Origin of the sequence: Pseudoalteromonas sp. P1-9 (genome assembly GCF_001399975.1) — a bacterium.
Lineage (GTDB): Bacteria > Pseudomonadota > Gammaproteobacteria > Enterobacterales > Alteromonadaceae > Pseudoalteromonas.
Genome location: NZ_LKBD01000010.1, coordinates 1 through 107,824, shown reverse-complemented (window position 1 = coordinate 107,824; position 107,824 = coordinate 1). Strand labels below are relative to the sequence as shown.

The following is a 107,824-nucleotide window of genomic DNA, read 5'->3' as shown; positions in this document are numbered from 1 at the left end:
CAACTCGTGATTCGCTGCTATGCTGCGTCGTTCCCCGTGTTGGTGGAGGCGCATTATAGAGAGATTTGATTTGAGCGCAACCCCTTTTTTAAAGAAAGTTTGTATTTTTTTACTGTTTGCCTGAAATACCAGCTATAAGCGTTAAAAACATACATTTTCTGGCCAGAAATTAACAATCAGTACACTTTTATCTATAATTTACGCTCTATAACTATTTTATTGGAGCCGTTATGACAATTAGAAGCTATAAAGGTGTAGAGCCAAAAATCAACTTAAATACCTATATAGACGAATCGGCTGTATTAGTTGGTCAAATTGAAGTTGGCGCCGATTCAAGTATTTGGCCTTTAGTTGCTGCACGTGGTGATGTTAACTATATAAAGATTGGCGAACGTACAAATATACAAGATGGTTCGGTGCTTCATGTAACGCGTAAAAGTAATGCAGTGCCAAATGGCTATCCGTTAATTATTGGCGACGACGTCACCATTGGTCACAAAGCAATGCTGCATGGTTGTGTACTTGGAAACCGTATCTTAGTTGGTATGGGCGCAATTATAATGGATAACGCGGTGGTACAAGATGATGTCATTATTGGTGGCGGATCATTGGTTCCACCGAATAAAACGTTAGAGTCAGGTTATTTATATGTAGGTAGCCCAGTTAAACAAGCCCGAAAGCTAACTGAAGCAGAAATAGCTTTCCTTAAAGTATCTGCTGATAACTACGTTATATTAAAGAATGAATACCTAGAAGAGCTATAATAGCTCTTCTACTTCAATCTCACCTTGATCATTGTATAGTTCGTCTTCAATTGCACTTTCTGCAGTATCTTCATAGTCGAACTTTTTACTTTCAAATTCTTTTATAGCACTTTCTTTAGATTGCTTAGTTAAATAAAAGCAGGTAATCAATTGCCCATTTACTTGTGCAAAGAAGTTTATACGTTTTGCATCTTCTATGTATTCAACGCGGTCGACAAATAAAATAGACTGGTTCATTACAAAATTCCTGACTTTAGCTTTTCAATCACATTATCGGTTAACGGCTTAACACCTCGCCACACAAAAAATGCCTCAGCGGCTTGTCCCACCAGCATGCCCGAACCATCTAGTGTTGTTGCGTTTGGGTTTATACTGTTAACCCAATCATTAAATGATGTGCGTTGTTGGCTATAAAACATGTCATATGCCAGTTCACACTGGGCAACAAAACGCTTAGAAATTGGCGGCACATCACCTGTTATACTTGCTGAAGTAGAGTTGATTACAATATCGTAGTCAATGTCAGATTCGTGCTCGAAGCCATAGGCATCGATATCACCATATTTCGCAAATTCGTCTCTTAAGGTTTGCGCTTTCGCTTTTGTTCTATTTATTACTGTTAGCTTAGCTGGATGTTGTTGTAATAGAGGTAGCAATGCACCTCTTGCTGCACCGCCTGCACCAATTACCAATACTCGCTTTGATTGCAGCGTAAAGTTATTACTTAAAATGTCGTTTACTAAACCAATACCATCAGTGTTATCACCCAACAGCGAACCATCTGAGTTAACTTTAATTGTATTTACTGCGCCCGCACATTTAGCTCTTTCCGAAAGCTCATCTACTAACGCAAATGCTTGCTCTTTGAATGGCACAGTTACATTTGCTCCCTTACCACCACGTGCGACAAACCGCTCTACCGATTCCTTAAAGCCGTCAATCGGTGCTAAGATTGCGCTGTATTCGATTTGCTGATTTAGTTGGCTGGCAAACTCACTGTGAATTTTCGGTGATTTTGAATGCTCTATCGGATTACCGAATACCGCGTATTTATCCATTAGTTTTCTCGCATTGAGTTAGAGTTATGAAACAAATTTTAAGACGTATGTTTGGCACGACACAAAAACAAGATGAATCTCATCAATCCCCCTCTCCTGAAAAAACACCTTATGAATTAATAGGACAAGAACAGGGTGCCCGCGCGCTTGCTAATCGATTTTACGACATTATGGCTGAAGAGGAATACGCAAAACCATTATATGATATGCATCCTCAACCTTTAGATAGAATTAGACAAGTATTTTTCGAGTTTTTATCAGGTTGGCTTGGTGGACCTGATTTATTCGTAGAGAAATACGGGCACCCTATGTTGCGAAAGCGTCATATGCCCTTTCCTATTGATCAAGACTTGCGAAACCAATGGATGTTTTGTATGAACAAAGCACTTGATATTGAGGTTGATAACCCGGTATTACGCGAAGGGCTTAAACAATCACTGGCGCAACTTGCGACACATATGATTAATCAGGGACGTTAGCACTCGTCATTAGATTGCGTTAAATCAATGCAGCTTCGTTGATAATTGCGCATACTCAGTTTACTTAGTGCTTGAGAAAACTGTTATGCGTCACCACTCTATTCAACACAAAATTTTTGCATTACTTACGGTTACGGGTATTTTGGTACTTGTTGCTAGCTTGCTTACTGGGCAAAAACAGCAAAGCGAACTTGCTCATCAAACTATTGAGCAAAACATAAAAATACTTGCCGACAATTATTTTGACTCTATAAACACCATGATGCTTACCGGCACTATGGCAAACCGTGAAATTCTGCGTCAAAAAATACTCAGTGAAGAACAGATAAAAGATATTCATATTATTCGCGGAGACAAAATAAATAAATTTTTTGGCCCCGGCGAAGCAAATCAAGCACCACAAAACCAACAAGAAGCCGAAGCTTTAAATGGCACTGAACAAATCCACTTTAGCAAAAGCGAAGACGGCAGTAATTTAATTACATACTTAAAACCAGTTGTTGCCAGTGAAAATTATCGCAGCACCAATTGTTTAGGTTGCCATCAAGCCACTGAAGGCGAAATACTCGGTGCGGTGAAGATCAGTTACTCGCTTGATAAGGTAGATGCGGCAGTCACTCGTAATTCATGGATTAGCTTTGCTATTCTGACAACAATATTTGTTATTACCTTTGCTACACTTGGCTGGTTATTTAGAAAGTTCTTAATTGAGCGTCTTCGTGTAATTGGCAAGTCAATGCGCTTAGCATCGCAAAATAACGATTTAACCATTCATGTGGAAGATAAAACCAATGATGAACTTGGACGTTTAGCAAATAACTTTAATTTAATGATGGCTGCATTTAAAGGAAATATTAGTCAGTTATCAGAATCGTCCAAGGTGCTTATTCACAGCGCTGAAAAGATTTATGCATCGGCAGAAACAACAGAGCAGGCAATTAACCAGCAAAAGCAAGGCACTGACTCAGTTGCCGCTGCAATTAACGAGTTAGAATCTTCGTCTTCTGAAGTACGCAACACCACGCATTTTGCATCGGAGCGTTCAGATACCAGTAATCACCTTGCTGAAAGCAGTTTAGAAATTGCTGAAAGCACAGAAGAGAGCATTAACGGCCTTGCATTAGAAGTGCGCACTGCAGCAAAACAAGTCAGTGAGCTACAAAACCGAACATTAGAAGTTGGCAAAGTACTGGAAGTGATCAGTAACATTGCAGAACAAACTAACCTACTCGCGCTTAATGCAGCTATTGAAGCTGCACGGGCAGGTGAAGCTGGCAGAGGCTTTGCCGTTGTTGCTGATGAAGTACGCACACTCGCAAATCGTACCCATGACTCAACCGATGAAATAAAGCGCACCATTGAGAATTTACAATCTGAAGCGTTAGACACTGTAAATACCATGAATCGCTCTAGTGAAGATGCGGATCAGCGAGCAGAGCAAGTGAAAAAAGTAGCGTTGGCGCTAAAAGATATTTCAGAGCACATGAAAGAAATAAACCAACTCAATACACAAATTGCCGATGCCACAGAGCAGCAAAACCTAGCGGCAGAAGAAATTAATCAGAGTGTGATTGCAATAAGTGATAACGCAGAGACCTCGCTTGTGGATGCCCATGAAAGTAAGCAAGTTAGTGAAAGCTTATTGTCGCTGGCAAGAGAGCTTGATCAGCAAGTACGTAAATTTAAATTATAAGCACAAAAAAGCCGCAAAATTGCGGCTTTTTATTAACCTCTTATTTTTATATGAAATTATGAGGTTATTATTAAATTTGCAACCAATCCTTTGGCGACAAGTAATTCTCGTAGAGGTTGGCTTCTAAGCTATTTGGTTCAGGTTTAAAATCATACTCCCAACGCGCAAGCGGCGGCATTGACATTAAAATGGATTCAGTACGTCCACCTGTTTGCAAACCAAATAGTGTGCCTCTATCCCATACCAAATTAAATTCCACATAACGACCACGGCGGTAGAGCTGGAATTCACGTTGTTGTTCAGTGTATGGGAAGTCTTTACGTTTTTCTATAATTGGTAGGTATGCGTCTAGGTAACCATTACCGACAGCACGCATAAAGGCAAAGCAACGATCAAAGCCCCACTCATTTAAATCATCAAAAAATAAACCGCCTACGCCACGGGTCTCATCGCGGTGCTTTAAGTAAAAGTATTCGTCGCACCATTTTTTGTAGTCATCATAAACGGTTTCACCAAATGGCAGACATAATTTACAGGCTTCTTGGTGCCAATGTTTTACGTCTTCAAGCACAGGGTAAAAAGGTGTTAAGTCAAAACCACCACCAAACCACCAAATTGGGTCTTCACCTTCTTTTTCAGCAATAAAGAAACGAACATTGGCATGTGATGTGGGTACATGAGGGTTTTTTGGGTGAATAACTAACGATACACCGCATGCATGAAAACTTCGACCAGCAAGTTCTGGGCGATGTGCAGTAGCAGAAGCAGGCATTGATTCACCATACACATGGGAGAAATTGACTCCACCTTGCTCTATTACCGCACCATCTTTGATCACTCGTGTGCGGCCACCACCGCCTTCCTCACGTTGCCAAGCGTCTTCGACAAATTTAGCGCTACCATCAGCTTGCTCTAAGGCATTACAAATTTTGTCTTGTAAGGCCAATAAAAACTCTTTTACTACTTCTAAGTTAACGTGCGACATAATTACTCTCTAAACAACTGACCTGTAAATGCATCTTTAATCTGGCTTGGTTTGGTGTTGCCACCAAGTGCACCTTCAACATAAGCTGATACTTTATCGCCAAATGCACTTTTTGCTTCTTTTAATGTTAAAACAGGATCTTGCCCCGTTAGATTCGCGCTTGTTGATACTAATGGTTTACCAAACTCTTGGCATAACTGTTTTACTACTGGATGAGCTGTAACCCGAACAGCGATTGTATCAAACTGCCCCGTTAGCCATTTTGGTGTACTTTTTTTAGCTGGCATTACCCAAGTTACAGCTGCTGGCCACGACGAAAATATATCAGCGCGTTTATCCATGGGTATTTTAGCATCATCGACATACTCTAACAGTTGGCCATAGTTATCTGCGATGAGGATTAACCCTTTTTCTACTGGACGTTGTTTTATATCTAATAGCTTCATTACCGCAGTTTCGCTGTCAGGATCACAACCTAAACCGAAAACGGCTTCCGTAGGGTAAACAATTACACCGTCACTTTTAAGTGCGGATACAATTGGGTTTTCTAATAACTCGTTACTCACAACTCACTCCAATTCATAACGAGACTTTGTGGTTACAATGCTTTTGTGGGCACTGTAACATTAAGCCTTTTGCTGTTTTTTTCTCAACCATCACTTGCCAACCACATTCAGGGCACGATTGTGCAACTGGTTTATTATTTAAAATATATTTGCATTTGGGGTACCCCCCACAGGAGTAAAATGTTTTACCCGATTTATTGCTGCGTTCAACTAGCTCAGACTTATTGCAGCTAGGACAAGTAGATAATGACTCTTTAGATTCTTCTTGTGCGACATAATGGCACTCAGGGAAGTTAGTGCAGCCAATAAACATGCCAAAGCGGCCATTTTTTACTGCTAAAGGCGATTCACAAAGAGGACATTCGCTGTCATCAAGCACTTTAAGAAGTGTTTCATAGTGCTCAACTAATGGGCGAGTATAATCACAATTAGGATAGTTATTGCATCCGACAAACGCACCTTTTTTACTATGCTTCACACTCGTTTCAGAGCCACACTTCGGACACACTTCATGCTCTTTTTCTAAAGCATGTTCGTGAACAGAAAATAAAGAATGATCAATTTTGCTCATAATTGTCAAAACGCAGGCGTAATTTTCGCAGAATTATACCATGCAAGCCTTGGCAAGATGCAAATTTAAACATTCTCGCTAGTGAATGGTACCGTTTTGCTCTTCAAACAGTAGGTCTTCCATTTGCGCATAGGCAATTTCTTTACCCGGCACGTTAAATAACACCATTAGCACAACCCACTTTAAATCATCTAACTCGATAATTTCTTTATCAAGCGCAAAAATACGATCGATCACCATCTCACGCGTGGTTGTGTCGATAACCGAAATTTGCTCCAAAAACATTAAAAAGCCACGACAAGTCAGATCCAGTTTGTCGCATTCTTGTTGCGTATAAATACGTACTGACTTGCCAGGCACGCGATTTAAATAAGGGCATTCATCGCTGTGTTGTAGATCTGCTAACTGTTCAAGCCAATCGAGTGCTTTATAAATTTCTCGATGATTAAACCCGGCTCGTAATAATTCATCTGTTAATTCACTTTGTTCAACGAAAATTTCTGTTTCACTGTGAATATAGTTCTCAAACAAGTACATGAGGATATCAAACATTTCAATTCCTCCCTATTCGGGTGTAACCATCTAGTACACGAACAACTTGACCAGATAGCTCTAGATCTAATAATCGGGATAGCAATTCATCCATTTGAATCCCTGAAAGTTGTTGTAATTTATCTACTGACGTCACTTCAAAAGTTAGGTGCTCTAAAACAGAATCTGAAATCACATTTTTTTCAGTCTCATCTACTTTATATAGACAACTTTTTGGTAAAACGCTTAATTCTGAAAAAATATCATCGCAATTCTCTATTAATTTAGCGCCTTGTTTTATTAATGCATGGCACCCTTTTGCTAATTCGTTATACACAGAACCTGGTACAGCAAAGACTTCCCGATTTTGCTCTAGCGCATACTTGGCGGTAATCAGTGAACCGCTTTTTTGCTCTGCTTCAACTACAATGGCTCCCATAGAAAGCCCAGAAATAATGCGATTTCTACGTGGAAAGTTTGCAGCTTGTGCAAGGGTTCCAGGTTTATACTCTGAAATTAATAAGCCATGCTCTGAAATGCTCTCATACAATTTGCTTGCACGTTTGGGGTAGCATAGGTCAACGCCAGTACCGAGTACTGCAATAGTTTTACCATTTGCTTGCAATGCGCCTCGGTGCGCACAACTATCAATGCCTCGGGCCATACCAGAAACAACACAAAATTCATTAATCGCAAGACTATGTGCTATATCAAAACTGACTTGCCTGCCGGTTTCAGTTGCATTTCTAGAACCAACAATCGCCAGCTTAGGTGAGTCAAGTAATTGGATATCACCTTTACAAAAAAGCACCAAGGGTGGAGCGGGAATTTCTTTTAGTAATGCGGGATAATCAGAATGAGATAAATGGATAATTTGAATGTTCAACGCTTTGCATTCTTGAATAATTGAATCAACTTGCTGCCATTCAAAAGTCTTAATTGCGTTGGTTACTGAAGGTTTAAGCCCTAATTCGCATAGCTCGTTACACGAGCGAGAGAAAAGCGCCTCGAAGCTTGTATGCGTTAGTAACTGCTTAGCAGTTTGAAAGCCTATTCCTTTAATCAAATAAAAAGCGAGCCAATATTCAAGCTCGCTTCGTATATTTCTTTGCATCTTCCCTCCTTAGAAGACGCGCCACGTAACATTTAGTTATTTACATGAATAGTGTCACCAACACGAACAGGCTCTAAAGTTTTGGTCACAATGGCATAACTTACTTTATCGTAAACTTTAAAAACCATCAGCTCACCAACTTTCTCTTTAGGCATTTTCCATTCGCGGCTATCTTCACCATCACCAAAATGACTCATTGTACGCTCATAACGAGAAGCAGCATCTTTATATTTAGGTCCATCTTTACCTACTACAACTGTAGGTGATGCTCTACGGATGTCCAATATATGGCCAGTTTTAAGGGCATCTCTTTGACCCTTATTTATTACAACAACATCCATAACTCCAAACTCTCTAAGTTTAGAAGATGTATCAATAATTGTTCCTGATAATGCTGATTCAGGTCGCTGCATCATAAAGAAGGCTGGCAAGGTTTGCCCTTCTAACGCTGGCATTAAGAAGTCACCTTGGCGAATTTCTCGTTTCGCATCTTTCACTCGTACAGACGCTGGTACTGTATTAGCCTCATCACCGGTCCTAAATGCACGGCCTGTACCCACTAAAATAGCTTCATGGCCCAACAATTCATCTGTATCTGGATCGATATAAGGATCACCTTGACGATAAATACCGTAGTACTGGGAACGCTCTAAATTACCTTTAACGTAAATAATATGGTCTGTCTTAATATTATTAACGCTATGATTTGCACCTAAAACAACTGGTCTTGCGTCGATATTTTCTTCATCTAACGCTTGCTCATAGGTTAAGAAAGGACGAATTACTTCCAAAGGTAACGTTGGAATAGCATCACCTTTTTTCATAGTTTTACGAACACCAGGAGATAATCGCTTAAATTTTTGATTAATCACAAGCATTGGACGACCCTGTGAATCATAAACCAATGACAGTTTATCACCTGGGTAGATAAGGTGAGGGTTATCAATTTGTGGATTAAGGCGCCATAACTCAGGCCATAACCATGGCTGATCAAGATAAATGGCTGAGATATCCCAAAGGGTATCGCCTTTTTCTACAACATATTCTTTCGGGGCGTCCTTTCTGATCTGAAGCACATCAGCAAGAGTTGGAAACGCCATAGTTAATGCGACTATCGCAGCTGTCAGCTTTTTGACCATAACTAGCTTCCTTGAGCTGTTTTTTATTATTATTTACTTAAACCTGTAAAAGGTGAAGACAAATGGCTAAAATAAAAACATATCATAATTTGATGATTTTCGCATAGTTAAAATTAAGGTAAATATGGCTATTTTAGAAGTTTTACGCTTTCCAGACGAGAGATTACGCACAGTCGCACAAGAAGTTGCGCAAATTAATGATGATACTAAGAAAATTGTATCAGACATGCTTGAAACCATGTATGACGAAAACGGCATTGGTTTAGCCGCAACGCAAGTTGACATCCACCAGCGCATCGTTGTTATTGATGTATCAGAAGAAGGCGATGAACCTTTGGTGCTCATTAATCCAGAAATCATCAAAAAAGATGGCTGTACAATTAGCGAAGAAGGCTGTTTGTCAGTACCTGGTTCTTACGCAAAAGTAGACCGCGCAGAAACGGTTACAATTAAAGCATTTGATGAGAATGGCAACCAATATGAAAAAGATGCTGATGGCTTGCTAGCTGTATGTATTCAACATGAATTAGACCACCTAAAAGGCGTACTGTTCATCGATTACCTTTCACCTTTAAAACGTCAACGTATTCGTAAAAAACTAGAAAAAGAAGCAAAATTAGCAGCACGTGCTGGCTAACCTACCTGGAGTTAAAACTTGAGCAAGCCTTTAAAAATTGTATTTGCGGGTACCCCTGATTTTGCCGCGCAGCACCTCGATACTTTAATAAAATCGCACCATGATGTGATCGCCGTTTACAGTCGAGCAGACCGCCCTGCTGGACGCGGAAAAAAGCTAAAAGCAAGTGAAGTAAAACAACTGGCTTTAACGCATGATATTCCAGTGTACCAGCCAGAGAATTTTAAGTCAGACGATGCCAAGCAGCAGTTAGCTGATTTGAATGCGGATATTATGGTAGTGGTTGCGTATGGCCTACTATTACCAAAAGCAGTTTTGGAAACACCTAAACTAGGCTGTATCAATGTGCATGGTTCAATTTTACCTCGCTGGCGTGGTGCTGCACCGATTCAACGCGCAATTTGGGCTGGTGATGCCGAAACAGGTGTAACCATTATGCAAATGGATGAAGGTTTGGATACTGGCGATATGATTTCCATTGCCACCTGTCCTATTGAGGCGACAGATACAAGTGCGAGCCTGTATACCAAGCTTGCTGAACTAGGTCCCACAGCACTCATCGACACGTTAGCCACAATTGCCGATGGCACTGCAACTCCTGAAAAGCAAAATGATGAGCTTGCCAACTATGCGAAAAAGCTCAGCAAAGAAGAAGCGAATATCGATTGGCAAACGCCTGCCCAACAAATCGAACGTAATATACGCGCATTTAACCCGTGGCCAATTTGTTTTACGCAAATGCAAGGAAACACAGTAAAGATATATGCTGCTGAATTGGTTGAAAACGCTGGTAATCCAGGTGAAATATTAGCAGCTGATAAAACAGGCATTACCGTTGCGACCACAGAAGGCGCGCTAAAGATCACGCAGCTTCAACCACAAGGAAAAAAGCCAATGTCGGCACAAGATTTTTTAAATGGTCGTGCTGATTGGGTTACGGTTGGTTCAACTTTAGGTGGCAACAATGAGTAGTGTTCGCGCTTATGCAGCTGAAACACTGCACCTAGTAGTTGATAAAGGCCATTCACTGTCACAAGTATTGCCAAGATATTCTGATAAACTACCGCCAAAAGAGCGCCCGCTTTTACAGCAACTTTGCTATGGCGTATTACGCTACTTACCAAGCTTAGAAAACTACTGTTCTCACTTGCTTGAAAAACCATTGAAAGGCAAGCAACGTCCATTTCAATTTTTGCTTTATGTCGGTATTTATCAGCTTCAGCACATGCGTATTCCTGCACATGCGGCACTTGATGAAACAGTAAATGCGGTTAAAACAATGCGTGCACCAGGCCTTAAAGGCTTAGTAAACGCTGTGCTGCGCAACTTTCAGCGCCGCCAAAGCGAGCTGGAAAATTTAGCCGACCAAATTGACGCCTGTAAATACAACCACCCTGGTTGGTTCTTGAATAAGCTAAAAGCTGCTTACCCAAATAACTGGCAAGATATTGTTGAAGCAAACCAAGTACAAGCACCAATGTGGCTACGCGTTAATGGAAACTACCATTCGCCTAAAGAGTACCGAGAACTATTGCAAGATGCAGATATTGAAGCACATTTAGTCGAACAGTTTGATGATGCGCTAGTACTTGAAAATGCAGTAGATGTGTTTAAATTACCAGGGTTCGATCTTGGCCATAGCTCAGTACAAGATGGTGCAGCGCAACTTGCAGCAAGATTACTCGAGCCACAAGATGGCGACAAAATTCTTGATGCTTGCGCAGCGCCTGGTGGTAAAACATGCCATATTTTGGAGCTAGCGGAGTGTGATGTTACTGCTCTTGACCACGACGCAACCCGTCTTGAGCGCGTACAACAAAACTTAGAACGTATAGGCCTAAGCGCGAAGCTAATTAGTGCAGATGCCAGTCAACCCGACGACTGGTGGAATGGCGAGCAATTTGATCGTATTTTGTTAGATGTCCCCTGCTCTGCAACCGGTGTAATTCGTCGTCACCCTGATATTAAGTGGTTACGCCGAGCATCTGATATTGAGCAGCTAGCACAACTACAAAAGCAAATACTTGAGCAAATCTGGCCATTATTAAAATCTGGTGGCACATTGGTGTATGCAACATGTTCTGTTTTACCGGAAGAAAATACCGACCAGATAAAACAGTTTTTAGCACAGCATGCTGATGCTAAGCATATCGCACTCAATTTAGCAGATACCATCGAACAACCAGGCTGGCAATTACTACCAGATGAACATGATGGCTTTTTCTACGCAAAAATTGAAAAATTATAATTAAGGCGAAGCTCGCCAACTAAGCGATTGACAGTATGAAAATTATCATTTTAGGTGCCGGACAAGTTGGCGGTACCTTAGCAGAAAACCTTGTCGGTGAGAAAAACGAAATCACCGTGGTAGATATTAACCGAGAAAAGCTACGCGTATTACAGGATAAATATGACCTGCAAGTCGTATCAGGCCACAGCGCCCACCCTGAAATATTACGCCAAGCAGGTGCTGAAGATGCCGATATGATTATCGCCGTTACCAGCTCTGACGAAGTTAATATGATTGCCTGTCAAATCGCTTACAGTATTTTTAATACGCCAACAAAAATAGCGCGTATTCGCTCTGAGCAATACCTCAAATACAAAGAGCAACTGTTCCATAATCATGACCTACCGGTTGATCACTACATTGCGCCAGAGCAATTGGTGACCCGCTACATTCATCGCTTAATCGACTACCCAGGGGCACTGCAAGTGCTGCAATTTGCCGAAGGTAAATTATCACTGGTAGCGGTAAAAGCGTATTACGGTGGTTTACTTGTTGGGTATGCACTGTCAGCACTAAAAAAACACATCCCTAATGTTGAAACACGTGTTGCTGCAATTTACCGAAAAGGTAGACCAATCAAGCCATTGGGCACAACGGTTATTGAAGCCGATGACGAAATCTTTTTCGTTGCGGCAACAAAACATATTCGCGCGGTAATGAGTGAACTACAAAAGCTTGAACAATCGTACAAAAAAATAATGATTGTGGGTGGCGGTAATATCGGCGCGGGCCTTGCCCGTACGCTAGAAAAAAGCCACAGCGTAAAGCTAATTGAACGCAACCCAGAACGAGCAGAATACTTATCAGGCAGGCTTGATCGTACCGTGGTTTTTTGTGGTGATGCATCAGACCAAGAACTGTTATCAGAAGAACATATCGAGCAAGTTGATGTGTTTATTGCCGTTACTAACGACGATGAAGCAAACATCATGTCTGCCATGCTGGCAAAACGCATGGGCGCACAAAAAACCATGGTGTTAATTCAACGTGGCGCATACGTTGACCTAGTACAAGGTGGTGAAATTGATATTGCTATTTCTCCACAACAAGCAACTATTTCAGCGTTGCTAACGCACGTCCGACGTGGCGATATTGTTAACGTATACTCGCTGCGTAAAGGCGCTGCAGAAGCGATTGAAGCAGTTGCTCATGGTGATGAAAACACCTCTAAAGTTGTCGGCAGAGCGATTCAAGACATTAAATTACCAGCAGGCACAACCATTGGTGCAATCGTACGAAACGATGATGTTGTAATTGCCCATGACGACACAGTAATCCTTTCAGGTGATCACGTCATAATGTTCCTTATCGATAAAAAGCAAATTCACGTAGTTGAAAAGCTCTTCCAAGTAAGTGCTATTTTCTTATAAATTTAAAGTAAAAATGGCACTTCCTTGCAAAGGTTTATTTATAAGCATTTCATTATAATTTCTGTTTATTTATTAACCTTTCGTTACATTATTGACTATTTACTCTAACTTGGAGCTAATAGAGGTACACATGAATGTGTAATACTACTATTGGAGACAAGTGAATGAATAAAAAAATAAAATCGCTATTACTGAGTGCACTCGCACTACCATTTGTTAGCACGGCAGCAATGGAAACAACAAGTCAAGAGCGTTCAGTACAAATCGCTGAGCAAAAACGCGCTCTAGCACTGTCATTTGCTGAAAACTATGCAAGACTAAAACCAAGCATTTTAGCATCAACGTCGAGTTATGATTTAACCATTGAGACCTCAGAACTGTCGTTAGCAAACAAAGAGATTCAAGCGCTTAAACAAGTTGAAACTCGTATTCGCTCGGCAAAAGGTCTACCGCATAACCCTAGCTCAATTACCCAGCTAAGAGTTGCTGACTCAAGCATGCTTAACTCGTTAATGTCTGAAACACCGTTATTTGCATGGGCACCAGCAGGTAATGAGAAATCATGGCAATTTATTGAAGCATTTGATACCCAAGGTAACACCTATCACTTACCCGTAAATAAGCTACCTGAACGCCCTGTGTTAATTGTTGAGCTCGACAACAAACAAGCGTTATCGGAAGGGATTTCAGTACTAAAAAAAGCGCTAAAACCATTTAGCAGCGAACCCAAATTAGCATTGAATTCAACAACTCAATCAACCACGAATCCAATTCAAACCTCAGTGCTTAAATCCATTCATTTACAAGATGATGAAGAGCCATGGGTATCAGGTAAAGCGGAAGTGTATAGCATTGTTACTGGTGTGAGCCCTTCTCGTGATGAGCCAGTGCTCGATATTGTGGATATGCCTTATCTTGATTACGATGGCACTACCTACAACCCAAATCAAATAATCATTTATTGGGACCGCTACCGCTGGCAAGCTGCTGATATTTTAATGATGGAGCAGGATGACAACACTAACTACAAAGAACTTGCGAGCCGCTTACTTGATGTTGCTACCGAGATTCTTAAAGCGATTCCAGACCCTGAAGTACAAGGCTACGCCATCATTCCACAGTTAACCAATAAAGTACTGGCTGCAATGCCTGACTCATGGTTTACCAATGATGATGACTATGTGGATGTGTATTACACTTTATTTGAAGGTCAACGCTATTCAAATCATAAAGGCGCTAGCTCAAATGCAACCATTACACTTGAGCCATTAACTATTCAGCCGCGTTAATTAACAGAGTATCTTTAAACCAGAATCAAAGAGCGCTCAATGTGCTCTTTTTTATGTTTGAGAGAATTAAAGTAATCATTCTGACACTTAGAAAGTGCGTCAAAATTCTTCCTTGAAGCGAAATTTCGTGCATGTTAATCAGTAATTTTCATCCCTGAAAAGCGTTCGCACCTAGGGAAACTTTGTTAGGCTTGGAATCATCAATATATATACTAAGTCGTCCTGACACCTGGGTCCGGTGCGTTACGCAGTAATCTAATCCATCTCGGCCTGGATTGACGACCTATATACTAATTCATCCTTGAAGCGATATTCCGGCTTTTCATCCCTGAAAAGCGTTCGCACCTAGGGAAACTTCGTTTCCCCCGAGCGGCGCTCACCCACGCCAAAATGTTGGGGTGAATAGTACGAGTAATGTGAAGATTTCGAGTCGCCCAAACACCATAGCGAGTGTCAGAATCCATTTTGCTGTATCGGTGATATCACCAAAATGCGCTGCTACATCGCCTAAGCCGGGGCCTAAGTTATTTAAGCATGCAGCAGTTGCTGAGAATGCCGTAATGTTGTCCATTCCCGTTGCTAATAAACACAGCATAATGATGACAAACACCAAAGCATACGCTGAGAAAAAGCCCCATACAGCTTCGACTACTTTATCAGGTAACGCTTTGCGCCCAAGCTTAATAGAGTAAATTGCACGTGGGTGTACCAAGCGGTTTAATTCACGAATACCCTGTAAGTACAGCAGGAATACACGCACTACTTTCATGCCGCCACCTGTTGAGCCTGCACAACCACCAATAAAGCTCGAAAAGATGAGCAAAATTGGTAAAAACAGCGGCCACTGTGAGAAGCTATCGGTGGCAAAACCAGCCGTAGTACTAATAGAAACCGCTTGGAAAAGTGCTTGGTCAAATGCCTGATCGGTCGAGGTATAAATACCCGCAGAAGTAAGCACAAAGAAACACAAAAGCACTAAACATGTTTGAATAAATAGGAATACTTTGAGCTCTGGGTCACGCCAATAAACGCGAAAATTTTTATTAGCAACGGCTGCATAATGCAGTGAAAAGTTCACGGCAGCGATTAATAAAAACACCACACAAATAATATTAATTAGTGGACTATTAAAATGGCCAATTGACGCATCATAGGTAGAAAACCCCCCTATCGCGATAGTCGAAAAGGCATGGCAAATAGCATCAAACCAATTCATCCCTGCCGCCCAATACGCCAAAGTACAGGCTGCAGTAAGTGATACATAAATGTACCAAAGGTGTTTTGCTGTATCGGCAATGCGCGGGGTCATTTTCGAGTCTTTCACAGGTCCCGGTGTTTCAGCGCGGTAAAGCTGCATGCCACCCACACCAAGCATTGGCAGTACAGCAACGGCAAGTACGATGATCCCCATACCACCGAGCCATTGTAGTTGCTGACGATAGAATAAAATCGCTTTCGGTAAATATTCAATACCCGTTAGAACAGTCGCCCCTGTGGTGGTAAGGCCTGAGAATGACTCAAACACCGAATCAGCTATAGATAGATTAGGTTCTTCTAAAAAGATCAGTGGTAACGAACCAAAGCTGCCTAGTACTAACCAAAACAAAACAACGATTAAAAAGCCTTCACGGGCTTTTAAGTCCCCTCTTTGCTTGCGGTTTGGGTAGTAGGCTATTAAGCCAATAATAATACTAAAGACAAATGCCAGAACAAACGGCACACCACCACCATCTTTATAGATAAGCGAAACGAGCGCAGGCGGGATCATGGTGATACTGAATAAGGCAACTAACTGCCCTAAAATTTTAATTATTGTTCTGTATTGCATTGCAAGAGTAAGAAACGAGCTATTTTAAGCTATTCTCTTACTGTTTTACTTTTAACTCAACAGCGCCATTGGATATTTCATAAATATCTTTTATTGCTTGCTCTGCATTTCGCTCATCTATCGCAATCTGCCATGCAATAATGGCGGAAAATTCTTTTTCAATATTACTGCCACTAAACTGGCTATTAATGTGCTGTTCAATTACGCCTTGTAGTGCATAACTCGATTCGCCAAGTAACGTCACCATAGGTACGCGAGTTAACAACTCAATATCACTCAATGCATTATTAAGCGAACCACCATATGCCCGCACCAGACCACCCGTGCCTAGCTTAATACCACCAAAATAACGTGTGATTACAGCGGTGATTTCACCCAAGCCTGAGCCCATCAGCACATTCAACATTGGCTTGCCCGCCGTACCATTGGGTTCACCATCGTCAGAAAAACCCAACACATGGCTGCCGCCTGGTTCGCCCGCTACATGTGCCCAACAGTTGTGACGCGCATCTGGGTATTCTTGGTTAATACTTTTAATAAACGCTTTCGCATCGGCAATAGTTGGCGTATGCGCAATATGCACAATAAATGTGCTTTTTTTAATTTCTTCACGATACAAGGTTCGTGTTGCTGGGTACTGGTATTCTTGAGTCATAACTTACAAAATAAAAAGGAGCCGAATGGCTCCTTAAAGTGTATCACTTGCTAATTAGATTAAGCTAAACCTAAATCGCGTGTCATATTTTCATTGCGGTCTTGGTGCACAATCACATTATCTTCAATACGAATACCACCAAATGGCTTAAACGACTCAACTGTTTTCCAATTGATATACTGATTGTTATCTGTTTGCGCCAAGTCGGCTAACAGTGAGTCAATAAAGTACAGACCTGGTTCAATGGTAAACACTTGGTTCGCTTCAATTAAGCGTGTACAACGTAAGAACGGATGCCCCTCTGGTGGCGCTTGGTGCGTACCACGAGCATCAGCCATAAAACCACCCATATCGTGAACTTGTAAACCTAAATGATGGCCTAAACCATGTGGGAAGAAGGTCTTTGTGATGCCTTTTTCAACAATGGCATCAGCCGATAAGTTAACAATATTAAAGTCACTTAGAACTTGCGCTACTCGCTGATGGCAGTCTAAATGAAGCTCACCGTACTTGATGCCTGGCTTTAACCCTTCACATAATGCTTGTTGGTGCGTATTCATCGCACTCACTAACTCTGCAAACTGACCTTGCTGTTTAAAGTCATAAGTACGCGTAATATCAGCCGCATAACCATTGAAATTTGCACCCGCATCAATCAAAAATGATAAATGCTGATCGGGCTTCGCAATATCTAAATGAGTGTAATGTAAAATCGCGCAGTTTTTGTTAAGGGCAACAATATTACCGTAAGGCATTTGGTTTTCAGTATGTTGCGTTGCCACAAGATACGCATGCTGAATTTCGTACTCAGAACCACCTGCAAAAAATGCGTCGCGTGCCGCTGTATGACCAAGAACCGCTAAACGGTTTGCTTCGCGTAAACAAACTAGCTCGTAATCTGTTTTATAAGCACGGTGGTAGTGAATGTAGTTTAAAACGCCTTCTGGGTTAATTGCGTTAAACCCTAACGCTTTCGCTACTTCAATATACTCACCAATATAAGCAAAACCTTCTTTATCATAAGGCAATAATTGCTCAACTTGCTCTGGAGATTTTAATAAACAAATATCAAAGTATTCAGCCCAGAAGTCACTTGGCTCATCAGGCACTTTATGCCAGAAATCCACAGGACGGTAGAAAATCAATTTTGGCTTATCAACGCCGTTTACCACTAACCAGCAATGAGGATTATCAATCACAGGTAGCCAAGCTTTAAACTGCGGATTTACTTTAAATGGGTAATCCATATCATCTAAGAATTGGCGTTTTGCTTGACCTGAGTGAATGATCAGACCATCAAGTCCTTCACGCGCTAAAACATCTTTGGTACGTGACTGTAAGGTTGCTATATGCGCTGCATAAGTTGTTGAAAGTTTATCCATTATTAATCCAGTTCAGTGTGTTCTAAAAACAAGTGTATCATCTTGGTCCACCATTCTTAAGGGGTGGACAAAAATCGAAAACACTTACTCTGTAAATTGATTAGCAATATATTTGCCAAAACTACCTTTTGATTTTCATTGAAATGAGTTCATCAAATAGGTTTTCTTTATTGCCTGAGCGCGTTGCATACACTTGACGATAAGCGTAAACATTTTTTACGTACTCACGTGTTTCACGATACGGTATTGCTTCAACCCATAGATCAAAGTCTACCGCTTCTTGAGGCAACCAGCGTTTCACTTTGTGATAGCCCGCGTTATACGAGGCTGTGGCAATCACTTCGTTACCTTTGCTTTTTTTCTTTAAATACTTGAGATACTGCGTGCCCAAACGAATATTAATATGAGGCTTTTTAAGTTGATTACGGCTGACGCTGCCTTTATTTACGTAGCGAGCGGTGCTTGGCAATAGCTGCATTAAACCAATTGCCCCCGCGCTTGAATGGGCATCTGAGGCAAATGAGCTTTCACGTCGTGAAATCGCATAAGCCCATGTTTTATCAACCTTACTACGGCTACTATATCGCTCAAACTGATCGCTGTAAGGCGTAGGAAAACGGTAATCAAGCATATTGTAAGCCTTTAGTTGGCTCATCACGCGAATAACACTATCATGCCACCCCATATCATTCGCTAAACTGGCTGCAGCGAGTTTTTCATCATCGGTAGAGCCTGCAATTAGCGAATTCCATTCACGGCGCGCTGAGTAAAAACGATCTAATTCATACAATGCTTTGGCACGTTTAAAGCCGGGGCTTTCACTAACAAGTTTTTGTGTTTGAGGGTCAACAACCACAGGTTGGTATTCAAGCGAAACCGCTAAATCTAACCGTGACGCCGCTAAAAAGCCGTAGTAGTCACGCTTTTTGGCTAGCTCTTTCCACAACTGATTAGCTCGCTGTGCGTCACCAATCTTATGATACGCATATGCCAACCAGTATCGATAACCGTTATTCAGTGTTTTACCTGTTGAATAAGCGATGATACCTTGCCAATCCTCTTCCCTTAGCATATTGCTCAGTTGCCATTGCATTAGCTTGCTATCGTGCCTTTTTGGTGCCACTTTATTTAAGTAAAACTTTGCTTCTTTATGTTTTCCCGACGCCAACGAAAGCGCAAAAATATAATACAGCGACTGTTTTTGTTGCTCGGTATAATCGAACATGTTTTCAAGCTTTTGCCATGCACGAATCGCTAAATCGCGGTCGCGCCACACCAAACGTTTAACGCCATAAAGTGCTATTTGGCCTTCTTTATCGGTACGCTTTTTGAAGCGATAAAGTCCGGCGGCGGCGGATGGATCTCGTCTTACTGTTTTATACAAGTCTGCCAAGTAACGCTCGTTCTTCGGTAGCAAACGACTCAGATAGGCTAACAAACTGGTATTGCCTTTCTCCGATACCTTGGTAATACGTTGCCACACCAGTTCTTGATTTAAATGCCCAGCTTTTTTCCATTTTGAAAAAAGCACATCACATTCTTTAGGCTGTGATTTAGCAACGCTCCAAAGCTCATCCACTTGGTTAAAAATGGCTTCTTTAGGTGCACCAAGTTGTAACTGATAGTTTAGGTAGGTGCATTGATACTCCGCTTTTCTGGTCGGACGATAAGCATCAATATAAAGTGCTTTTTTATTACTTTTCTTTAAATTGTCTAACCATGCGTAACGCACTTTCCACTCAAGTGGTGTGCCTTGATAGGTATCTAAAAATTTTTTAATTTCTTGCTGGTTAGCAAGCCATGGGGAATTAGCAAGATAAGTGGCCTCAGCATAAGGTGCTAGCGGATGTGACGACTGTTTTAACGCGCGATAAAAATCGCGTTTATCATTTTTCTTAGCGAGTTTTTCAAGTGCTAAGAAGTCTTTGTGCGCGGCTTTATCCGCACTTGCGTTCAACGCTGAAGAAGAAAGTACTAAGCTAACAAGCGCTGTTAAAATCACCGATTTTTTCACTGTTTTGCTCTCTTTACCACAGAAATAAAAGGCGCTGTGGTTATCTATTTAAATAAATTTAAAAATGCGCTGCATAATTCTAGCGTCTACGCTAACTGCAGTAATGCCATCTTAATCAATGCAAACCTAAACGTCAGCCTTTTAAGCTTAATCCCCTTATTGATACGACCACTGACAACACTTACGTTAATTTTTTTGTCCAGTTTTTAATCTTATGTAAAAAGCCAACTAAAATTTTAATTGCAATTTAATCGCAAAGAAGCGACACTGCGTAAAAACCAAACTCATCGTACCAGTTGCGGTACGAGAAATTAGGGAGCAATAATATGCTATTTCAAAGCGAATCTTTTCAGGTTGCTTTTGTTAAAGACAACATTGCTGAGTTTAAGTTCTGTGTTCCAGGCTCAGTAAATAAGCTTTCTCAGCAAACTCTTAGCGACTGTGGCGCTGCATTAAAAGAGCTAGCTGCTAACAAAGACATTAAAGGTATGATTTTCACCAGTGATAAAGATCACTTTATTGTTGGTGCTGACATTTTTGAATTTTTGCCTACCTTTAAAAAATCTGAAGAAGAACTAACTCAGTGGATTAAAAATGCCACTGACGTTTTCGATCTACTCGAAGATTTACCTTTCCCAACGATTTCAGCAATCAATGGCATGGCCCTTGGTGGTGGTTGTGAATGGGTACTTGCTACTGACTTCCGCGTTGCAAGTGAAGAATTAAAAATGGGCTTACCAGAAGTGAAACTAGGCATTATGCCAGGCTTTGGTGGTACTGTTCGTCTACCACGTATTATCGGTGCAGATAATGCCATGACGTGGATTACAACAGGTAAAGAACACCGTGCGAAGCAAGCACTTGCTGTGGGTGCAGTTGATGCCGTTGTGGCAAAAGATAAGCTCGTTGATTCAGCAATCAAAATGGTTGAACTTGCAGCAAACGGTAAACTAGATTGGCAAACAAAACGCCAAGCTAAATTAGACCCGCTAGCAATGAACCAAATGGAGCAAGGCATGAGCTTTGCAACAGCGCAAGGCATGGTATTTGGTAAAACAAAAGGCCATTACCCTTCTCCGCTGATGGCTGTAGCAACAATTAAAGCTGCTGCAAACCATGGCCGCTCTGAAGCAATGGCAATTGAGAATATGAACTTTGCTAAGCTGGCTAAAACCGATGAAGCAGCTGCGCAGGTGGGTATTTTCCTAGCAGACCAATTTATTAAGTCTAAAGCTCGCAAGCTTGCTAAAAACAGTTCAACTGATATCAAGCAAGCAGCGGTATTGGGTGCAGGTATTATGGGCGGTGGTATTGCATACCAGTCTGCTTATAAAGGCACACCAATCATTATGAAAGACATCAATCAAGCTGCACTTGATCTTGGTATGCAAGAAGCATCAAAACTGCTTGGCAATAAAGTTCAACGCGGTCATATGAAGCTTGAGCAAATGGTTGCAACTTTAGGCGCAATCAAACCGACGCTAAGCGATGACGATGTTAAAAAAGCCGACATCATTGTTGAAGCGGTTGTTGAAAACCCAAAGATTAAACAAGCAGTTCTTTCTCAACTAGAAAAAGACATGCCTGAAGGCACAGTGCTGACATCAAATACCTCAACAATTCGTATTGATGAATTAGCAAGTGCCCTTGAAAAGCCAGAAAATTTCTGTGGTATGCACTTCTTTAACCCTGTGCACCGTATGCCACTGGTTGAAATTATTCGCGGTGAAAAAACATCTGACGAAACCATTAATGCCGTTGTTGATTACGCATTAAAACTTGGTAAGTCACCAATTGTTGTAAATGACTGCCCTGGTTTCTTTGTTAACCGTGTGCTTTTCCCTTACTTTGCAGGCTTTAACCAATTAGTGGTTGAAGGTGCTGATTTTGCGAAAGCAGATAAAGTGATGGAAAACGTATTTGGCTGGCCTATGGGCCCTGCTTACCTGCTTGATGTTGTTGGTCTTGATACAGCAAATCACTGTACAGGTGTAATGGCAGACGGTTTCCCTGAACGTATGGCTGAACAAGAGAAAGATCCTGTTGCACTGCTTGTAAAAGAAGGTCGTTTTGGTCAAAAGAATGGTAAAGGTTTTTACCAATACGCACCTGACCGTAAAGGTAAGCCTAAGAAAGCAAAAGATGCAGATGCAATTGCGCTACTAAGCACTATTTGCGATGCACCTAAAGAGTTTAGCAAAGAAGAAGTCATCGACCGCTGTATGATCCCTATGCTGAACGAAGTACTTCTGTGTTTACAAGAAAACATTGTTGCTTCACCACAAGAAGCAGATATGGCGCTTATTTACGGCTTAGGCTTCCCTCCATTCAGAGGTGGTGCTTTCCGTTATTTAGACCAAATTGGGTTAGCTAACTTTGTAGCAAAAGCGGATCAATATGCACACTTAGGTGCAATTTACCAAGTTTCTGATATCACGCGTCAGTGGGCAGAAGAAGGTCGTCAATTTTATTCAGTAGAGGGTGCATAATATGAAAACACCAGTAATTGTTGATTGTATTCGTACTCCTATGGGTCGTTCTAAAAACGGTGTTTTTAGAAACGTACGTGCCGAAGATTTAAGTGCACAATTAATGAAAGGGTTAGTTGAACGTAACCCAGCTTTAAACCCTGCTGATATTGATGATATCTACTGGGGTTGTGTACAACAAACCCTAGAGCAAGGTTTCAATGTTGCACGTAATGCGCAGCTGTTAGCAGGTATTCCTCACAGCGTACCAGCCACTACGGTTAACCGTTTATGTGGTTCATCGATGCAAGCATTACATGATGCAGCACGTGCAATTATGACTGGCTGCGGTGATGTTTATCTAGTTGGTGGTGTTGAACACATGGGTCACGTACCAATGAACCATGGTGTGGATTTCCACCCGGGTTTATCAAAGTCAGTAGCACAGGCGGCAGGCATGATGGGTTTAACTGCTGAATACTTAGGTAAGCAGCATGGCATTTCTCGTCAGCAACAAGATGAGTTTGCAGCGCGTTCTCATGCTCGCGCTCACGCAGCAACCGTTGAAGGTCGTTTCAAAAATGAAATCTACCCAATCACTGGTCACGATGCTGATGGTGCAATGATCTTAGTTGAAGACGATGAGGTAATTCGTCCTGAAACAACTGTAGAAGGCCTATCACAGCTTCGTCCTGTGTTTGACCCAGCAAATGGTACTGTAACAGCTGGTACATCATCAGCACTTTCAGATGGTGCATCTGCAATGCTTATTATGAGCGAAGAAAAAGCTAACGAACTTGGCTTAACTATTCGTGCAAAAGTAAAAGCTATGGGTGTTGCTGGTTGCGATCCATCAATCATGGGTTATGGCCCTGTTCCTGCTTCTAAAAAGGCATTAAAAGCAGCTGGCTTAACTATTGATGATATTGATGTAGCAGAGCTTAATGAAGCATTTGCAGCACAAGCATTGCCGGTACTGAAAGACTTAGGTTTAACCGATGTGGTTGACGAAAAAGTTAACCTAAACGGTGGTGCAATTTCACTTGGTCACCCACTGGGTTGTTCAGGCACACGTATCAGCACAACGCTTATTAATCTTATGGAAGATAAAGACGCGAAATATGGTCTTGCAACTATGTGTATTGGTTTAGGCCAAGGCATCGCAACCATTTTTGAACGCCCGTAAGACTTAAACAAGAACCGATTTATTCTTGGTGATAAGGCGCTGTCTCGAAAGAGCAGCGCCTTTTTTATGCTCTACGGTTTACATCATGAGCTTAGCCACCTACAATTCCGCCTCTACTTTTTAACAGGGCTAAATTTTCCATGACTGACTTTTCAAATGCAGATCACACGCTTGATGCAATTGGCTTACGTTGCCCTGAACCTGTAATGATGGTGCGTGGTGCAATTCGAAAAATGCAGCACGGTGAAACTTTAGTAGTGATTGCGGATGACTCATCAACAACGCGCGACATTCCCAAATTTTGTCGTTTTATGGATCACACCTTGTTGGCACAGGAAGTGGAAAATGAACCATACAAATATTTAATAAAAAAAGGGCTTTAAATGCCCTTTTTTATTGCTCATCGGTTAGACAAGAACTTGGTTCTTTTGTTAAGTAACCTATTCGAAAATTTGGTTAATTGTTACCAGCGGCGTACTTTTGTTGCGGAAGTTTATTGATACTTCATACCAACCCGCCTCATAAGGCGTAAAACTAAAATAGTTATACACACTGTCGCAGTTTGCTTGTACTGGAATACCCACTTCTAAAAACTTATCTAAGTCTTCATTTTTAAAGCCACAGTTATACCCTTGCGTCCAATTAGCGTCAGCTACTTTAAACTCGTATGCTTTACCAATTGAGCCAAACTTAACTTTTGTGCTGTAAACATTGGCTGTCTGCTGTGTTAATTGATAAGCTTTTTGCGCTTCCCATAAAGTGAAGTCACCACGTAGATATAGTGTGGTATCAACATTACCCACATTGCTTGTTTGTTCTAATAGGCTATCGTCTGTGCTTGAGCAACCAACTAGTACTAAGCTAGCAAGTGCCATAATTGAAAGTGATGCTCTTTTCATTGTTGTTATCCGCGATTTTCTAAGCTTAATTACTATACTAAATATCGTATAATTTTATGCAAGCGGCTTTTGTACCTGTTGCGAATATTTCGGCTATAACTAAGCTAAATACTGAATAAGTGACTTTAAAATAAAAAAGCCGGTGATTAGACCGGCTTTTTCTGTGCCTTTTACTTACTTTTGTAACAGTGAAATATCCGCTACTTGTAAGAATAAACTTCTTAACTGACTCAGCATTGTTAAACGATTTAGTTTCACTGCTTCATCGTCAGCCATCACCATTACGTTATCAAAGAAGGTATCAACGACTTCACGTAAATCTGCAAGACTTGCCAAAATAGTTTGGTAATCATGTGCTACAAATGCCGGAGCTAGTTCCACTTGGTAGTGCGCAATTTTCTCTGCTAATTGCTTTTCAGCGTTTTCAGCTAATAGGCTCTCATTTACGGACTCTGTAAGTTCTGCTTTATTCTTAGCCAAGATATTCCCTACACGCTTATTAGCCGCTGCAAGCGCTTCTGCTGCGTCTAATTCACGGAAGTGAGATACCGCTTTAACGCGTTGGTCAAAGTCCGCAGGCTTAGTTGGGCGACGTGCCAATACTGCTTGAATAATGTCAACACTAAAGCCTTCGTCTTGATACCAGGCACGGAAACGACCAAGCATAAAATCAATTACATCAGATTCAACATTGTCATTGCTAAGCTTATCGCCAAATAGCGATTTTGCTTTTGCAATTAAATCTACTAAGTCTAGGTTATAGCCCTTTTCAACAATAATACGCAATATACCTAGTGATGCACGGCGTAGCGCAAATGGGTCAGAGCCTTTTGGCGCTTGACCAATACCGAAGATACCCACAATCGTATCGAGTTTATCAGCCATCGCAACTGCAGCTGATACACCTGTGCTTGGTAACTCGTCGCCTGCAAAACGCGGCATATATTGCTCGTAAAGTGCTTTCGCCACTTCTGCATCTTCGCCATCGTGCGTTGCATAGTGCATACCCATCACACCTTGCGTATCGGTAAATTCAAATACCATTGATGTCATAAGGTCACATTTTGCCAGTAAACCTGCACGTTTAGATTTTTCAACGTCTGCTTCAATTTGTTCAGCAATGTAACCAGCAAGCTCGGTAATGCGGTCAGTTTTATCTTTAATGGTACCAAGCTGTTTTTGGAAAATAGCCTGGTCTAATTCAGGTAAGCGATCAATTAACGGGCGTTTACGGTCGGTATTAAAGAAGAACTCAGCGTCCGCTAAACGAGGACGAACAACCTTTTCATTACCTTCAATTACGTAACGAGGCTCTTTTGATTCAATGTTTGAAACAAAGATAAAGTTAGGTAATAATTTTTTGTTTTCGTCGTAAACTGGGAAGTACTTCTGGTCACCTTTCATGGTGTACACAAGTGCTTCTGAAGGTACTTTTAAGAACTCTTCTTCAAACTTAGCCGTCAGTACCACAGGCCATTCAACCAGCGATGTTACCTCTTCAACTAAGTCATCTTCTAAGTCCGCAATACCACCTACAGCTTGCGCTGCTTTTTGTGCATCAGCAAGAATAATCGCTTTACGTGCTTCGTAATCGGCCATTACTTTACCGCGCTCTTCTAAAATCGCAGGGTATTGCTCTGCAGAATCAATAGTAAACTCTTGTTCACCCATAAAGCGGTGACCACGAATAGTACGCTCTGATGCAACACCTAAGATCTCACCGGCAACTAACTCACTACCCATTAGCATAGTAAGTGTTTTCACTGGACGAATAAATTGCGTCGTTTTGTTACCCCAACGCATTGGCTTAGCGATTGGTAATTTAGCTAGTGCTTGCGCTGCAAGGTCAACGATTATTTCGCTAGTCGCTTTACCTTTTACTTCTTGTTTGAATAAAAGCCATTCGCCTTTTTCTGTTTTTAAACGGTCAGCTTGCTCAACTGTAATACCATTACCGCGCGCCCAACCTTGTGCCGCTTTTGTGGCATTACCGTCTTCATCAAATGCAACTGAAATTGCCGGGCCACGTTTTTCAACCACTTTGTCAGATTGAGACTCAGCAAGTGCCGCTACTTTTAGCGCTAAACGACGCGGTGCAGCGAACCACTTTACGCCTTCATGACTTAACTCTGCAGCTTTTAACTCTGCTTCAAAATTTGATGCAAAGCTTTCCGCTAGCGTACGAAGCTGTGTTGGTGGTAATTCTTCAGTGCCTAATTCAATTAAAAATTCTTTCGCCATGATTACTTCTCCTCACCACTTTTTTTACACATTGGGAAACCTAACGCTTCACGCGATGCGTAATACGCTTCAGCAGTTGCTTTAGTAAGGTTGCGAATACGAAGAATATAGCGTTGACGTTCTGTCACTGAAATTGCTTTACGTGCATCTAATAAGTTAAATGCATGCGCCGCTTTCAAAATGCGCTCGTATGCCGGTAGTGGTAACGGTGTTTCTAGCGCTAATAATTCTTGTGATTCTTTTTCACATTGATCAAAGAAGCTAAATAAGAAATCAACGTCAGCATGTTCAAAATTATAAGTCGATTGTTCAACTTCATTTTGATGGAAAATATCACCGTAAGTAACCTTGCTACCGTCTGGCGCATGGTTCCAAACCAGGTCATATACTGAATCTACTTCTTGAATGTACATCGCTAAACGCTCAATGCCGTAAGTGATTTCACCTGTTACAGGCTTACACTCAAGGCCACCTACTTGCTGGAAATAAGTAAACTGAGTTACTTCCATACCGTTTAACCACACTTCCCAACCTAGACCCCACGCACCTAATGTTGGGTTTTCCCAGTTGTCTTCTACGAAGCGAACATCGTGAACTAATGGGTCAATACCCAATACTTCTAAAGAGCCAAGATAAAGCTCCTGAATGTTATCTGGCGACGGTTTTAACGCAACTTGGAACTGGTAGTAATGTTGTAGACGGTTCGGGTTTTCACCATAGCGACCATCCGTAGGACGACGTGACGGTTGAACGTATGCAGTAGACATTGGCTCTGGGCCAAGTGCACGCAAACATGTCATTGGGTGCGATGTACCCGCACCTACTTCCATATCGAGTGGCTGAACGATAGTACAGCCGTTTTGTGCCCAGTAATCCTGTAATGCTAGGATCATTCCCTGGAAGGTTTTGATATCGTATTTTTGCATTGGCTTTAGCTGATATTTTAATCTGAAAAATTACGCCACAGTATACCGCGGCAGCAAACAGGTTTTAAGCGATTTGTTGATTTACGGCCAATAAAAAAGGGCCATTTAGGCCCTTTTATGAAAAATATTCACTATATTCTAAACATCTAAGTTCACAACTTTAAGCGCGTTTTGTTCGATAAACTCACGACGCGGCTCAACTTGGTCACCCATTAACGTCGAGAATAATTGGTCAGCTGCAATTGCATCTTCAATAGTTACTTTCAACATACGGCGTACTTCAGGGTCCATCGTAGTTTCCCAAAGCTGATCTGGGTTCATCTCACCAAGACCTTTGTATCGTTGAATGTATAAACCACGTTTAGATTCAGCAATTAACCAATCAAGCGCTTCAACAAAGCTTGAAACCTGTAAGGTCTTTTCGCCACGTTGAATATAGCCACCCTCTTCAATTAGGTTGCCAATTTGCTCACCCGTTTTCGCAATTGCTAAATAATCACGAGACGTTAGGAATTCGTAATTCAATACATGTTCACGGTCTACACCGTGCTGACGAATTACAATATTTGGATAGAATAAGTTACGCTCTTCATCTTTCTTCACTTGTGCCGTGAATAAAGTTGCGTCGGTATCTTTTTCCGTTAAGTAAGCAACTAGATTATCCGTCCACTCACGCACGTGCGCTTCGTTCGCTAAATCTGCTTCATTAATTTTAGCTGAGTAAACCAATGAGTTAAGCACACTCAATGGATACTTACGTGTTAGGCGTGTGATAATTGATTCGGTCGCTTGATAATCTTTAACTAACGATTCTAACGCCGTATCTTTAATTGCAGGCGCATCTTCATTAACGTACAACGATGAGTTATCTAACGCTAATGTTGTTAGGTATTCAATTAACGCTGGATCATCTTTGATGTAACGCTCTTGCTTGCCTTTTTTCACTTTATAAAGTGGTGGCTGAGCAATATATACGTAACCACGCTCAACAATTTCAGGCATTTGACGATAGAAGAAGGTCAATAGTAACGTACGAATGTGCGAACCATCGACGTCGGCATCGGTCATGATAATAATGCTGTGATAACGCAGCTTTTCAGGGTTATATTCATCGCGGCCAATACCACAACCTAATGCTGTGATTAGCGTTGCAACTTCCTGAGAAGATAGCATCTTATCAAAACGCGCTTTTTCAACGTTCAGAATTTTACCTTTCAGCGGTAGAATCGCCTGATTCTTACGGTTACGACCTTGCTTAGCCGAGCCGCCCGCTGAGTCACCCTCCACTATATATAGTTCAGAAAGTGCTGGGTCTTTTTCTTGGCAGTCTGCTAATTTACCTGGTAAACCTGCTAGGTCCATTGCACCTTTGCGGCGTGTCATTTCACGCGCTTTACGTGCTGCTTCACGTGCACGTGCTGCATCAATAATCTTAGTAACTACAATTTTCGCATCTTGTGGGTTTTCTAATAAGTATTCACTTAATTTTTCACCCATAGCTTGTTCTACAGCCGATTTAACTTCACTTGATACAAGCTTGTCTTTCGTCTGAGATGAGAATTTTGGATCGGGTACTTTAACAGAAATAACCGCAGTTAAACCTTCACGGGCATCGTCACCTGATGCACTGCTTTTCTCTTTCTTATTAAAGCCTTCTTTTTCCATATACGTATTTAATGTACGCGTTAAGGCGCTTCTAAAGCCCGCTAAGTGCGTACCACCATCACGTTGTGGAATATTATTTGTGAAGCAGTAAATGCCTTCTTGGAAACCATCGTTCCACTGCATTGCTACTTCTACACTAATACCATCTTCTTCACGTGTTGAAGTGAAGTGGAAAACATTTTGGTTAACCGGTGTTTTATTGGTATTTAGGAATTCAACAAACGCTTGAATACCACCTTCATATTTAAAGTGGTCTTTCTTTTCATCACGCTCATCAGCAAGAATGATACTTACACCTGAGTTTAGGAATGAAAGTTCACGTAAACGTTTTGCAAGAATATCGTAATGGAAATTTACATCACTGAATGTTTCTGAGCTTGGCCAAAAACGGATTTCAGTACCATTTGTTTCAGATTCACCCACTACTGCTAATGGCGCAGCAGGTTCACCCATATTATAAATTTGCTCGTGAATTTTACCTTCACGGCGAATGGTTAGTTTTAGCTTTTCAGAAAGTGCATTTACTACTGAAACACCTACACCGTGTAAACCACCCGATACTTTATATGAGTTATCATCGAATTTACCACCAGCGTGAAGTACCGTCATAATAACTTCAGCTGCAGATACACCTTCTTCTTCGTGAATTTCTGTCGGAATACCACGACCATTATCGCGTACCGATACAGAACCATCAGAGTGGATAGTTACATAAACATCATCACAGAAGCCCGCTAATGCTTCATCAATTGAGTTATCAACGACTTCAAACACCATATGATGAAGACCCGTTCCATCATCCGTGTCACCTATGTACATCCCAGGACGCTTTCTTACTGCATCCAGTCCTTTTAGTACTTTAATACTCGACGAATCGTAATTTTCAGACATGGTTTCTTCCAATTAACTTGTTATTAGTTTGCCATGTTTCACGTGGAACACTTTCATATTTTTATTTAGAGGTTCCACCACAGCTGAAATACTGTCGTAATCAATAGCGCTTATAAACAGCTGTGAATTTGAATGAGCGAGTAACTCACTTACAGCTTGTTTTGTTTCACTGCTTAATTCAGACGGTAAATCATCAATTAAAAAAAGTGATTGTTTATCTGTTTCACTTTCAATCAGGCTATTTTGACAAATTTTTAGCGCATACATTAAAAGCTTCAACTGCCCTCGCGACAAAAAATTATCAACTGCGATACCGTCAATTAAAAAGTTGATATCGGCTTTATGAGGGCCTTTACTGGTGTAACCCAGTTTTGTGTCTCTTTCGAAGTTTTTACTCAGTTGATCAGCTAAATCATCTTCAGCCTTCCAACCTGGAGAAAAATCAAAAGTAAGACTTTTAAATAATTCAATCTGACTAGCTATCTTATCAAAAAACAGGTTAGATAACCTAGTTATATATGTGGTTCTAAGTGTATTTATCTTTGTCGCGATTGTTACAAATTCTTTATCCCAGAACTGAATTTGTTGCTCAAATCCATGCGGTTTTTGCTTTAACAGCGCATTGCGTTGTTTCAATAATTTATTAAAACGATACCAATGATAATAAAACTCTTGTTCCACGTGGAACAATCCTAAATCTAAAAAGCGGCGGCGTTCTTTTGGTCCACCAAAAAACAGTTCAAAACTCTCGGGTGTGATGACTTGCACAGGAAGCACTTCTGCAAGCTGTGCCATGCGTTCACAGCGCTTTCCATGCACTTTTGCCAGCGTATCACCGGAGCGTTCTTTTTGCAGTCCTACAGGGATTTGTAGGCTGTTAAATTGCTTTTTGCCATGTAGTACCATGGCATTTTTTTGATGTTGAATTACAGCTTTAAATTTAGAAGTGCGGAAGGATTTACCGTGAGACAGAAAATAAATGGCTTCAAGTAAACTACTTTTGCCACTGCCATTCTCTCCAATAATCACATTAACTTCTGGAGAGGGTTCAAAGCTTAGCGCTTCAATATTACGAAAATTTGAAACATTAAAGGTAACTAAGCTCATTTAATTATACTTACTCCAATCACTATAAACGCATCGGCATTACAACGTACATGGCACCTTCGTCGCCCTGTCCTTCAATTAATGCACTGCTGTTTGAATCAAGTAAGGTAAATAAAACGTCGTCAGTTTTAATGGTATTTAAAACTTCTAATAAGTAAGACACATTAAAACCAATTTCTAAATCAGGGCCTTGGTACATTACTTCTACGGTTTCTTCCGCCTGTTCTTGCTCTGGGTTATTGGCAGAAATCGTTAACTCGCCTGAAGTAAGGTTCAACCTTACACCGCGGAATTTTTCGTTTGAAAGAATCGATACTCGGGCAAATGCGCTGCGTAACCACTCGCGATTAGCCACAATTTGTTTGTCACCACCACGCGGTAATACGCGACGATAATCAGGGAAACGACCATCGACTAATTTAGATGTAAAGATAAATGCTTGGTCGATAATACGAACATGATTAGCGCCTAACTGAATTTCAACAACTTCATCGTCAGCAATCAATAAGCGCATAATTTCTTGTACGCCTTTACGTGGAATAATTACCTGACGCTGAGTATTAAGTGATGCTTCTAATGGTTTTTGCGCTAATGCTAGACGGTGGCCATCGGTTGCAACCGTTTTAACTACATCGTTTTCGATTTCCAGTGACATACCATTCAGATAATATCTAACATCTTGATTTGCCATAGAAAAACTTGTACTTTCAAGTAATTTTCTAAGTTCTAAACGCGTTAGGTTAAGGATTACTTCGCTGTCCCAGTTTTCTAAATTAGGGAAGTCTTCCGCCGCTAATGTCGCCAGTGAAAAACGACTTTTGCCAGACGTAAGTAAAACTTGCGCATCTTGAATAGTTAGCGTGATATCAGAACCATCAGGCAAGCTCTTACAAATATCCAATAGCTTTTTAGCCGGTAATGTAAGCTTACAGTCTGCTACTGGCTCAGCTAATACCACACTTGCTACAAGTTCTATTTCAAGATCGGTACCTGTGAAATAAAGTACACTTTCTTTTACCTCTAACAACACATTAGATAGAATCGGTAACGTATGTTTGCGCTCAATTGCTCCTGAAACCTGCATTAAAGGTTGTAAAAATTGCTCGCGCGAAATAGTAATTTTCATGCTGTACTCGTCCTAAGATGACAAAGTTCTAATCAAGTTTTGATAATCTTCTTTTACTTCGTGAGACTCTTCACGAAGTGACTTCACTTTTCTACATGCATGTAGCACGGTTGTATGATCTCGTCCGCCAAACGCATCGCCGATTTCAGGCAAACTGTGATTGGTTAATTCTTTTGATAATGCCATTGCGACTTGGCGTGGTCTTGCAACTGAGCGACTGCGACGTTTTGATAATAAGTCAGAAACGCGAATACGGTAGTACTCTGCTACTGTTCTTTGAATATTATCAATTGTTACCAGTTTATCTTGTAACGCGAGTAAATCACGCAGCGCTTCTTTTACAAAGTCGATAGTAATTGGCCTACCGGTAAAGTTAGCATTGGCAATTACGCGGTTTAACGCCCCTTCTAGTTCACGTACGTTAGAACGTAAACGCTTGGCAATAAAGAATGCTACTTCTTCAGGTAATTTAATTTGGCTTTGCTGCGCCTTCTTCATCAAGATGGCAACGCGCGTTTCAAGCTCTGGTGGCTCAATCGCAATGGTTAAACCCCAGCCAAATCGCGATTTAAGGCGATCCTCTACCCCTTCAATTTCTTTTGGATAGCGGTCTGAGGTTAAAATAATTTGTTGGTTACCTTCTAATAATGCATTAAAGGTATGAAAGAACTCTTCTTGTGAACGTTCTTTATTAGCAAAAAACTGAATATCATCGATAAGTAATGCATCAACGCTACGGTAGTAGCGTTTAAATTCTTCAATCGCATTATTTTGCAGCGCTTTTACCATATCTTGTACAAAACGTTCAGAATGCATATAAACAATTTTTGCATTCTCTTTTTTGTCTAAGATGCCATTACCCACAGCATGTAATAAGTGGGTTTTACCTAAACCTGTGCCGCCATATATAAAAACAGGGTTAAAGGCCGAACCAGGGTTATCAGCAACCTGCGTTGCCGCAGCTTTTGCTAGTTGGTTCGATTTACCTTCAACAAAGCTATCAAAGGTATAGTTTTCTTTGATATTTGATTTAGGCATGTTTTTAGGTGCAGGCTCAACAGGCGCTTTGTTTTCTTTTTTAACGGGCGCTTCAACTGCTGCTTTCTCTTGCGCTGGTGTTTGTGGTGCAGCGGGCTTGCTAATATTAACCGTACTGCCAACTTCAAAACGCAACTCCGGCGCTTCGTCACCACAAATCTCAATTAATAACTCGTTAATACGATTTAGGTACTTTTCACGCACCCAATCAAGTACAAACCGGTTAGGCGCATAAATAGTGAGGGTATCTTCAGTGCTTTCTGCCTGTAGCGGACGCACCCACATACTAAATTGTTGTGATGGCAGTTCATCTTGTAAAACGTAAAGACAGCTTTGCCAAACCGACAAATACACGGCAACCCCCAATAATATTCCCGCTCACCAAAATAGAGCAGAAATTAAGCATCAAATCCAAGTTAAGACTGCCATTATGAAGCTAGTTTATCCACAACATCAACATTGATTTTTATATTTTTTATGATCTGACACAGGTAAATATATAACTTCTTATTTTTAAATGTTTTTTAGTTAAAAAATAATGTGGATAAATTATTAATAAAAAGCTTGATCAAAATGATTAAAGTAGATCTATAAAAGTTTTCCAAAGAAAAGTCGCAATTTTTACACTATCATTGTGGAAAACTTTATTTTAAAATTGATCCTCGCTGGATCAACAGAGAAATACAGTACGATCTCGCCTTATATAAAGGTAAATGTAACTACCTTGTTAAGATTAGAACGGCTTTTATTCAATGCCTATAATTAACGCGACTATTGTGTGTTTTTTATTGACTTTGTGTGTGCTTCTCTATAACATCTCGCGCTCGCAATGGCACCTGTGCCAGGATCGCGACCTGCATAGGATGTTTTAATTTTTAACCGATCGGATGGAATATAGTTATGAAAAGAACTTTTCAACCTAGCGTTCTTAAGCGTAAACGTACTCACGGTTTCCGTGCACGTATGGCGACTAAAAATGGTCGTAAAGTTTTAGCACGTCGTCGTGCTAAGGGCCGTAAGGTTCTTTCTGCTTAATATAGTGGAAGACTTTCGCTTTGGTAGGGAGTTACGTCTGTTAACTCCCTCACACTACTCCCGCATCTTCAATGAGCCTGCACGCGCAGCAAATCAACACTTTACTCTTTTAGCAAAACGAAATGATCTAGACCATCCACGTCTTGGTTTAACTATAGCTAAAAAACGCGTTAAAAAAGCGGTACAACGTAATCGCATTAAACGTCTTGCCCGTGAAAATTTTCGCTTAAACCGCCATCAACTCGACAATATTGATATTGTTTTAATGGTTAAAACTGGCGTTGATGAATTATCTAACGAAGAGTTACATAAGCAATTAACTAAGCTTTGGCGCAAAATTAATGAGCGTTGCCAACCAGGCTATAAGCCAAAACCACGCCCTAATCACTGGCAAAAAAACAAAAACGCAAAAAAACCGAATAACAAAGCCTAATAAACCTGTTGTTGCATAGCAAAACTAGGCAAATTTAGGTAAAGTTAGCTCACCTTTTAATCAGGCACTTTTTCATTAAATGCACTTTTTATTTGCTCTGCCGAGTAATCTGATGATCTTAATTATTAAGGTGTATCAAAAACTACTCAGTCCACTACTTGGCCAAAACTGTCGTTTTACCCCGACATGCTCAAGTTATGCGATAGATGCAATAAAAATACATGGATTTGTAAAAGGGAGTTGGTTCGCAGCTAAACGCATTATAAAATGTCACCCTTTGCATCCAGGTGGGGATGATCCCGTGCCTGATAAACAAAATTCACTTAAACAACACCGCGAGAAATAAGAGCTGTTATGGAATCACAACGCACGTTTTTATTTATCGGTTTTCTTTTGGTAAGTTTTCTTTTATTCCAACAATGGAATATGGATAACAACCCGCAAGTAAATACCGAGACAAGTGCTACAACGCAAACATCTACAAACCAGTCTGCCAACAATGACTTTGTTCCACAGTCATCAACTGGCGACTTACCTGTAGCGAACGTCGCAAACTCACGTCAAATTATTGATGTAACAACCGATGTATTTTCTGTAAAACTTGATACCTTTGGTGGCGATATCATCGAAACCAAGCTATTAAACTTCAAAGAAAAAATCGATAGCGAAAACCCATTTATGTTGCTTGGCGTGTTAGACGGCAATCAATATTTCTCACAAAGTGGCTTAATTGGTTTACACGGACCAGATGCATCATCTGACGGTCGTCCAACATACCAAGCAGCACAAACAAGTTACCAGTTAAAAGGTGATGAGCTACGTGTTCCACTTACATTTGTTAAAGACGGTGTTAGCTATACCAAAACATATATTTTCACAGCGGGTCGTTACGATGTTGCCGTTGAATATCAAATTGCTAACAACACTGCTGAAACAAAGCAAGTGCAGTTATTTACGCAAATTAAGCGTTCGATCACCGAAAAAGGTGGCATGATTGACCAAACATATTTAGGTACAGCTTACGGTACAGCAGAAGAGCCTTACGAAAAGTACAGCTTTGATGACATTAAAGAGCGCGACCTAAATATTAACACTACAGCGGGTTATATCAGCTTTATCCAGCACTACTTTGTAAGTGCATGGGTGCCAAACCAAGAGCAACAAAACAACATCTACACTAAGGCTCGTAGCGATAATTCAGTTATTATCGGTTTAAAAGGTCCACTAGAAAACGTTGCAGCAAATAGCACACATACAATTAGCTCTACTTATTATATGGGTCCTAAAGATTCTGCTACGCTTGAAGCGTTACAAACAGACTTAGACCTAACCGTAGACTACGGCTGGCTATGGTTTATTTCACAGCCTCTACACTCATTACTAATGTGGTTATATGGCTTAATTGGTAGCCTAGGTTTAGCAATCATCGCGATTACTGTTATCGTGAAAATGGTGCTTTACCCACTTACTAAAGCGCAGTACACCTCTATGGCTAAAATGCGTAACCTTCAGCCAAAAATTATGGCGCTGAAAGATCGTTACGGCGATGACCGTCAGAAGATGGGTCAAGCAATGATGGAAATGTACCGCAAAGAGAAAGTTAACCCTATGGGTGGCTGTTTCCCACTATTGCTACAAATGCCAATCTTCCTAGGTTTATTCTATGTATTCATGGAATCGGTAGAAATTCGTCACACTGAATTCTTATACCTAAATGACTTAGCCGCGATGGACCCATACTTCATCTTACCAATTCTATTTGGTGCAAGTATGTTCCTAATGCAAAAGCTACAGCCAATGACGGTTACTGATCCAATGCAGCAGAAAATGATGACTTGGATGCCTGTAATGTTCTCAGTATTCTTTATCTGGTTCCCATCAGGTCTTGTAATGTACTGGTTAGTATCTAACTTAATTTCAATTGCTCAGATGCTATACATCTACAAAGGCATGGAAAAGAAAGGTATTTCGGTTAAATCATAAACCGAACTAAATAAATGAAAGGCGGCACAGTGTGTCGCCTTTTTTATGCACGCCAGTTACAATATAAGTAACTAAAGCTATCAACTCATCTCTATGTTTAATCAAGATACCATCGTTGCACAAGCAACGGCGCCCGGCAAAGGCGGCGTTGGCATTATTCGAGTTTCAGGCAAACTGTCACAACAGGTTGCTGAAAAAATATTAGGCAAATGCCCAAAGCCACGTTATGCCGACTACCTATCGTTTAATACCTTACAGGGTGAACAACTCGACCAAGGTATAGCACTGTACTTTAAAGGCCCTAACTCTTTTACTGGTGAAGACGTACTTGAGCTTCAAGGCCATGGTGGCCCAGTAATTATTGATATGCTGCTGCGCGAAATCACGCAAATTGACGGTGTGCGTTTAGCTAAGCCAGGTGAATTCAGTGAGCGCGCATTCTTAAACGACAAAATGGATTTAACCCAAGCTGAGGCGATTGCAGATTTAATTAATGCCAATTCAGAGCAGGCAGCCAAAAGCGCTCTACACTCGCTGCAGGGGCAATTTTCAAAACATATCGACACGCTGGTGGAACAAGTTATTCACCTGCGCATGTATGTTGAAGCTGCCATTGATTTCCCTGATGAAGAAATCGACTTTTTATCAGATGGTAAAGTCGCCAACGACCTTAACGCGATAATCGAACAACTCGACAACGTAACCGCACAAGCCAAACAAGGCGCGATTATGCGTGAAGGTATGCGCGTAGTAATTGCTGGTCGCCCTAATGCAGGTAAATCGAGTTTACTTAATGCCCTTGCTGGTCGTGAAGCTGCCATTGTTACAGATATTGCTGGTACCACACGTGACGTTTTACGCGAACACATCGATATTGACGGTATGCCGCTGCATATTATCGACACCGCAGGTCTGCGTGAAAGTCCAGATGTAGTTGAGCAAATTGGTATTGAGCGCGCTTGGCAAGAAATTAATCAAGCCGATCGCGTATTGTTTATGGTTGATAGCACCGAAACAAACGAAACCGATCCTGCAAAAATTTGGCCTGAATTTGCTGAGAAATTACCACAAGGTATGGGTATCAGTGTTATTCGCAACAAAGCTGATTTATCGGGCGAAAGTATTCAAATTGATGATTCTCTAGAATCACCAGTACTGAGCGTTAGCGCTAACAGTGGTGAAGGTGTGGAACTTGTTAAGTCTCATTTAAAACAAATCATGGGTTTCCAAGGCGCTACCGAAGGCAGCTTTATGGCACGCCGCCGTCACCTTGATGCTTTGGAAAGTGCAGCGTACCACCTATCAACAGGCAAAGATCAGTTAGAAATGCACATTGCAGGTGAAATATTGGCAGAAGAGCTGCGTTTAACCCAACAATATCTCAACGAGATCACCGGTGAATTCTCCTCTGATGATTTGCTTGGCAAAATCTTCAGCTCGTTCTGTATCGGTAAATGATAAATTAGGTTTTAGTATTTAGAATTAAGGTTTTAGATGCTGAGATTTTCTCAGCATCTATTCTTCCAAAAGTAATAAAAAACCATGCTTGATATTCAATTAAACAGCTTTGTTCGCCGTATTGATAAAGCTAACGAATTAAAAGCACAAATCAAATCATCTGGCGCCAAGCTAAGTCGCAAAGGTCGCTCACGAAACTGGCGGTTACAAGGCACTTGGCCGCAATTTCAAATCATCATCCAACAAGCACAATCATTCGAAGAACCCAGCTAGCAATGGGTGATTGATCAGTTACACAACTATAAGCCTAAACTGGATATTACAGATTTAGTGATGCTCATCAGAAACAATCCCACTATCACACAGCAACAACTGATCAGCCAAACCAATAGCACGCTGGTGGAAGCAAGAAAAGCTTTTGATGTAGTAGAATGGGGAGAGTGAACTTAAGCGTTCAAACCTTAGCGATTGCGCAAACCTGAAAGTATATTTGTCGCGCTGGCGACACCAGCCAAAGGGGAGCTAACGCCGGTCCCCCTTTGGAATCCCTCGGCGCCCCAACATCAAACTGATCTTCAAACGTTATTTAAATATGAACATAAACGCCATAAAGCGGCATCCATGCCTAAGCATGGCTTACTCGACCCGCTAAGCTCCCTGTCTCGCATTATTCATTTAAATCCCATTTTCAGGTTTGATATAAGGGGAAAAGCTTCTAAACACCTTATTTCAATGACGGTAAAGTGCCAATAACTGTCATTCGTAACGCCTTGCTCTGCGGGAGGAGCCAAGCGACGATCCGTAGCAGCAACTTGTTACGAGTTTACTCTGCTTGTGCCAAGACAATTGATATGTGATCACTCTCGTAATCCTCAAAATTTACTAACCAAGCTGTTTTAGGACTAGCAGCATCTAAAGCCTCTAGGCCATTAGACGAGTCACTATACTCCAAGCCGACAGCAGCATGATGCCATAAAAGGTCTTTAAAATACTGGCTGTAGCCTTTAATCGTTTCAGTTGCCTGATTATAGCGATTTCGCTGCTTGTTAATGTGAGACTCGTACTCTTCACCAAATGGTTTTGGTATGTGCATGAAAGAACCGCACTTCTTAAATATTTTGATTAGCTTTGTGTGGGTTGCATTAACATCGGCCCTTTCAAAATGGTGCTCATTACCATTTGTCTGACGTTCGCCTAGCGGAATAGGCATGAAGTGAGGACTAATATCTTTTAGCTTGCTTAAAATTACTCTTGAATTCCAATCATCTTCATAGCTTCCAGAATCATCATCACTTGTCATTCCCTCAAGCTTCCTGAAATCTCTGTAACGTTCTTGATCACATAGTATCGAAGAGAAGCATATTTGCTCTACGATTTTTCTAATTTGCAAGAAGCAAAACTCAGTATCCAATGACGAAAGGTACTTATCAGAGCCTTCCAATTTAGAATCGACAGCTCGGATTCTAACTTTAATTTCAAGCATCATTGATTGATAAATTTGATGTGGCTCGACAGCCATGCTCGACTTCCCTTTACTCGTAACGCTTGCCATAAACGGCACAAAATAGCTGGCTAAAATTAGCGACGTAGGAGCACAAGCCAGCTGTTTTGTGTCCACGGTTTTATGGCCTTGTTAGCTCTTGATACGTGACAAGCCTTCTTTCTGCTTAGCGAAATTCAGTAATATTAAATCAAATAATTCAGGAACTTTTGTAATTTCTTGAAGGCAGAATTTATAGCATTTTTTATTAAACCCAATAAAATCTTGGTGATACTCTTTACTAGTTGGACGAGCACTAATAAAAAACTCAAAAAGAAAACCCGTAAAGCAAAAACATATAGCTTGACCAATTTGGTTATTATTAAGACTATAATCAGTTCTTACGAATGGACTTACTATAAAATCTCTTAGATCTTTTTCACTAAAACCATTTTCAGTACTATCTATCAAGCGAAAGCCTCTTACTAAAAATGTGCCTTTTGAGAGCTCAGTTTTCGTATTAAGCCCACTTCTGATACTTTGCTGTATTTTTGGAGGAAGATTAACACTACTAAAACTTGGGTGTGATGACTCACTCATTCTCCAAAGTATTGATGCTAAAAAGTCTCTGAACTTTCTAGTGTTGAAGTCTGATAGGGTAATGCCTGATTCATCATGGCTTTTTAAAGCCTTTTTCCCCGAAAGTACAAGCATACCGTAACTTTCGTAATGTTGATTAAGCTTTCGTTCACACCCTTCGCATAACTGCGTTGTAGCCCAGCTATCCTGTGAATGCTTAATTTCTTCATTCTCAACTGAGGACAACTCTATAGCTTTGCCATTGTTGGATCTAAAAATTTTCTTAAAAAATGAATCTGGAATTGCGTGCGATTTGCATAAATTGCTATGTTTAAGGCATAGCTTACATTTCTCAAGCATAACGTCCTTTGTTTAATTAAAAGAGCTAACAGTTTATTAAGAGGCAAGTTGCCTCTTTTTCTACCGCAACATCGCCTGTTTTCATTCTAAAGCATTTTATAACACTAATAATTAGTTGTTACTAGTCAGATAGTTATTTGGAAATTAACATTTTATAGGTTGCAGAAAGCAGGCAAGTTGCCTGTTTATAAAATTAAGGGGGAAATAATCATTAAGAAATGGAATGTATTATTTTTTTACTGATAACAGTGGCAAACTTTATATGCCAGTTAATTAATTTATTCAATGACCGTTTTTCGCTCGATGCTGTCATTTACCCGCTTTAATCAAGCCCGAACAGCAGATTTGAATTGATAATGTGAGACTGGAAGCGGAGCGAGTCGAGCAAGCCATGCTGAGATAGGGACATCGATTCATGGTGTTTATCTTTAAATTCAAATCTGAGGTGAGGATCAGTTTGATAGTGCGGTCGCCTTTCTTTTGGTTACTTTATCTTTGGCGAAGCACTAATTTGTCTGGAACAAATTAGAATGCCGCAGGCAGTCTTTAGATGAAAAGAGGGACCTTGTAATAAAGAAAAGCAACATGGAGCCCATGGATGGGCTTTATGAACTACAGGGAGGTAAATTAGAAGATAATTACCAGTAGTTAAGGCGTTTACAATGTTTTAAAACCTACCCCTCTACACACCAAACTTTGCAATAAAGAACCTACTTCCTATAAATTCTTTACTTGAAAACTGCCCTGTCCGAGCTTTTTTAGCAGCATTGCAAGGCGATCTAAACGCCATGATCGTAGCTCATCTACCCTCGCTTGGCGGATTGTATAGCCCTTTCCGGTTTGCGTATTAATCGCAAATAAGTGATACTTATTTGCCTCCAGGTTCGATTCTTGCGCTATAAAATCTGTCATAGAGCCTGTTTCTACAAGTCTTACAAACTCACCTTCTTTGATCCGATAAAAATCAATCACTACATATTACCAATATAGATATTACATATTGCCATTTTGTCACAATGCGATCGAAAAAACAGATCGAACTTCGAATGGCCATGCTAAAAGATCGACAGTTTTTAGAATATTTGGATCTTAAAACCAATTAGTTAGATCTAATAAAAAAGCCGATCTAGATCTGCATTGAATAGATCTATCCACAACGAGCTTAAACTTGATGTTTTAATCAATGCTAAATGAATTTATATAGTCTTTGCTAAGGAGTAATAAAGAGGTTAGCAACGAGTTTTACACAGATTGATCGCAAATTTATTAAAACATTCTAAAGAATAAAAAACACGTAATAACAACAACCTAAACAAAATTCGTTGATTAAACAAACAAACTATTTCTATCCACTGTGAATAAGATCTTTTAACTAAGCTATTTATACCTTAAGATCGAGAAAAATACCTGATCAACTCATCATGAAAAATCTAAGCATTATTGTTGGTAGCCAAATGGGTTCGGCGGAATATGTCGCAGAACAGATCCAAGAGGCGTTAGTAGAACATGACATTCATGCGACTGTGCACGAGCATCCTGTACTTTCGGAGATCAAAGATAATGCTTGGTTAATATGCACTTCAACCCATGGTGCAGGTGAGTTACCAGATAACATTCAAAGCTTTGCGTCTGATTTAGCTGAAGTAGCACAACTTACACATCTAACATATGCGGTAATCGGTTTAGGCGATTCTAGCTACGATCAATTTAATCAGGCAGCGAAAGAGCTAGATCAACACCTAGCTAGTAAAGGCGCTGTAAAGCTTGTTGATCGCTTAGAAGTTGACGCCCAATCGGAAGAATTACCTGAAGATATTGCACTGGCTTGGCTTCCACAGTTGTTAGCCAAGTTATAATCACAGCACTAGGCTATTGATCATATGAAAAGGTTATTCACAATTTTTAATGTATTTAGATCGAAATGTGGATAACCCTTGATCTAACCTTGTATTTATAGATGATTATGCATTGGATAGAATTTTCACTTGATCGAGATGTTGATAACTAGGCAAGTTGATCAGTGCTTTTAAAGTACTTGATCCGATCATATCAACATCAATTGATCTGACTTAACTTACTGAAAGTAAAGTTGTAGTTAGAGTTATCAACAGAAACAGGGCTACTATATAATAAAAATAACAAGATCTTTCTAAAGATCATTTATTTTATATTAGATCAGCTCTTTAGATCGTGTTCATTATTTAATCGTTTCACTTCTTAGAATTTCTAGGTAGAATATGCATCCTTTCAAAATCTAACTCGGATATTACGCAGGATCCTTTACATGCTATTTCATGAACAATTTGACGTTATTGTTGTTGGTGGTGGACATGCTGGTACAGAAGCAGCACTCGCTTCTTCACGCATGGGAATGAAAACATTACTGTTGACTCATAATATTGATACCTTAGGTCAAATGTCATGTAATCCTGCGATCGGTGGGATCGGTAAAGGCCATTTGGTTAAAGAAATCGATGCACTTGGTGGCGCTATGGCACAAGCGATCGATAAAGGTGGCATTCAATTTAGAACGCTTAATTCTTCTAAAGGCCCAGCGGTACGTGCTACACGAGCACAAGCTGATAGAAAGCTTTACAAAGAAGCAATTCAGCAAACCTTGCAAAACCAAGAAAACCTCACCATTTTCCAACAATCGTGCGATGATCTTATTGTTGATGGCGATACCGTAAAAGGTGTTGTGACACAAATGGGGCTTAAATTTGAAGCGCCAAGCGTGGTATTAACTGTTGGCACTTTCTTAGGTGGTACAATTCACATTGGTATGGAAAACTTTAGCGGTGGTCGTGCTGGTGATCCACCTTCTATTGCCCTTGCTAAACGCTTACGTGAATTACCATTCCGTGTTGATCGTTTAAAAACAGGTACGCCGCCACGTATTGATGCACGTACTGTTGATTTTTCGGTAATGCAGCCTCAACCAGGTGATACGCCAACACCTGTATTCTCATTTATGGGCAAACAATCGGATCACCCAACGCAGATCCCGTGCTATATCACTTACACTAATGAAAAAACGCATGACGTTATTCGCAATAACCTTGATCGTTCACCAATGTATGCTGGTGTAATTGAAGGCATTGGCCCACGTTATTGTCCATCGATTGAAGATAAGATCATGCGTTTTGCAGACAAAGACAAGCACCAGATCTTTGTTGAGCCGGAAGGCCTTACTACACACGAATTATATCCAAATGGTATTTCGACAAGTTTACCGTTTGATGTGCAAATGCAGATCGTAAGATCGATTAAAGGCTTTGAAAATGCCCATATTTGCCGTCCTGGTTATGCAATTGAATATGATTTCTTCGATCCTCGTGATTTAAAGCAATCTTTAGAAACTAAGTTTATCAATGGCTTATTCTTTGCGGGCCAAATTAACGGTACTACCGGTTATGAAGAAGCCGGCGCGCAGGGCTTAATTGCAGGTATGAATGCTGCGTTACAAGTACAAGGTAAAGATGCTTGGACACCACGCCGTGATGAAGCATACACAGGTGTATTGATTGATGACTTAGCAACGCTTGGTACAAAAGAACCGTACCGCATGTTTACAAGCCGTGCTGAATACCGTTTATTATTGCGCGAAGACAATGCCGATCTACGCTTAACAGCAAAGGGCCGTGAACTTGGTTTAGTTGATGATGCACGCTGGCAGGCATTCAATGAAAAGATCGAAGTGATGGAGCTTGAGTCTCAGCGCTTAAAAGATACGTGGATCCATAAAGATCACCCGGCACTTGAAAATGTTAATGCCTTACTGAAGATGCCATTAACGCGCGAAGCAAGTCTTGCTGATCTGGTCAAGCGCCCTGAAGTGAGTTACAACGATCTGGTTGCGATTGACGGCTTAGCACCTGAAACTAATAATGCACAAGCGCATGAGCAAGTTGAGATTCAAATTAAGTACGCAGGTTATATTGCACGTCAGCAAGACGAAATCGATAAGCAATTACGCCATGAGAATACCTTATTGCCAGCTGACTTTGATTACAGCAAGGTATCGGGTTTATCAAATGAGGTTGTTGCCAAGTTAACTGATGTACGTCCAACTACTATCGGCCAAGCATCACGAATTTCAGGTATAACACCTGCTGCAATTTCGCTATTATTAGTGTACTTAAAAAAACAAGGTTTATTACGCAAATCAGCTTAGTGCTGATTTGCTGCTTTCTGGGTTCATTACGTGATTCGCAATAAATTAGATGCCTTATTGGCACAAACATCCATTTCATTATCTGAAACGCAAAAACAGCAACTGGTTAGTTATGTTGAAATGCTTGATAAGTGGAATAAAGCTTACAACTTAACATCTGTTCGTGATCCACAAGAAATGGTGGTTAAACACATTCTTGATTCACTGGTTGTTGCACCGCATTTAGACGGCAATCACTATATTGATGTTGGTACGGGCCCTGGCTTACCAGGTGTGGTATTAGCAATTGCTCATCCTGATAAACAATTTGTGTTATTAGATAGCCTTGGCAAACGCATTCGTTTTTTAAATCAAGTTAAGCTAAATTTAAAGCTTAAAAATATTACTCCGGTGCAATCTCGCGTTGAAGAATATCAACCAGAACAACCATTTGATGGCGTTTTAAGTCGTGCCTTTGCATCTTTGCAAGATATGGTAGACTGGTGTCAGCACTTAGTGGATCACTCTGGTCGTTTTATTGCGCTAAAAGGGCAATTTCCTGAACAAGAAATTGACCAATTACCGGCCTCGATTGAATACCAAGATAAAGTAGTATTAACAGTGCCTGAGCTGGATGCCGAAAGGCATTTAATAATTCTAAAAAAGAACTAATTTGTTAGGGGACACCGTGGCTAGAATCATTGCAATTGCAAACCAAAAAGGTGGGGTTGGCAAAACCACCACTGCGGTAAATTTAGCAGCGTCAATGGCTGCTACTAAGCGTAAAGTGCTGTTAATCGACCTCGATCCACAAGGTAATGCGACTATGGGTAGCGGCGTCGACAAATACGATGAAATTGCCACTACTTACGATCTGCTTGTTGAAGAAAAACCTTTCGATGACGTTGTTATTAAAGAAACTTCTGGTGAATATCACTTAATTGCAGCAAATGGCGACGTAACTGCTGCTGAAGTGAAGCTTATGGAAATGTACGCGCGAGAAATTCGCTTGCGCAACGCGCTTGAAAAAATAGCCGACCAGTACGAGTTTATCTTTATTGACTGCCCTCCTTCGCTAAATATGTTAACGGTAAATGCAATGGCCGCAGCAGACTCGGTACTTGTGCCGATGCAATGCGAGTATTTTGCATTAGAAGGTTTAACTGCGCTGATGGATACCATCACGCAGCTTGCTAAATTAGTAAATCCAAAATTAGAAATTGAAGGCATCTTGCGAACCATGTACGATCCGCGTAATCGTCTAGCAAATGACGTGTCTGACCAATTAAAACAACATTTTGGTGAAAAAGTATACCGCACGGTAATCCCTCGCAATGTACGCTTAGCTGAAGCGCCAAGTTTTGGTGCGCCTGCAATGTACTATGATCGCGCATCAAGTGGTGCTAAAGCATATCTTGCATTAGCTGGAGAAATGCTGCGTCGTAAAGAGAAAAAAAGTCAGGCCGTTGCTTAATTTCTGAGGAATATGAATGTCTCCTAAAAAACGTGGTTTAGGGCGCGGCTTGGATGCCCTGTTAACATCTGCAAAACCAAAAGCGCAAGATGTTCAAGAACAATCAGTCGCGCAAACTGACGGTATTAATGAATCTGCAAAAGCGACGCCGCCAAGTGAGCTACAAAAACTCCCGATTGAATTCTTACATCCAGGAAAATATCAGCCGCGTAAAGACATGTCAGAAGAGGCACTTGAAGAACTGGCCTCTTCAATCCGCGCACAAGGGGTGATTCAGCCAATTGTGGTGCGTCCAATTGCACATAATAGCTACGAAATTATTGCCGGTGAACGTCGCTGGCGTGCGGCGCAACTTGCTAAGCTAGAGGTTGTTCCTTGTTTAATCAAAGAAGTGCCTGACGAAGCGGCTGTTGCCATTGCATTAATTGAAAATATTCAACGCGAAGACTTAAATGCAATGGAAGAAGCAGTTGCACTTGACCGTTTATTGAACGAATTTGAGCTGACACATCAACAAGTTGCTGATGCTGTTGGTAAATCACGTACAACCGTCACTAATTTACTGCGTTTAAATAATCTCAATGAAGATGTTAAACGTTTACTCGAGCACGGCGACATTGAAATGGGTCATGCCCGCTGTTTATTAGCACTTGATGGTGAAGACCAGTCGGCCACAGCGCGTATCGTAGTAGCAAAAGCGCTTACCGTGCGTGAAACGGAAAAACTAGTGCGTTCAGTGCTTGAACCTAAGCCTGAAGCGCAACCAAAAGAAAAAGATCCAGATGTATTGCAGTTAGAACAGCAGCTTGCTCAAAACTTAGGGGCTAAAGTTGAAATTGACTACAATCAGAAAGGCAAAGGTAAACTAGTTATTTCGTATACCTCTCTTGATGAACTTGACGGTATTTTAGAGAAAATCAATTAACGTTATATTAATTTTCGATATACATTTCATTAATATTAACTAATAGTCTAAAAATACCTTAAATTTTGCATAAAAATCACGGTTTAAAGCCTGTTTATGCACCTTCCAAAAGCCTATAAATAAACGGCTTTCAAGTTGCAAATCTGGCAAAAATAAGTATAATTTTGCCAGTTTTTTGTACCCTGTTTCATTGTGCATCGTGAAGGTTGATTATTTTTGTGGCAAATTCTTTAGCAAAACCTTTACGAACCAAAGCACTGAAGTTTATTTATTTGCAGGGCGTAGTAGCACTTGTGAGTGCGTTAGTAGTTTGGCTTGGTTGGGGAGTGTTAGCGGGTAAATCGGCGTTAATTGGCGGATTTGTCGCGTTGCTTCCCAATTTTGTATATACCCTTTATGCGTTTCGCTTTGCAGGGGCCAGACAAGTACAACAAGTATATTCCTCGATTAAACGAGGAGCTGGATTAAAGTATTTATTAACCATTTTGCTATTCGCACTGGTACTTAAGTCGTCAACAGTGGTGTTGTTACCATTTTTCTCGGTTTATGTGTTGGTGATGATTGTGAGCTGGTTTGCACCGATTTTTTTTCATTAACTTTTGGGATAAAACATGGCTGAAGAAGTAACTCTATCGAGTCACATTCAGCACCACTTAACAAATGCTAAGATGTGTTCGACCGATGCTGGTCTTGCCTTCAACAAAGCATGTGCTGACAGTGGTTTCTGGACGTGGCATATCGATACCCTTGCTTGGTCTATCGGATTAGGGATCTTATTTTTATGGATCTTCCGTAGTGCAGCAAATAAAGCAACTACCGGTGTACCGGGTAAGTTTCAATGTTTCATTGAGATGATTGTTGAGTTTGTTGGCGATAACGTACGTGATACTTACCATGGTAAGAGCGCGTTAATTGCTCCGCTTGCACTGACCATCTTTGTTTGGGTTTTCTTAATGAACCTAATGGACTTAATTCCTGTTGACTTCTTACCTGCGTTTGCTGGCTTTGTTGGCGAATCAGCGTTTGGTGTGGATTCACACGATGTCTACATGAAAATAGTACCAACCACAGATATTAATATGACTGCTGCATTAGCATTAGGCGTATTCTTCCTGATGATTGGCTACTCAATTAAAATTAAAGGCATCAAAGGTTTCATCGCTGAACTTACGCTTCACCCATTCAGCACTAAGAACAAAATCGGTATGTTGTTCTTAATCCCTTGTAACCTACTTTTAGAAACAATCGCACTAGTTGCTAAGCCTTTCTCGCTAGCACTGCGTTTGTTCGGTAACTTGTATGCAGGTGAGCTTATCTTCATCCTAATCGGTGCAGTTGGCTTAATGCAGTTACCATTACACTTTATTTGGGCAGTATTCCATATCTTAGTAATCGTTCTTCAAGCATTCGTATTTATGATGCTTACGATCGTTTACCTAAGCATGGCAAGCTCAGACAATCACTAATTTTTTTAACTTTAACTTTAATTTACATTTAAAATTTTGGAGAAATAAATGGAAGCTTTAGAACTAGTTACAGGCTTAAAATTCATCGCTGTTGCTCTACTTATCGGTTTCGGTGCAATCGGTACTGCTATCGGTTTCGGTAACATGGGTGGTAAATTCCTAGAAGCATGTGCTCGTCAGCCTGAACTTGCGCCTTCACTACAAGTTAAAATGTTCATCCTAGCTGGTCTTATCGATGCGGTAGCAATGATCGGTGTAGGTATCGCAATGGTATTGTTGTTCGTACTTTAATTTTATTAATCGTTGAACAGCAAACTATTTAAGGAGGAGCGGTCGTGAACTTAACTGCCACTCTAATTGGTGAATTAATTGCGTTTACGGTTTTCGTACTTTTCTGTATGAAATATGTATGGCCACCGCTAAACGGCGCAATTGAAGCTCGCCAGAAAAAAATTGAAGAAGGTTTAGCTGCTACAGACAGAGCTGAAAAAGACTTAGAGCTTGCTCAGCAGAAAGCAGCTGACCAGCTTAAAGAAGCGAAAGCGCAAGCAGCTGACATTATTGAACAAGCTAAAAAGCGTGCGACACAAATCGTTGATGACGAGACATCTCGTGGTCAAGAGGAGCGTCAAGCTATCATTGCTCAAGGTCACTCAGAAGTAGAAGCTGAGCGTAACCGTGCTAAAGAAGAACTACGTAAACAAGTTGCTACTCTAGCAGTTGTTGGCGCAGAGAAAATTTTAGAGCGCGAGATCAATGAAGCGGCACATAGCGACATCGTTGAAAAACTTGTTGCGCAGCTTTAATAGGAGGGTATGAGCATGTCTGAATTGACTACCATCGCTCGCCCATACGCGAAAGCGGCTTTTGACCTAGCGGTTGAAAAAGGTGCTGTAGAAAGTTGGAATGAAATGTTGTTCTTCGCTGGCGCATTAGCTAGCGATGAGCAGGTTAAAGCCCTACTTTCAAGCATCCCATCTGCAAAAGAGCAAGCTGATGTTATCATCAAGCTTGGTGCTGAGCAGATCAACGAACTGGGTCAGAATCTTATCAAGCTAATGGCCGAAAATGAGCGTTTAGCCGCTATTCCTGCTGTTGCTAAGTTATATGCTGAGTTTAAATCAGAATATGACAAAGAAATCGACGTTGACGTGGTTTCTGCTACTGAGCTTTCTGCAGAGCAGCAAGCTACTCTTAGCGCAGCATTGGAAAAACGCTTCGCACGCAAAGTTAAGCTGAATTGTAGTGTTGATGCTAACACTATGGGCGGTCTAGTGATTAAAGCTGGCGATACTGTGATTGATGGAACAGTACGCGGCAAGCTAAATCGTCTTTCAACAACACTACAATCGTAATTGGGAAGAAGAGCATGCAACTTAATTCCACTGAAATTTCAGAACTAATCAAAAAACGTATTGAGCAGTTCGAAGTTGTAAGTGAAGCACGTAACGAAGGTACGATTGTATCTGTTACTGACGGTATCATCCGCATTCACGGTCTAGCTGACTGTATGCAAGGTGAGATGATCGAGCTTCCAGGCAACCGTTATGCTATCGCACTAAACCTTGAGCGCGACTCAGTAGGTGCAGTAGTAATGGGTCCATACGCAGACCTTAAAGAAGGCGTAAAAGTACAAGCAACAGGTCGTATCCTTGAAGTACCAGTTGGCCCTAAACTACTTGGTCGTGTTGTTAACACACTAGGTGAGCCAATTGATGGTAAAGGCGCTGTTGAAGCTGCAGGTTTCGAACCTGTAGAAAAGATTGCACCAGGTGTAATCGAGCGTCAATCAGTAGACGAGCCAGTACAAACTGGTTATAAGTCTATCGATGCGATGATTCCAGTAGGTCGTGGTCAGCGTGAGCTAGTAATCGGTGACCGTCAGACTGGTAAAACTGCACTAGCAATCGATGCTATCATCAACCAAAAAGACACAGGCGTTAAGTGTGTGTACGTAGCGGTTGGTCAAAAAGCGTCTACTATTGCTAACGTAGTACGTAAGTTAGAAGAGCACGGTGCACTTGAAAACACAATCGTTGTTGTTGCATCTGCTTCTGAATCAGCTGCGCTACAATTCCTAGCGCCATTTGCTGGTTGTACTATGGGTGAATACTTCCGTGACCGCGGTGAAGATGCATTAATCGTATATGATGACCTGTCTAAGCAAGCTGTTGCTTACCGTCAGATCTCACTACTACTTAAGCGTCCACCAGGCCGTGAAGCATACCCAGGTGACGTATTCTACCTTCACTCACGTCTTCTAGAGCGTGCATCACGTGTAAACGCTGATTACGTTGAGAAGTACACTAACGGTGAAGTGAAAGGTAAGACAGGTTCATTAACTGCACTTCCAATCATTGAGACTCAAGGTGGTGACGTATCTGCGTTCGTACCTACAAACGTTATCTCAATCACGGATGGTCAGATCTTCCTAGAAACTGACCTATTCAACGCAGGTATCCGTCCAGCTGTTAACGCTGGTATCTCGGTATCGCGTGTTGGTGGTGCAGCACAAACTAAGATCGTTAAGAAACTAGGTGGTGGTATCCGTCTAGCGCTAGCACAGTATCGTGAACTAGCAGCGTTCTCACAGTTTGCGTCAGACCTTGACGATGCAACTCGTGCTCAATTAGAGCATGGTGAGCGTGTTACTGAGCTAATGAAGCAAAAGCAGTACGCTCCAATGTCTGTTGCTGAAATGTCTCTGTCATTATTCGCTGCTGAAAAAGGTTATCTAAAAGACATCGAAATCAACAAAGTACTTGATTTCGAAGCTGCGTTAATCTCTTTCGCTAACAGTGAATATTCAGCGCTTATGACTGAAATCAACGAAACGGGTAACTACAACGCCGAGATCGAAGCTCAACTTAAAGAGCTTTTAGAGAAGTGTAAATCTACACAAACTTGGTAAGTTATTGAATGGTGACTTCGGTCACCACTGATTCGGAGATAAGTCATGGCCGGCGGAAAAGAGATAAAATCACAGATCGGGAGTATTAAAAATACTCAGAAGATCACCAGCGCAATGGAGATGGTTGCCGCTTCTAAAATGAAGAAGGCACAAGATCGCGTGGCATCAAGCCGCCCATACGCTGAAAATATACGCAAAGTGATCGGTCGTGTTGCTCAGGCTAACTTAGACTTTAAACACCCGTTTTTAGAAGAACGTGATGTAAAGAAAGTTGGTTACATTATTGTTTCTACTGACCGCGGTCTATGTGGCGGCTTAAACTCAAACGAGTTTAAGAAAGTTGCACTAGACGTTAAAGCGTGGAAAGAAAAAGGCGTTGACGCTGAATTTGCTGCCCTAGGTAGCAAAGCAGCAGGCTTTTTCCAGCGTTTTGGTGGTGAGCTATTAGCAAGCAGAGCAGGGCTTGGTGATGCTCCTTCAATTCAGGACGTAATTGGTCCTGTAAAAGTTATGCTAGACGCATACTCTGAAGGAAAAATTGACCGCTTGTTTGTTGTTTACAACAACTTTGTAAACACCATGAAGCAAGAGCCAGTGATCGATCAGTTATTACCTTTGCCTAAAGCTGACGAAGAAGTTTCTAGCCACTCTTGGGATTACTTATATGAGCCAAACCCAGAGGCAATTTTAGAAACTCTTATTAAACGCTTTATCGAGTCTCAGGTATATCAGAGTGTTGTTGAAAACGCTGCATCTGAACAAGCTGCACGTATGGTTGCGATGAAAGCCGCAACAGACAACGCAGGTGACTTAATTGATGAGTTACAACTGGTATACAACAAAGCACGACAAGCCGCGATTACACAAGAAATTAGTGAAATCGTGTCAGGTTCAGCAGCCGTTTAACGGTTGGCAAAGTTAACGAGAGGAATAGACATGAGTTTAGGTAAGGTCGTCCAAATTATCGGCGCCGTTGTGGACATCGAGTTTCCACAAGACAACGTGCCAGCCGTATATGACGCACTAAAAGTAACAAGCGGTGAGCTTGCTGGTTTGACTTTAGAAGTTCAACAGCAGCTTGGCGGCGGTGTGGTACGTGGTATCGCACTAGGTACTACTGACGGTTTACGTCGTGGTACTGAAGTAGACACAACTGGCGAGCCTATCAAGGTTCCAGTTGGTACAGCGACACTAGGTCGTATCATGAACGTACTTGGTGACCCAATTGATGAAGCGGGTCCAATCGGTGAAGAAGAGCGTTACTCTATCCACCGTGAAGCACCAAGCTACGAAGATCAGAGCAGCTCAGTTGAACTTTTAGAGACTGGTATCAAGGTAATCGACCTTGTATGTCCATTCGCTAAAGGTGGTAAAGTTGGTCTTTTCGGTGGTGCGGGTGTTGGTAAAACAGTAAACATGATGGAACTTATCCGTAACATCGCAATCGAGCACAGCGGTTACTCAGTATTCGCAGGTGTTGGTGAGCGTACACGTGAGGGTAATGACTTCTACCATGAAATGAACGAATCAAACGTACTTGATAAAGTATCGCTTGTTTACGGTCAGATGAACGAGCCACCGGGTAACCGTTTACGTGTTGCTCTTACAGGTCTTACAATGGCTGAGAAGTTCCGTGACGAAGGTCGTGACGTACTTTTCTTCGTTGATAACATCTACCGTTACACACTAGCGGGTACAGAAGTATCAGCACTTCTAGGTCGTATGCCATCAGCGGTAGGTTACCAGCCTACACTAGCTGAAGAAATGGGTGTACTTCAGGAGCGTATCGCATCAACTAAGACTGGTTCAATCACGTCTATCCAAGCAGTATATGTACCTGCGGATGACTTAACGGATCCATCTCCAGCGACTACGTTCGCTCACTTAGATGCGACAGTTGTACTTTCTCGTGATATCGCGTCACTAGGTATTTACCCAGCGATCGATCCACTTGATTCATCATCTCGTCAGCTTGACCCATTAGTAATTGGTCAAGAGCACTATGACGTTGCACGTGGTGTTCAAACAGTTCTTCAGCGTTATAAAGAACTTAAAGACATCATCGCAATCCTAGGTATGGACGAGCTATCTGATGAAGATAAGCAAGTTGTATCACGTGCTCGTAAGATCCAGCGTTTCCTATCTCAGCCATTCTTCGTAGCTGAGGTATTCACAGGTGCACCTGGTAAATACGTATCACTGAAAGATACTCTTGAGGGCTTCAAAGGCATCTTAGGTGGTGACTATGACGATCTTCCAGAGCAAGCGTTCTACATGGTTGGTTCAATCGACGAAGCGATCGAAAAAGCCAAAGACATGTAATTAGGGGGCTGTTATGGCAATGACTATACATCTTGACGTAGTAAGCGCAGAAGAGACAATTTTCTCTGGTCGCGTTGAATCACTTCAAGTAACTGGTAGTGAAGGTGAGCTAGGTATTTTACACGGCCACGCACCACTACTAACACCCCTAAAGCCTGGTATGGTTAACTTTGTTAAGCAGCACGGCGAAGAAGAAATGATTTACATCGCAGGTGGTACGTTAGAAGTACAACCTGGCACTGTAACTGTTCTTGCTGATGTTGCAACACGTGCAGAAGACTTAGATGAAGCAACTGCGTTAGAAGCGAAGCGTCAAGCTGAAGAGCATATGGCGAACGCATCTGCTGCAGACTTCAACTATGCTGAAGCGGCAATTGAGCTTTCAAAAGCGATTGCGCAGATCAAAGTACTTCAGTCTCGTAAGAAGTAATCAAACCTCACATGGTTTAGTAAAAAACCCGCCAATTGGCGGGTTTTTTGTTTTCGATTATTTAAACTTTTGTGAACGAATTTTTGAGAGATAAAAAGAACCCGTTCGTCAGTAGGCTGGATTTCTGTCTTTGCTTATTTACTATTTAAACTTTGAAATGGAAGTTTCAGAGGGTTAAGAAAACCCACATCTGGGATGGGGGTTTATATTCTTTTTAGCTATTGAGTGATCGGTATTTCCATCAGATGTACTTCATCGTGACCGTTAATATGAGTCGCCGTAAGTGACAAGGAAATTGGTGTCCCAGAGTGAGGGGTAATAAATGATACTTGGTTTGTATCTGCACCAATTAATTCTATGTCGTGTTCAGAACTCACCTGCCATTGGTAATGGCTGATATAGCTTAACCTGCCAAACATCTCAGGAGTAATCGTTACATTTTGCCCTACAGTGGCGATTACATCATTAGGCAGAGCTAGATATACATAGTCATTAAAATCTTTTTCAAAGGTATCACTGACAGAAGCACCTTTTTCATCTGTAACAGTTAATTCAAATGCTAAGTTATACACGTCTTCCGAGGTAGACATTGGGTAATCGAAACTAAGTGTTGCAGCGCTTGTGTTAGTAAGCGTTACTTTGTCGCTCTCGCTAAGTAGTCGCCATTGATACGTTAAGGCATCTCCATCAGGATCGGAAACATTAGGATTAATTGTTGTTGGCAATGTTTCGTTGAACTCATCGCCCCAATTAAATTGCGTAGTAACAGTCCAATTACCAATTTCTGGTTCGGAATTTGATTCATTATCACTGCCACATGCGGTGATCAGTGTTAGCAGTGATATTGCGAGAAGGGTCTTTTTTATATGCATTATTATTCCATTAATAAATTTCATTTCTTTGGGCTAAACAGTTTATATTTCAGTCAGCTAGAATTCAATATAATAATTTTAATACGATAACTGCTTTTATTATTGGTTGAAATGCATTAAATGTATCATGTTAATTTTAGATGAAAGAGGATATTCATGGACTTAAATTTATCATTAGTTGAGCAACGCATTATTGGCTGCTTACTGGAAAAACAACAAACCACACCAGATCAGTACCCTCTTTCGCTCAATGGGCTCACTAACGCATGCAATCAAAAGTCTAATCGAGATCCTGTATTAGATTTATCAGAGTCAGAAGTACAAGATGGTTTAGATTCGCTTATAACAAAGCGCTTAGTGACTGTTGATGAAGGGCTTTCAGGTCGTGTAAATAAATATGCGCATCGTTTTTGTAATACAGAATTTGGTTCAATAAAGGTATCCGATCAGCAAAAGGCCATTATTTGCCTAATGCTTGTCCGTGGCGCACAAACACCCGGTGAACTGAGAACACGTTCAAATCGATTAGCAGACTTTAGCAATGTGACTGAAGTGGAAAGTGCTTTAAATGATTTAGTAGAGCAGGATTATGTTGTGAAACTAGAGCGTGAGCCTGGCAAGCGTGAATCGCGCTTTATGCATTTATTCGGTGATGTGGATATATCAGAACTTAAAGCGATGAATTCGAATGCGCAACCGGCTGTTGCAACTAGCCATCAAAGTGATGAAGTGGCACAATTAAGATTAGAAGTTGCTGAATTACGCAGCGAACTTGCAGAAATTAAATCACATCTAGGTTTATAACACAGGAGATAACCAGTGCGCGCTGAAATCATGGCTGAAATGAAGGTATTGCCTTCAATCGATCCTCAAGCAGAAATTACCCGTCGAGTCGCTTTTATTAAAGGTAAGCTGGTGGAATCTGGTACGCGTAGTCTAGTGCTAGGTATCTCTGGCGGTGTTGATTCGTCTACTTGTGGTAAGCTTTGTCAATTAGCCGTTGATGAGCTTAATAACGAGCAAGCTACAGATAAATATCAGTTTATTGCAATGCGCTTACCTTACGGTGTGCAAGCCGACGAAGATGAAGCGCAATTGGCAGTGGATTTTATTCAACCATCAAAGCGCGTCACTGTAAATATTAAGCCTGCAACCGATGGTATGCATTCAGAAGCTCTAGCAGCGCTTGAAGCAGCAGCAATTGAGCCACCAGCACAAAGTGCTATCGATTTTACCAAAGGTAATGTAAAGGCGCGTCAGCGCATGATAGCGCAATATGAAATTGCAGGATTAACGCAAGGCTTAGTGGTTGGTACGGATCACAGCGCTGAGAACATTACTGGCTTTTATACTAAGTTTGGCGATGGTGCCTGTGACTTAGCGCCATTGTTTGGTCTTTCTAAGCGTCAAGTTCGATTGCTCGCTAAAACCTTAGGTGCGCCAGAATTACTGGTAACCAAAACGCCAACTGCTGATTTAGAGTGTGATCGCCCTGGCCTTGCTGATGAAGATGCACTCGGTGTGAGCTATGATCAAATTGATGATTTCTTAGAAGGTAAAGACGTATCAAAAGAAGTTGAAGAAAAGCTGATTGCAATTTATTTACGTACCCAGCATAAGCGCCAGCCGATCCCTACGGTCTATGATTAATACTTAACAACGTTATGATATAAAAACCGAGGTTAATCCTCGGTTTTTTGTTGTATATGATTTCTATTTATTGCGTGTAATTCCCAGTGCTAGCTGCATTACTACCTTAACAGGCACTCGGTTAGTATTTTGGTCACTTGGCTTATAAGTCATTTTTGGCATGTCTGTTAGTTGTTGCTGTGTCATCCAATTACTTGGTGTAGTTGAAATCAGCTCTTTTGTAACTTCGTTACCGTTTGAATCGATGACTAGCTTATATGTCATCATTCCAGGTTGATCCGGCATCCAAGAGGGGCGCTTACCATGGAATTTTTTTGGTTTTTGCGGTTGAAATACCCAGTATTTCTTTACTTCAGTTTGCTCTACTTGTATAGGAGCTTGTGTGAAGTAAGGCTCACTTACTTTTTCAGTTGAGTTACATGCACCTAGTATCAGTGTAAGTGAAACTAAAATCGCTTTTTTCATAAATCATATCCTTTGATAATAAGTCCAGCTAGTACAATACAATAAAAAAGCCGAACAATAAATGTTCGGCTTTCAACGTTTTAGTTAAAATAGCTTAGCGATATTAATTACGCTTTTAATGCTTTCTCAATTAGCATATCAATATAGGCTTTTTGTGCTTTCGCAGCATCTGAAGCGCCCCAAGATAGGCTTGCACCTTGAATATCTTGTAGTTGCTTAAATGCAGCTGCTTTTGCCAAGTTATCGTGCTTTGACGGTTTGTTGATACCCGCAATCTTAATTAACGACTGCACATATTCAGTTTGTACGTTGTGGCTTACTGATGACGCTGACTTTGCATCAACAAAAACGGCAGCGGTTAAGTCATTTAAGAAGCTATTCACATCGTATTCGTTACCGTATTTTGTGGTATCCGAAATACGCGTCATTACATTTGGATGTAATAGCTGAGCTAATACATTCTTTTGCATGCGAAGTACCATAGCGTGGTACTTAGGATCTTCGTTTTTACCATAATGACTAAAGCCGCGACGCTGGTGTTGCATCTTGTTAAGCAGAGGTTCCATTGCTGATAACGTATCTGGTGCAAATACGAGATCAGTTAGTACGTTCATCGCCTCTTTTTGTTTAGCAAGTGGCACCGGCGTGTAAGGTTGTGTATTGCTACCAACATTGTCACGCTCAACATAAACACCGCCAATGTAACGTGATACAACGCCTGCTTGAGCGCGGTATTGACCAAATAGCATATTTGCTTTGATCAGCAGCTCTTGATATGACTCACCGTCATTTAGCGCTGTTTGCTCAAGTTTACCGAATGTTTGGTTTACTAATTCCATACGATCTTTGGCATATGCCACTGCGTTTGATGACATATCGCCAATCATTACGCGTGGGTCGATATGTCGACCTGGTGCGCGCATATCATCGGCATCATTACCAAATGCTAAACCGTGTTCGCTAGAGCGTTTTAAAATTGATTCTAAACGCGCTGCTTCTGCCGCAGCATCAGTTAAACCTTGTGAGTAACCATACTCAATTGCCCAATCATCGTAAGGGCCTGGCTTATCTTGGAAGTAATCGCCTTGGGTCATGCCTTTTGGTGCAATGTTAGCTGGCGTATAGTCCATTACTGAACCGGTTAAAATACCTTGCGTTTTAGCTTTGTCATGAACTTCTTTTTCGTTCCACAAAATAGACGCTTTCATATTGTGGTTAAGACCAAGCGTATGGCCAACTTCGTGAAGAATAAGCATTTTTAAGCCTTGCTCTAAAATTTCTTTCTTCTCGATATCGGTTGTTGCTAGTGAGTTAGCTAACATCATGCCTTGTTGTAATTCATGACCTTGGCTGCAATGCAGCCCTTCTTGACTTGCTATCTCATGGTTGTGAGCGCTTGATGATGCCGCTTGGCTGTATAAGCTGTCCATCATCCAACGGTTTTTCATAAACACGTATTCAAGCATGATGTCAGAACCTAAAATTTGGCCTGTTAGTGGGTTTGCAAGTGATGGGCCGTAACCGCCAAATGGAGGACGTGGTGAAGAAGTCCAACGTAATACGTTGTAGTTAATGTCGCCTGCGTCCCACTCTGCATCGTCCGGCTGTACTTTTACTTCAATGGCGTTTTTAAAACCCGCTTTTTCAAATGCTAAGTTCCATGCTAATACGCCCTCTTTTACCGTTTCGCGCCACTCAACAGGTGTGGTATTTTCAATCCACCAAGTAATCGGCTTAACAGGCTCAGAAATTGCGGCATTAGGGTCTTTCTTAACGAGATTCCAACGGTTAATGTAATCTTGATATGGCGCCCAGTCGCTAGTCGTCATATCATCAAATTGCTGACCAAAGTAGCCAACGCGTGAATCATCTTTACGCGGTTGGTAATCGTTTTGTGGCAACTCAATAAATGAGTGCTGCACTTTTACCGATACAGTTCGTGGGTCGGTTACCGATTTTGTACCACGCACGCTTGGGTTGGCATTTTTAAATACATAATCAACAACGACATCTAAGTTGTTTGTGTAATTACGGTTACTAAGAATACGCGATTTTTTGTCGTCTAGCTTACCTGGGTTAAAACGCTTTTTAGCGTTTTTATCACCAGCGCGTTTCCAAGGAGATACCTTATGCAGTGCTTCACTCTTGAACAGTTTATCTACTTTAAGTGCAAACTTACCGTCTTCTTCTTTTTCAATTTTTAAGCTAGCTAATACAGCTTCACTGATATTTGCATCGCTTGCTTTGGCAATTGCATTATTAGGATCAAACTTATAGCGTGGTGTTTTGCTTATAATATCAATGCGATCAAAGTGGCGGCGGAACTCAATTAATTTGGTTTCGCGGTAAGAGCCACGTACGTGGCCTGCATCAATTACACCGTCAACCGTATGTGCAAAGTAAACGTAAGGTTTGTTTAAGTTTACCTCACTAATCACCATCATGGTTTCGCCGGTTTTCTTATCTTGATAAAGATTAAATAACCCTTCAGAAGCGGTTTTTTTCTCAAGCATTTCTGCGAGTGTTTTATCTTTCTTTTCGTCTTTTTTCTTGTCGTCTTTTGCCATTGCTGCGCCACTGGTGGCGAAGCTTAGTGCTACAGCAAGTGTAAGTAGCTTTAATTTCATTGTGTTTCCCTTGGGACCTTTAAAGTGAAATTTTTTGTTTTTATCAATAAATGAGTCTACCCAAAGCAAAAATGGATTTAAAACGTAAAAAGTAACTTAATGTTAACGATGCTTAATTTTGCTAAACTGCGGCTATTACTAACGCTAATATTTTGGGTTTTCTGCTCACTCCATGACAACTTTACGTTTAGACCGTACAGCTAGTGCACCAATTGCGACTAAAACAGCAAAAACACTTCGTTCACACAATCAAGAACGCATAGACAACTACTACTGGATGCGCGATGACGCACGCTCTGACCAAGCCGTGCTTGATCACTTAACTGCTGAAAATAACTATTGCGATGCAGTGTTAAAACCAAGTGAAACACTGCAAACCGAATTGTTTGAAGAGCTTAAAGGCCGCATTGAAAAAGATGACAGCACCGTACCAGTAAAAGACGGCAAGTATTGGTATCACAGTGAAGTTACTGGCGACGAAGAATATGCGCGTCATTACCGAGCCACCAGCGCGACTGGCGATAATAAAACCCTATTATTAGATGTTAATATGCTTGCTAGTGAACATGAGTTTTACGACTTAGGTGAAATTGGCATTAGCCCAAATGATGAATTACTAGCCTATTCAGAAGATACCGATAGCCGCCGCATTTACACTGTACGTTTTAAGTATATTGATTCAAATACCTATTTAGACGATGTACTTGAAAATACTGAAGGCCAAATTATTTGGGCCAATGATAATAAAACAGTATTTTATGTAAGGAAGGACTTACAAACCCTGCTCGGCTATCAAGTTTACCGTCATGTGCTGGGTACATCACAAAATGATGATGTGCTGGTTTATGAAGAAGACGATCACAGTTTTTACATGGGGCTTGGCAAAAGCCGTGACGATAGCCTACTGATGATAGACCTTGCAGCTACCGAAACTACCGATTGCTTAGTGCTTGATGCTAACAATCCACTTGGCGAGTTTAAACGCTTAATTCCTCGTGAAGAAAACCATATTTACGATATTGATAAGTTGGGCGACGAATACGTTATTTATTCCAACTGGCAGGCGAAGAACTTTTGTATTTTTACTGCTACCGCGCAAACTATTCAAGACAAATCACTGTGGCAATCGTTTGTAGCGCACCGTACTAATGTTCTGGTGGAAGGTGTTGAATTATTCACTCAGTTTAAAGTCGTGACAGAGCGCGAATTGGGCCAAATTCGTTTTGTTATCTACCCAAATAATGGGGAGCACTTTGCCCTTGCCTTTGACGACCCATGCTTTTTTGCCGGTATTGGTGATAACCCAGAGCCAGATACCGACACTGCGCGTATTTTCTATTCAAGTTTAACCACCCCAAGTAGCTTATTTGAGTTTGACCTAAACACAGGTGAAAAACGCTTGCTTAAGCAACAAAAAGTACTAGGTGATTTTGATGCAGCTAATTATCAAGCTGAGCGTTTGATGATCACTAGCCGCGATGGTGTCGATATTCCAGTATCGCTGGTTTACCGCAAAGACATGTTTAAACAAGATGGCACAAATCCGCTGTACCAATATGGTTATGGCGCTTATGGCATTACCATCGATCCTAACTTTTCAGCGCATAATCTAAGCTTGCTCGATAGAGGGTTTGTTTATGCTATCTCGCATGTTCGAGGCTCTGAAATGCTTGGCCGCGAATGGTACGAGCAAGGTAAAATGCAACATAAGCAAAATAGTTTTAATGATTTTATCGATGTAACACGAGCGCTGGTTGAAAGTGGTTACGGTGCTAAAGATAAAGTGTTTGCTTCGGGCGGCAGTGCTGGTGGTTTATTAATGGGCGCTGTGGTTAATCAAGCGCCAGAACTTTATTTAGGTATTGATTGCACAGTACCTTTCTTAGATGTGTTAACCACTATGTTAGATGAAAGCATTCCACTAACAACAAATGAATACGATGAATGGGGTAACCCAAATGAACGCGATGCCTATGAGTGGATTAAAGCGTATTCACCATACGATAATATTAGCGCGCAAGACTACCCGAATATTTTAGTAACAACCGGTTTTCACGACTCGCAAGTTCAGTATTGGGAGCCAATGAAATGGGTTGCCAAGTTACGTGAATACAAAACAGATAATAACTTACTGTTATTTAAAACTGATATGGACAGTGGTCATGGTGGCGCATCTGGACGCTTTAAAAGCTTAAAAGAGCGTGCGCTAGTACTCGCTTTCTTCCTTTCGTTACTTTCAGAGAAATAGTATGCAGCCCTACTCTAAAGCCTGTGAGAATAATAAAGATCCGATTTTATCCATTCTTAAATCGGCATTTTCTAATGCAATCAGTGTTTTAGAGATAGGTTCAGGCAGTGGCCAACATGCGGTGTATTTTGCTCCTGCACTTGCTCACCTTAGTTGGCAAACCAGTGATGTGTTGGCAAATCATCAAGGTATGATGGCATGGCTTGATGCCTTTCCAGCACCTAACTTATTGCCGCCGTTGGCGCTTGATATTGCAGAGCCTTGGCAAATAGCACAATACGATGGCATGTTTACCGCCAATACCCTGCATATTGTTAGCCCTCAACTTGTTGAAGCGTTTTTTGATAAAGTGAACCGCTTTTTAATGCAAAATGGCACGCTGTGTATTTATGGCCCATTTAACTACCATGGTGAGTTTACATCATCGTCAAATGCAGAGTTTGACCAATGGTTAAAAGTGAAAGACCACACCCGCGGTATTCGAGATTTTGAATGGATCTGCCAACTAGCAGAAAAAGCGGGTCTTGAATTGATTACCGATAACGAAATGCCAGCAAACAATCGTTTGCTCGAGTTTATTAAGCGTTATTAACGTTTCCACCAAGCGTATTCCTACGCATTGCTTACATTCGTATAAGTTATTAGATAATTTTAGATCAGCTTATCTTGTAAATTGAGGTAGTATTTTGTTATTCCAATAAAAACTTAAAGGTTGGTTTGATGAGTAACGTATTTAAAACATTGGGCATTTTACTATTTTTTATAAGTGCCAATAGCTTTGCAAATTGCTTATCTCAAAGTGCGGACGTTAAGTTAATCAACCACTCAATTAGCGAGGGTAGCTATCGGTTTTTGGCTAAATCAGATGTTGCTAAAGTAGTTGATTTATCCGACCTTAATTTCGAAGATTATTTAGTGCAAACCGAGCAGCAAATAACAGCGCTTAACCCCCGTGCAAATGTACCTTGCCCTGTTAATAACTACGTTTTAAATCAGCAAAACATCAGCGCACCAACCATTACTGATTTAGTAAAGCCGTATCAGTTAACACAAGCAAATAGTGATAAAGTGGTACTGCTAATCCATGGTTTAACCGATTCGCCGTATAGTTTTCATGATTTATCCGCGTTTTACCACCAGCAAGGATTCAATGTGCGTACTGTGTTGTTGCCAGGTCACGGCACTGCAGCAGAACATTTACGCTATGTAGATTACAACGATTGGCGCGCACTGAGTGCATTTGCGATTGAACAATCACTTAATGATTTTGAGCAGGTATATTTGGGCGGCTTCTCAACGGGTGCCGGTCTTATTTTAGATTATATGCTTACGCGAAAGTCTCTGAGCCCGAAACTGTCTGGTGTAATGTTGTTTGCGCCAGCGACAAAAGCTAAAAATTCAATGTCGTGGCTTGCGCAATATATTGACTATGTGCCTTTTTTAAATTGGCTTGATAAAGACGCAGACGTTGATTTTGCTAAGTATGAATCATTTCCGATTAATGCCGGTGCACAAGTACATCATTTAATGAGCGATGTGTATCCACTGAAAAAACGTCATATTACGCACAACGTACCTATGCTTGTTGCTGTGCCCGAGCATGATATGACGATTGATACTGCCGCAACACTCGATTTATTGGCCCAGTGGCAACGTAAAACCCCTACACCACTCACTTTGGTTTATTACGGCGAACGTGATAACGCAAATCAGGTAAGTGCATTTGAAAATGTAAAATTAGTAACACCGCAATGCATGCCAAAGTGTGATGACCAACTACAAATGGCACATACCGCAATTCCTAATGCGCCAAGCAATATTCATTATGGTAAGCATGCTGTATATCGAAACTGCGGCCATTACTTGGCAGACGCAGAAAAATACAATGCTTGCAAAGTAACGCCCAATATTCCAGCTTCAGAAAAAACACCGCTTGCTGGGCAAAAGCATGTGCTTTTTCAACGCTTAAGCTACAACCCTTATTATTCTGAATTAACTAATGAACTTGCACTGTTTTTAGCTAAATAGTGTTACGAGGCTTGGTATTGTGCGAGATTAGCTTTTTACCAAGTCTGCATTAAACTTAGTGCTAGTTGTTCGGTACTCGAATGTACTTAGTTAACTTCTACAACAATAAATACAAAAATTAAAAATGCAGCAAAATAACTCTCATACAACCGAGCTATGGCGAAGCTTTATTGAAGTTGATGGCTTACACAGCGCCGAACTAAAACGCCGAGTTTTTTCGTTTTTGGCAATGTCTGGTATCGCTTTGGTAGTGTTTTCGGGGCTATTGTTAGCGAATTTTCAAACCTACCCGTGGCTTTTGAGCATTACTTTATTGGGCGCACTTATTGCCGTATTTATTAATGTGGTTATTTATTTTAGTACTCGACAACTTAAATATTGCAGTATTGGCATTGCGCTTACAGTCTTGCTACTAAGTATTTTATTGGTTTACACCGGCGGAAAGGAAAATACTGCGCTTTATTGGATTATGTTTTATCCGGTTGTGGTGTTTACTATGTTAGGCGTGCGTTTTGGCTTGTTGTTAACAGCATTTGCGATCGGTGCTATTGCGTTTCAGTTATATGGCCCAGATTTTGGTCAAGCAAATTATGGTCACGTTGAAAAATCGCGATTTTTATCGGGCTTTTCGCTGGTGGTATTTTTTGCATTTATTAGTGAGTATTTTCGCGATAAAAGTCATCAAGCCATAACTAATATTACCTATAATCAAAAGCAAAAAGCCAATACCGATGCGTTAACGGGTTTGCCAAACCGTCGATTTATTGATGCGATTTTCTTAACTAAAATGGAAAAAACGACGGCGGAATTTCTGCCAATGACGGTAATAATGTGCGATATCGATCGCTTTAAAGCGGTAAACGATAACCATGGCCACGATATTGGTGATAAAGCACTGATGCACATAGCTAAATTAATGCAAAATCAATTACGCTATTCAGACGTGGTAGCTCGTTATGGTGGAGAAGAGTTTATTGTTTGCTTGCCGCACGCATCGATGCGTCAAGCTGTGCAAATCGCAGAAAAACTAAGAAAGAATATTGAAGATCATCCGGTTAATTTGGAAAGTGGTGAGAATTTAGCGCTAACTGCCAGTTTTGGGGTGGCAGAAGTACATTCAGTGGTTGCCTTTTACAATGCGGTAAAACAAGCTGACGAGGCCTTATATAGCGCCAAACGAAGTGGCCGCAACCGTGTCGCGACGCTTTAGCACCAATAAATAACACAGCAAGTGCTGTGTTATCGCGTTATTTTCACCTTGTAAACTGCAATCTGCTTTTCAATGTAGCTTTCGCTGTCTGCTGGCATAAATGCTTTTGAAAGATAAGTTTGTTGGCCTTTGTAATTAACAAACAGCATGCCTTTTGGTGTGTGAATGATTTCTTTGATCTGATCCCATTCAAGCAGTGACTCGGTATAGGGGTTTTTACTTTCAATGCCATCTTCATTTAGGGTGATTGTGACAGTCGAGTTAGATGCCCTGCTCCACATCTGGCGCGTAAGCCACCAAGGACGGCGATAGTAGAAACTAATAAATTCTAAAATGCCTAAACCAACCATAATGTAAGGTGCTACACCACCAATATCGGTAAAGATAATAAGGCCCATTCCAATGCCAATAAAGCTGCCGGCAAAGCCGTATTTTGGTGTTTGGTGAGGGCTGTGTGGCAGTGATTCGTCAAAACACTCTTCAAGGTATGCTTTGTCGAGCGTGAATTGGTAACTAATGGTCATTGGTATTTAACTTTTACTCATAAATAAAGCGAGAGATAACATTAATGGCGTTAGGTTTGCCGCAGCAGCTACCATGCCCATCGCAGGTAAATGCTGTGCTATGTTATCACCTAATCGGAACAAGTATACCAAGGAAAGCAAACAAAGTCCGAGAGGCAGTAAAGCGATTAACGCAAGCTTAGGCAGTAGGCCAATCATTACTAAACACACTACGCCAGCAAATGCCGAAAACAATGACAGCGCAAAAACCCAGCGAGCAACGTTAACGCCATAGTAAATAGCGATATGTTTGCGGCCAACGCTTTTGTCGGCGACTATGTCGGGTAGTTGGTTTATTAACAGCAGATTGTTGGTGATTAAAAATGGCACTAAACTAATCGCGACTAATGAGTAACTAATATTACCCGTTTGCACTAAATATGCGCCAACAGGCATTAGAATAGCAAAGCCGATACCCGGTGCAATAAAACATAGCCAAGGGTGTTTATTAAGCACCTTGGTATAACTCACTACTATCAATAGGCCAAGTAAACCAATTGGAATTAGCGCAGCGCCAATGCGAAAAATAAAAAGTACACCAATTAATATCACCGCAATTACAGAGCCAACAGCATACCGCTTAACTATCGGGGCGAGAGTTGGATTTTGCTTTAATAAACCGCTGCCACCGCTAAAAGGTGTTGGCGTGGTATTTAAATCTAAACCACTTTGAAAATCTTGATATTCATTGATGGTATTCACGGCAATTGCAGCGAGTATTGCACCAAGCACGCTTAGTAGCGCATCGAACATATCAATAGTTATGCCTTGATAAGCACAGTATGCAAGTCCAACTAAACACGACAGCGGCGCTAGCGTTAAAAACGGTGGGCGAATGGCGGGCAGCGCGGCTATGTATTTATTCATGGCTTATTCCTAATTAAGTTTATATTCTTCCTTAAGCGCGAGATGCTGATTTTTCAATTTATCTAAACTCGCTTGAAATGCTTCAACTATTTCATCGGGTGTATCTTTACTAAAGGCAATGTAATCATCAATCACCTTAAGCAATAGAATACGCTGAAATAGATTGCTGCCAAGCTTTCTTTGTTTTATAGCAGCGTTTAATCCTGAGCGTGAAATAGCTAATAAGTCGACACGCTCTGCTTTAAACAAGGCTAGCGCATCATCCATGCTTTTAGCTGCGATTATATGTTGACGTGGAAAATCAGTTTCGTAGATAAGACTTTGCGTTACGTCATTTCGAATAACCGCAATAGATTTATCATAAACTTGGGTAATATCTGTAATAAACAAGCCGGTGTTCGGCTGCGCAATAATGTAATACTCAGCGGTAAATAACGGCCCTACCCATTTAAATTTTGCTGCACGATCAGCTGTTTTAGACATGGCGAATAATGCGGTATTTGGTTTATCGCTAACTTCTTTATAGCCACGTGCCCAGGGCACAACTAATATAGGTTGCTCGGCGATACCTTGATCGTGCCAAATGAATTTTAATAAATCGACCGATAAGCCGATTAATTGGTCGTTGTAATAATAACTTGAAGGCGGGTAAAGCTCGGTGTAGTAAGTGATTGGGTGCGTTTTTTCTGCAGCCACAAGGTGTTGCGTGATAAGCAAACAAATCGCAACAAAAGCTAAACTAATTTTTATATTTAAAAATCGAAAGAACGGCACTGCACTACATAATTACTACTTTTGTTTTACTCTAGCTTATTGAATTACATAGAACAATGCATTTTATTCAATCATCTTTGACCTAGTACAAGTTAATTGGTAATTCTTTCAAGTGGTTGGCGCATCGCCAATTGTTGCGTGAAATACCGCATTGGAATAGTAATCAAGGCAACCAAAATACAAATCAAATAAATACTAAGCTGCTCACTGGTGTAATGTACTAGTCCAAACACACCGACTTCTAATACACAAATCACTGCAAAAAGAGCGATATTCTTTAGATTTATACAGCCTGAAAAGTACACGATTAATAAAGGCGCAAACGCTAAAAACATTGTTGTTGCAAATACGGTTAAAAATGCGATTTTCATTGCTTCTTGCGCATCTTGCCTAAATAAAGTGATGGCAACCATTGCAGCAAAAATAAGAACTGTATTACGCAATACCACTTTATCAAATGCATAAATAATGTGTTTGATCAACTGACTAGAGCTGTCAAAACAGTGAGCTATTGATTTTATTTGATGTTTAAGTTGGTTGAACTCTTGGTAAACCGGAAATTGGCACCCGAGCACGAGCGATAACAACATAAAGTTTATAAGTACTTCGTTATCTGTGGTGGCAAATAAAAAGCCAAAAATCGCAGCAAAATAGCCACCTAAATAACCAATTTTCGTTTGTGGGTAACATACTGCCCACGCAATATCTTTGTTAAATGACTTTTTAAATTTAGCGGTAAAAGTAGCTAATTTTTGATTCCACCAAATGACTGATTGGCGGTCAGTTGGTACTAGAGTTTTACTGAGTTTAGTTCTGCCAGTTGGTGACTGAAAGGCGTTATAGATTGCGTAGCAAGCGGTTAAAAAAATGATTATTTGGGTTATTTCATGCGTTGCTTCAAACATCATTAAAATTAATAGGGATGAGCTAAACAAGTTACGCAAAATATTGTGTACAACTGAGTCGCTCGAGTTTACTAGTAGTCCAATAATCGAAAAGCTAACCGGTATTAAAATGTAATGCAGTGAAAGCTCACTGCTCAATGTAATAAACGAACTCACTAGTAATGCACCAATCACCGCTAACATAAGTGCGCTTTTTAATATTGAGAAACGGTAAAGCGTATTTACAGCCCATAGGTAATGCGTTTTTAGTTTTGCCAACCCAATTCCCAGCAAAAAGCCAAAAAATAGTGATGGTAAACAGGTTATTAGCAAATAGGTTTTTACATAGCGAAAGGTGCTTGGATCGAGCGATTTTTGCAGCCACAACACATTAAATACGACTGAAAGCACAAGCATAAATGGCAGTGTTACTGTGCCACTGCGCATTAAAATCCACGCGTTTGATTTAAACAAACTCATTTGCCACCTCCAAATACCAGTCTTCCAGGTTGATTGGCTGAATCGTGGCATCAATATCGTAAAAAGCACACCACTCGTCTATAGGCTTTTTCAACGGCGCAATAATGCAAGTGTTGGTTGTGTCACCAAATTGTTGAATTCTGCTAATCGACGTGTCTTTTTCCAGCAAGTTAACTTTTGATGTGTTTGTAAAGCTAAGCTTGGCAATGCTTGCCTTGAGAGCATCAAGCTCGTAGTAGTGGCGGATCACACCAAATTGCAGTACCGCAACGCGATTGGCGATGCGTTCCAAGTCAGACACAATATGAGTTGAGAAAATCACCGTAGTACCGTGTTCACAGCACAAATCGATCACTTCTTTTAAAAAGGCACGGCGCATATGGGGATCAAGATGTGCAACAGGCTCGTCTAAGATCAGCAGTTCAGGGCGAATTGATAATGCCTGAACCACGTCTAGCATTTGTTTTTGGCCGCCAGAAAGCTTGCCAATTACCTGATCATGGCTGATGCGCCAGCGCTTTAGCAAGGTTTCGCAATAGGCTTTATCCCACGATGGAAAAAACTGACTAATGTAATCGGTGTATTGCGCTACTTTCATCCATTCAAATGCAGAACTTGTTTGCGCTACATAGCCAATTTTTTGTTTTTTACTTTGTGGTAATTCATGCCATTCATAACCCCATAGTTTAATTGTGCCTTGATCTAATTGGCGTAGGCCCATAATCGATTCTAATAGGGTGCTTTTACCGGCGGCATTTTTTCCAAGTAAGCCAACAATATCGCCTTCGTTAACTTGCCAATTCAGTTTATCGATTACGCGCAAGCTTTTGTATGATTTGATGGCCTTTTCAATGGTGATAATCGGTTGAGTCATAGTTACGTCCTGTTGCTTAGCGCAGAAAGTGCATCTTGTACTATAGTTATAATCGCGTCGTCAGAAAGCTTTTGCTGCTTGGCTAACGTTAAAAATTGATCTCGCTGAGTGAGCAGCGCGTCACTGTAATTACTAATGTTGTGTTGCTCGGCAACCAACATGCCAATGCCTTTTCGTCTTTCCAGCACACCTTGTTGTTCTAATTGCGAGAATGCTTTAGAAATCGTCATTGGGTTTACTTGTAAGCTAGATGCCATTACACGTACCGAAGGCAACTGTTGACCCGGTTGTAACAATCCCGCACGAATGCCCTGCTTGGTTTGCTCCATCACCTGACGATAAAGCGCACTCGATGCTTGGGTATTTATGGTGTAAATTGCATGAATTAAATCTATGCTCATAGTGTATTAGTAATTTATAGGTGTATTAATACACTAATACAGTTTAAAATTAAGTCAATAAATAAAATGAAATTAATAGCAATGCTTAACTACCCTGTAGTGATCCATTATTGCGGTGACGATGAATTGGAATATGTTGAAAGCCAGCATCAGATGCGGGATTTACTGGGCAGTTTAGTGATAAATGACGGCGTGATTGATAGCAAAGGAAACTACTACCGTGTTATCAGTAATAGCGAGCTTTTACAGATAAAAACATTTAACTTAGAAGAGTTTTCGCTGTTACTGCAAAAACATGCCTTTGCTTTGGCAAATTGCTGTATTACTAAAATGCATTTTACCAGTTTTGCAGAAGGCTTCGCCTTTGTTAAACAGAGCAGCTAACGCTAGTTATCCCGAGCTCAGGTTAGTTAACTTGCTCTGGCGATAAGCGCTTAATATCACCTTCTATAGCTTCCATGCGTGCGATAGTGAGTTGCTCGTACGGGTCAATATCAAAATGCCAAATTAAATTACCTTGTTTTACCAGTGTAATATCGCTTGAGTTAGTAAGATCTAGTCGCCAAATTTTATCTTGCTTTGACCATGATGATTGCCAGTATAGTGCATTGTTTTTAATGCGAATATTGTGCAATAAGTTAGTTTGTTCGCGGCTAAGTTTTGCTAGATTTTCGCCGTTTTCTGTTAAATCAGTTTTGCTGATTAATTGATTGTCTTGTAGCACTAACCAACGGCTGTTACTGCTATCGAAATAGGCAAACTGCGCATTTAAATCAATACTTTTAATCATTCTACCTTGTAAATCATAGAGCTGTATTTTGGTGCCATCAAAGGCGTAAACTGTTTGCATATCATACCAGCCCGCATTTTTTATGGTGCTATCTAGCTCAGTGGTAAATTGCAAAATCAGGCTTTTACGATCGTATAGCGCTAAATCCATATCGCGGTTCGACAGCAGCATGCTTAAATCTGGGCGCCATTCTAAAAACTTAACGTATTCATAGCCTTTGTGATTTGAAAGGCGAGTTACCTTGTTGTCGGCATGCAAATACACTTCGCACACGCCGCTGCGACGCGACATAAATGCGGTTTCACCTAAACTATTACTTACGGGCAAATAATCGATGCTTGAGGTTGAGAAAATCGGCAAGTTGTCTTTATCACGAATATTTACCTGCCAGCTTTCAATCGCAGTGTAGATATCACCATTTTTATCAATCGAAGCACTGGTGAAAAGACCTTGAGCGGTGTTGTAAATAGGGTAGCTTTGACCATCGCGGTGCGTTGCTATTAAGTTGTGGCGCTGACTTTCATCGTTACTGACAATGGCACCGTTATTTGGGTTATAAGCTGCAAGCCAAACTGGAAATGGCCAGCTCAGTGCTTCTTTGCCATCGAGTGACACCAATTTGCTGGTGTGGTCAATATAATTAAATAGAAAATAAACGCGATTATCCCATGCCGAAATAGCCCCTTTATACTCAGCTTGAGCAGGGCGCTCAAGTGGCATCGCAATGAGTTCTTCGGTACCAATGCGGTACAAATAGGGCACTAATACACCTTGCTGTAAGATGCTTAAAATAAGCTCGTCATTTGATTTCCAAACAGGCGGTTTTGCAGACTCACACACTATGCCGTTAGCGCGATGGCTGGTGGCACCTTGCGGTGAAATAATTGAAAGCTCACATTTATCTTCAATAAATTGCCAATACGCTAATAGCTTTCCTTTGTGTTGCCAAGCGGGAAAACCAACACGATGAGAAAAGGTGCGATTGAATAACTGTTGGCCCTGTTTATCTGTGATGGTGAGGGTTTTGATATCTTTAATGTATGCCATTAAATTGTGTTCGCGATGCACGCTTACATCAAATTCTAACCCTAAATCGTAGCTCACATCATGAAGTTCATAATGTGGAATTTCAAACTCATTTTCTTGGCTATTAAAAAACGCCCAAACGCTAAAACACACGACTAAAATAGGCAGCGCAGCTAAAAGCGGGTGAAACTTTCGACTACTGCGTTCTATGGTTTTTACTTGTGCTGGGACATTGCTAACAAGCTCAACATCGGCAATAAAACAGTAGCCTTTTTTGGGCACTGTTTTTATAAAGCGAGGGTTACGTGAGCTATCACTGAGTAGTTTTCGCAGCTTAGTTAACAGTTGATACAGACTGTTTTGTTCAACTATGGTGTTTGGCCACAATGCGGTTTGAATGTGTTCTTTTGAGATAACTTGCTGCGCATTATTTATTAGCATGGCAAGTAACTGAGACACTTGAGGCTCAAGTTTTTCTATTTGACCTGTTTGCCATAGGCAAAGCTCATCTTTAGATGCATTAAACTCAAACTCTGCAAATCTAAATGTACCTTGTCTTGGGGTATGAGCGTTTTCCATAGCTGTTTAAACAGGCCTTTTATAGTTTTAATAACAAAAATACGGTTTTGCAGATTAAAGTCAATAAATATAAGACTTCTAGCAGCTTTATTAAGAAAAAAATCAGCTTTTTAAGCAGCTTTTTCTGCTGATATGTAATGCAAATAAACCGCATATGAGCCGTTATGAAAAATCCGTTAATTTACTCTTTTACACTTGTGAGCTTTGCCACACTGGCCGAGCAATCGGCAATCACATTAGATGGTCAGCTCGCTGAAAATATATGGCAGGATGCCACTCAATACCAAACCTTTTATCAGGTAGTGCCAGCCACCTTGTCAGAACATAAAAATAAAGTGGAAGGGCGAGTCTACAGCGATGAAAAAGGCATGTATATCGGCATGATTAATTATCAGCCTAGGGAGCAGCGTAAAAAGCAATACAATTTGCAAGATGCGTTTATGCAAGCTGACTTCAATCGCTTTGTTATCGATTTTTCAGGCGATGGTAGTGGCGCGTATTTATTTGCGGTAACGCTGGGTGGCGGTATTCAAGATGCAGTACTGACACCGCAATTAGCAACCGACTATGATTGGGATGGCGCTTGGCAGTCTGCATTTTATGAAGCCGATGATTTTTGGTCGATAGAAGCGTTTATACCATGGCATGCAGTGTCGTTTCGCCACAAACAAGACGACAACGGCTATTCTCAAGTGGGTGTATCGCTTCAGCTTTATGATTTAGCTAAAAACTATATTTATGGTTCGCAGCCACAAACTACCGGCAATAGCGATTTTTATATTGAAATGCCAAAAGTACAGGTGAAAATACCACAGAGTCAGCAGTGGGCATTTGTGCCTTATGCCAGCTATTCAAACGATTTTGTGGCGAATGATGGCGATGCAAACTTAGGGTTTGATTTAGTCTATAAGCCGAATCACCATCAAAAGCTAAGTGTTGCGGTGAATCCTGATTTTGGTCAGGTCGACAGTGACGAGGTGGTGCTGAATTATTCCGCAGTGGAAACATTACGCACCGATAAGCGTCCGTTTTTCACTCAAGATATTAGCGTGTTTAGCATTCCGTCTGAGCGAAATACAAAGCTTATTCACACTCGTCGTATTGGTGCGGGCAGTGATGATAACAGTGAATTGATCACACCAATTGATGTTGCTGCGCGCTTTGTCCATCAGGGCGAAAACCTGCAGTTGGCGGGTTTTGCTGTAGCAGAAGATAATTTAACCTCAGACGCGGGCAAAGACTTTTATGCAGGGCGTATTAATTACACCCAGCAAACGGCGCAGCAAAATTGGCAAACGGGTGTGCTGGCAACTAAAACCAAGCGCCCATGGTTAGATAGAGACGCCTACAGTTATGCTTGGGATAGTCAGTATCAAAGTGAGACCTGGTCAGGTCAGGTTGCATTAATGCATACGGATGTAAGCGAGCAGGGAGTAAGCACACAAGGTACGGGTATATCGCTAAATGCAAAGTACCAATTTAATGTAAACACATCAATTTCAGCTAATTACCTAAGGCTCGATAATAATTTTGATAATAACGACTTAGGTTACAGCGAACGTAATAATTGGCGTGCTAGTGAAATTAACTTTAGCCACGCTATCAACACTGAGAATAAGTGGTTTAATCGCGTACTACAAAAGGCCAGTATTAATTATCACACCGATGATAATGGCTTAAAGCTAACCAGTAATCCGCAATATTTAGTGAACTTAAATTTAGAAAATGGCGGCCAATTTGAAACCATAATTAACTATTATGCGGGAGCATGGCACGACAACTTAGGTTATGGCACGGATGCAGTTTATGTTGATGATAACTGGACTTCTCGCGTGATGTACATTAGCCCTTATACAGGCATGTTTAGCTGGGCGGCGAGTTACCAAAATGATCAAGAAGGGTTACATGGTCGTGCTGATCAGTACGCTGTTGATTTAACGTTAATGCCTCACCCAAATTGGCGCATAGCATTTAATAATTACTTCCGTACTGGTGATGGCTGGCTGGTAGCAAATCAACAAAATGTGATTACCGAATACGACCGTGATTACTATGCAAACCATATTAAAATTTCAGGTTTAATTTTAGACAACCTTGAATTTAGTTCGACCTTTCAGTGGGCGAGTTTGAAGGCGCAAAGTAAGCAGGTTTATCGTGTTTCGCAAAATGGTTTGCAAGCCGACACTCGCGATACCAGCTTTGATGACTCGCGTTTCAACTTGCAACTAAAACTGCGCTATAAAATGGGCGCATATTCAGACATTTATTTGGTTTATGGACGTGGTGGTAACGAATTGATTGAACGCGATTTAACTAATAACCGCTTTGCAACATTAGAAAGTAATTGGCAGCAGCCCGATCAAGAGTTTGTTACATTTAAAGTGCGCTATCTGTTTTAACTTGTACCTTTAGCTAACACCAAAGCAAAAACCTAACTGCCCTAGGTTTTTGCTTTTTTCTTACCTTTTACAAGTTTTATCCAAAACGCTAGCTCAAACAACACACCTAATATAATTACCAAAAAAGTACCGCTTTGAAACGAAACGGTATAAAAGAAAATAGCGGTGATAAGCAGTGCCGCTAAAATTAGGTAGTGAGTAACAGTTGAAAACATATCGATTCCTTAAGTTTTTTCTTACGCGTTGGCTTTAAATAGCAACTGATTTTGGCCTGCCGACTTTAAATAAAAGCGAATTTCTTGGCCTAATCGAGTTGTTACCTGGCTGATAATAAAATCACCCATTTTTTCAAGTTTAGCTAAGTAGTTAGTGCGATTTTTAAATGACTGCTTAATTAAGGTTTGCTTTTGTCCATTGATATAAAGCTTTGCATCCTGCTGATCATTTTTTGTTAAGCGTATTTGCTGTCCAGCTAACACTAATTTATATGTTTTAAGCATAATGCCTCCTAAATTCGTTAAGGCTAGACTAAGCAAAAATTAAAAACGATGAGCTTAATAGTGTTTAAAGGCGATATTCGGTGATAACTGGATTTATTAAACCTGGCTTATGGGCGATTGGCCCATTGATTGATCATATTGAGTAAGTCTTTCTCAACCAAAGGTTTAGATAAAAAGTCATTCATACCAGCGGCTAAACATTTATCTTTGGTTTCACTCTGGTTGCTGGCTGTTAACGCAATAATGGGGGTATTAATATCAAATTCGCGTATTTGCTTAGTGGCATCAAAGCCATCTAATTCAGGCATTAGGCAGTCCATTAAAATAATATCAAACTGATGTTCTTTCGCCTTCGCTACGGCTTCAAGACCATTATTTGCTGTTGTCACAGTGTGCTCAGCAAGCATCGCTTTTGCGATATGTTGGTTTAGTGGCACATCGTCTACCAGTAAAATAGCTGCATTGACTACTTTTTCAATAGTGTGTGCGGCGTCTAGATTTAGCTTTGGTTTTTCAGCCTCATCACACGGTAGAGTCACAACGAAACGTGATCCTTGGCCAAGTTTACTGGCAACTTCAATTGCGCCATTCATTTGTTTTACTAGGGCATTACAAATGGCTAAACCTAGGCCAGTGCCGCCGTATTTACGGGTTGTACTGGCATCTGCTTGAACAAACTTAGTGAATAAGGAGTCAATTTGCGCTTCGCTTAAACCTATGCCGGTATCAACAATCGTGATGGTGAGTAAATATTTGCCTTGCCCAGTTGCGGTTAATTCTACCGACACCGACACAGTGCCTTGCTCGGTAAATTTAATCGCATTACTAATTAAGTTGATTAATACCTGTTTTACGCGCACATCATCAAGTGCCACATAAGATGTTTGATTAGTGTAATTTGCGATAATACTAACGTCTTTTTCCATCGCCGATGCATTAAACATATCGACAACGTTCTTTAGCATTTGGTTGATTTCACACGCCACGGGGTGCAATACAAGTTTGCCTGCCTCGATTTTCGAGATATCTAAAATATCATTAATGGTCGCGAGCAATTGCTGCCCCGAGCTGGTAATTACATCAAGTTGTTGCTGTTGTTGTTCGGTCATTGATGTTTTGGCAAGCAGTGTTGCTGTGCCAAGTACGCCATTTAACGGCGTGCGAATTTCGTGACTCATGACCGCGAGGAAATCTGACTTAGCTTGCGCGGCCAATTGGCTTTTTTCGGTTTCTTTCTTTAATTCGGCCTGCTTGGATAATAAATTATCGAGTAAATCGTTATATGCATTGACCAGTTCGCCAATTTCATCGCTGCGTTGAACAGATACTTTTTTGGGTTTACGAGATTTAATACCAGCGCGAATAGAGTTTAATAGTTGATATAGCGGCACAATTGCTTGGGAGCGAATCACATAAATACTCATTGCCATGGTGATTGAAAAGCCAAATAGGGCAGCGAAGAAAATATATTGGTTAGACAGTGCAATATAGTTGCCTAATTGTTTAGTGTTTATCACCAAAATAAAAATGAGATCTTCAAGTGAACGGCGGTCTTCTGATACCGCTTCAAAGCTGGCTAAATAAATTAGTTGGTTATCAAAATAAAAGTAGTCGGGCGCTTGGTTAAAGTTTAGGTTATCGAGTAATTGGCTAAAGCGAAAATGAGAAGAGGTAAATGATTCGCCAATTAATTCTGCTTGGTTGCTTGCTAAAATAACCCCTGAATCTGCTTTAGCAATAAGAACATGATCTACCGCGTCGTTTGCACCTATTGCACTTGTAACTCGTTTAAAGTTTGCGATGCTAATACGGTTGGCTGTGGCAACAACAATGCTTTCAATAATTAACTCGGCTTCATGCTTCATCATTGCTTTAGAAAGCTGGGTTGCATTGTGTTTATTAAACAATACTAACCCCGCTAACACGGTGATATAGATAATACTGAGCAGTAAAGTTATTCGCTTTCCGAGCGTTAAGCCTTCAGTCACTTATTTTCCCTATAGATAAAAACTGCGAGAGCGCTTTGCACTCAAAATTTATACTATTTGTTTCATTTAGCACAGTACACACTTGCTGCATGTTTTGCGATAAGCCTTTTGGCGAGAGTATCTCTCGTTGATCATTTGCGGATAAGACTTTTAAATCTTGAAAAGCTGCGGCAAATTCATCCGCACTGATGCCTTCACGTTTAGCCATAATATTGTTTGCTTCGATGGGGTGTTGCTTTGCGTAATCAAGCGCCGCTTGCCATGCTCTATGAAAGCGTGTTATCCACTCTGGGTTTTGTTCAACTAGATCGCTTGAAACCGTTACCACATCTAAAATTGTTTTAGGTATTTCACTCGAATCAAATACCTTTTGTAATTCAAACTCATTTAATAATAAGTTGGAATAGGGCGGGTATGTTACGTAAGCATCAATGATATCTTTATCAAATGCGTCGGGCGCATCAAGCTGCTCGATGTTTAGCATTTCAATGTCATTAAGTGCCAAGTCGTGCTTCGCCAGAGCTTGATGCAAAAAGAATGAACCTAGCGAACCAAGCTCAACACCTACACGTTTACTTTTAATTTGGCTAAATTCACTAATGTCCGACTTTGCTAATATCATATCACCGCCGTTTGAATAGTCGGTCACTAATACAATGGATATTGATTTTTTATGCTGCGCAGCTAGCGATACTGCTTCGATCATGGTGCTGGTCATGGCATTTGCTTTGCCTTGTCTGAAAAAGCGTTTTACTTCAGCCAGTGACGGTGCTTCAATTATTTCTATATCTAATCCTGCTTGTTTAAATAGCCCTTTTTCATTCGCTAAATATAAAAACTCGTACCCTGGCCATGGATTGATTGCCAGTTTGATTTTTGGATTATGAGGCTGAGAGCATGAGCTTAATAGCAAGCTTGTAAAAATAACTAGTATCAGGTGGATTGGTTTCATTATTTGTCTTCGCCTAACGCTTTTTTATTTAGTATAGAAAACCTTATGGTAAGTGGTATAAATCAAAGTAAAAATATGAAATTCTTCAATATTCTAAAATATTCAGCTGTTTATTTTCCAATGACTAGCCAAGAATAAGCGTGTTTGCTGGCCAGCGACGGACAATTAGCGAATTAAGGAATATAAAATGACATTAGGTGAAAAGTTAAAACAATTAAGACAAGAAAAAGGGTTAAGCCAACCTGAATTAGCAGCTGAAGCCGGTATTGAACAATCGTATTTATCAAAGTTAGAAAATGATAAATCGCTACCATCGAATGACATTTTGCGGAAAATACTCGCAGCGTTTCAAGTGTCACTGAGTGACTTTGTAACAGACGAATTAGTGCAAAAAGACATGTCACGGCTAAAGCAAATACCCGATGTAGAGCAGTTTATTGCACAAAAATCACAAAACCAATTTACGCAAAGGCGCAACTTTTTATTGGCTGCTAGCATAAGCATCGTGCTGGCCGCGACCTTATTTTTTATAGGTTACAGCAAGCTTATTTTTAATGAGTATGTGTACCACTATGAATCGATTGGCGTAGTGAAAGACGATGAACCAGCGGATATATTTTCGCGTTGGGAAAGGTATTATTTTAATACAGGTGAGGAGTTGTCGGCATTACAAAGGCAGAAAAAAAATAAATCCTTAAGTTTAGAAATGGCAAAGCGTCGCGTTACATTAGTGCAAATGACACCAGAATATAAAGGCCCAAGCTATACCGAGACAGTCGCAGGAGGCAGACGTATTTATAAGCTTGATAACCTAATGAGTAAAAAGATTCGCCGCCCAGTTAATTCATGGTTACAAGTGCTTGGCGTACTGTTATTTGCATCAGGCATTATGGGTTTTGTATTAGAAAGGCGATTATTTAAACTGAACTAGGGTTAATAAAGCTCGGGTTAATAAAGTAAGCCGATCATGTTAAAGCACTTAATGGCCAATTAAGTGCTTAACGTTTTAGTTTAGAGCAACTGAGTTAATAAAAACGTCAGCCACATTGCCATAAGTAATAGTGCACTTAAGCCAAACGCATATGTACGCCTTTTTAAATTGCGTGCAGAGATATGCTCAAAGGCATGCCAAAACCTTAGCGCAACATAACTCCAAGCAGCAATCATCCAAATGAGCGTTTCAATGGAATGAAACGATAAAAAGCCTAATAGAATAATAAATAAAATTGGCTGTTGAAACTGATTATCATAACTGCGCCCTGCTAACAGAATATCTTGCGGCATTTCGCGATAATCGAGATTTTGTACTGTTTTATAATTGAGTTGTTTTTTACGTACTGCAACAATGCGCTTTGTCGCTGCGCGGATCAGTAAATAAAAGGTCAATACTAGCAGTGCCAAAATAGGGCCGTATATCCAAATCATGTGTCTTTTTCTCCTTAAGTAAACACGATAAGACCTAGTGTATTGCTAAAAAGCTTGCTATAACGTGTCTTAACTGACTAAAAAAGGTTAATTAAAGACATGCACAAAATTGGTATATTGGTTAATCAAGGTGTGATGGCAACCGCAGTTACAGGTGTAATTGATGTACTCAATGTGGCGAATGGTGTTTACAAAAAACGCACTGGCGCAAATGCAGATGCCTTTAGTTGGCAGTTAATCGGTGTCGATAAAAAATACGTAGAATCGAGCCAAGGATTGGTGTTTAAAGCGGATGTATGGCTTGAAGAAACCAGTGAATTTGATGTGGTGATTTGGCCTGGCAGCCAATACCGCAGCGATCAGGATCTCTGGCAGCTATGCAAAAGCCTAAAGCCGTTTCATCCGCATATTGTTAAGCTTGCAGAAAATGCTGAATTGGTAATGTCGGGATGCACTGCTGTACCGCTGCTGGCGCACACAGGGCTATTGGCTGATAAAAAAATTACCGCAAGCTGGTGGCTAGATAGTTTTTTTCAACGTCATATAAAAGGGTGCAAACTCGATACCAGTGAAATGTTGCGACTTGATGGTAAGTTTTTAACTTGCGGTGCAACATCGAGCTTTTTGCTATTAACTTGGTACTTGGTGCGTCATTATTTAGGTAAAGATATTGCCGATACAGTTGCTCGTTATCTATTGATAGATACTGAGCAGGTAAAACAAAGCGCATTTTTTGCGTTAAATGATTTACCTGAGCACCAAGATGCGGAAATGCGAAAGCTAGAGCAGTGGATCAGCGATCACTTGGATAGCAGTATCGATGTATCAACCATGGCGTATAAGCTTAATATTAGTGAGCGTACATTAACTCGTCGATTCAAAAAGCTGTTAGGCGTTGCGCCCATGCAGTATGTACAAATTGCACGCATTGAACGCGCGTGTGGTTTATTAAAAACAACCAGTAAAACAGCGCAGCAAATTGCATTGAGTTTAGGCTATCAAGATGACGCCGCGTTTCGTAAATTATTTATTAAACATAAAGGCGTTGGTATGGGCGAATACCGCAGAAATAAAGAATTTTTTGAGTTGTAAAAAAGGGGGCAAGAGCCCCTTTTTTATTTAATTAAATTAACTTCAACTTTACCGTCTTTTATAACGAGATCAACTTGCTCCATTGTACTGATATTCTCAAGTGGATTACCTTTAACCGCGATTACATCGGCAAATTTACCTGTATCTAACGAGCCAAGAGAATCTTGCTGTTTAAGTAGCGTTGCGGCATTAATAGTTGCCGCTCGCAGCGCTTGTAGCTCAGTCATGCCAAACTTCACCATGCGGCTAAATTGGTGACCGTTGTCACCGTGAGGATATACACCTGCGTCAGATGCAAACACCATATTCACTCCAGCTTTTACCGCTTTAGTGAAACTTGCACGCTGGCGCGATCCTACTTTACGTTCTTTATTTAAACTTTCTTCTAGAATGCCGGCTTTTTTGCCCTCGCTAAGAATATATTCGGTGTTGTAGATATCCATTGAGAAGTAAGTGCCTTTTTCAAGCGCTAACTGGATTGCCTCGTCATCTACAAAGCTGACATGCTCAACCGAATTAACACCTGCTTTAATTGCCGATTTAATGCCATCGGTACCATGGGCGTGTGCAGCAACCGTTAGGCCGCGTAAATGAGCTTCATCGACAATCGCAGTCATTTCTTCTTGTGAATACTGCTGTGCACCTACTTTAGTGCCTTTTGATAGCACGCCACCGGTAGCGCAAAATTTAATAACATCGGCGCCGTATTTGATGTTTTCACGCACTTTTGCTCGCACTGCCCAAGGGCCATCGGCAACACCTTGACTCGTCACTGCATGTTCATGGGTTAATAAATTATTGTCACAGTGTCCGCCAGTAACGCCTAGGCTTGGCCCAGCCGCAAAAATTCGAGGGCCAGGTACATCGCCATCTCTAATTGCATCTTTTAGCGCGATATCGGCGTAACCTGGAGCGCCTAGGTTACGTACTGATGTAAAACCTGCCTCTAATGTACGTTTTGCATTACGCACTCCGGTAATTGCAGAACGTTGCGTAGTGCGTTGCAGGCGTTTGTAACCATGTACTTGGGCGTCACTTGTTAAATGCACATGCATATCAAAAAGCCCTGGCAATAGTGTATAGCCTTTTAAGTCCATTATTTTGGCATCAGGTGCGTAACCTTTGCGGTTGCTTTTGCCAACGCTCACAATTTTATTATCTTCAATCACTAGTGTGGCTGGTTTAAATAATTTGCCAGTGTTGATATCGAGTGCCGCATCGGCATTTAATACAAGCTGTTGCGCCATTGCCGAAAAACTACTGAGTGTTGCTAACGCAATAAGTGTACGTTTAAACATAATTACAAATTCCTGCTGATTTTTATTTGTTATCCCATAGCTATTCGCAATAGTGAAGAAAAAATCGATAATTAACCAAGGTAAAAATCCACACGGCAAAAATAAACGTAACATCATGGTCATAGGCTAAAATTATCTGAAAAATTGGGTTATATTTAGCGTGTATAAAATCAACAGGAAGTCATAAATGAAAGCGTTACTCGTCAAAATTTTAGTACCAATTGGTATTTTTATTATCGGAGCCTTAGGTTTTAGTTTAATCAAAGCAAGCGCCGCGGATGATGGCGAGAAAAAGCCTGTTGATACCCGTCCTACGGTAAGTGTTTCAACATTAAAAGCGGTTGAGCATCAAGTTGTATTAACCAGTTTTGGCGAGGTAAAGCCACTTGAAACAACGCGTTTAGCGGCGCAAGTTTCGGGCGAAGTGATGTCTTGGCATAAGAACTTTGTCGCGGGTGGCTTAGTAAAACGTGGTGAAGTGTTATTCACCATTGAAAAAGATAATTATCAGGCTGCATTGTTGCAAGCCGAAGCCGCACTTACTAGCGCACAAGCAGCATTGATAGAAGAGCAAGCAAAAGCACAAGTTGCGGAAGATGAAGCCAAACGCTTTCCGAATAAACCACGCACCGATTTATTCTTAAGAAAACCACAAGTGCTTAGCGCACAAGCACAAGTAAAATCAGCACAAGCTGCATTAATGCGCGCACAGCGCGACCTTGCTGATTGCGAAGTAAAAGCACCTTACGATGCGCTAATTATTTCGCGTGATATTGGCGTTGGCCAGTTTGTTAATAAAGGAACTCAAGTGGCCCAGCTAAACAATATTGAAACCGCTGAAATCATTGTACCGATTGCTGGTTTTGATAGTTTATTTTTGCCTTCACCGCTTGCTGAAACACCCGTAGATATCTCTTATAAAGGCGTTAATGGCTTTGCTCGCCAAGGTAAAATTGCGCGTGACTTAGGGGTAATTGATAGTGCAACGCGAATGAGCCATATCGTGGTTCAGGTTGACGATCCATATAATCTTAAAAGCCAAGGTAGCGACTTAAAATTTGGTAAATATGTAGAAGTGTCGTTTAGCGGTCAGCAACTATCGCAAGTATTTAAATTGCCACAAGAGCTTGTGAATAACCGTACTGTATGGGTTGTTGATAACGAACAAAAGCTGCAAGCCAAAGAAGTAAATATATTGCGCAGTGAAGGGGCATTCTTTTTGATTGATAAAGGCCTTACTAATGATGAGAAGCTGGTACTAACACTGCCTGAATACCCGCAGCAGGGCATGGCGGTAAAGCTAGCAGCAAGTAAATCAAGCGAAGCGCTAAAGTAAGGGCAAACCATGAAACACAATCAACAAACGGGGCTAATTGCCTTTTTTGCCAATAACTCAGTTGCCGCCAACTTAATGATGCTTTTCATTATTTTAATGGGCATTGTGAGCTACGCAACGATTCAGCGACAAATGTTTCCCAGCATTGAAATTAACTATATTACGGTTAATGCCAACTACCCAGGCGCCTCGCCACAAGAAATTGAAGAAGGCATTTTAATCAAGATTGAAGAGTCGATTAAAGACATTACTGAAATTGAAAAAAGCATTTCGCGTGCGTTTCGTAATGGCGGTAGTGTAACTCTAGAGATCGACCCTGATAAAAACTTGGCTGAAGTACTCGATAAAGTAAAGCTGAGAGTTGATGGTATTGCCACTTTCCCCGCTGGCATGGAGCCCGTTACCGTTTCGCAGATAGAATTTCAGCAAGATGTTATCAATATGGCGTTAGTCGGTGATTTACCGCTCACTCAGCTAAAACCAATTGCGCGCCAAGTTGAGACGGAATTGCTGCAATTAAAAAATGTGTCATTGGTTAACTTAAGCACGCCAGACGATGAGATAGCGGTTGAAATTCAACCCGATCAGCTGCGCAAATATAATCTTACCTTAAGCCAAGTAAGTGATGCGATTCGTCGTTATTCTGCCAACATTTCAGCAGGCCAACTGAAAACCGACTCGGGCATTATTTCTGTGCGTGTGGAAAATCAGTTTTATAAAGGCGATGAATTCCGTCAGATCCCCGTGAAGGTGGGCAGCAATGGCGCAAAAGTATTGCTGGGTGATATTGCGGAAATTAAAGACCAATTTGTTGAAGGTGAACGCTATTTCCAAATGTCGGGTGCCAATGCGATTTCTTTGTCGGTAAAAGCAACGAAAGACCAGAATATGATTCCAGTAGCGGAATCGGTAAACCGCTATATTGAAGAGCGCAATAAAACACTGCCACCGGGCGTGCAGCTTGAAAGCATTGTTGATATGACATACTACCTCAATGCGCGTCTCGATATGATGCTGAAAAACCTATTTCAAGGTGCGATTTTAGTAGCCTTAATGCTAACCCTATTCTTACGTTTTAAATTGGCGCTTTGGGTGATGGTGGGTCTGCCAGTGTGCTTCTTGGGTGCCATGATGATGATGCCGATGGTCGGCGTAAGCATTAATATTGTATCGCTTTTCGCCTTTATTATGGTGCTGGGTATTGTGGTTGATGATGCCATTGTAATTGGCGAAAGTGCCTATAGTGAAATTGAACGGTCCGGCCCCGGCGTAACAAGTGTGGTGCGTGGTGCGCAGCGGGTAGCGACACCTGCTACTTTTGGTGTACTGACCACCATTGCGGTATTTGCGCCGTTTACGCTATCAAGTGGACCTGAAAGTGCATTTTTTGTCAGTATCGCTGCAGTTTCTATTTTGTGCTTAATCTTTAGCTTGATTGAATCTAAGCTAATTTTACCCGCCCACTTGGCGCACACCCATTTTAGTGAAGTAAAAACAGATGGCTTCAGAGCCAAGTTTAACAAGCGCTTTTTTGGCTTTGTAAATGGCCCTTATCAGCGTTTTGTTATTAAGTGTGTAGAATGGCGCTACGCTGTATTTGCCGTTTTTGTTGCGTTACTAATGATTAGTGTTGGTTTGCTAGCAGGCAATTATGTGCGCGTTGTACCAACACCAAAAGTGCCACACGACTTCCCAACAATTCGTATTGAAATGAACGATAACGTTTCAGATATGCAAACTATTTCAGCGTTGCAAACAATTGAAGCTGTGATCACACAAATAGACAAAGAAACCCAAGCAAATACCGGCCAAACCATGATCCGCGATATGTTGGTGTTTAACCAAGGTCGTACCGAAGGCCAACTTGTTGTTCCTTTGGTTGATGAAGAATTAAGGCCATACAACACCTTTGAACTGTCGCGTCGTTGGCGTGAAGCACTACCCGAAATTCCGGGGCTTAAATCAATTAATATTCAAGATGATGTAAACGGTGGCGGCAATGATGGTGAATTTGGTTATCTGTTATTTGGGCCTGATATCGATACTTTAAACGCCGCAGGTCGTCAGTTTATTGCGATGCTGCAACAACAAAAAGGCTTGTTTGATATTAGCTCGACAATCGACCCTGCCAGCAAAGAAGTGCAAATCAGCTTAAAGCCTGTTGCGTACGATCTAGGGCTTAATCTTGCCAATATTGCTAATCAGGTAGGCGCGAGTTTTTATGGTGGCGAAGCGCAGCGAGTCATTCGTAATGGTGAAGAAGTGCGGGTAATGGTGCGTTATCCTAAATTAACACGCGAAGCGTACTCGTCACTTAAATATACCGTTATCACAACACCTGGCGGCAAAGAAGTTATGCTAGGTGATGTTGTTGATTTAGTTGAAAAGCCGGGTATTAGTTATATTCGCCGTGAAGGCGGTTATCGCAGTGTGTATATTTGGGGCGCGATTGATGAAGAAGTGGTTGAGCCTGACGCCGTTGTCAAATCGGTTAAAGATGAGTTACTTCCACAACTTAAAGAGCAATTCCCAACAGTAAAATCTGAACTTGGCGGCTCAATTGAAGAGCAGCAAGCGCAGGCCAATGAGCAGAAACTGTTTTTCGTAGCTGGTATGTTTATTGTTTATATTTTGCTGGCAGTGCCACTGAAGAGTTATTTCCAGCCGTTAATTATTATGTCGGTGATTCCATTTAGTATGGTGGGAGCAATTTGGGGTCATTTCTCGTTTGGTTTAGATATTTCATTGATGTCGACCTTTGGTCTTATTGCTGCAGCCGGGGTGGTTATTAATGATTCCCTAGTTATGACCGATTTTGTTAACCAAATGCGAGCGCAAGGCGCATCGATAAAAGAGGCGGTAACAAAAGCGGGGTGTGCACGTTTTCGCGCAATTACACTGACCTCAATCACCACGTTTGTTGGGGTATTGCCAATTATGTTTGAAACCAGCTTACAAGCGCGCTTTGTTATCCCAATGGCGGTTGCTCTTGGCTTCTCGGTGCTGTTTGCCACATTGGTAACACTCGTGCTAGTGCCATGTATGTACCTTATCTTACAAGATCTTGGTAATGGGTTTATTTGGTTATGGAATAAAATCACCAACCTTCTTGGAAGGAAAACCAGCTTGCAAAATTAACTGAAAAAGCCCTATTTATTAGGGCTTTTTTAATTGCTTTAAATGGCTATAAATCTGAATAGTTTTTAGCAATTCAATTTTCCTCGACTACACTTTTTAAGTACACTTATATTGCGGCTAAAAATCGTACACGAATTATAGCTACGGAACGCATAAGGATTATAAAGTGGAGTTTCGTTTGAAAAATACCTTATCTCACTCAGCGGAGTGTTTACGCAAAGCAGTGCCGTTAATGGTTAAGTACAATATTGCGGTTACGCCCGCAAATTATGCGCTTTGGTATAGCTATGTATCTGGTAACCATCCCAAGTTAAATCAAAAGCTGGATTCTGCGTTAAGAACCTTTGGTACTTGCCCGCCTGCACTGTCACGGGATTTATTTGAAGAGTTTTTATCAGACAAAGATCTTGAGCTGTTTGATTCAGTTGCTGAAGACATTAATGCGGTTGTTGCAGAGGTTGAAAAAAACGTTGGGCAAACCTTAAATTCAGCCAATGACTTTAGTGAAGTTTTGAGTTCATGTAATCAAGAGCTGAGCGATTTTACAAAAGAAGACGCATCAGAACGAGATATTTTAGAATTAGTTAATAAGCTGTCGGAAGAATCAAAAAGCATGCAGCATACAACCGAGCGTTTTCAGCAGCAATTACGTGCTGCATATCAAGAGATTTCCAAGCTGCGCAGCGAGCTCAATGAATCGAAAAGAGCGGCATCGAAAGATGGTTTAACAGGCCTTAATAACCGTAAGTCATTCGATGAAGATCTCGACTTATTGTGTAACAGTCACCACAGTGTTTTAAAGCTCTATTTAACCATTGTGGATATCGATAATTTTAAACAGTTTAACGATGATTTCGGTCATCAAAAAGGCGACCTCGTACTAAAAGTGGTTGCTGAAAGATTAAAAAAACACGCCGATGAACTGAATGCTGCGTATCGCTATGGTGGAGAAGAGTTTTGTATTTTGAGCCAGTTTAAAGACAAGCGCTCAGCGGTTAATTATTTAGAAAAAATTCGTGTCGATATTGAACGTTTGGCGTTAAAAGACAATAAAACAGGTAAATCATTGCGCAGTATTTCAGCCAGCTTTGGTGTGGCTGAGTTTGATGGTGAATCGTGTGAAATGCTTCTCGAGCGTGCAGATAAAGCACTGTATAAAGCGAAAGAATCAGGTAGAAACTGCATTATTGTTGCTTAAGGAACAGCGATGACAACGTTAATTGAAATGTTAGCGATGCAAAGAGCGCAAAGCGAAGGACGTCTTAAAGTGACGGCTGATGATATTATGTGGGCGCAAGCCAATATAGATTGTTTTGAAGCGTTGCGAGATTGTATGGGATTAGATGTTGCCGATAATGACGTACTATTTGACGACCAAATACGCAGCTCTGAACGTTTACCTGAGTAACCTGAAGAGTTTTATAAGTTGCCAATTATTTCATATAAGGTAAAGGCAACTTCAAGACCAATGAGCATTAGCAAAAAGCTTAATAACACCGATTTAGGTACTTTTGCGCAGCAGTAAGCGCCAAGAGGTGCGCCTACCACAACAACCGGAATCGCCGCCAATACATATTGAGATATTGGCGCGGTTATCGCGTTTAAATATAAGAAATTTATACCGCTAGCAAATACTGATGTTACCGCCATAACGATTACTGACGTGGCAGTCGCGACTTTTAAATCAGCTTTAAAATGCAGCATTAACAAGGCAAAAATAGCGATATCTGCCCCTGAGCCAATCAAGCCACTAACGATACCGCCTAAAAACGCCACAAATACCACTAAGGCATTTTTCTTTTTACAGCTTAAGTCTATATCTAACTGCTGTTTACCTTTCCAATGAGCACGAAGCAGGGTGATGGCAAAGACTAATAAAAAAACGCTAAACAGTGATTTTGTGACCAATCTAGGCAGAAGATCAGCAATAAAGAACAAGCTGATAGCGACGCCGGGTAATGCGCCAAAAAGCGCAAGTAATACAACCGAACGGTAATATTTGATGCCGCTAAATATAATGGTGAGACTGGCAGCTGTCATCCCAAAGCTCTGAATAGCGAGTGAAAATACTTTTGCAGTAGCAGGTTCAATTGCCAGCACTTTAGTCATGACTGGAAAAGCAACAGCACCGCCGCCAAGCGCTGTACCGCCTGCAACAAATGACCCGAACGCCATGGTAATCGCAATACTAATTTGCGACATGAAATTAGCCAAGGCACTGTTTATTCCCTGCATGAATAGCCAGCAAGTATAAGTGCTAGCTAAAAATAAAAGGGGAATGTATTGACGGTAGCTTCGGTTTTTAAAATTCATAGACAGCGCTGTCATTGTTGGTTGCTTACAAAATAGCAAAGTATTTGATGCAAAGACAAGGTAAATAATTAAAGCGTTACCTTGGTGTGCGCTATCGGCTAACTCACATAGAATATGGCACGCAGATCCAGCTTTGTATAAAACCCTATCAAGCTGCTGTAAAAACGAACTTGAAAGGTCAACAGACCCTAATTCAAAAATGAATTTACTGAAGCAGGCCACCAATAAATGGCATGTTACAGATCTAAGCGTCGCGAAAAACAGTATAAATCTCGTGTAATTTAGTTTAATTTGCTTAACCACTTAATAAATCAAGAAGTTAGGTTTATAGTTAAATTAGAAACAAAAAACCTCAACGATAATTTATTAAAACTATATGGCAACAATATTAATTACCGGCGCGGCGCAGCGTATTGGCCTTGATTTAGCAAAGCATTTTTTAAATAAAGGCGACAAACTGATTATTACTTATCGCACTAAACATGCGTCAGTAAATGAGTTGTTGGAGCTTGGCGCTATTTGTTTAGCATGTGACTTTGAGCAAAGTGATGCCGTAGAAAAGTTGGTAGAACAAGTTAAAAGCCATACTAACGAGCTCAGTGCGATTATTCATAATGCATCAAGTTGGGATTGCGAAAGTAAGAACCCAGACTTTAATAGTTTATTTGATAACATGATGAATATTCATGCAAAAGTGCCTTATTTATTAAACTTAGCACTTACGCCTTTATTACAAAATAGCAGCTACGAACACAGTGATATTATCCATATTACGGATTACGTTGTTGAAAAAGGTAGCCCAAAGCATATTGCTTATGCCGCAAGTAAAGCGGCGCTTGATAATTTAACGCGTTCATTTTCTGCCAAGTTAGCGCCAAAAGTGAAAGTAAATTCGATTGCGCCGTCATTAATTATTTTTAATGACCATGATGACGAAGCGTACCGAGCAAAAACTCTGAAAAAATCGATTATGGCGTTAGAGCCTGGCACAGCAGAAATCATTAATGGTATCGAAATGATTCTAAACAGCAATTATATGACAGGACGCACATTGCAACTCGATGGTGGTCGCCACCTAAAATAGGACAGAACAATGGAAAAGAAACTAGCTGAAAACTACCGACAAATTATTGAAGCGGTTGGCGAGAATCCAGAGCGCGAAGGCCTGCTGGATACGCCAAAACGAGCGGCTAAGGCAATGGAGTACCTGACAAAAGGTTATCGTCAAACGCTTGACGAAATTACCAACAATGCAGTGTTTACCTCAGATGCCGACGACATGGTGTTGATACAAGATATCGAGCTGTATTCTATGTGTGAGCATCATCTATTACCCTTTGTTGGTCGTTGCCATATCGCCTATATTCCCGATGGTAAAGTACTTGGGTTATCAAAGTTTGCGCGCATTGTTGATATGTTTGCACGCCGCTTTCAAATTCAAGAACAGCTTACGCATCAAATTGCTGAAGCCGTGCAACAAGTTACTAACGCGAAAGGGGTAGGTGTTATTGTTGAGGCTAAACACATGTGCATGATGATGCGCGGTGTAGAGAAACAAAACTCTAAAATGCGTACGTCGGTAATGTTGGGTAACTTCCGTGAAGATCCAAAAACCCGCAATGAATTCTTGCAGTTAGTTAAGGGGTAACTATGCTCAATGCGATTATAAATATAACAAATTTACGCCTGCGCACTTACATTGGCTTTAACCCTGAAGAGCGTGAAAAAAAGCAAGACGTGGTGATTAATATTGAAGTGCATTATCCGGCCGATATGGCCTGTGTTACCGACCAAGTAGACCAAGCGGTAAACTACAAAGACATAACCAAAGCAGTGATTGAGCTGGTGGAAAACGGCCACTTTTTGCTGCTTGAAAAATTGGTAGCTGATGTACTGGAAGAGTGTCATCGCCATTCAAGTGTGACATTTGCCAAAGTATCTATCGATAAGCCACATGCATTGCGCTTTGCAGACTCGGTATCGCTTACGCTTGCATGGCAAAAGCCAAGCTAAAAAAACTGTAGCGCCATAGCGATAACTATGGCGTATCGCAGTGCTTTTCCAATAGCTACAAGCAATACGAAAATAGAAAACGGCACCCGCATAATGCCAGCAACAAAGGTGAGTGGATCTCCTACAATGGGCAGCCAAGCTAATAATAAACTCGCTCTGCCGTAACGATTAAAGCTATGTTGCGCTTTTTCTAGTTGCTGCTCAGATACTGCAAACCACTTCCTGTCTTTAAAGCGATTAAGCTCCTTTCCTAACCACCAATTCACGCAGCTACCTAAAGTGTTACCCAATGTCGCACTAAACCACAGCAAAGCAATGTTGAATTGTTGCTGGGTAAGATAAGCAAGCATGCCTTCAGAGGCTGTGGGAAGCAGTGTTGCAGCAATAAATGCGGTAAAAAATAGTGATAGGTAGCTCAAAAAAGGACTTAAATATTACTCAGTGATAGCTTGACGCATGATGCTAAATTTTTAACACTGAGTCCAGCGTAAATAATTATATGGAATATAAATGAAATACCTATTACCTCTGATGTTGCTAGGAACGCTAGCAGGTTGTGCGCAAACGCCAAAAAATCAAACCACCTACCAGAAACCCAATTACGAAACTTATATTGCTCAAGGTGAATCTTTTCCTATCTCACAATTTAACGATATGAAAGGGGAGACGGTTGAGTTGGCCGAAGACAAGCGCAAGTTGGTGTTACTTTTCGCCACTTGGTGTAGTGATTCGCAGCGTTTTGTCAAACAGTTAATGGCATCGCCACTTATCGCAGACCCTGATCTACAGATTATTGCGATTGGTCGAGAAGAAGATGCGCAAAGCTTAGTGAACTTTTCAGAAAAGTTTGCAACTAACTTCACCATGGTGGCTGACCCAGAACGTAAAATTTATAGTCAATTTGCTAACGCGGGTGTGCCTCGTATTATCTTGTTAGATAAACAAAATCGCGTGGTTTCAACCTTGATTGGTGAAGCGCCAAACACCATTGAAAAAGTACTTTGGTAACAAAAGAATACACCATTTGAATCTTATAACGCGTAAATTCGCGGATTGGTCGTTTCCAGTTGCAGCATTGAATGGGATGCTGTAATAATTGGTAAGTTAATAATATTAGGGGCAAACTATGAAATTAAGAACATTAGTTCTTGCAGCTGCAATTGCTGCACCAGCACTTGCAAACGCTAACCCTGCATTCAAAGAAGCAGAGGATGCTATCGAATACCGTCAACAAGCGTTTCAGTTAATCCGTACGCAAATCGCAAATATGGGCGATATGTTGAAAGGTAAAGTTGAATTTAACGCGGAAACTTTCCAAATGCGTGCTAACAATGCTGCAGCATTATCAAAAATGCCTTGGGAAGCGTTTTACGCGGGCACAGACAAAGGCGATACGTCTGCACTAGCAGCTGTATGGTCAGACAATGAAACGTTTATGCAAAAAGCAAATGCGTTTGCTGATTATGCGGATAAACTAGCTGTTGCTGCACAGTCAGGTGACCCAAAAGTAATTAAGCCAGCATTTGGCGCTTGGGCAAAAGGCTGTAAAGATTGTCACAAGTCTTTCAAAGATTAATTGCTTACGTTAATCGCAAAAAAGGTCAGCATATGCTGACCTTTTTTAATGTGGTTACTGGGTGTTAGTTTAGCCTATCAATGTACTAATCGACTCAGCGCCCCAAACGTAGAGAATAGCCGTGGTAAGCACTGCAAAAATTGCAAAACCTAACCAACCACTTTTCATTTTGACACTTTGTTCATAGCTTTCTGCTGTTTTGCCTGTAATCATAGGTGGCACAAGTGCTTTGCCTTTTAGTTTATAAATAACAATAGCTGCAATATGCAGTGCGATGGCAATCAAGATTAAGTCAAAAATTTGATGGTGTAAGCTGCCAGCAAGCGACGATAGGTCGCTGCTCACCATAGCCACTAACGGGCCATCATACATTATATCGTCTGTGGTCATTAAACCCGTAACGGCTTGCGAAATAAGTAATATAAGAAACGCGATCACCATATAACTACCAGCTGCGTTGTGCCCTGGTTTAGCTTGTTGCTGCCCTTTTATTGCTGCGATAGTACTTTTCGGTGAATGCAGTAATGCCGATAATTTTGCAGTATCACTGCCGATAATGCCCCAAATAATACGTGTTGCTAATAGTGCTAATAGTGTGAAGCCTGCGACAAAGTGCACTTCCATAAGGCTGTTTTCAGCCGAATAGTAAAGTGTTGCAACTAATGCGACCATGCTCCAATGGAAAAAACGGATAAATCCATCCCATACTTGTGTTTTTTGCATTTTGGCCCCTAAAGCGTGTTATAAAAATAAATCAATATGTAAGGTCTTTAAACCCAAATTGAAGTCTTACTATGTTGCCATAAATCAGATAAATACGGTAAGCAAATACGTTAAACATCATAAAAAATGCTATTGAGCAATTTTGTACAATTTTTAAAAAACCGTGGGGCTATACTGATTGTGTAAATATATTGCTGCCCTTTATTTTTGAGAAGCGTTCATGGAAAAAACAGTCTTTCAATATCATCAGGATTTAAATGGACTCGAGGTACTTAAAGCGCAGTACAAGCAGCAGAATTTCGCACGCCATAGTCATGAAGGCTATACCATAGGGCTAATTGAAAATGGTGCACAGCGATTTTTTCGCAGTGGCGCAAATCATGTCGCGCCAGCAAGCAGTATTATCTTAGTTAATGCAGACCAAGTGCATAATGGTCAAACTGCGACTGAGCATGGCTGGGGTTACCGTGCTATGTATCCAACTCCAGAGTTATTTGAAGGGCTAACGGATGGGATTGGTAAAGCAAAACTCGGTGCGCCTTATTTTGAACAAGCGGTAGTGTTCGAGCCTGTGTTAGCACAGCAAATGGCGTTTACCTTTGATTTACTCGCGACTGATAAAAGTGTGTTGGCAAGGCAGTCAGCATTGTATCAATTATTAATTAATTTAATTGCTCGCCATAATAAACGTGCTTTTAATTTAAAAGGGTTATCACGCAAACCACAACTAAACTCGGCGCTTGATTATTTGCGCGATTATTATTTCGATAATATTAGTTTGACCGAACTTGCCGCGATTGCTCATATGAGTCCGTTTCACTTTATTCGACAGTTTAAGGCTGAAACAGGTATGACACCACATGTTTATCAAACGCAATTTCGTATAAATCGTGCCAAGCAAATGCTACGCTCGGGGCTTGCGATTAATGAAGTGGCGTTATCCGTTGGTTTTTATGACCAAAGTCACTTTCATCGATATTTTAAGAAGAATATGGGGTTGACCCCTAAGCAGCACAGCAAGGCAGTACTTTACCAAGCCTCATAAATTATTGGTCAATCAACGAGAATCAAATGAAAACAGCAATTGCTAAAGGGTTTTGGGATATGCTCCCACTCAATCTAGCGGTGATCCCATGGGGTATTTTATGTGGCTCACTGGCAGTGCAATCGGGTTTTAGTCCGCTAGAGGCACAGCTAATGTCACTATTAGTGTTTGCCGGTTCTGCGCAACTTGTTGCAATAGAACTAATCGCTGGTAACGCCTCACTTATCACTATTTTAGTCACTACTTTTATTATTAGTGCTCGCCACTTTTTGTATGGCTTAAGTGTGCGCCATCGTTTAATTGATAAGCCGCTTAAGTGGCGTTTAGGCTTGGGGTTTTTACTAACGGATGAACTTTTTGCTTTTTCACATCACCATAGGGCATATCAAGGGAAAGTAAGGCTAGTTTACGCCTTAGTTGCGGGTGGTAGCTTTTATATCGCTTGGAATATTTGGACGCTCATAGGTGTTGTAGCTGGGGCATTACTGCCAGACCTCACTCAGCTTGGGTTAGACTTTGCGATCGCCTCAATTTTTATCGCTTTGGTGATCCCAAGCATCAACAATTGGCCAGTGCTAATTGCGTGTTTAACCTCGGCTGTCAGTATTGTTATTTTTAAACTGTGGCAATTTGAACTTGGACTTATTTTCGCAGCGCTGCTGGGCATGAGTGTGGGTTATGTGCTTGAAAGCAGACGAGGTGCAAAATGCTAAAGATTATTTTTTTGATGGCATGCGTCACGTTCACAACGCGTTTTTTATTTTTATCTAAGCGTTTACCCTTTAGCATTGGGCCTAAAATGCAGCGTTTTTTAAGTTTTAGCGCGCCCTGTGTACTTACCGCGATTTGGGTACCGATTGTATTTGTGCAACAGGGGGAGTTGGCTATTTCGCTCGATAATCCGTATTTAATAGCAGCAGGTGTTGCCGTTTTACTGGCATATCGCTTTAAGAATTTATATGTCACTACCGTGGTGAGTTTAGTGGTGTTCTTTTTACTGAAACTCTAACTGCTTTAAAGCAGTTAGAGTTTAGCAGTGGGCGCTTAAACCGATGCCTTTAATACTGCGCGGCTTATATTAAGTGTTACTTGTTGGCTTTCACCAAGCTCAGTCATACCGTGACGTTCAAGCTGTTCAACAACGGCATCAGCTACTTTTTCATCTAACTGGTAATCGCTTAAACGCGTTGGCATGTTTACCGAGTGGAAAAACGCCTCGGTTTTTTCAATCGCTCGGTCAATAGCTAAGTTTTTATCTTGCTCTGTAATACCCCAAATGCGTTCAGCATACTGCAATAACTTCGCTTCTTTTTGTTGGCGCATCGCATTCATCATACGTGGCAGCACAATCGCGAGAGTTTGCGCGTGATCTAAGCCGTATAATGCAGTTACTTCATGGCCAAGCATATGTGTAGACCAGTCTTGTGGTACACCTGCACCAATTAGCCCATTTAGCGCCATCGTTGCCGACCACATTAGGTTTTCTCGAACCATCATGTTATCTGGTTCTGCGAACACACGTGGACCATCTTCAATTAGCGTATGCAATAAGCCTTCAGCAAAGCGATCTTGCACTTTGGCACCATGGTCAAATGTTAAGTATTGCTCCATAACGTGCACAAATGCGTCAACGACACCGTTCGCTAATTGTCTTTCAGGTAATGTTTTTGTTACTTGTGCATCAAGTACAGCGAACTTTGGTTGTACTTTTTCACTCGCGAACGGCAGTTTGTCGTTGGTGTCGAGCTTAGATACAACTGAATAGCTATTTGATTCCGAGCCTGTCGCAGGTAAGGTAAGTACAACACCAATTGGCAGGGCGTCTGTTACTTCTGCTGCTTTTACTAAAATATCCCATGGTTCACCATCGAACTTGGCCGCAGCAGCAATAAACTTAGTGCCATCAATAACGGAGCCACCGCCTACCGCAAGTAAATAATCGATGTTGTGCTCTTTTATTTGTGCAACTGCACGCATTGCGGTTTCATAACTCGGGTTTGGCTCAATACCCGAAAACTCAAAAACTTGGTGTTCACTTAGGGCATCGGTTACCTGCTGGTAAATACCATTTTGTTTGATACTGCCACCGCCATAAATAACTAGTACTTTTGCTGACTGTGGGATCTCGTGTTGAATACTTGCGATTTGGCCTTGGCCAAAAATAATTTTAGTTGGATTTACAAAACTAAATTCCATTGTATTGCCTCAATTAGGTACGGTAATTAAAGCCAGTCTAACGTTTTTCTGATTTGGGATAATCCCCACTGTTGACAAATCACTTTTGCATGTATGCAATAATAATTGTGTTTTAATTTCTATTTTTGCATAGGTGCTCGGTATGAACTGGCAAGGGATCAACGAATTTTTGGCTGTAGTGGACAGTGGTAGCTTTACTCAAGCCGCTAAAGTGCTTGATGTGTCAACATCACATATTAGCCGTAGCGTCTCGCAGTTAGAGTCGAGATTGGGTGTTGCGCTTTTAAAACGCACAACGCGTTCGCTTAATTTAACTGAAGCAGGGCAGCAATATGCAGCCTCATTACACTCGATTCAATCTGCAATGGAAGAGGCTAACCTAGCGCTGCAAGGTGAACAACAAGAGCCGAAGGGCAAGATTAAAATCTCGTGTGCTGGCGATTTTGCCTCAAAGCAAATTGCACCTAAGCTCGCGCAGTTTTGTCAGCGTTATTCGCAAGTGTCGATTACCATGGATTTTAATAACCGCAATGTAGATTTGATTGCCGAAGGCGTTGATTTAGCGATTCGATTTGGCCGAATGGCTGACTCTAATTTAATTGCGCGGCCACTTTCAACACGTGTTATGACTTTAGTTGCATCGCCTGAGTACTTAGCAAGGTTTCCTGCGCCAAGCCACCCAGAGCAATTGATAGAGCATAATTGTTTAATAGCAGTTACTAACCGTTGGCGCTTTAATATGGGCGACAATATTAAAGAGTTTAAGGTGGCTGGACGTTGGCGCAGCAATAATGGAGAAGCGCTGCTGCAAGCGTGTTTATCGGGCTTGGGCATTGCTCATCTAGCGTATGATATTGTTGGGGACTATATTGAAAGTGGTAAATTAGTAAGCTTATTAGACTCATATCAAGTTGCAGATAACGCTTCTTGGCTGGTTTACCCCAATCGTGATCTAATGCCCTTAAGAGTACGTTTATTAATAGATTTTTTAATTGAAGAGTTTAAGTCGAGATGACCGCGATTTATTTCAATTTTTGAACTATTATTGTGCGATTATATCGTGCGCGATATATTTGATTGCAACAGAGGAGAAAGCTAATGGCACCATTTTATCAATTTAGTATTAACAGTTTGCAAGGTCAGAATATCGACTTTGCAGATTTTGCAGGCAAAGTCGTATTAGTCGTAAATACAGCGAGTAAGTGTGGATTGACACCACAATATGAAGGTCTTCAAGCGCTACACAAAAAGTATAGCGACCAAGGTTTAGTTATTATTGGTTGCCCGTGTAACCAGTTTGGCCAACAAGAACCTGGTTCGCCGGAACAAATTCAGGGCGAATGTTTAATTAACTATGGCGTTGATTTCACTATGACAGAGAAAATCGATGTAAATGGTGAAAATAGCCACCCACTTTATAAGTATTTACGCACTGAATTATCGGGTATTTTAGGCAATAAAATTAAATGGAATTTTACTAAGTTTTTAATTGGCCGAGATGGCAAGCCAGTTAAGCGTTTTGCGCCAACAACAAAACCCGACGCACTTGCTAGCTATATCGAGAAAGCACTGGCGCAATAGTATGACAAGTAAGCCCGAGCAACTGTTAGAAAATCAACTTTGCTTTCCAATTTATGCGGCGTCACGTCTAGTGACGCGGCTTTATCAGCCTGAGTTGGACAAATACAAACTAACGTATCCGCAGTACGTTATTTTACTGATTTTATGGCAGCAAGATGGCGTGACTGTAGGTGAAATTGGGCAGCAGGCAATTTTAAACAATAATACATTAACGCCTATTTTAAAGCGTATGGCCGACAATAACTTAATTGAGCGCAGGCGTGATGATTGGGATGAGCGAAAAGTACGTATTTATTTAACTGATTACGGTAATTCCCTACAGCAGTCGCTTTCGTGCCTACCTTCACAACTGGTAGATAAAGTAGGGTTAGATCTTGATAAAGCGGCCCAACTAAAAGCACTGCTCGGTGATTTAATGTCGCAGTTAAACGAACACAGCTAACCTAAATTTAGGTGAATTCGTTCAGGTTAACTAAAGCGTTTTGTTCTTTGTTGTTGCTTATTGATTTAGTCCGCTGGCCTACAAAGCAACGCCGATATCAAAAAGCTTTGAATTTGAACAGAGTTTAGACCACAAAGCTCAACACGCTCTACTTTTATGGATTAATTTGTATTGGCTGGTTTTATTATTTTTGTGTGACTAAGTTTGGAATTAGGGTTGTGCAATGCCCGCCACATAAAGCATCAACAGTGGCTAATTATTTTTTGAACAATGGCGCGAAATGCTGTTATAGCTCATCCCAGTAATTGTGGGTGTCATCCATGCCAATAGATTTTCGTAATCGCTTTCTTTCTAAAATATCTTCTAAACGTTTTTTAACTTCGCGTTTATGTTCGTTTTCTTGGTTGTTTTCTAAATCGCTATTTAGCGGCTCTTGATTGTTTATGTTTTGGTAATTGTCTTTCATGATCACCCTCAACATTAAATGTTTAAGCACTCATAAACAGTAATAACCATTATTATGTTTTGCGCAAGTAAATATACTTCAAATTACTTGGTCAAATACACAAGTCATATGGTTAAATTTACTATTTTTTAGTTTTCACATGCTTCTTTAGAAATTCTTAAAGTCACGAAAAAATAGTTATCTATTTGTATTTTAATTGTTTTTTAAATTTGGCACTGACCTTGATATAGCTTTATCAATGAGAGAAAAAATTAAAACGCAAAAGATACGGGAATCACTATGAAAAAATTACTTTTAACAACAGCAGTGGCAGCGTGTATTGGCTTATCAACAAATGCAGTAGCACATCAAGATGGTCACGACAGCAACATGAGCTTTTCGTCGGATAGCTGCAATTTAGAATTTAATAACACCTTAGCGATTACGCCTGATACGGTTAATATCAAAGCCGAGTCAGGAGAAGTTGTTATTGACCAAGATGGTAACTTGCAGATTAATGGTGAAGCGCAGTCACTCTCTGCAGCGGATCAAACATTACTTGCCCGTTACTCTAGCGATGTGCGCGGTCAGGTTCCGCAAGTGGCTGAGATTGCGATGGAAGGTGTCGCGTTAGCAGGTGTTGCCCTGAGCGAAGTGGGCAATGCATTTGGCTTAAAAAATATGGCTACAATGGAACAAATGATGTCAGAGATTGGCGATGAAATTCACGCTGCATTTTATGACGGCGGCACATTCATAATGGATCAAGGCCGTTTCGATAACATTGGCGACACATTCGATAGTAAGTTCGATCAGCAGATGGAACAAGCAATGGAAGAAATGATTATGGAATCCATTGGCAGCTTGCTGATTACTCTAGGTAGCGAAATGTTAAGTTCTGGCGGTGATATGAGCGAGTTTGAGCAGCGCATGGAACGTATGGGCGAACAAATTGAAGAAAAGGTAGAGCTACAAGCGAAGAATATTGAGCAAAGAGCCGACCAAATGTGTTTTGACTTTAAAGACTTAGCAATGCAAGAGGATGAGTTACAAGCACGTATTCCGGCACTTACAAATTACGATGTATTTAAAGTGGAAACGAAAAAATCATCAATCTAAATTAAGGGTATTGAATTTAGATTAAAGCGTCAGTCATCAATGTAAGGGAGCCTAGGCTCCCTTTTTATTTTATGTGCACTAGTTCATTTGTTCAGGTTTTAGATATTGCTCAGCGTATTTTTCGGGAATTTTTTCTGAAATGAAAAAGTTTAATAAGGTTTGATCTAATTCTTCTTTTGCGGCCAGCTTTTGCATAATTTCAAGCGCTTGAGTAAGGGTTTTGGCTTGTTTATAGGGACGATCTGACGACGTTAATGCTTCAAAAATATCGGCAATGGCCAAGATTCTGGCTTCAAAGCTAATCGCATCACCCGACAAGCCTTTAGGATAACCTTGTCCATTGAGCTTTTCGTGGTGTGCTCCGGCTATTTCAGGTACTCGATTTAAGTGTTTCGGGAACGGGAGCTTTTCAAGGATTTCTATTGTTTGCACAATATGGTGATTAATCGCGTAGCGCTCTTCGTTATTAATTGTTCCTGACCGAATACTCAAGTTATAAAGTTCGCCCAAGTTATTTCTCAAAGCAGGCTGTACTAAGGTATATTTTTGCTTATCACAATTTAGGTTCTGATCTGCTAGCAAATGACTTGTTTTATTCACGAGCAGTCCGATATCCTGAGTTAGTTGGGTTGAGTCATAGCGGGTAAGCTCTTCTTGCGACAGACCAAGACGTTCGTCAAAATAAGGTCGCCACATACGTTGTGATATTTTTTCGAGTTTAGTGATGTCACTGTCAGAAACAAATTCGGCTGTGTTGCAGTATGCAACATGGGCAAAATCTTGTTCTAGCTGATTTATTTGTTGCTGCAATTGGGCTTCAATTTGGTCTTTGTCTACGCTAGCCAGTTGCTGCTTTAACGCAGCAATTTCTAAATCACGTTTTACAACCTCAAAACGCGTTCTTATTTCATGAATTCGGTTATAGATAGTCTCAAGACGCGTTGCTTTATCAACAATATACTCGGGTGTTGTTACTTTGCCACAGTCATGTAGCCAAGCGGCAATAGAAAGTTGACGTTTCGCACCATCATTAAACGCAAATTGAGGAAATAGCTGCGAGTTACCAGCGTGCGTAGCTAATGCTGTCGCTAGCTCAGGTACGCGCTGGCAATGCTTACCTGTATAGTGTGACTTAGTATCTATTGCACCTGCAATAACGTGAATAAAGGAATCAAGTAGTTTTTCTTGTTTGTTAACTAGCTTCCTACCTTCGATTGCTACACCAAAAAATGTAGCTACTTGTTCTGCTAATTTTAAGCTGATGGTTTGTTTTTCTGTGGAATTTGGATACAAATAAATTTGTAACCCAATTACTTGTTGCTCTCTGTTTTTAAGTGGAACAAGTAGCTGATAAAGCGCATTATCGCTTTGCGATAATAACGTTTTTAACTCGTTGGGTAGAGCGCTGGTTTTGCTGACTTCATCAAGTTGATATAGTTTTTGCCAGTTTATTTGAGCGAGTGTATTTGTATCGTATTTTTGGCCATCAAAACAGAGTAGTTCTGCGCACAATTTATTGTTTTGTGTAAGTAGTATTAAGCACCCTTGTGCAACCATCATATTAGCTGATTGGCTTGCTATTTTGTCGATAAGCCGCTGCAGGTCGTTTTCTTTTGACAAAGTAGCAAGCAAACTAAAAAACTCATTCAGATTGCCATATAGGTGCTTTAAGCTTATTTTCAAATCTTCAATTTCTTCGACTTTTATATAATTAGAGAAAGGCTTCGGAGTTTCGAAATTTGCTAATTGCGAGGCATAATTTTCAAGTTGCCGAATAGGGCGGGTCATTAATCGAGCGAGGAGGTAACTGATAGGAATTAGAATTAAGCTGACGCTCAGAACGACAAGTAACCAAACATAAAGTTGGTTGTAAATTGGCTGCAAAATATACTCGGCTTTTGTTGCAGCAACTAGCATAACTCCTTGTTTTGTCTGAGGCTCAATGTGTGTTGCACTCATGTACCACTTATCATCGTTTGCAGTGACTTCAGTAAGTTTAGTTAGATTGGTTGATCTAACTAATGTTGCCGATTGGGCTAACCATGTTTGCCATGGCGCAATTTGATGCTCCTCCAGTTGAATACTTTTGCTATCTTGCAATGCGAGTATCTTGTTGCTGCTATTCATCAAAAATAACCAAGTATTAAACTTTAATTTGTCGTGATACATAGATGCATAGAGTGACGTAGAATTTAAATCAACACTTACGGTTAATTGGTTTTGTTGTTTTACTAATGAAAATATCTTTTTGTTACTGTATTGGTCTTGATAGGGTTCTACTAAGGCTAAAGCGTTCGATTTTTGGGCTTGGGTATACCAGGGTCGCTTTGTGTAGTCGATGCTTGCAGCAAGTTTTTCTTGGTCTAATAATTCAAGTGATTGCGTATAATAGATGCGAACCTCTTGAGCGGCGTTAAGGTTTTGCACAATGAAGTAAGTGTTAATTGGTGCATTGGCGAATAATGCCGTTTGCTCTTCAGTAAGTTGGTGTAGCGCCCATAGCTCCCCGTTTTGAGTTGCAAACATAATTGCATCAACATGAATATCTTTATGTAAGAACATACTAAGTTCTTTTAAAAGCAGTGGTGGAAATTCATCGAGTAGGGTTTGTTTTGCTTGATAGCGATATATCAAACTGCTAAGCACTTTTTGTGCATTACTATAATCGGAGCGAATGCGCGTAAGCACTTCTTTTAATGCTTGCTGGTGGTTGGTAAGTGCTTGTGTAGTAGCAAACTCTAATCGACTTTGATATTGCAAAAAGATAAATACGCTGCTCATTAGTGTGCAAAAAATGAAAACAGCGATGGTTGAAACTTTAATAATGCTCAGTTTTGGCATAAATGCATCACAACAATTAAATTACTTTTATAGTTAACGCACTTTTTGCTACTTCAATCACCACAGGTGTGTAACCTGCTGATTCTCCATCAGCTTGCACCGGCAAGTTTGGGGTTAAGACTTCAAGTTGTGTAAATGCGTGTTCCTTCACTTCCTGCAGCGTAACATGTTTACCGTAATAGAGCTTCGGTAATGCCCAGAGTTTTTTAGCTAAATGCGTTTTTTCTACACTGTAACGTATTAAATGCGACGAGTTTAATTCTGCGTTGGGCGCAATTTTCATACCGCCACCAAAGTATTTGCCATTAGCAAACACCGTAAGAAAGTTTTTATAGTGTGTTTCTTTACCTTGCTGCTTTAACGATAAGAGCGACTCCTCAAAGAAAAAAAGGCAAGCAAGGGTATGATATAAATAGCTGAAACGTGCCAACCAACCTTTATTTCCTTTGGTGCGTTCTACGATTTCAGCGTCAAAGCCTACGCCGGCGCTATTTATAAAATAACGCCCATTCACTTTTCCTAAATCAATCGTCATTAAGCGTTCGCTTTGTACTAACTGCTTTAGCTGTTGTTTGCTATAGGCAAAATTGCGCATAAAGTCGTTACCAGTACCGCACGGAAAAACGGTAATTGGTTTGCTGCTGTACGCCATGCAATTGGCTAGTAGGTGTAGCGTGCCATCACCACCAAGCATGAACACTTCGGTGTATTCTGCCAAATGTTGTTTAAAGAAAAGTTGGTTATCAGCTAATGCTGCTGAGGTGGTAAAAATATAATAGCTATGCTGTTGCTGCTTTAAGGTGGTAACAAGCCAATTTAACCAATACTTTTTTTGCTTATTTGGTAGTGGGTTTAAAACAATCAGATAATGTTTATTCATGAAATGGTGATTAATAAAACGCTAAGCACAAGCTTGCCCGTTTAAGGCTTTTAGGTCAAATAGATAGGATTTGGCTTTGCACATTTATGCAGTTTATATGCAACTATAGTTATTTTGTTTTCGCATTAGAAAAACTCATGCCAAAATGGTAATTTTATTGATTGGATTTTAACCATGTTTAAACGCAAAATAGCACCTAGTTAAACAACAGGAGCAATCACATGACTAAACAAGCGTTAAATCAAGGTGGCCAATCTCAAGGTCAATTAACTCGTTCTAATAACGGTAAAAAAAGTTTATTGGCTAAGTTAAACCGCTATGGCAAAAAACTCGCATTAGCAGGCGCAGTTGCATATAAATAAATGATGATTTATTTGCGACCGTTCGCACCTGTTTGAAAGGCTGTAATTTTATAAATTACAGCCTTTTTTAATTTAATAATCTAATGCTTTTTTAAGTAAATCATGTTGTTTAACTAATTTTTAAATATGACTTAGGAAAGTTTAATTAATTCAACAGGCTTAATTTAGCTGTTGTCATTACTATGTGTCTTGCGTTCCTGTATTACCGTCGGCTTTAATTGACGCAAGAATGTTTCAGTCGATGGTATTTTCAGGGGACAGGAACGCAATCCCAATATTGTTGTTGTGAGAGTTAATAGGTAGGTGAATTATTAACTCTTTTTACTTCTAACAATATAGTAAACTCGCAGATTTACGGCTAACTTAGTATTTATGCACTAATTAGTTGGTAACCCATTGAATGGAAAAGCAGTTGAATCACCTTCCTTATCAAATCCAAAGTCGCCTTACTCATAAATTACTTATCGCCTTAGTGATCATTTCGCTGTTTAGCTCCGCGATGGCAGGTCTTTACTTTGATAGTTCAAACCGCTTTAAAGACAATGCACAAAAATCAGAACTTGTTCATAAAATTCTTAACCAGTATTCAAATATTGCCCTTTACACTTTCGAGAAGCTTGTTGCGATTGGCGAAATCTCACGCAATGGCATCGTGCTTGCGCCTGAATTACGTGAAGAAAATGAAAAAAAGCTGCGTACAGCGATTGTTGAAGTACGCAACTCCCTGTTAAAAAAAGTAGCCTTAGCACCTGAGGTCAGCACGCAAAATGAACTCGCGTTGTTAGACCGAGTAACACAAAAAGTAGAGCGTATTATTACGACTTCGCAAGAAATTAGGTCGCTGATTACGCGCGGTGAATTATCTGAAGCGCAAAGCCTGTATCGTTTATTGCAGCAACAGGGCGTGCATGCTGAATTTAATGCCTTAATAAGTGAGGCCGTAAAGCAAGAAAATCTACAGGCCGAAGCGATTCGTGATAACAGTAAAATTATGTCTGAGCGCAATAACCGCTACTTAGCAATTGCACTCGGGCTATTAAGTTTGTTTATGATGCTGACCATTTGGTTTTTTTGGCAGCGTATTTCAAAGGCAACAAAACAACTTCAGTTTGCGGCTAGTCAGTTTACAGCCGGTAAACTAGAACACCGTATTCCAAAACTAAAAGACACCGAATTTGCCAAGCTTGCAGATGCCTTAAACTTTATGGCAAGTGAGCTAAAAACCAAACAAACAGAATTGGGCGAGGCTAAACTTCAACTGGAAGAAAAAGTACAAGAGCGGACAAAAGCCTTGGCTTTAAGCAACGAAAAGTTGGCTTACGTTGATAAGCAGCGCCGCCAGTTTTTAGCAGATATTTCTCATGAATTACGCACGCCTCTTACGATAATTCGCGGTGAATCAGAGATCTTATTACGCAGTCATTCAGAGAATGTTGATGATTACCTTGAAACCCTTGTTGCAGTTGTTGATCAAGTAAGTCACACCACTGCATTGATCGATGATTTGATGCTAGTTGCGCGCTCGAGCGCAGGTGAGTTAAGGCTTTCTTGTAGTGAAGTGAATCTATCAAAGTTGATTCAGGATTTGTGTTATGTGTACCGTCGTAAAGCGCAAGAGCGTAAACAAGATATCGTATTTGATATTAGCGAAGAGATCAGTCTTGAGCTTGATGAACGTAGAATTCGCCAAGTACTAATGATTTTGTTAGAAAATGCACTTAGTTACTCGACTGAACATGCGATTACAGAAGTAAAAGTAATGTGTCGCCAGCAAGTGGTCATTATTAAAATAATTGACGTAGGTCAGGGTGTTACCAAGCAAGAGTTGGAAAATATTTTTGAACGCTTTTATCGTAGCAACCGTTCAAACACACCAGGTTCGGGGTTAGGTCTGCCTGTTGCAAAGGCGATAGTTGATGCGCATGGCGGTCATATTAGTTTAAAATCAAATGCTTCAGGTGTAGGCTCTGTGGCGACTATACTATTACCATTAAATGGTGAGGAACGTAATGAGAATTTTATTAGTTGAAGACGATGATCGCGTAGCGAGTTTTTTAGAGCGCGGATTACGTGCTGAAGGGTACTTTGTGGTGCGTGCCAGCGACGGTAAAGAAGGATTAGATCTGGCGCTTGAAGGCGACTTTAATCTGATTTTGCTCGATATAATGCTTCCGGGGTTAAACGGCTTAGAAGTGTGTCAGGCATTACGCATTAAAAACTTTGAGATTCCAATCATTATGCTGACCGCCATGGATGCTTCTCAGGATATTGTGCACGGCTTACGTTTAGGTGCAGATGATTACGTAACTAAGCCTTTTGCGTATGAAGAACTTTTGGCGCGAATTGAAGCGGTTACGCGTCGCAAGCCATCGCAAAAAGCACGCTCGAATACCTTAACGTTTGAAGAGTTGAGATTTGATCGTGACAGCTACATTGTAACCTTGGCAGATAAAGAAATTTCGCTAACGGTTAAAGAGATGGCGATACTTGAACTGCTAATGACAAACCCTGGCAAGTACCTTAGCCGCGAGCGCATTTTAAGTAATGTGTGGGGTATGGAAATGGATCCAATGACCAATGTTGTTGATGTATATATTGGTAAGTTACGTAAAAAGCTAATGCTGTCAGATCAAGACGCGAGCATGATCGAAACTAAGCGAGGCATAGGCTACCGATTGGTTTGTGCATAATTGCAAAAGTCTCAGGGCTTAAGAATCAAAAAGGGCGAGTTAACTTAAGTAAACTCGCCCTTTTAACTTCAGGTAATTGGTTTATTAGCGCTTAGCAATATAGTCTGTGTTATCGCTAAATCGCTTTGCTACTTTTGCGTTTTTGATGTCTTGTGCAAATGCTTCTAGCGACTTGCCGTTACATAAAATATTTTCAGCAGCTTTACGTACG

At 40.8% G+C, this 107,824-nt stretch carries 106 protein-coding genes; 61 read left to right on the top strand and 45 right to left on the bottom strand.

The genetic code is table 11. The features are described 5' to 3' along the window. Nucleotides 1-230: 230 nt before the first annotated feature. The gene (locus AN214_RS09005; protein ID WP_054979424.1) at nucleotides 231-764 is read left to right on the top strand and encodes a gamma carbonic anhydrase family protein; all 534 of its coding nucleotides are present in this window, start codon (nucleotides 231-233) and stop codon (nucleotides 762-764) included. Here AN214_RS09005 and AN214_RS09000 read toward each other — a convergent pair. Together AN214_RS09000 and aroE are read right to left on the bottom strand one after the other, a co-directional pair. Continuing rightward, nucleotides 759-1,001: a DUF1488 domain-containing protein gene (locus AN214_RS09000; protein WP_054979423.1), complete on the bottom strand. Its 243-nt coding sequence runs from the start codon at nucleotides 999-1,001 to the stop codon at nucleotides 759-761. The two genes, AN214_RS09005 and AN214_RS09000, sit on opposite strands and share 6 nt — an antisense overlap. After that, the gene (gene aroE / locus AN214_RS08995) at nucleotides 1,001-1,822 is read right to left on the bottom strand and encodes a shikimate dehydrogenase (protein WP_054979422.1); all 822 of its coding nucleotides are present in this window, start codon (nucleotides 1,820-1,822) and stop codon (nucleotides 1,001-1,003) included. Before aroE ends, AN214_RS09000 begins: the two co-directional genes overlap by 1 nt. A gap of 47 nt (nucleotides 1,823-1,869) precedes the next feature. Here aroE and AN214_RS08990 point away from each other — a divergent pair, with 47 nt between their 5' ends. Then, nucleotides 1,870-2,301, top strand: coding sequence for a group II truncated hemoglobin (locus AN214_RS08990; RefSeq protein WP_408002958.1), 432 nt, complete (start codon nucleotides 1,870-1,872; stop codon nucleotides 2,299-2,301). 85 nt (nucleotides 2,302-2,386) lie between these two features. Continuing rightward, on the top strand, nucleotides 2,387-3,994 hold the full coding sequence (locus AN214_RS08985) for a methyl-accepting chemotaxis protein (RefSeq protein WP_054979420.1): 1,608 nt from the start codon (nucleotides 2,387-2,389) through the stop codon (nucleotides 3,992-3,994). Nucleotides 3,995-4,064: 70 nt separating this feature from the next. Here AN214_RS08985 and hemF read toward each other — a convergent pair whose 3' ends face one another. From hemF to AN214_RS08955, 6 genes are all read right to left on the bottom strand, one after another. After that, a complete protein-coding gene (gene hemF, locus AN214_RS08980) occupies nucleotides 4,065-4,979 on the bottom strand; it encodes an oxygen-dependent coproporphyrinogen oxidase (protein WP_054979419.1) in 915 nt (304 codons plus the stop codon). 2 nt (nucleotides 4,980-4,981) lie between these two features. Then, nucleotides 4,982-5,545: a Sua5/YciO/YrdC/YwlC family protein gene (locus AN214_RS08975; RefSeq protein ID WP_054979418.1), complete on the bottom strand. Its 564-nt coding sequence runs from the start codon at nucleotides 5,543-5,545 to the stop codon at nucleotides 4,982-4,984. 13 nt (nucleotides 5,546-5,558) lie between these two features. Continuing rightward, nucleotides 5,559-6,116 (bottom strand): type I DNA topoisomerase, encoded by a 558-nt coding sequence (locus AN214_RS08970; RefSeq protein ID WP_054979417.1) that lies wholly within the window; start codon nucleotides 6,114-6,116, stop codon nucleotides 5,559-5,561. 78 nt (nucleotides 6,117-6,194) lie between these two features. Beyond that, the gene (locus AN214_RS08965) at nucleotides 6,195-6,668 is read right to left on the bottom strand and encodes a DUF494 family protein (protein WP_010561289.1); all 474 of its coding nucleotides are present in this window, start codon (nucleotides 6,666-6,668) and stop codon (nucleotides 6,195-6,197) included. 1 nt (nucleotide 6,669) lies between these two features. Continuing rightward, complete coding sequence (dprA, locus tag AN214_RS08960) at nucleotides 6,670-7,761, bottom strand: DNA-processing protein DprA (protein ID WP_054979416.1); 1,092 nt, start codon at nucleotides 7,759-7,761, stop codon at nucleotides 6,670-6,672. A 32-nt stretch (nucleotides 7,762-7,793) separates the two neighbouring features. Then, entirely contained in the window at nucleotides 7,794-8,900 is a 1,107-nt protein-coding gene (locus AN214_RS08955; protein WP_054979415.1) for a LysM peptidoglycan-binding domain-containing protein, read from the bottom strand. A gap of 124 nt (nucleotides 8,901-9,024) precedes the next feature. On the opposite strand from AN214_RS08955, the gene def reads away from it, so the two are divergent. The 5 genes from def to AN214_RS08930 all read left to right on the top strand — a co-directional run bounded on the left by def (nucleotide 9,025) and on the right by AN214_RS08930 (nucleotide 14,486). Next, nucleotides 9,025-9,537 (top strand): peptide deformylase, encoded by a 513-nt coding sequence (def, locus tag AN214_RS08950; protein ID WP_054979414.1) that lies wholly within the window; start codon nucleotides 9,025-9,027, stop codon nucleotides 9,535-9,537. 18 nt (nucleotides 9,538-9,555) lie between these two features. After that, nucleotides 9,556-10,509 (top strand): methionyl-tRNA formyltransferase, encoded by a 954-nt coding sequence (fmt, locus tag AN214_RS08945; protein WP_054979413.1) that lies wholly within the window; start codon nucleotides 9,556-9,558, stop codon nucleotides 10,507-10,509. Further along, nucleotides 10,493-11,785, top strand: a complete 1,293-nt coding sequence (rsmB, locus tag AN214_RS08940) for a 16S rRNA (cytosine(967)-C(5))-methyltransferase RsmB (protein WP_054979412.1) — start codon at nucleotides 10,493-10,495, stop codon at nucleotides 11,783-11,785. Before fmt ends, rsmB begins: the two co-directional genes overlap by 17 nt. Before the next feature lie 35 nt (nucleotides 11,786-11,820). Next, a complete protein-coding gene (gene trkA / locus AN214_RS08935; protein ID WP_054979411.1) occupies nucleotides 11,821-13,197 on the top strand; it encodes a Trk system potassium transporter TrkA in 1,377 nt (458 codons plus the stop codon). Nucleotides 13,198-13,361: 164 nt separating this feature from the next. Then, nucleotides 13,362-14,486: a DUF3103 family protein gene (locus AN214_RS08930; RefSeq protein WP_054979410.1), complete on the top strand. Its 1,125-nt coding sequence runs from the start codon at nucleotides 13,362-13,364 to the stop codon at nucleotides 14,484-14,486. A 376-nt stretch (nucleotides 14,487-14,862) separates the two neighbouring features. On the opposite strand, the gene AN214_RS08925 is transcribed toward AN214_RS08930, so the two are convergent. The 4 genes from AN214_RS08925 to AN214_RS08910 form a co-directional block, all read right to left on the bottom strand. Beyond that, nucleotides 14,863-16,314 carry a TrkH family potassium uptake protein gene (locus AN214_RS08925; RefSeq protein ID WP_010561297.1) on the bottom strand — a complete coding sequence of 484 codons (1,452 nt, stop codon included), beginning with the start codon at nucleotides 16,312-16,314 and terminating at the stop codon, nucleotides 14,863-14,865. A 37-nt stretch (nucleotides 16,315-16,351) separates the two neighbouring features. Continuing rightward, nucleotides 16,352-16,969, bottom strand: coding sequence for a YigZ family protein (locus AN214_RS08920; RefSeq protein WP_054979409.1), 618 nt, complete (start codon nucleotides 16,967-16,969; stop codon nucleotides 16,352-16,354). Between the two features lie 59 nt (nucleotides 16,970-17,028). Beyond that, nucleotides 17,029-18,351, bottom strand: a complete 1,323-nt coding sequence (gene pepQ, locus AN214_RS08915; RefSeq protein WP_054979408.1) for a Xaa-Pro dipeptidase — start codon at nucleotides 18,349-18,351, stop codon at nucleotides 17,029-17,031. Nucleotides 18,352-18,472: 121 nt separating this feature from the next. Then, a complete protein-coding gene (locus AN214_RS08910) occupies nucleotides 18,473-20,365 on the bottom strand; it encodes a transglycosylase SLT domain-containing protein (RefSeq protein WP_054979407.1) in 1,893 nt (630 codons plus the stop codon). 326 nt (nucleotides 20,366-20,691) lie between these two features. Between AN214_RS08910 and fadB the strand changes: the two genes are divergently transcribed. The 3 genes from fadB to tusA all read left to right on the top strand — a co-directional run bounded on the left by fadB (nucleotide 20,692) and on the right by tusA (nucleotide 24,402). Next, nucleotides 20,692-22,854, top strand: coding sequence for a fatty acid oxidation complex subunit alpha FadB (fadB, locus tag AN214_RS08905; protein WP_054979406.1), 2,163 nt, complete (start codon nucleotides 20,692-20,694; stop codon nucleotides 22,852-22,854). A gap of 1 nt (nucleotide 22,855) precedes the next feature. Further along, a complete protein-coding gene (gene fadA, locus AN214_RS08900) occupies nucleotides 22,856-24,019 on the top strand; it encodes an acetyl-CoA C-acyltransferase FadA (RefSeq protein ID WP_010561302.1) in 1,164 nt (387 codons plus the stop codon). Between the two features lie 140 nt (nucleotides 24,020-24,159). Then, complete coding sequence (tusA, locus tag AN214_RS08895; protein WP_054979405.1) at nucleotides 24,160-24,402, top strand: sulfurtransferase TusA; 243 nt, start codon at nucleotides 24,160-24,162, stop codon at nucleotides 24,400-24,402. 57 nt (nucleotides 24,403-24,459) lie between these two features. On the opposite strand, the gene AN214_RS08890 is transcribed toward tusA, so the two are convergent. The 7 genes from AN214_RS08890 to dnaA all read right to left on the bottom strand — a co-directional run bounded on the left by AN214_RS08890 (nucleotide 24,460) and on the right by dnaA (nucleotide 34,266). Next, on the bottom strand, nucleotides 24,460-24,918 hold the full coding sequence (locus tag AN214_RS08890) for a hypothetical protein (RefSeq protein ID WP_054979404.1): 459 nt from the start codon (nucleotides 24,916-24,918) through the stop codon (nucleotides 24,460-24,462). A gap of 174 nt (nucleotides 24,919-25,092) precedes the next feature. After that, the gene (gene glyS / locus AN214_RS08885; RefSeq protein WP_054979403.1) at nucleotides 25,093-27,159 is read right to left on the bottom strand and encodes a glycine--tRNA ligase subunit beta; all 2,067 of its coding nucleotides are present in this window, start codon (nucleotides 27,157-27,159) and stop codon (nucleotides 25,093-25,095) included. Between the two features lie 2 nt (nucleotides 27,160-27,161). Next, nucleotides 27,162-28,085, bottom strand: a complete 924-nt coding sequence (gene glyQ / locus AN214_RS08880) for a glycine--tRNA ligase subunit alpha (RefSeq protein ID WP_054979402.1) — start codon at nucleotides 28,083-28,085, stop codon at nucleotides 27,162-27,164. Nucleotides 28,086-28,223: 138 nt separating this feature from the next. Continuing rightward, on the bottom strand, nucleotides 28,224-30,641 hold the full coding sequence (gyrB, locus tag AN214_RS08875; RefSeq protein ID WP_054979401.1) for a DNA topoisomerase (ATP-hydrolyzing) subunit B: 2,418 nt from the start codon (nucleotides 30,639-30,641) through the stop codon (nucleotides 28,224-28,226). A 12-nt stretch (nucleotides 30,642-30,653) separates the two neighbouring features. After that, nucleotides 30,654-31,748, bottom strand: coding sequence for a DNA replication/repair protein RecF (recF, locus tag AN214_RS08870; protein WP_054979400.1), 1,095 nt, complete (start codon nucleotides 31,746-31,748; stop codon nucleotides 30,654-30,656). Nucleotides 31,749-31,770: 22 nt separating this feature from the next. Next, complete coding sequence (gene dnaN, locus AN214_RS08865; RefSeq protein WP_054979399.1) at nucleotides 31,771-32,874, bottom strand: DNA polymerase III subunit beta; 1,104 nt, start codon at nucleotides 32,872-32,874, stop codon at nucleotides 31,771-31,773. A 12-nt stretch (nucleotides 32,875-32,886) separates the two neighbouring features. Beyond that, on the bottom strand, nucleotides 32,887-34,266 hold the full coding sequence (gene dnaA, locus AN214_RS08860; protein WP_040642370.1) for a chromosomal replication initiator protein DnaA: 1,380 nt from the start codon (nucleotides 34,264-34,266) through the stop codon (nucleotides 32,887-32,889). A 546-nt stretch (nucleotides 34,267-34,812) separates the two neighbouring features. Here dnaA and rpmH point away from each other — a divergent pair. From rpmH to AN214_RS22465, 7 genes are all read left to right on the top strand, one after another. Then, complete coding sequence (gene rpmH, locus AN214_RS22220; RefSeq protein ID WP_010376846.1) at nucleotides 34,813-34,947, top strand: 50S ribosomal protein L34; 135 nt, start codon at nucleotides 34,813-34,815, stop codon at nucleotides 34,945-34,947. A gap of 4 nt (nucleotides 34,948-34,951) precedes the next feature. Continuing rightward, nucleotides 34,952-35,380, top strand: a complete 429-nt coding sequence (rnpA, locus tag AN214_RS08855; protein WP_010561311.1) for a ribonuclease P protein component — start codon at nucleotides 34,952-34,954, stop codon at nucleotides 35,378-35,380. A 79-nt stretch (nucleotides 35,381-35,459) separates the two neighbouring features. Then, nucleotides 35,460-35,726, top strand: coding sequence for a membrane protein insertion efficiency factor YidD (yidD, locus tag AN214_RS08850; RefSeq protein ID WP_010561312.1), 267 nt, complete (start codon nucleotides 35,460-35,462; stop codon nucleotides 35,724-35,726). Between the two features lie 8 nt (nucleotides 35,727-35,734). After that, nucleotides 35,735-37,363 carry a membrane protein insertase YidC gene (gene yidC / locus AN214_RS08845; RefSeq protein WP_054979398.1) on the top strand — a complete coding sequence of 543 codons (1,629 nt, stop codon included), beginning with the start codon at nucleotides 35,735-35,737 and terminating at the stop codon, nucleotides 37,361-37,363. Nucleotides 37,364-37,456: 93 nt separating this feature from the next. Then, entirely contained in the window at nucleotides 37,457-38,821 is a 1,365-nt protein-coding gene (gene mnmE / locus AN214_RS08840; RefSeq protein WP_054979397.1) for a tRNA uridine-5-carboxymethylaminomethyl(34) synthesis GTPase MnmE, read from the top strand. Between the two features lie 84 nt (nucleotides 38,822-38,905). Further along, a complete protein-coding gene (locus AN214_RS08835) occupies nucleotides 38,906-39,094 on the top strand; it encodes a hypothetical protein (RefSeq protein ID WP_054979396.1) in 189 nt (62 codons plus the stop codon). A 6-nt stretch (nucleotides 39,095-39,100) separates the two neighbouring features. Then, nucleotides 39,101-39,265 (top strand): hypothetical protein, encoded by a 165-nt coding sequence (locus tag AN214_RS22465; RefSeq protein ID WP_152960744.1) that lies wholly within the window; start codon nucleotides 39,101-39,103, stop codon nucleotides 39,263-39,265. Nucleotides 39,266-39,644: 379 nt separating this feature from the next. On the opposite strand, the gene AN214_RS08830 is transcribed toward AN214_RS22465, so the two are convergent. The 3 genes from AN214_RS08830 to AN214_RS08820 all read right to left on the bottom strand — a co-directional run bounded on the left by AN214_RS08830 (nucleotide 39,645) and on the right by AN214_RS08820 (nucleotide 42,212). Continuing rightward, complete coding sequence (locus AN214_RS08830; RefSeq protein ID WP_054979395.1) at nucleotides 39,645-40,340, bottom strand: hypothetical protein; 696 nt, start codon at nucleotides 40,338-40,340, stop codon at nucleotides 39,645-39,647. Nucleotides 40,341-40,454: 114 nt separating this feature from the next. Further along, a complete protein-coding gene (locus tag AN214_RS08825) occupies nucleotides 40,455-41,240 on the bottom strand; it encodes a hypothetical protein (protein ID WP_054979394.1) in 786 nt (261 codons plus the stop codon). Between the two features lie 717 nt (nucleotides 41,241-41,957). Further along, on the bottom strand, nucleotides 41,958-42,212 hold the full coding sequence (locus AN214_RS08820) for a hypothetical protein (protein WP_082428538.1): 255 nt from the start codon (nucleotides 42,210-42,212) through the stop codon (nucleotides 41,958-41,960). 449 nt (nucleotides 42,213-42,661) lie between these two features. On the opposite strand from AN214_RS08820, the gene AN214_RS08815 reads away from it, so the two are divergent. The 14 genes from AN214_RS08815 to AN214_RS08750 all read left to right on the top strand — a co-directional run bounded on the left by AN214_RS08815 (nucleotide 42,662) and on the right by AN214_RS08750 (nucleotide 54,921). Further along, the gene (locus tag AN214_RS08815) at nucleotides 42,662-43,096 is read left to right on the top strand and encodes a flavodoxin domain-containing protein (protein WP_054979393.1); all 435 of its coding nucleotides are present in this window, start codon (nucleotides 42,662-42,664) and stop codon (nucleotides 43,094-43,096) included. A gap of 428 nt (nucleotides 43,097-43,524) precedes the next feature. Next, nucleotides 43,525-45,414 (top strand): tRNA uridine-5-carboxymethylaminomethyl(34) synthesis enzyme MnmG, encoded by a 1,890-nt coding sequence (mnmG, locus tag AN214_RS08810; protein ID WP_054979392.1) that lies wholly within the window; start codon nucleotides 43,525-43,527, stop codon nucleotides 45,412-45,414. 30 nt (nucleotides 45,415-45,444) lie between these two features. Continuing rightward, entirely contained in the window at nucleotides 45,445-46,065 is a 621-nt protein-coding gene (gene rsmG / locus AN214_RS08805) for a 16S rRNA (guanine(527)-N(7))-methyltransferase RsmG (RefSeq protein WP_054979391.1), read from the top strand. A gap of 16 nt (nucleotides 46,066-46,081) precedes the next feature. Then, on the top strand, nucleotides 46,082-46,867 hold the full coding sequence (locus AN214_RS08800) for a ParA family protein (RefSeq protein WP_054979390.1): 786 nt from the start codon (nucleotides 46,082-46,084) through the stop codon (nucleotides 46,865-46,867). Between the two features lie 16 nt (nucleotides 46,868-46,883). Further along, the gene (locus AN214_RS08795) at nucleotides 46,884-47,792 is read left to right on the top strand and encodes a ParB/RepB/Spo0J family partition protein (RefSeq protein WP_054979389.1); all 909 of its coding nucleotides are present in this window, start codon (nucleotides 46,884-46,886) and stop codon (nucleotides 47,790-47,792) included. Nucleotides 47,793-48,010: 218 nt separating this feature from the next. Further along, the gene (locus AN214_RS08790; RefSeq protein WP_010561328.1) at nucleotides 48,011-48,388 is read left to right on the top strand and encodes an ATP synthase subunit I; all 378 of its coding nucleotides are present in this window, start codon (nucleotides 48,011-48,013) and stop codon (nucleotides 48,386-48,388) included. A 15-nt stretch (nucleotides 48,389-48,403) separates the two neighbouring features. After that, nucleotides 48,404-49,258: a F0F1 ATP synthase subunit A gene (gene atpB, locus AN214_RS08785; RefSeq protein ID WP_054979388.1), complete on the top strand. Its 855-nt coding sequence runs from the start codon at nucleotides 48,404-48,406 to the stop codon at nucleotides 49,256-49,258. A 48-nt stretch (nucleotides 49,259-49,306) separates the two neighbouring features. Further along, on the top strand, nucleotides 49,307-49,549 hold the full coding sequence (gene atpE, locus AN214_RS08780) for a F0F1 ATP synthase subunit C (protein WP_054979387.1): 243 nt from the start codon (nucleotides 49,307-49,309) through the stop codon (nucleotides 49,547-49,549). Between the two features lie 44 nt (nucleotides 49,550-49,593). Then, complete coding sequence (gene atpF, locus AN214_RS08775) at nucleotides 49,594-50,064, top strand: F0F1 ATP synthase subunit B (RefSeq protein ID WP_010561331.1); 471 nt, start codon at nucleotides 49,594-49,596, stop codon at nucleotides 50,062-50,064. A 15-nt stretch (nucleotides 50,065-50,079) separates the two neighbouring features. Beyond that, nucleotides 50,080-50,613 (top strand): F0F1 ATP synthase subunit delta, encoded by a 534-nt coding sequence (atpH, locus tag AN214_RS08770; RefSeq protein ID WP_054979386.1) that lies wholly within the window; start codon nucleotides 50,080-50,082, stop codon nucleotides 50,611-50,613. 14 nt (nucleotides 50,614-50,627) lie between these two features. Beyond that, on the top strand, nucleotides 50,628-52,169 hold the full coding sequence (atpA, locus tag AN214_RS08765; protein ID WP_010561333.1) for a F0F1 ATP synthase subunit alpha: 1,542 nt from the start codon (nucleotides 50,628-50,630) through the stop codon (nucleotides 52,167-52,169). Between the two features lie 45 nt (nucleotides 52,170-52,214). Next, complete coding sequence (gene atpG / locus AN214_RS08760; protein WP_010561334.1) at nucleotides 52,215-53,075, top strand: F0F1 ATP synthase subunit gamma; 861 nt, start codon at nucleotides 52,215-52,217, stop codon at nucleotides 53,073-53,075. A 30-nt stretch (nucleotides 53,076-53,105) separates the two neighbouring features. Beyond that, on the top strand, nucleotides 53,106-54,491 hold the full coding sequence (gene atpD, locus AN214_RS08755; RefSeq protein WP_054979385.1) for a F0F1 ATP synthase subunit beta: 1,386 nt from the start codon (nucleotides 53,106-53,108) through the stop codon (nucleotides 54,489-54,491). Between the two features lie 13 nt (nucleotides 54,492-54,504). Next, nucleotides 54,505-54,921 (top strand): F0F1 ATP synthase subunit epsilon, encoded by a 417-nt coding sequence (locus AN214_RS08750; protein WP_038638651.1) that lies wholly within the window; start codon nucleotides 54,505-54,507, stop codon nucleotides 54,919-54,921. 218 nt (nucleotides 54,922-55,139) lie between these two features. Here AN214_RS08750 and AN214_RS08745 read toward each other — a convergent pair whose 3' ends face one another. Next, nucleotides 55,140-55,793, bottom strand: a complete 654-nt coding sequence (locus tag AN214_RS08745; RefSeq protein WP_054979384.1) for a PKD domain-containing protein — start codon at nucleotides 55,791-55,793, stop codon at nucleotides 55,140-55,142. A 156-nt stretch (nucleotides 55,794-55,949) separates the two neighbouring features. Here AN214_RS08745 and AN214_RS08740 point away from each other — a divergent pair, with 156 nt between their 5' ends. After that, nucleotides 55,950-56,597 carry a YceH family protein gene (locus AN214_RS08740; protein ID WP_054979383.1) on the top strand — a complete coding sequence of 216 codons (648 nt, stop codon included), beginning with the start codon at nucleotides 55,950-55,952 and terminating at the stop codon, nucleotides 56,595-56,597. A 15-nt stretch (nucleotides 56,598-56,612) separates the two neighbouring features. Then, nucleotides 56,613-57,443, top strand: a complete 831-nt coding sequence (gene nadE, locus AN214_RS08735) for an ammonia-dependent NAD(+) synthetase (protein WP_054979382.1) — start codon at nucleotides 56,613-56,615, stop codon at nucleotides 57,441-57,443. 63 nt (nucleotides 57,444-57,506) lie between these two features. Here the strand turns inward: nadE and AN214_RS08730 are convergent, their stop codons facing one another. Both AN214_RS08730 and AN214_RS08725 read right to left on the bottom strand, forming a co-directional pair. Further along, nucleotides 57,507-57,908, bottom strand: coding sequence for a hypothetical protein (locus tag AN214_RS08730; protein WP_054979381.1), 402 nt, complete (start codon nucleotides 57,906-57,908; stop codon nucleotides 57,507-57,509). Nucleotides 57,909-58,015: 107 nt separating this feature from the next. Further along, entirely contained in the window at nucleotides 58,016-60,535 is a 2,520-nt protein-coding gene (locus tag AN214_RS08725) for a zinc-dependent metalloprotease (RefSeq protein ID WP_054979380.1), read from the bottom strand. A 172-nt stretch (nucleotides 60,536-60,707) separates the two neighbouring features. Between AN214_RS08725 and AN214_RS08720 the strand changes: the two genes are divergently transcribed. From AN214_RS08720 to AN214_RS08705, 4 genes are all read left to right on the top strand, one after another. Further along, complete coding sequence (locus AN214_RS08720; protein ID WP_054979379.1) at nucleotides 60,708-62,783, top strand: S9 family peptidase; 2,076 nt, start codon at nucleotides 60,708-60,710, stop codon at nucleotides 62,781-62,783. 1 nt (nucleotide 62,784) lies between these two features. Further along, entirely contained in the window at nucleotides 62,785-63,375 is a 591-nt protein-coding gene (locus AN214_RS08715) for a DUF938 domain-containing protein (protein ID WP_054979378.1), read from the top strand. A 128-nt stretch (nucleotides 63,376-63,503) separates the two neighbouring features. Next, the gene (locus tag AN214_RS08710; protein ID WP_054979377.1) at nucleotides 63,504-64,811 is read left to right on the top strand and encodes a carboxylesterase; all 1,308 of its coding nucleotides are present in this window, start codon (nucleotides 63,504-63,506) and stop codon (nucleotides 64,809-64,811) included. Between the two features lie 124 nt (nucleotides 64,812-64,935). After that, nucleotides 64,936-66,021 (top strand): GGDEF domain-containing protein, encoded by a 1,086-nt coding sequence (locus tag AN214_RS08705; RefSeq protein ID WP_054979376.1) that lies wholly within the window; start codon nucleotides 64,936-64,938, stop codon nucleotides 66,019-66,021. A 29-nt stretch (nucleotides 66,022-66,050) separates the two neighbouring features. Here the strand turns inward: AN214_RS08705 and AN214_RS08700 are convergent, their stop codons facing one another. From AN214_RS08700 to AN214_RS08675, 6 genes are all read right to left on the bottom strand, one after another. Next, nucleotides 66,051-66,545, bottom strand: a complete 495-nt coding sequence (locus tag AN214_RS08700) for a YcxB family protein (RefSeq protein WP_054979375.1) — start codon at nucleotides 66,543-66,545, stop codon at nucleotides 66,051-66,053. Between the two features lie 6 nt (nucleotides 66,546-66,551). Further along, entirely contained in the window at nucleotides 66,552-67,451 is a 900-nt protein-coding gene (locus tag AN214_RS08695) for a prenyltransferase (protein WP_054979374.1), read from the bottom strand. Nucleotides 67,452-67,460: 9 nt separating this feature from the next. Then, a complete protein-coding gene (locus AN214_RS08690) occupies nucleotides 67,461-68,147 on the bottom strand; it encodes an ABC transporter substrate-binding protein (RefSeq protein WP_161805672.1) in 687 nt (228 codons plus the stop codon). A 170-nt stretch (nucleotides 68,148-68,317) separates the two neighbouring features. Further along, nucleotides 68,318-69,589 (bottom strand): hypothetical protein, encoded by a 1,272-nt coding sequence (locus tag AN214_RS08685; protein WP_054979372.1) that lies wholly within the window; start codon nucleotides 69,587-69,589, stop codon nucleotides 68,318-68,320. Next, nucleotides 69,576-70,463 carry an ABC transporter ATP-binding protein gene (locus tag AN214_RS08680; RefSeq protein WP_054979371.1) on the bottom strand — a complete coding sequence of 296 codons (888 nt, stop codon included), beginning with the start codon at nucleotides 70,461-70,463 and terminating at the stop codon, nucleotides 69,576-69,578. The genes AN214_RS08685 and AN214_RS08680 overlap by 14 nt, the downstream gene beginning before the upstream one ends. 2 nt (nucleotides 70,464-70,465) lie before the next feature. Next, nucleotides 70,466-70,864, bottom strand: coding sequence for a GntR family transcriptional regulator (locus AN214_RS08675; protein WP_054979370.1), 399 nt, complete (start codon nucleotides 70,862-70,864; stop codon nucleotides 70,466-70,468). Nucleotides 70,865-70,930: 66 nt separating this feature from the next. Here AN214_RS08675 and AN214_RS08670 point away from each other — a divergent pair, with 66 nt between their 5' ends. After that, a complete protein-coding gene (locus AN214_RS08670) occupies nucleotides 70,931-71,248 on the top strand; it encodes a DUF4144 family protein (RefSeq protein ID WP_054979369.1) in 318 nt (105 codons plus the stop codon). Between the two features lie 22 nt (nucleotides 71,249-71,270). Here the strand turns inward: AN214_RS08670 and AN214_RS08665 are convergent, their stop codons facing one another. Continuing rightward, entirely contained in the window at nucleotides 71,271-73,259 is a 1,989-nt protein-coding gene (locus AN214_RS08665; protein WP_054979368.1) for a winged helix-turn-helix domain-containing protein, read from the bottom strand. A 164-nt stretch (nucleotides 73,260-73,423) separates the two neighbouring features. On the opposite strand from AN214_RS08665, the gene AN214_RS08660 reads away from it, so the two are divergent. Continuing rightward, complete coding sequence (locus AN214_RS08660) at nucleotides 73,424-75,658, top strand: DUF5916 domain-containing protein (protein WP_054979367.1); 2,235 nt, start codon at nucleotides 73,424-73,426, stop codon at nucleotides 75,656-75,658. Nucleotides 75,659-75,699: 41 nt separating this feature from the next. On the opposite strand, the gene AN214_RS22865 is transcribed toward AN214_RS08660, so the two are convergent. The 4 genes from AN214_RS22865 to AN214_RS08645 form a co-directional block, all read right to left on the bottom strand. Next, complete coding sequence (locus tag AN214_RS22865) at nucleotides 75,700-75,873, bottom strand: hypothetical protein (protein WP_010561356.1); 174 nt, start codon at nucleotides 75,871-75,873, stop codon at nucleotides 75,700-75,702. A gap of 21 nt (nucleotides 75,874-75,894) precedes the next feature. Beyond that, complete coding sequence (locus tag AN214_RS08655; protein WP_010561357.1) at nucleotides 75,895-76,158, bottom strand: hypothetical protein; 264 nt, start codon at nucleotides 76,156-76,158, stop codon at nucleotides 75,895-75,897. A 107-nt stretch (nucleotides 76,159-76,265) separates the two neighbouring features. After that, on the bottom strand, nucleotides 76,266-78,146 hold the full coding sequence (locus AN214_RS08650; RefSeq protein WP_054979366.1) for an ATP-binding protein: 1,881 nt from the start codon (nucleotides 78,144-78,146) through the stop codon (nucleotides 76,266-76,268). Next, entirely contained in the window at nucleotides 78,139-79,098 is a 960-nt protein-coding gene (locus AN214_RS08645; protein WP_054979365.1) for an ABC transporter substrate-binding protein, read from the bottom strand. The genes AN214_RS08650 and AN214_RS08645 overlap by 8 nt, the downstream gene beginning before the upstream one ends. Nucleotides 79,099-79,285: 187 nt before the next feature. Here AN214_RS08645 and AN214_RS08640 point away from each other — a divergent pair, with 187 nt between their 5' ends. Continuing rightward, on the top strand, nucleotides 79,286-80,029 hold the full coding sequence (locus tag AN214_RS08640) for a helix-turn-helix domain-containing protein (RefSeq protein WP_054979364.1): 744 nt from the start codon (nucleotides 79,286-79,288) through the stop codon (nucleotides 80,027-80,029). 80 nt (nucleotides 80,030-80,109) lie between these two features. Here the strand turns inward: AN214_RS08640 and AN214_RS08635 are convergent, their stop codons facing one another. After that, nucleotides 80,110-80,523: an MAPEG family protein gene (locus tag AN214_RS08635; RefSeq protein ID WP_054979363.1), complete on the bottom strand. Its 414-nt coding sequence runs from the start codon at nucleotides 80,521-80,523 to the stop codon at nucleotides 80,110-80,112. Nucleotides 80,524-80,622: 99 nt separating this feature from the next. On the opposite strand from AN214_RS08635, the gene AN214_RS08630 reads away from it, so the two are divergent. Next, nucleotides 80,623-81,615, top strand: a complete 993-nt coding sequence (locus AN214_RS08630) for a GlxA family transcriptional regulator (RefSeq protein WP_054979362.1) — start codon at nucleotides 80,623-80,625, stop codon at nucleotides 81,613-81,615. Between the two features lie 23 nt (nucleotides 81,616-81,638). On the opposite strand, the gene AN214_RS08625 is transcribed toward AN214_RS08630, so the two are convergent. Further along, nucleotides 81,639-82,913, bottom strand: coding sequence for an amidohydrolase family protein (locus tag AN214_RS08625; protein WP_054979426.1), 1,275 nt, complete (start codon nucleotides 82,911-82,913; stop codon nucleotides 81,639-81,641). Between the two features lie 187 nt (nucleotides 82,914-83,100). Here AN214_RS08625 and AN214_RS08620 point away from each other — a divergent pair, with 187 nt between their 5' ends. The 4 genes from AN214_RS08620 to AN214_RS08605 all read left to right on the top strand — a co-directional run bounded on the left by AN214_RS08620 (nucleotide 83,101) and on the right by AN214_RS08605 (nucleotide 88,795). After that, nucleotides 83,101-84,249 (top strand): efflux RND transporter periplasmic adaptor subunit, encoded by a 1,149-nt coding sequence (locus AN214_RS08620; RefSeq protein ID WP_054979361.1) that lies wholly within the window; start codon nucleotides 83,101-83,103, stop codon nucleotides 84,247-84,249. Nucleotides 84,250-84,258: 9 nt separating this feature from the next. Then, nucleotides 84,259-87,387, top strand: coding sequence for an efflux RND transporter permease subunit (locus tag AN214_RS08615; protein WP_054979360.1), 3,129 nt, complete (start codon nucleotides 84,259-84,261; stop codon nucleotides 87,385-87,387). A 178-nt stretch (nucleotides 87,388-87,565) separates the two neighbouring features. Then, nucleotides 87,566-88,585 carry a GGDEF domain-containing protein gene (locus AN214_RS08610; RefSeq protein WP_235576729.1) on the top strand — a complete coding sequence of 340 codons (1,020 nt, stop codon included), beginning with the start codon at nucleotides 87,566-87,568 and terminating at the stop codon, nucleotides 88,583-88,585. Nucleotides 88,586-88,594: 9 nt separating this feature from the next. Beyond that, nucleotides 88,595-88,795 carry a hypothetical protein gene (locus AN214_RS08605; RefSeq protein ID WP_054979358.1) on the top strand — a complete coding sequence of 67 codons (201 nt, stop codon included), beginning with the start codon at nucleotides 88,595-88,597 and terminating at the stop codon, nucleotides 88,793-88,795. 11 nt (nucleotides 88,796-88,806) lie between these two features. On the opposite strand, the gene AN214_RS08600 is transcribed toward AN214_RS08605, so the two are convergent. Next, the gene (locus AN214_RS08600; RefSeq protein ID WP_235576728.1) at nucleotides 88,807-89,589 is read right to left on the bottom strand and encodes a sulfite exporter TauE/SafE family protein; all 783 of its coding nucleotides are present in this window, start codon (nucleotides 89,587-89,589) and stop codon (nucleotides 88,807-88,809) included. 487 nt (nucleotides 89,590-90,076) lie between these two features. On the opposite strand from AN214_RS08600, the gene folM reads away from it, so the two are divergent. The 3 genes from folM to folX are packed head-to-tail and all read left to right on the top strand — an operon-like array spanning nucleotide 90,077 to nucleotide 91,713. Then, complete coding sequence (folM, locus tag AN214_RS08595; protein WP_054979357.1) at nucleotides 90,077-90,784, top strand: dihydromonapterin reductase; 708 nt, start codon at nucleotides 90,077-90,079, stop codon at nucleotides 90,782-90,784. A 9-nt stretch (nucleotides 90,785-90,793) separates the two neighbouring features. Then, nucleotides 90,794-91,348, top strand: coding sequence for a GTP cyclohydrolase I FolE (gene folE, locus AN214_RS08590; protein WP_010561370.1), 555 nt, complete (start codon nucleotides 90,794-90,796; stop codon nucleotides 91,346-91,348). Between the two features lie 2 nt (nucleotides 91,349-91,350). Next, entirely contained in the window at nucleotides 91,351-91,713 is a 363-nt protein-coding gene (gene folX / locus AN214_RS08585; RefSeq protein ID WP_010561371.1) for a dihydroneopterin triphosphate 2'-epimerase, read from the top strand. On the opposite strand, the gene AN214_RS08580 is transcribed toward folX, so the two are convergent. Further along, nucleotides 91,710-92,132: a YqaA family protein gene (locus AN214_RS08580; protein ID WP_054979356.1), complete on the bottom strand. Its 423-nt coding sequence runs from the start codon at nucleotides 92,130-92,132 to the stop codon at nucleotides 91,710-91,712. The genes folX and AN214_RS08580 overlap by 4 nt on opposite strands. A 91-nt stretch (nucleotides 92,133-92,223) precedes the next feature. On the opposite strand from AN214_RS08580, the gene AN214_RS08575 reads away from it, so the two are divergent. Both AN214_RS08575 and AN214_RS08570 read left to right on the top strand, forming a co-directional pair. Next, nucleotides 92,224-92,721 carry a TlpA disulfide reductase family protein gene (locus tag AN214_RS08575; RefSeq protein ID WP_054979355.1) on the top strand — a complete coding sequence of 166 codons (498 nt, stop codon included), beginning with the start codon at nucleotides 92,224-92,226 and terminating at the stop codon, nucleotides 92,719-92,721. A 118-nt stretch (nucleotides 92,722-92,839) separates the two neighbouring features. Further along, nucleotides 92,840-93,289, top strand: a complete 450-nt coding sequence (locus AN214_RS08570) for a cytochrome c (protein ID WP_010561374.1) — start codon at nucleotides 92,840-92,842, stop codon at nucleotides 93,287-93,289. Nucleotides 93,290-93,358: 69 nt separating this feature from the next. On the opposite strand, the gene AN214_RS08565 is transcribed toward AN214_RS08570, so the two are convergent. Then, the gene (locus tag AN214_RS08565) at nucleotides 93,359-94,012 is read right to left on the bottom strand and encodes a cytochrome b/b6 domain-containing protein (protein WP_054979354.1); all 654 of its coding nucleotides are present in this window, start codon (nucleotides 94,010-94,012) and stop codon (nucleotides 93,359-93,361) included. A gap of 220 nt (nucleotides 94,013-94,232) precedes the next feature. Here AN214_RS08565 and AN214_RS08560 point away from each other — a divergent pair, with 220 nt between their 5' ends. Genes AN214_RS08560 through AN214_RS08550 form a run of 3 tightly spaced genes read left to right on the top strand, consistent with a single transcriptional unit; the run spans nucleotide 94,233 to nucleotide 96,066 of the window. Continuing rightward, nucleotides 94,233-95,057: an AraC family transcriptional regulator gene (locus tag AN214_RS08560; RefSeq protein ID WP_054979353.1), complete on the top strand. Its 825-nt coding sequence runs from the start codon at nucleotides 94,233-94,235 to the stop codon at nucleotides 95,055-95,057. A 26-nt stretch (nucleotides 95,058-95,083) separates the two neighbouring features. Further along, nucleotides 95,084-95,770, top strand: coding sequence for an AzlC family ABC transporter permease (locus tag AN214_RS08555; protein ID WP_054979352.1), 687 nt, complete (start codon nucleotides 95,084-95,086; stop codon nucleotides 95,768-95,770). Next, nucleotides 95,764-96,066 (top strand): AzlD domain-containing protein, encoded by a 303-nt coding sequence (locus tag AN214_RS08550; RefSeq protein WP_054979351.1) that lies wholly within the window; start codon nucleotides 95,764-95,766, stop codon nucleotides 96,064-96,066. Before AN214_RS08555 ends, AN214_RS08550 begins: the two co-directional genes overlap by 7 nt. Nucleotides 96,067-96,101: 35 nt before the next feature. Here the strand turns inward: AN214_RS08550 and AN214_RS08545 are convergent, their stop codons facing one another. Beyond that, nucleotides 96,102-97,253 (bottom strand): iron-containing alcohol dehydrogenase, encoded by a 1,152-nt coding sequence (locus tag AN214_RS08545; protein ID WP_054979350.1) that lies wholly within the window; start codon nucleotides 97,251-97,253, stop codon nucleotides 96,102-96,104. A 142-nt stretch (nucleotides 97,254-97,395) separates the two neighbouring features. Between AN214_RS08545 and AN214_RS08540 the strand changes: the two genes are divergently transcribed. The 3 genes from AN214_RS08540 (at nucleotide 97,396) to AN214_RS08530 (ending at nucleotide 99,276) form a co-directional block, all read left to right on the top strand. Continuing rightward, a complete protein-coding gene (locus tag AN214_RS08540; protein ID WP_010561380.1) occupies nucleotides 97,396-98,268 on the top strand; it encodes a LysR family transcriptional regulator in 873 nt (290 codons plus the stop codon). 83 nt (nucleotides 98,269-98,351) lie between these two features. After that, nucleotides 98,352-98,834 (top strand): glutathione peroxidase, encoded by a 483-nt coding sequence (locus tag AN214_RS08535; protein WP_054979349.1) that lies wholly within the window; start codon nucleotides 98,352-98,354, stop codon nucleotides 98,832-98,834. A 1-nt stretch (nucleotide 98,835) separates the two neighbouring features. After that, nucleotides 98,836-99,276: a MarR family winged helix-turn-helix transcriptional regulator gene (locus tag AN214_RS08530; protein ID WP_054979348.1), complete on the top strand. Its 441-nt coding sequence runs from the start codon at nucleotides 98,836-98,838 to the stop codon at nucleotides 99,274-99,276. A 286-nt stretch (nucleotides 99,277-99,562) separates the two neighbouring features. On the opposite strand, the gene AN214_RS08525 is transcribed toward AN214_RS08530, so the two are convergent. Beyond that, nucleotides 99,563-99,742 (bottom strand): PA3496 family putative envelope integrity protein, encoded by a 180-nt coding sequence (locus AN214_RS08525; RefSeq protein WP_040641207.1) that lies wholly within the window; start codon nucleotides 99,740-99,742, stop codon nucleotides 99,563-99,565. Between the two features lie 279 nt (nucleotides 99,743-100,021). Between AN214_RS08525 and AN214_RS08520 the strand changes: the two genes are divergently transcribed. Next, complete coding sequence (locus tag AN214_RS08520) at nucleotides 100,022-100,840, top strand: YggN family protein (RefSeq protein WP_054979347.1); 819 nt, start codon at nucleotides 100,022-100,024, stop codon at nucleotides 100,838-100,840. Between the two features lie 78 nt (nucleotides 100,841-100,918). Here the strand turns inward: AN214_RS08520 and AN214_RS08515 are convergent, their stop codons facing one another. Both AN214_RS08515 and AN214_RS08510 read right to left on the bottom strand, forming a co-directional pair. Then, on the bottom strand, nucleotides 100,919-103,621 hold the full coding sequence (locus AN214_RS08515; RefSeq protein WP_161805671.1) for an HD domain-containing phosphohydrolase: 2,703 nt from the start codon (nucleotides 103,619-103,621) through the stop codon (nucleotides 100,919-100,921). A 76-nt stretch (nucleotides 103,622-103,697) separates the two neighbouring features. Then, complete coding sequence (locus tag AN214_RS08510) at nucleotides 103,698-104,561, bottom strand: diacylglycerol kinase family protein (protein ID WP_054979345.1); 864 nt, start codon at nucleotides 104,559-104,561, stop codon at nucleotides 103,698-103,700. A 221-nt stretch (nucleotides 104,562-104,782) separates the two neighbouring features. Between AN214_RS08510 and AN214_RS22670 the strand changes: the two genes are divergently transcribed. From AN214_RS22670 to AN214_RS08500, 3 genes are all read left to right on the top strand, one after another. Then, entirely contained in the window at nucleotides 104,783-104,923 is a 141-nt protein-coding gene (locus AN214_RS22670) for a hypothetical protein (protein WP_157813522.1), read from the top strand. 400 nt (nucleotides 104,924-105,323) lie between these two features. Then, complete coding sequence (locus tag AN214_RS08505; protein WP_054979344.1) at nucleotides 105,324-106,952, top strand: HAMP domain-containing sensor histidine kinase; 1,629 nt, start codon at nucleotides 105,324-105,326, stop codon at nucleotides 106,950-106,952. Beyond that, nucleotides 106,933-107,613 (top strand): response regulator transcription factor, encoded by a 681-nt coding sequence (locus AN214_RS08500; RefSeq protein ID WP_082428537.1) that lies wholly within the window; start codon nucleotides 106,933-106,935, stop codon nucleotides 107,611-107,613. Before AN214_RS08505 ends, AN214_RS08500 begins: the two co-directional genes overlap by 20 nt. Nucleotides 107,614-107,824: the final 211 nt, after the last annotated feature.

Coding starts and splice junctions, on each gene's coding strand:
- AN214_RS08825 (WP_054979394.1), bottom strand. CDS start 41,240: ATGCTTGAGAAATGTAAGCTATGCCTTAAACATAGCAATTTATGCAAA.
- AN214_RS08630 (WP_054979362.1), top strand. CDS start 80,623: ATGCACAAAATTGGTATATTGGTTAATCAAGGTGTGATGGCAACCGCA.
- folX (WP_010561371.1), top strand. CDS start 91,351: ATGCTCAATGCGATTATAAATATAACAAATTTACGCCTGCGCACTTAC.
- dprA (WP_054979416.1), bottom strand. CDS start 7,761: ATGCAAAGAAATATACGAAGCGAGCTTGAATATTGGCTCGCTTTTTAT.
- AN214_RS08665 (WP_054979368.1), bottom strand. CDS start 73,259: ATGGAAAACGCTCATACCCCAAGACAAGGTACATTTAGATTTGCAGAG.
- AN214_RS08605 (WP_054979358.1), top strand. CDS start 88,595: ATGACAACGTTAATTGAAATGTTAGCGATGCAAAGAGCGCAAAGCGAA.
- AN214_RS08550 (WP_054979351.1), top strand. CDS start 95,764: ATGCTAAAGATTATTTTTTTGATGGCATGCGTCACGTTCACAACGCGT.
- AN214_RS08635 (WP_054979363.1), bottom strand. CDS start 80,523: ATGATTTGGATATACGGCCCTATTTTGGCACTGCTAGTATTGACCTTT.
- pepQ (WP_054979408.1), bottom strand. CDS start 18,351: ATGGATAAACTTTCAACAACTTATGCAGCGCATATAGCAACCTTACAG.
- atpB (WP_054979388.1), top strand. CDS start 48,404: ATGGCTGAAGAAGTAACTCTATCGAGTCACATTCAGCACCACTTAACA.
- AN214_RS08655 (WP_010561357.1), bottom strand. CDS start 76,158: ATGCTTAAAACATATAAATTAGTGTTAGCTGGACAGCAAATACGCTTA.
- AN214_RS08930 (WP_054979410.1), top strand. CDS start 13,362: ATGAATAAAAAAATAAAATCGCTATTACTGAGTGCACTCGCACTACCA.
- AN214_RS08970 (WP_054979417.1), bottom strand. CDS start 6,116: ATGAGCAAAATTGATCATTCTTTATTTTCTGTTCACGAACATGCTTTA.
- AN214_RS08505 (WP_054979344.1), top strand. CDS start 105,324: ATGGAAAAGCAGTTGAATCACCTTCCTTATCAAATCCAAAGTCGCCTT.
- yidD (WP_010561312.1), top strand. CDS start 35,460: ATGCACTTTTTATTTGCTCTGCCGAGTAATCTGATGATCTTAATTATT.
- AN214_RS08540 (WP_010561380.1), top strand. CDS start 97,396: ATGAACTGGCAAGGGATCAACGAATTTTTGGCTGTAGTGGACAGTGGT.
- dnaN (WP_054979399.1), bottom strand. CDS start 32,874: ATGAAAATTACTATTTCGCGCGAGCAATTTTTACAACCTTTAATGCAG.
- AN214_RS08985 (WP_054979420.1), top strand. CDS start 2,387: ATGCGTCACCACTCTATTCAACACAAAATTTTTGCATTACTTACGGTT.
- AN214_RS08600 (WP_235576728.1), bottom strand. CDS start 89,589: ATGTCGCAAATTAGTATTGCGATTACCATGGCGTTCGGGTCATTTGTT.
- AN214_RS08565 (WP_054979354.1), bottom strand. CDS start 94,012: ATGCAAAAAACACAAGTATGGGATGGATTTATCCGTTTTTTCCATTGG.
- AN214_RS08670 (WP_054979369.1), top strand. CDS start 70,931: ATGAAATTAATAGCAATGCTTAACTACCCTGTAGTGATCCATTATTGC.
- tusA (WP_054979405.1), top strand. CDS start 24,160: ATGACTGACTTTTCAAATGCAGATCACACGCTTGATGCAATTGGCTTA.
- AN214_RS08660 (WP_054979367.1), top strand. CDS start 73,424: ATGAAAAATCCGTTAATTTACTCTTTTACACTTGTGAGCTTTGCCACA.
- AN214_RS08695 (WP_054979374.1), bottom strand. CDS start 67,451: ATGAATAAATACATAGCCGCGCTGCCCGCCATTCGCCCACCGTTTTTA.
- recF (WP_054979400.1), bottom strand. CDS start 31,748: ATGAGCTTAGTTACCTTTAATGTTTCAAATTTTCGTAATATTGAAGCG.
- AN214_RS08925 (WP_010561297.1), bottom strand. CDS start 16,314: ATGCAATACAGAACAATAATTAAAATTTTAGGGCAGTTAGTTGCCTTA.
- AN214_RS08715 (WP_054979378.1), top strand. CDS start 62,785: ATGCAGCCCTACTCTAAAGCCTGTGAGAATAATAAAGATCCGATTTTA.
- trkA (WP_054979411.1), top strand. CDS start 11,821: ATGAAAATTATCATTTTAGGTGCCGGACAAGTTGGCGGTACCTTAGCA.
- AN214_RS08620 (WP_054979361.1), top strand. CDS start 83,101: ATGAAAGCGTTACTCGTCAAAATTTTAGTACCAATTGGTATTTTTATT.
- AN214_RS09000 (WP_054979423.1), bottom strand. CDS start 1,001: ATGAACCAGTCTATTTTATTTGTCGACCGCGTTGAATACATAGAAGAT.
- AN214_RS08965 (WP_010561289.1), bottom strand. CDS start 6,668: ATGTTTGATATCCTCATGTACTTGTTTGAGAACTATATTCACAGTGAA.
- AN214_RS08520 (WP_054979347.1), top strand. CDS start 100,022: ATGAAAAAATTACTTTTAACAACAGCAGTGGCAGCGTGTATTGGCTTA.
- AN214_RS08830 (WP_054979395.1), bottom strand. CDS start 40,340: ATGGCTGTCGAGCCACATCAAATTTATCAATCAATGATGCTTGAAATT.
- folM (WP_054979357.1), top strand. CDS start 90,077: ATGGCAACAATATTAATTACCGGCGCGGCGCAGCGTATTGGCCTTGAT.
- AN214_RS08705 (WP_054979376.1), top strand. CDS start 64,936: ATGCAGCAAAATAACTCTCATACAACCGAGCTATGGCGAAGCTTTATT.
- AN214_RS08535 (WP_054979349.1), top strand. CDS start 98,352: ATGGCACCATTTTATCAATTTAGTATTAACAGTTTGCAAGGTCAGAAT.
- AN214_RS08525 (WP_040641207.1), bottom strand. CDS start 99,742: ATGAAAGACAATTACCAAAACATAAACAATCAAGAGCCGCTAAATAGC.
- AN214_RS08640 (WP_054979364.1), top strand. CDS start 79,286: ATGACATTAGGTGAAAAGTTAAAACAATTAAGACAAGAAAAAGGGTTA.
- AN214_RS08955 (WP_054979415.1), bottom strand. CDS start 8,900: ATGGTCAAAAAGCTGACAGCTGCGATAGTCGCATTAACTATGGCGTTT.
- yidC (WP_054979398.1), top strand. CDS start 35,735: ATGGAATCACAACGCACGTTTTTATTTATCGGTTTTCTTTTGGTAAGT.
- glyS (WP_054979403.1), bottom strand. CDS start 27,159: ATGGCGAAAGAATTTTTAATTGAATTAGGCACTGAAGAATTACCACCA.
- AN214_RS08625 (WP_054979426.1), bottom strand. CDS start 82,913: ATGTTTAAACGTACACTTATTGCGTTAGCAACACTCAGTAGTTTTTCG.
- AN214_RS08835 (WP_054979396.1), top strand. CDS start 38,906: ATGCTTGATATTCAATTAAACAGCTTTGTTCGCCGTATTGATAAAGCT.
- AN214_RS08570 (WP_010561374.1), top strand. CDS start 92,840: ATGAAATTAAGAACATTAGTTCTTGCAGCTGCAATTGCTGCACCAGCA.
- AN214_RS08725 (WP_054979380.1), bottom strand. CDS start 60,535: ATGAAATTAAAGCTACTTACACTTGCTGTAGCACTAAGCTTCGCCACC.
- AN214_RS08675 (WP_054979370.1), bottom strand. CDS start 70,864: ATGAGCATAGATTTAATTCATGCAATTTACACCATAAATACCCAAGCA.
- AN214_RS09005 (WP_054979424.1), top strand. CDS start 231: ATGACAATTAGAAGCTATAAAGGTGTAGAGCCAAAAATCAACTTAAAT.
- atpH (WP_054979386.1), top strand. CDS start 50,080: ATGTCTGAATTGACTACCATCGCTCGCCCATACGCGAAAGCGGCTTTT.
- AN214_RS08680 (WP_054979371.1), bottom strand. CDS start 70,463: ATGACTCAACCGATTATCACCATTGAAAAGGCCATCAAATCATACAAA.
- AN214_RS08615 (WP_054979360.1), top strand. CDS start 84,259: ATGAAACACAATCAACAAACGGGGCTAATTGCCTTTTTTGCCAATAAC.
- aroE (WP_054979422.1), bottom strand. CDS start 1,822: ATGGATAAATACGCGGTATTCGGTAATCCGATAGAGCATTCAAAATCA.
- AN214_RS08545 (WP_054979350.1), bottom strand. CDS start 97,253: ATGGAATTTAGTTTTGTAAATCCAACTAAAATTATTTTTGGCCAAGGC.
- mnmE (WP_054979397.1), top strand. CDS start 37,457: ATGTTTAATCAAGATACCATCGTTGCACAAGCAACGGCGCCCGGCAAA.
- AN214_RS08515 (WP_161805671.1), bottom strand. CDS start 103,621: ATGAGCAGCGTATTTATCTTTTTGCAATATCAAAGTCGATTAGAGTTT.
- fadA (WP_010561302.1), top strand. CDS start 22,856: ATGAAAACACCAGTAATTGTTGATTGTATTCGTACTCCTATGGGTCGT.
- atpD (WP_054979385.1), top strand. CDS start 53,106: ATGAGTTTAGGTAAGGTCGTCCAAATTATCGGCGCCGTTGTGGACATC.
- AN214_RS08795 (WP_054979389.1), top strand. CDS start 46,884: ATGTCTCCTAAAAAACGTGGTTTAGGGCGCGGCTTGGATGCCCTGTTA.
- AN214_RS08645 (WP_054979365.1), bottom strand. CDS start 79,098: ATGAAACCAATCCACCTGATACTAGTTATTTTTACAAGCTTGCTATTA.
- AN214_RS08750 (WP_038638651.1), top strand. CDS start 54,505: ATGGCAATGACTATACATCTTGACGTAGTAAGCGCAGAAGAGACAATT.
- def (WP_054979414.1), top strand. CDS start 9,025: ATGGCTATTTTAGAAGTTTTACGCTTTCCAGACGAGAGATTACGCACA.
- AN214_RS08890 (WP_054979404.1), bottom strand. CDS start 24,918: ATGAAAAGAGCATCACTTTCAATTATGGCACTTGCTAGCTTAGTACTA.
- atpG (WP_010561334.1), top strand. CDS start 52,215: ATGGCCGGCGGAAAAGAGATAAAATCACAGATCGGGAGTATTAAAAAT.
- AN214_RS08500 (WP_082428537.1), top strand. CDS start 106,933: ATGAGAATTTTATTAGTTGAAGACGATGATCGCGTAGCGAGTTTTTTA.
- AN214_RS08745 (WP_054979384.1), bottom strand. CDS start 55,793: ATGCATATAAAAAAGACCCTTCTCGCAATATCACTGCTAACACTGATC.
- AN214_RS08700 (WP_054979375.1), bottom strand. CDS start 66,545: ATGACCATTAGTTACCAATTCACGCTCGACAAAGCATACCTTGAAGAG.
- AN214_RS08710 (WP_054979377.1), top strand. CDS start 63,504: ATGAGTAACGTATTTAAAACATTGGGCATTTTACTATTTTTTATAAGT.
- AN214_RS08510 (WP_054979345.1), bottom strand. CDS start 104,561: ATGAATAAACATTATCTGATTGTTTTAAACCCACTACCAAATAAGCAA.
- atpA (WP_010561333.1), top strand. CDS start 50,628: ATGCAACTTAATTCCACTGAAATTTCAGAACTAATCAAAAAACGTATT.
- AN214_RS08555 (WP_054979352.1), top strand. CDS start 95,084: ATGAAAACAGCAATTGCTAAAGGGTTTTGGGATATGCTCCCACTCAAT.
- hemF (WP_054979419.1), bottom strand. CDS start 4,979: ATGTCGCACGTTAACTTAGAAGTAGTAAAAGAGTTTTTATTGGCCTTA.
- mnmG (WP_054979392.1), top strand. CDS start 43,525: ATGCTATTTCATGAACAATTTGACGTTATTGTTGTTGGTGGTGGACAT.
- AN214_RS08730 (WP_054979381.1), bottom strand. CDS start 57,908: ATGAAAAAAGCGATTTTAGTTTCACTTACACTGATACTAGGTGCATGT.
- AN214_RS08815 (WP_054979393.1), top strand. CDS start 42,662: ATGAAAAATCTAAGCATTATTGTTGGTAGCCAAATGGGTTCGGCGGAA.
- rpmH (WP_010376846.1), top strand. CDS start 34,813: ATGAAAAGAACTTTTCAACCTAGCGTTCTTAAGCGTAAACGTACTCAC.
- AN214_RS22670 (WP_157813522.1), top strand. CDS start 104,783: ATGACTAAACAAGCGTTAAATCAAGGTGGCCAATCTCAAGGTCAATTA.
- fadB (WP_054979406.1), top strand. CDS start 20,692: ATGCTATTTCAAAGCGAATCTTTTCAGGTTGCTTTTGTTAAAGACAAC.
- atpE (WP_054979387.1), top strand. CDS start 49,307: ATGGAAGCTTTAGAACTAGTTACAGGCTTAAAATTCATCGCTGTTGCT.
- AN214_RS08920 (WP_054979409.1), bottom strand. CDS start 16,969: ATGACTCAAGAATACCAGTACCCAGCAACACGAACCTTGTATCGTGAA.
- AN214_RS08720 (WP_054979379.1), top strand. CDS start 60,708: ATGACAACTTTACGTTTAGACCGTACAGCTAGTGCACCAATTGCGACT.
- AN214_RS08740 (WP_054979383.1), top strand. CDS start 55,950: ATGGACTTAAATTTATCATTAGTTGAGCAACGCATTATTGGCTGCTTA.
- glyQ (WP_054979402.1), bottom strand. CDS start 28,085: ATGCAAAAATACGATATCAAAACCTTCCAGGGAATGATCCTAGCATTA.
- folE (WP_010561370.1), top strand. CDS start 90,794: ATGGAAAAGAAACTAGCTGAAAACTACCGACAAATTATTGAAGCGGTT.
- AN214_RS08560 (WP_054979353.1), top strand. CDS start 94,233: ATGGAAAAAACAGTCTTTCAATATCATCAGGATTTAAATGGACTCGAG.
- AN214_RS08575 (WP_054979355.1), top strand. CDS start 92,224: ATGAAATACCTATTACCTCTGATGTTGCTAGGAACGCTAGCAGGTTGT.
- AN214_RS08990 (WP_408002958.1), top strand. CDS start 1,870: ATGTTTGGCACGACACAAAAACAAGATGAATCTCATCAATCCCCCTCT.
- gyrB (WP_054979401.1), bottom strand. CDS start 30,641: ATGTCTGAAAATTACGATTCGTCGAGTATTAAAGTACTAAAAGGACTG.
- AN214_RS08685 (WP_054979372.1), bottom strand. CDS start 69,589: ATGAGTTTGTTTAAATCAAACGCGTGGATTTTAATGCGCAGTGGCACA.
- AN214_RS22865 (WP_010561356.1), bottom strand. CDS start 75,873: ATGTTTTCAACTGTTACTCACTACCTAATTTTAGCGGCACTGCTTATC.
- AN214_RS08530 (WP_054979348.1), top strand. CDS start 98,836: ATGACAAGTAAGCCCGAGCAACTGTTAGAAAATCAACTTTGCTTTCCA.